At 45.2% G+C, this 115,343-nt stretch carries 95 protein-coding genes, 1 other RNA gene and 1 other annotated feature; of the genes, 33 read left to right on the plus strand and 63 right to left on the minus strand.

Annotated elements, in window-relative coordinates; translation table 11 throughout:
- On the plus strand, positions 1–181 hold a 181-nt coding region (locus FKN93_RS17600; RefSeq protein WP_212755115.1), incomplete at its 5' end, for a hypothetical protein.
- 134 nt (positions 182–315) lie between these two features.
- On the opposite strand, the gene FKN93_RS03740 is transcribed toward FKN93_RS17600, so the two are convergent.
- From FKN93_RS03740 to FKN93_RS03750, 3 genes are all read right to left on the minus strand, one after another.
- A complete protein-coding gene (locus tag FKN93_RS03740; RefSeq protein WP_170904519.1) occupies positions 316–984 on the minus strand; it encodes a ChrR family anti-sigma-E factor in 669 nt (222 codons plus the stop codon).
- A complete protein-coding gene (locus tag FKN93_RS03745; RefSeq protein WP_170904520.1) occupies positions 981–1,565 on the minus strand; it encodes an RNA polymerase sigma factor in 585 nt (194 codons plus the stop codon). Before FKN93_RS03745 ends, FKN93_RS03740 begins: the two co-directional genes overlap by 4 nt.
- Before the next feature lie 202 nt (positions 1,566–1,767).
- Positions 1,768–2,364, minus strand: a complete 597-nt coding sequence (locus FKN93_RS03750) for an LON peptidase substrate-binding domain-containing protein (protein WP_170904521.1) — start codon at positions 2,362–2,364, stop codon at positions 1,768–1,770.
- Between the two features lie 325 nt (positions 2,365–2,689).
- On the opposite strand from FKN93_RS03750, the gene FKN93_RS03755 reads away from it, so the two are divergent.
- Positions 2,690–3,496, plus strand: coding sequence for an outer membrane protein OmpK (locus FKN93_RS03755; RefSeq protein WP_170904522.1), 807 nt, complete (start codon positions 2,690–2,692; stop codon positions 3,494–3,496).
- Between the two features lie 163 nt (positions 3,497–3,659).
- Here FKN93_RS03755 and FKN93_RS03760 read toward each other — a convergent pair whose 3' ends face one another.
- Positions 3,660–5,651 (minus strand): bifunctional metallophosphatase/5'-nucleotidase, encoded by a 1,992-nt coding sequence (locus FKN93_RS03760; RefSeq protein WP_170904523.1) that lies wholly within the window; start codon positions 5,649–5,651, stop codon positions 3,660–3,662.
- A gap of 228 nt (positions 5,652–5,879) precedes the next feature.
- On the opposite strand from FKN93_RS03760, the gene panE reads away from it, so the two are divergent.
- Complete coding sequence (gene panE, locus FKN93_RS03765; protein ID WP_170904524.1) at positions 5,880–6,767, plus strand: 2-dehydropantoate 2-reductase; 888 nt, start codon at positions 5,880–5,882, stop codon at positions 6,765–6,767.
- Positions 6,767–7,366, plus strand: a complete 600-nt coding sequence (locus tag FKN93_RS03770) for a DJ-1 family glyoxalase III (protein ID WP_170904525.1) — start codon at positions 6,767–6,769, stop codon at positions 7,364–7,366. Before panE ends, FKN93_RS03770 begins: the two co-directional genes overlap by 1 nt.
- Before the next feature lie 6 nt (positions 7,367–7,372).
- On the opposite strand, the gene csdE is transcribed toward FKN93_RS03770, so the two are convergent.
- From csdE to FKN93_RS03790, 4 genes are all read right to left on the minus strand, one after another.
- Positions 7,373–7,804, minus strand: a complete 432-nt coding sequence (gene csdE, locus FKN93_RS03775; RefSeq protein WP_170904526.1) for a cysteine desulfurase sulfur acceptor subunit CsdE — start codon at positions 7,802–7,804, stop codon at positions 7,373–7,375.
- 74 nt (positions 7,805–7,878) lie between these two features.
- Entirely contained in the window at positions 7,879–8,688 is an 810-nt protein-coding gene (gene tcdA / locus FKN93_RS03780) for a tRNA cyclic N6-threonylcarbamoyladenosine(37) synthase TcdA (protein ID WP_170904527.1), read from the minus strand.
- 87 nt (positions 8,689–8,775) lie between these two features.
- Positions 8,776–9,879, minus strand: coding sequence for a murein transglycosylase A (gene mltA, locus FKN93_RS03785; protein ID WP_158137907.1), 1,104 nt, complete (start codon positions 9,877–9,879; stop codon positions 8,776–8,778).
- 71 nt (positions 9,880–9,950) lie between these two features.
- Entirely contained in the window at positions 9,951–10,358 is a 408-nt protein-coding gene (locus tag FKN93_RS03790; RefSeq protein ID WP_170904528.1) for a DUF2850 domain-containing protein, read from the minus strand.
- A 240-nt stretch (positions 10,359–10,598) separates the two neighbouring features.
- Here FKN93_RS03790 and argA point away from each other — a divergent pair, with 240 nt between their 5' ends.
- Positions 10,599–11,936 carry an amino-acid N-acetyltransferase gene (gene argA, locus FKN93_RS03795; RefSeq protein WP_040904660.1) on the plus strand — a complete coding sequence of 446 codons (1,338 nt, stop codon included), beginning with the start codon at positions 10,599–10,601 and terminating at the stop codon, positions 11,934–11,936.
- A 251-nt stretch (positions 11,937–12,187) separates the two neighbouring features.
- Entirely contained in the window at positions 12,188–12,364 is a 177-nt protein-coding gene (locus tag FKN93_RS03800) for a hypothetical protein (RefSeq protein ID WP_004395889.1), read from the plus strand.
- A 75-nt stretch (positions 12,365–12,439) separates the two neighbouring features.
- Here the strand turns inward: FKN93_RS03800 and recD are convergent, their stop codons facing one another.
- The 4 genes from recD to FKN93_RS03820 form a co-directional block, all read right to left on the minus strand.
- Positions 12,440–14,593 (minus strand): exodeoxyribonuclease V subunit alpha, encoded by a 2,154-nt coding sequence (recD, locus tag FKN93_RS03805; RefSeq protein ID WP_170904529.1) that lies wholly within the window; start codon positions 14,591–14,593, stop codon positions 12,440–12,442.
- Positions 14,590–18,204 carry an exodeoxyribonuclease V subunit beta gene (gene recB, locus FKN93_RS03810; RefSeq protein WP_170904530.1) on the minus strand — a complete coding sequence of 1,205 codons (3,615 nt, stop codon included), beginning with the start codon at positions 18,202–18,204 and terminating at the stop codon, positions 14,590–14,592. The genes recD and recB overlap by 4 nt, the downstream gene beginning before the upstream one ends.
- Positions 18,205–18,303: 99 nt before the next feature.
- Positions 18,304–21,753, minus strand: a complete 3,450-nt coding sequence (recC, locus tag FKN93_RS03815; RefSeq protein ID WP_170904531.1) for an exodeoxyribonuclease V subunit gamma — start codon at positions 21,751–21,753, stop codon at positions 18,304–18,306.
- Positions 21,754–21,854: 101 nt separating this feature from the next.
- Entirely contained in the window at positions 21,855–22,826 is a 972-nt protein-coding gene (locus FKN93_RS03820) for a TDT family transporter (protein ID WP_161425836.1), read from the minus strand.
- Between the two features lie 107 nt (positions 22,827–22,933).
- Here FKN93_RS03820 and FKN93_RS03825 point away from each other — a divergent pair, with 107 nt between their 5' ends.
- From FKN93_RS03825 to dapD, 3 genes are all read left to right on the plus strand, one after another.
- Complete coding sequence (locus tag FKN93_RS03825) at positions 22,934–23,824, plus strand: LysR family transcriptional regulator (protein WP_170904532.1); 891 nt, start codon at positions 22,934–22,936, stop codon at positions 23,822–23,824.
- Between the two features lie 90 nt (positions 23,825–23,914).
- Positions 23,915–24,208 (plus strand): YebG family protein, encoded by a 294-nt coding sequence (locus FKN93_RS03830; RefSeq protein ID WP_004395895.1) that lies wholly within the window; start codon positions 23,915–23,917, stop codon positions 24,206–24,208.
- Positions 24,209–24,399: 191 nt separating this feature from the next.
- The gene (gene dapD, locus FKN93_RS03835; protein ID WP_170904533.1) at positions 24,400–25,431 is read left to right on the plus strand and encodes a 2,3,4,5-tetrahydropyridine-2,6-dicarboxylate N-succinyltransferase; all 1,032 of its coding nucleotides are present in this window, start codon (positions 24,400–24,402) and stop codon (positions 25,429–25,431) included.
- A 103-nt stretch (positions 25,432–25,534) separates the two neighbouring features.
- Here the strand turns inward: dapD and FKN93_RS03840 are convergent, their stop codons facing one another.
- The gene (locus FKN93_RS03840; RefSeq protein WP_158144225.1) at positions 25,535–26,635 is read right to left on the minus strand and encodes a GNAT family N-acetyltransferase/peptidase C39 family protein; all 1,101 of its coding nucleotides are present in this window, start codon (positions 26,633–26,635) and stop codon (positions 25,535–25,537) included.
- Between the two features lie 82 nt (positions 26,636–26,717).
- On the opposite strand from FKN93_RS03840, the gene FKN93_RS03845 reads away from it, so the two are divergent.
- The 6 genes from FKN93_RS03845 to FKN93_RS03870 all read left to right on the plus strand — a co-directional run bounded on the left by FKN93_RS03845 (position 26,718) and on the right by FKN93_RS03870 (position 34,018).
- Positions 26,718–28,169, plus strand: coding sequence for a RimK family protein (locus tag FKN93_RS03845; protein ID WP_004395898.1), 1,452 nt, complete (start codon positions 26,718–26,720; stop codon positions 28,167–28,169).
- 86 nt (positions 28,170–28,255) lie between these two features.
- Entirely contained in the window at positions 28,256–29,191 is a 936-nt protein-coding gene (locus FKN93_RS03850) for a zinc transporter ZntB (RefSeq protein WP_170904534.1), read from the plus strand.
- Positions 29,192–29,204: 13 nt separating this feature from the next.
- Positions 29,205–29,756, plus strand: a complete 552-nt coding sequence (locus FKN93_RS03855) for a gamma-glutamylcyclotransferase family protein (protein WP_170904535.1) — start codon at positions 29,205–29,207, stop codon at positions 29,754–29,756.
- Between the two features lie 32 nt (positions 29,757–29,788).
- Positions 29,789–30,934: a chromate efflux transporter gene (chrA, locus tag FKN93_RS03860; protein ID WP_170904536.1), complete on the plus strand. Its 1,146-nt coding sequence runs from the start codon at positions 29,789–29,791 to the stop codon at positions 30,932–30,934.
- A gap of 97 nt (positions 30,935–31,031) precedes the next feature.
- Entirely contained in the window at positions 31,032–32,189 is a 1,158-nt protein-coding gene (locus FKN93_RS03865; RefSeq protein WP_170904537.1) for an HD domain-containing phosphohydrolase, read from the plus strand.
- Positions 32,190–32,332: 143 nt separating this feature from the next.
- Complete coding sequence (locus tag FKN93_RS03870) at positions 32,333–34,018, plus strand: AMP-binding protein (RefSeq protein ID WP_170904538.1); 1,686 nt, start codon at positions 32,333–32,335, stop codon at positions 34,016–34,018.
- Between the two features lie 221 nt (positions 34,019–34,239).
- On the opposite strand, the gene fusA is transcribed toward FKN93_RS03870, so the two are convergent.
- A complete protein-coding gene (gene fusA, locus FKN93_RS03875; protein WP_004395904.1) occupies positions 34,240–36,327 on the minus strand; it encodes an elongation factor G in 2,088 nt (695 codons plus the stop codon).
- 223 nt (positions 36,328–36,550) lie between these two features.
- Entirely contained in the window at positions 36,551–37,930 is a 1,380-nt protein-coding gene (gene radA / locus FKN93_RS03880) for a DNA repair protein RadA (RefSeq protein ID WP_004395905.1), read from the minus strand.
- Between the two features lie 151 nt (positions 37,931–38,081).
- On the opposite strand from radA, the gene FKN93_RS03885 reads away from it, so the two are divergent.
- Entirely contained in the window at positions 38,082–40,412 is a 2,331-nt protein-coding gene (locus FKN93_RS03885) for a PilZ domain-containing protein (RefSeq protein WP_170904539.1), read from the plus strand.
- 77 nt (positions 40,413–40,489) lie between these two features.
- Here FKN93_RS03885 and serB read toward each other — a convergent pair whose 3' ends face one another.
- Complete coding sequence (serB, locus tag FKN93_RS03890; RefSeq protein ID WP_170904540.1) at positions 40,490–41,470, minus strand: phosphoserine phosphatase; 981 nt, start codon at positions 41,468–41,470, stop codon at positions 40,490–40,492.
- A gap of 100 nt (positions 41,471–41,570) precedes the next feature.
- Between serB and FKN93_RS03895 the strand changes: the two genes are divergently transcribed.
- Positions 41,571–42,182 (plus strand): YtjB family periplasmic protein, encoded by a 612-nt coding sequence (locus FKN93_RS03895; RefSeq protein ID WP_004395907.1) that lies wholly within the window; start codon positions 41,571–41,573, stop codon positions 42,180–42,182.
- A 140-nt stretch (positions 42,183–42,322) separates the two neighbouring features.
- On the opposite strand, the gene deoD is transcribed toward FKN93_RS03895, so the two are convergent.
- The 9 genes from deoD to FKN93_RS03940 form a co-directional block, all read right to left on the minus strand.
- Positions 42,323–43,048 (minus strand): purine-nucleoside phosphorylase, encoded by a 726-nt coding sequence (gene deoD / locus FKN93_RS03900; protein ID WP_004395908.1) that lies wholly within the window; start codon positions 43,046–43,048, stop codon positions 42,323–42,325.
- Positions 43,049–43,180: 132 nt separating this feature from the next.
- A complete protein-coding gene (locus FKN93_RS03905; RefSeq protein WP_170904541.1) occupies positions 43,181–44,401 on the minus strand; it encodes a phosphopentomutase in 1,221 nt (406 codons plus the stop codon).
- Positions 44,402–44,419: 18 nt separating this feature from the next.
- The gene (deoA, locus tag FKN93_RS03910; RefSeq protein WP_170904542.1) at positions 44,420–45,763 is read right to left on the minus strand and encodes a thymidine phosphorylase; all 1,344 of its coding nucleotides are present in this window, start codon (positions 45,761–45,763) and stop codon (positions 44,420–44,422) included.
- Between the two features lie 194 nt (positions 45,764–45,957).
- On the minus strand, positions 45,958–46,734 hold the full coding sequence (gene deoC, locus FKN93_RS03915) for a deoxyribose-phosphate aldolase (protein WP_004395911.1): 777 nt from the start codon (positions 46,732–46,734) through the stop codon (positions 45,958–45,960).
- 588 nt (positions 46,735–47,322) lie between these two features.
- Positions 47,323–48,579, minus strand: coding sequence for a NupC/NupG family nucleoside CNT transporter (locus FKN93_RS03920; protein ID WP_004395912.1), 1,257 nt, complete (start codon positions 48,577–48,579; stop codon positions 47,323–47,325).
- A 180-nt stretch (positions 48,580–48,759) separates the two neighbouring features.
- Complete coding sequence (locus FKN93_RS03925) at positions 48,760–49,566, minus strand: TatD family hydrolase (RefSeq protein ID WP_170904543.1); 807 nt, start codon at positions 49,564–49,566, stop codon at positions 48,760–48,762.
- 11 nt (positions 49,567–49,577) lie between these two features.
- Positions 49,578–49,766, minus strand: coding sequence for a hypothetical protein (locus FKN93_RS03930; RefSeq protein WP_170904518.1), 189 nt, complete (start codon positions 49,764–49,766; stop codon positions 49,578–49,580).
- 27 nt (positions 49,767–49,793) lie between these two features.
- Complete coding sequence (yaaA, locus tag FKN93_RS03935) at positions 49,794–50,567, minus strand: peroxide stress protein YaaA (RefSeq protein ID WP_170904544.1); 774 nt, start codon at positions 50,565–50,567, stop codon at positions 49,794–49,796.
- Positions 50,568–50,731: 164 nt separating this feature from the next.
- A complete protein-coding gene (locus tag FKN93_RS03940) occupies positions 50,732–52,159 on the minus strand; it encodes a sodium:alanine symporter family protein (RefSeq protein ID WP_040904666.1) in 1,428 nt (475 codons plus the stop codon).
- A gap of 898 nt (positions 52,160–53,057) precedes the next feature.
- Between FKN93_RS03940 and FKN93_RS03945 the strand changes: the two genes are divergently transcribed.
- Positions 53,058–53,237 carry a DUF3545 family protein gene (locus tag FKN93_RS03945; protein ID WP_004395917.1) on the plus strand — a complete coding sequence of 60 codons (180 nt, stop codon included), beginning with the start codon at positions 53,058–53,060 and terminating at the stop codon, positions 53,235–53,237.
- Between the two features lie 61 nt (positions 53,238–53,298).
- On the opposite strand, the gene FKN93_RS03950 is transcribed toward FKN93_RS03945, so the two are convergent.
- The 3 genes from FKN93_RS03950 to nfo all read right to left on the minus strand — a co-directional run bounded on the left by FKN93_RS03950 (position 53,299) and on the right by nfo (position 55,596).
- Positions 53,299–53,850 (minus strand): hemerythrin domain-containing protein, encoded by a 552-nt coding sequence (locus FKN93_RS03950; RefSeq protein ID WP_004395918.1) that lies wholly within the window; start codon positions 53,848–53,850, stop codon positions 53,299–53,301.
- A gap of 97 nt (positions 53,851–53,947) precedes the next feature.
- Complete coding sequence (gene ung, locus FKN93_RS03955; RefSeq protein ID WP_170904545.1) at positions 53,948–54,628, minus strand: uracil-DNA glycosylase; 681 nt, start codon at positions 54,626–54,628, stop codon at positions 53,948–53,950.
- Between the two features lie 83 nt (positions 54,629–54,711).
- Positions 54,712–55,596 (minus strand): deoxyribonuclease IV, encoded by an 885-nt coding sequence (gene nfo, locus FKN93_RS03960; protein ID WP_158144238.1) that lies wholly within the window; start codon positions 55,594–55,596, stop codon positions 54,712–54,714.
- 326 nt (positions 55,597–55,922) lie between these two features.
- Here nfo and grcA point away from each other — a divergent pair, with 326 nt between their 5' ends.
- Positions 55,923–56,300 (plus strand): autonomous glycyl radical cofactor GrcA, encoded by a 378-nt coding sequence (gene grcA, locus FKN93_RS03965; RefSeq protein ID WP_004395921.1) that lies wholly within the window; start codon positions 55,923–55,925, stop codon positions 56,298–56,300.
- A gap of 125 nt (positions 56,301–56,425) precedes the next feature.
- On the opposite strand, the gene thrC is transcribed toward grcA, so the two are convergent.
- From thrC to thrA, 3 genes are read right to left on the minus strand one after another with little or no spacing between them, the layout of a single operon-like run.
- Entirely contained in the window at positions 56,426–57,703 is a 1,278-nt protein-coding gene (gene thrC / locus FKN93_RS03970) for a threonine synthase (protein WP_170904546.1), read from the minus strand.
- Positions 57,700–58,656, minus strand: coding sequence for a homoserine kinase (thrB, locus tag FKN93_RS03975; protein ID WP_154169075.1), 957 nt, complete (start codon positions 58,654–58,656; stop codon positions 57,700–57,702). Before thrB ends, thrC begins: the two co-directional genes overlap by 4 nt.
- 18 nt (positions 58,657–58,674) lie before the next feature.
- A complete protein-coding gene (gene thrA, locus FKN93_RS03980; RefSeq protein ID WP_170904547.1) occupies positions 58,675–61,134 on the minus strand; it encodes a bifunctional aspartate kinase/homoserine dehydrogenase I in 2,460 nt (819 codons plus the stop codon).
- Positions 61,135–61,166: 32 nt separating this feature from the next.
- Positions 61,167–61,288 (minus strand) — a sequence feature (Thr leader region).
- A 261-nt stretch (positions 61,289–61,549) separates the two neighbouring features.
- On the opposite strand from thrA, the gene FKN93_RS03985 reads away from it, so the two are divergent.
- Positions 61,550–62,020 carry a hypothetical protein gene (locus tag FKN93_RS03985; RefSeq protein WP_154169079.1) on the plus strand — a complete coding sequence of 157 codons (471 nt, stop codon included), beginning with the start codon at positions 61,550–61,552 and terminating at the stop codon, positions 62,018–62,020.
- On the opposite strand, the gene FKN93_RS03990 is transcribed toward FKN93_RS03985, so the two are convergent.
- Positions 62,017–62,502, minus strand: coding sequence for a putative 4-hydroxy-4-methyl-2-oxoglutarate aldolase (locus FKN93_RS03990; protein ID WP_040904670.1), 486 nt, complete (start codon positions 62,500–62,502; stop codon positions 62,017–62,019). The genes FKN93_RS03985 and FKN93_RS03990 overlap by 4 nt on opposite strands.
- A gap of 167 nt (positions 62,503–62,669) precedes the next feature.
- Positions 62,670–63,059 carry a DUF3293 domain-containing protein gene (locus FKN93_RS03995; RefSeq protein WP_170904548.1) on the minus strand — a complete coding sequence of 130 codons (390 nt, stop codon included), beginning with the start codon at positions 63,057–63,059 and terminating at the stop codon, positions 62,670–62,672.
- A gap of 307 nt (positions 63,060–63,366) precedes the next feature.
- Between FKN93_RS03995 and arcA the strand changes: the two genes are divergently transcribed.
- The gene (arcA, locus tag FKN93_RS04000) at positions 63,367–64,083 is read left to right on the plus strand and encodes a two-component system response regulator ArcA (RefSeq protein ID WP_004395926.1); all 717 of its coding nucleotides are present in this window, start codon (positions 63,367–63,369) and stop codon (positions 64,081–64,083) included.
- 215 nt (positions 64,084–64,298) lie between these two features.
- Here the strand turns inward: arcA and FKN93_RS04005 are convergent, their stop codons facing one another.
- The 3 genes from FKN93_RS04005 to FKN93_RS04015 all read right to left on the minus strand — a co-directional run bounded on the left by FKN93_RS04005 (position 64,299) and on the right by FKN93_RS04015 (position 68,266).
- Entirely contained in the window at positions 64,299–64,766 is a 468-nt protein-coding gene (locus FKN93_RS04005) for a hypothetical protein (RefSeq protein WP_158137862.1), read from the minus strand.
- Between the two features lies 1 nt (position 64,767).
- Positions 64,768–67,119, minus strand: coding sequence for an aerobic respiration two-component sensor histidine kinase ArcB (gene arcB / locus FKN93_RS04010; RefSeq protein WP_170904549.1), 2,352 nt, complete (start codon positions 67,117–67,119; stop codon positions 64,768–64,770).
- A gap of 205 nt (positions 67,120–67,324) precedes the next feature.
- Positions 67,325–68,266: a TIGR01212 family radical SAM protein gene (locus tag FKN93_RS04015; RefSeq protein ID WP_004395929.1), complete on the minus strand. Its 942-nt coding sequence runs from the start codon at positions 68,264–68,266 to the stop codon at positions 67,325–67,327.
- 527 nt (positions 68,267–68,793) lie between these two features.
- On the opposite strand from FKN93_RS04015, the gene gltB reads away from it, so the two are divergent.
- From gltB to FKN93_RS04055, 8 genes are all read left to right on the plus strand, one after another.
- On the plus strand, positions 68,794–73,335 hold the full coding sequence (gltB, locus tag FKN93_RS04020) for a glutamate synthase large subunit (RefSeq protein ID WP_158144246.1): 4,542 nt from the start codon (positions 68,794–68,796) through the stop codon (positions 73,333–73,335).
- Positions 73,335–74,804 (plus strand): glutamate synthase subunit beta, encoded by a 1,470-nt coding sequence (locus FKN93_RS04025; RefSeq protein ID WP_170904550.1) that lies wholly within the window; start codon positions 73,335–73,337, stop codon positions 74,802–74,804. Before gltB ends, FKN93_RS04025 begins: the two co-directional genes overlap by 1 nt.
- 319 nt (positions 74,805–75,123) lie before the next feature.
- Positions 75,124–75,483 carry a DUF1499 domain-containing protein gene (locus tag FKN93_RS04030; protein WP_040904910.1) on the plus strand — a complete coding sequence of 120 codons (360 nt, stop codon included), beginning with the start codon at positions 75,124–75,126 and terminating at the stop codon, positions 75,481–75,483.
- Between the two features lie 95 nt (positions 75,484–75,578).
- Entirely contained in the window at positions 75,579–76,274 is a 696-nt protein-coding gene (gene mtnN, locus FKN93_RS04035) for a 5'-methylthioadenosine/S-adenosylhomocysteine nucleosidase (RefSeq protein ID WP_004395933.1), read from the plus strand.
- A gap of 10 nt (positions 76,275–76,284) precedes the next feature.
- Positions 76,285–77,238 (plus strand): cobalamin biosynthesis family protein, encoded by a 954-nt coding sequence (locus FKN93_RS04040; protein ID WP_170904551.1) that lies wholly within the window; start codon positions 76,285–76,287, stop codon positions 77,236–77,238.
- 2 nt (positions 77,239–77,240) lie between these two features.
- Positions 77,241–78,059: a vitamin B12 ABC transporter substrate-binding protein BtuF gene (gene btuF, locus FKN93_RS04045; protein ID WP_170904552.1), complete on the plus strand. Its 819-nt coding sequence runs from the start codon at positions 77,241–77,243 to the stop codon at positions 78,057–78,059.
- Between the two features lie 82 nt (positions 78,060–78,141).
- Complete coding sequence (locus FKN93_RS04050) at positions 78,142–78,762, plus strand: TRIC cation channel family protein (RefSeq protein ID WP_170904553.1); 621 nt, start codon at positions 78,142–78,144, stop codon at positions 78,760–78,762.
- Between the two features lie 124 nt (positions 78,763–78,886).
- Positions 78,887–79,747 (plus strand): LysR family transcriptional regulator, encoded by an 861-nt coding sequence (locus FKN93_RS04055; RefSeq protein ID WP_040904675.1) that lies wholly within the window; start codon positions 78,887–78,889, stop codon positions 79,745–79,747.
- Here the strand turns inward: FKN93_RS04055 and FKN93_RS04060 are convergent.
- The 22 genes from FKN93_RS04060 to rsmI all read right to left on the minus strand — a co-directional run bounded on the left by FKN93_RS04060 (position 79,677) and on the right by rsmI (position 108,115).
- Entirely contained in the window at positions 79,677–80,462 is a 786-nt protein-coding gene (locus FKN93_RS04060) for a TSUP family transporter (RefSeq protein ID WP_158144251.1), read from the minus strand. The two genes, FKN93_RS04055 and FKN93_RS04060, sit on opposite strands and share 71 nt — an antisense overlap.
- Positions 80,463–80,668: 206 nt before the next feature.
- A complete protein-coding gene (gene carB, locus FKN93_RS04065) occupies positions 80,669–83,899 on the minus strand; it encodes a carbamoyl-phosphate synthase large subunit (RefSeq protein ID WP_170904554.1) in 3,231 nt (1,076 codons plus the stop codon).
- A 16-nt stretch (positions 83,900–83,915) separates the two neighbouring features.
- Complete coding sequence (carA, locus tag FKN93_RS04070) at positions 83,916–85,055, minus strand: glutamine-hydrolyzing carbamoyl-phosphate synthase small subunit (RefSeq protein WP_040904677.1); 1,140 nt, start codon at positions 85,053–85,055, stop codon at positions 83,916–83,918.
- Positions 85,056–85,533: 478 nt separating this feature from the next.
- Complete coding sequence (gene dapB / locus FKN93_RS04075; protein ID WP_040904912.1) at positions 85,534–86,343, minus strand: 4-hydroxy-tetrahydrodipicolinate reductase; 810 nt, start codon at positions 86,341–86,343, stop codon at positions 85,534–85,536.
- Between the two features lie 92 nt (positions 86,344–86,435).
- A complete protein-coding gene (mutT, locus tag FKN93_RS04080) occupies positions 86,436–86,834 on the minus strand; it encodes an 8-oxo-dGTP diphosphatase MutT (protein ID WP_004395942.1) in 399 nt (132 codons plus the stop codon).
- A gap of 71 nt (positions 86,835–86,905) precedes the next feature.
- Positions 86,906–89,617: a preprotein translocase subunit SecA gene (secA, locus tag FKN93_RS04085; RefSeq protein ID WP_040904679.1), complete on the minus strand. Its 2,712-nt coding sequence runs from the start codon at positions 89,615–89,617 to the stop codon at positions 86,906–86,908.
- A gap of 451 nt (positions 89,618–90,068) precedes the next feature.
- Entirely contained in the window at positions 90,069–90,986 is a 918-nt protein-coding gene (lpxC, locus tag FKN93_RS04090; RefSeq protein WP_004395944.1) for a UDP-3-O-acyl-N-acetylglucosamine deacetylase, read from the minus strand.
- Positions 90,987–91,081: 95 nt separating this feature from the next.
- On the minus strand, positions 91,082–92,296 hold the full coding sequence (ftsZ, locus tag FKN93_RS04095) for a cell division protein FtsZ (RefSeq protein ID WP_004395945.1): 1,215 nt from the start codon (positions 92,294–92,296) through the stop codon (positions 91,082–91,084).
- Positions 92,297–92,326: 30 nt separating this feature from the next.
- Positions 92,327–93,589: a cell division protein FtsA gene (gene ftsA / locus FKN93_RS04100; protein WP_004395946.1), complete on the minus strand. Its 1,263-nt coding sequence runs from the start codon at positions 93,587–93,589 to the stop codon at positions 92,327–92,329.
- A gap of 14 nt (positions 93,590–93,603) precedes the next feature.
- Positions 93,604–94,362 (minus strand): cell division protein FtsQ/DivIB, encoded by a 759-nt coding sequence (locus FKN93_RS04105; RefSeq protein ID WP_040904680.1) that lies wholly within the window; start codon positions 94,360–94,362, stop codon positions 93,604–93,606.
- 178 nt (positions 94,363–94,540) lie between these two features.
- Positions 94,541–96,004 carry a UDP-N-acetylmuramate--L-alanine ligase gene (gene murC / locus FKN93_RS04110; RefSeq protein ID WP_004395948.1) on the minus strand — a complete coding sequence of 488 codons (1,464 nt, stop codon included), beginning with the start codon at positions 96,002–96,004 and terminating at the stop codon, positions 94,541–94,543.
- A 3-nt stretch (positions 96,005–96,007) separates the two neighbouring features.
- On the minus strand, positions 96,008–97,084 hold the full coding sequence (gene murG / locus FKN93_RS04115) for an undecaprenyldiphospho-muramoylpentapeptide beta-N-acetylglucosaminyltransferase (RefSeq protein ID WP_170904555.1): 1,077 nt from the start codon (positions 97,082–97,084) through the stop codon (positions 96,008–96,010).
- Complete coding sequence (gene ftsW, locus FKN93_RS04120) at positions 97,071–98,258, minus strand: cell division protein FtsW (protein WP_158144257.1); 1,188 nt, start codon at positions 98,256–98,258, stop codon at positions 97,071–97,073. Before ftsW ends, murG begins: the two co-directional genes overlap by 14 nt.
- A gap of 5 nt (positions 98,259–98,263) precedes the next feature.
- Positions 98,264–99,595, minus strand: coding sequence for a UDP-N-acetylmuramoyl-L-alanine--D-glutamate ligase (gene murD / locus FKN93_RS04125; RefSeq protein WP_154169109.1), 1,332 nt, complete (start codon positions 99,593–99,595; stop codon positions 98,264–98,266).
- Between the two features lie 18 nt (positions 99,596–99,613).
- A complete protein-coding gene (mraY, locus tag FKN93_RS04130; RefSeq protein ID WP_004395952.1) occupies positions 99,614–100,696 on the minus strand; it encodes a phospho-N-acetylmuramoyl-pentapeptide-transferase in 1,083 nt (360 codons plus the stop codon).
- On the minus strand, positions 100,693–102,054 hold the full coding sequence (gene murF / locus FKN93_RS04135; protein ID WP_158137843.1) for a UDP-N-acetylmuramoyl-tripeptide--D-alanyl-D-alanine ligase: 1,362 nt from the start codon (positions 102,052–102,054) through the stop codon (positions 100,693–100,695). The genes mraY and murF overlap by 4 nt, the downstream gene beginning before the upstream one ends.
- Positions 102,051–103,538 (minus strand): UDP-N-acetylmuramoyl-L-alanyl-D-glutamate--2,6-diaminopimelate ligase, encoded by a 1,488-nt coding sequence (murE, locus tag FKN93_RS04140; protein WP_170904556.1) that lies wholly within the window; start codon positions 103,536–103,538, stop codon positions 102,051–102,053. The genes murF and murE overlap by 4 nt, the downstream gene beginning before the upstream one ends.
- Positions 103,539–103,574: 36 nt before the next feature.
- Complete coding sequence (locus tag FKN93_RS04145; RefSeq protein WP_154169115.1) at positions 103,575–105,308, minus strand: penicillin-binding transpeptidase domain-containing protein; 1,734 nt, start codon at positions 105,306–105,308, stop codon at positions 103,575–103,577.
- Entirely contained in the window at positions 105,305–105,622 is a 318-nt protein-coding gene (gene ftsL, locus FKN93_RS04150) for a cell division protein FtsL (RefSeq protein WP_154169117.1), read from the minus strand. Before ftsL ends, FKN93_RS04145 begins: the two co-directional genes overlap by 4 nt.
- A 9-nt stretch (positions 105,623–105,631) precedes the next feature.
- Positions 105,632–106,582: a 16S rRNA (cytosine(1402)-N(4))-methyltransferase RsmH gene (rsmH, locus tag FKN93_RS04155; RefSeq protein WP_004395957.1), complete on the minus strand. Its 951-nt coding sequence runs from the start codon at positions 106,580–106,582 to the stop codon at positions 105,632–105,634.
- A 185-nt stretch (positions 106,583–106,767) separates the two neighbouring features.
- An RNA gene (gene rnpB, locus FKN93_RS04160) (RNase P RNA component class A) lies at positions 106,768–107,161 on the minus strand.
- A gap of 90 nt (positions 107,162–107,251) precedes the next feature.
- Positions 107,252–108,115 (minus strand): 16S rRNA (cytidine(1402)-2'-O)-methyltransferase, encoded by an 864-nt coding sequence (gene rsmI / locus FKN93_RS04165; protein WP_004395959.1) that lies wholly within the window; start codon positions 108,113–108,115, stop codon positions 107,252–107,254.
- A gap of 69 nt (positions 108,116–108,184) precedes the next feature.
- Between rsmI and FKN93_RS04170 the strand changes: the two genes are divergently transcribed.
- From FKN93_RS04170 to FKN93_RS04185, 4 genes are read left to right on the plus strand one after another with little or no spacing between them, the layout of a single operon-like run.
- Complete coding sequence (locus FKN93_RS04170) at positions 108,185–109,990, plus strand: penicillin-binding protein activator (protein WP_170904575.1); 1,806 nt, start codon at positions 108,185–108,187, stop codon at positions 109,988–109,990.
- The gene (locus FKN93_RS04175; RefSeq protein WP_040904683.1) at positions 109,977–110,345 is read left to right on the plus strand and encodes a YraN family protein; all 369 of its coding nucleotides are present in this window, start codon (positions 109,977–109,979) and stop codon (positions 110,343–110,345) included. The genes FKN93_RS04170 and FKN93_RS04175 overlap by 14 nt, the downstream gene beginning before the upstream one ends.
- A gap of 7 nt (positions 110,346–110,352) precedes the next feature.
- Entirely contained in the window at positions 110,353–110,943 is a 591-nt protein-coding gene (locus FKN93_RS04180) for a phosphoheptose isomerase (protein ID WP_004395962.1), read from the plus strand.
- A 3-nt stretch (positions 110,944–110,946) separates the two neighbouring features.
- On the plus strand, positions 110,947–111,528 hold the full coding sequence (locus tag FKN93_RS04185) for a BON domain-containing protein (protein ID WP_004395963.1): 582 nt from the start codon (positions 110,947–110,949) through the stop codon (positions 111,526–111,528).
- Positions 111,529–111,610: 82 nt separating this feature from the next.
- Here FKN93_RS04185 and sspB read toward each other — a convergent pair whose 3' ends face one another.
- The 5 genes from sspB to zapE form a co-directional block, all read right to left on the minus strand.
- On the minus strand, positions 111,611–112,066 hold the full coding sequence (gene sspB / locus FKN93_RS04190; RefSeq protein WP_004395964.1) for a ClpXP protease specificity-enhancing factor: 456 nt from the start codon (positions 112,064–112,066) through the stop codon (positions 111,611–111,613).
- A gap of 10 nt (positions 112,067–112,076) precedes the next feature.
- Complete coding sequence (gene sspA, locus FKN93_RS04195) at positions 112,077–112,712, minus strand: stringent starvation protein SspA (RefSeq protein ID WP_004395965.1); 636 nt, start codon at positions 112,710–112,712, stop codon at positions 112,077–112,079.
- Positions 112,713–112,956: 244 nt separating this feature from the next.
- The gene (gene rpsI / locus FKN93_RS04200; RefSeq protein ID WP_004395968.1) at positions 112,957–113,349 is read right to left on the minus strand and encodes a 30S ribosomal protein S9; all 393 of its coding nucleotides are present in this window, start codon (positions 113,347–113,349) and stop codon (positions 112,957–112,959) included.
- A gap of 15 nt (positions 113,350–113,364) precedes the next feature.
- Positions 113,365–113,793: a 50S ribosomal protein L13 gene (gene rplM / locus FKN93_RS04205; RefSeq protein WP_004395969.1), complete on the minus strand. Its 429-nt coding sequence runs from the start codon at positions 113,791–113,793 to the stop codon at positions 113,365–113,367.
- Between the two features lie 332 nt (positions 113,794–114,125).
- Positions 114,126–115,229, minus strand: coding sequence for a cell division protein ZapE (gene zapE / locus FKN93_RS04210; protein ID WP_158137839.1), 1,104 nt, complete (start codon positions 115,227–115,229; stop codon positions 114,126–114,128).
- Positions 115,230–115,343: the final 114 nt, after the last annotated feature.

The raw sequence follows: 115,343 nt of genomic DNA on the forward strand, positions 1-115,343 counted from the left end.
TCTCGTGGTCATGCCTGATTTACTGCATCGCACTTCTCGTCGAGTCGTTGGGCTATTCTATCTATTGCTAGGTTACCCAAGTCGACACAGCCTACTATCAGATTTCTGTTCGTCATCACCACGTTTTGCCATTTGCTTCCTTCAGATTTCACCTCACGATGAACACCCTTGCATAGGCTAACGGTTCCCGCTCGACTGAGCCCGTAGAGGACTTTCACCTCCTAGATCAACGCCATGCTCGGCGCACAATAAAAAGCCCATAGGTATAAACCTACGGGCTGAAACATGAAGGGCCGATGCTAACAAATCGCTCGTTTAGGGATACATGCCTTTGCCAAATAAATTAAACACTCGCGCGACACCTTGAGTGAAGATCATCGGTTCAGTGAGAATGGCTAAACATAAGCAATCTTGCCCAGCATCGGTTTGTGGTGCATGGCAAATAGAAGCGTCACGTTGGATAAAATCGCCGACCTCATAATGCCCCTCTTCATCACGGAAGCCACCATGCAAAACCAAAGTAGATTCGATGCCCTTGTGGGTGTGTTGTGGCACACTCACCGCTTGATTGATATACATTAGGCTCATCCGCACCTTATCTTCGCTGTGTAAAGGAAGCGAGTAAACCTTACCACCAAAATTGCGCCATTTAGTGTCAGCAGGGATCAAACGTCGTAGAGCCGTAGGAATCGCAATCACTTTGCCATTAACCTTAATGGTCACCGGTAAAGACTCAGAGACCAATACTGGCGCACTTGGCACTGGGGTCGTAATAATCTCTGCCAGCATGCCACTCCAATCATCACTGGATAACTCTTGCTCTAGCGCAATCAGTTGCTCACCCTGCTGATCTTCAAATTTTTTAACCACCTGACGACAGTGAGCACACTGCTCAATGTGTGTCGCTAAAGCGATCCCATGACAAGCATCAACATTGCCTTGGGCATACGCTTCAAGTAATGATAATTCGGGATGATAACTCATAACGGCTCCGCATCGATCGAGGTTCTTAGTTTTTCTACAGCTAACCGTAGACGTGATTTGACGGTTCCAAGAGGAATATCAAACATTTCCGCGACTTGTTGGTGCGGTAAATCTTCCAAATAAACAGCTCTTACAACTTTTTGCTGTGACTCTGGCAGTAAATCGAGAAACTTAACCACTTGCTCTTTCAGTCTTTCATGCTCTGGTGAATAGTGGTCAATTAAATCTGGTGGACAGTAATCCGTCGGCCAAATGTCATCAGCAAGTACATGTAGCTCCCTGCCTTTTTGCTTACGCATTAAGTCGTAGCAGAGATTACGAGCTATCGTGTAGATCCAGGTGGACAGTGAGCTTTTCTGGCTATCAAACAAATGCGATTTTTGCCATAACGCCGCCATGGTCTCTTGAACAATTTCCATCGCAACCTGCTCATTGCCTAACTGCTTCATCACAAACTGCTTTAAACGAGGAGAAAAAAAGTGGAAAACCACACCAAAAGCGGCTTTATCCTGTTGCTGCACCTTTTCCATACAATCCGCCCAATCATCACGGGTAAAGGTTTGTGGATTTTGACTCGTCATAGGATACCTGTCCTTGCAAAACCTTGGCTTGAGATATCTCCCCCAATAATACATGCTACGTAAGAGAAACTATCGTGGATCACTTACTGGCAATAGGAAGATTTCAATACCTAGAGAAAGATTGATTATATACCCAAATGGCTGAAACGGGCAGATAAGCCAACATTCGAACAGATATAATCACTCGATTTCGACTTTCTCACTACCGCCCTTCGCCAGAACAATCGTTATAGATTTCAATCTTTTGTGTAAGGAAAGATAAGGCAGGATGGCAGTTGTCGTGACCCACTAGACCTTCCCATTGAGTTTTCGACAACGGTAAAATCTCTAACCAGCGCTGGGCTACCCAACTGGCATCATCAAAAAATCGATGTGAATAAAGTTGCCCCACTTGCGGAAACTGTTGATAAATTTGCTGTAACTGCTCACTCAACAATAGATGCTGCTCAGATAACGGGGCCGTCGGCCAATTGGTTAACCAACGAACCGCCGCTTTGCGTAACCCATCCGACTCACTGCGTACTTGTTCAATAAAAAAACGCTTAATGCCAACAACGGTGATCCCTAATAAACCATCGTCTAAGGTTTCAAAATCAACAATCTTAACCCAAGTACCGAGGTACGAAAGCTGGTGACGTTTGTCTGTAGATTTATTATCCAATAAACAGACACCAAATCCGCTATTGGCTTTGCTGCATTCCGCAATCATTCGTTTGTATCTAGGTTCAAAAATGCGCAACTTCATTTTACCTTCCGGCAATACGATCGAACTTAACGGAAAAAGCATAATTTCTTGCATTATTCCTCCCTCTATTGTTACTGATGTTTCTCCTGTTTACGAAATAGACAGCCAAGGGATCACTTACCGATTTTGTTGCTTTTGTGAATGGTTTAAAAAATATAACCAAAGGCAATAATAAGACTCACACCTCAATAAAAATGCAAACCAATGTAACAAGAATGATTTGATGAATAAAAATAAAATAGTGTGATGCGCATCAATATAAACAAGTAGTTTTGCACTCTATATCACTTTTAATTGAGAAATTTGTCGCTATTATGCTCGACAATTAGCAAGGACAACATTCAGCCTTGTAAGTTCACTCAACAAAGAGAGTTCCCCTATGCGTAAATCACTTTTAGCTCTTGGCCTCATGGCTGCTACTTCTGCTCCTGTTATTGCTGCTGACTATTCTGACGGCGATATCCATAAGAACGATTATAAATGGGTGCAGTTTAACTTGATGGGTTCATTCGACGAACTGCCAGGTAAATCAAGCCACGATTACTTAGAGATGGAGTTTGGTGGTCGCTCAGGTATTTTTGACCTGTATGGTTACGTTGACATATTTAACCTAACCAGTAACCCAAGTAGCGATAAAGCAGATAAGCAAGCAAAAATATTTATGAAATTTGCACCACGTATGTCTCTAGACGCATTAACCGGAAAAGATCTCTCTTTTGGCCCAGTGCAAGAACTATACGTAGCGAGTGAAATTACTTGGGATGGCGTTAATACTACAGACACGACCTTTGGCGTAAACCAACAAAAAATCGGTTTAGGTTCAGATATAATGGTGCCATGGTTAGGAAAAATTGGATTAAATCTATATGGTAATTATGACTCTAACCATAAGGATTGGAATGGTTTCCAAATTTCAACTAACTGGTTTAAACCTTTCTACTTTTTTGACAATGGCTCATTTGTCTCTTACCAAGGTTACATCGATTACCAATTTGGCATGAAAGATGAGTACAGCGCAGAAAGCAGCGGTGGCGCGATGTTTAACGGCATCTACTGGCATTCCGATCGCTTCGCGGTTGGTTACGGCCTAAAAGGCTATAAAACTATTTATGGACTTGAAGATGGCGGCTTTGCGGGTAAAACGACTGGCGTTAGCCACTACGTAGCCGCCATCTACAAATTCTAACCGTTTATTATTCAATACCGTAATAGGGAGAAGCATTGGCTTCTCCCTTTTTTTATTGAGTCACACTGATTTCTTTGACAGTATCGAGTAAAAATGAAAAAGCGGTTCTTCATCTAAAGAACCGCCTTAATAATCACAAATGTTTGCTTAACCAAGATAACGATTAATTAATTCGATTCAAGGTCACGACTGGGTAATCCAGCGCTTCTAATACTGGCTGTTGTTCAGCAATGTATTTCACTACGGCGCGCGCATCGGTATTACATACGACATTATCCGCTTTACAATTGAGTTCATGGCCTTGATAGCGTACTTGATAACGCCCAGCGACTTCTTCAATGTGACTGACAGGGAAAGCGGTCAAGTTACCATCGACATAAGCAAAATCGACTCGACCAGATTGCTCTTTTTGCGCTTCAAATAATGGTGTCCAACCATCATTACCAGTCGCGTTGTAGCTATTCATCGCCACATTGTAGATTTTATTATCCTCTAATGGGCTCCAGATTGGCTCATTCAATGTACCGGTATTAACTTCAATTAAACTGAGAGTCCCTGCTTGGTGTTGAACGGTTTCATCAAACACATAACGCAAGTTACCACCATACGGGAATTTCCCTGCGTGAGCGGTAGGCGGCAACGTTTCACTGACGGTTTTCTCGATCAATGCTTTAATCACCGAACCTTTCACTGGCAGAACAGACATAAAGTTAGCAAAAGGCAACATTTCTAACGTCACGTCCCCTTCACGATATTCACCTTCAGCAATATTGGTGCGAATGCCACCGGCTCCGGTCAGTGCAAAGTCGGCTTTCATTCCTGTCAATCGCACCACTTCATCGCTCGCCGCCCAATAATATTGTCCCAATGCGACAATCGGTGCGACTCGCGAGCCGTGTTGATCAGAGTTATTATCGCCTGGTCGACGAGCATGGCGAATTTCCTGTGGCACATTGGCGATCACATCACCATACGCTTTCTCAACCGCAGGCTTGTATTGGCTATCGATATGAGCACGCAATGCGGCTTCTTCGGCGGCTACTGCAATATTACGCTGACGCTCAATAAAACGGAGGGCTTTACTGCGTTCATCGTCGCTAAAGGCACTCTCTTGCTGACGATTAGCTTGATGATAAAACTCGTCGTTGGTCAGCAAAGTATTATGGCCAGCACACGAAATCAGTTCGCCGTCACTATCAAACGCGACCGTCGTTTTACCAATCGCTTGAGCAAACTCTCCGGCTTGAACAACACAAGTTTTACTGGTGCCATTCGGGTTAGTGACTAACTGAGCATAAATACCGTTATTGCCCAAACCTAGGTTAGTAAAATCGCCCAATAGTGAGTGAGAGTGACCACCAACAATCAAATCAATCCCATTCACTTTACTGGCAATGTCTAAATCAATCGCATTACCGACGTGGGTGACGGCAATGATGTTCTTAATACCCAGAGCTTGCAGTTCATCAACGGTCGCTTGCGCGGATTCAACCATATCAAAAAATTGAACGTCTCCAGTATTCGGAGCAATATTAGGCATATCATCCAGTGCTAATCCGAAAACCCCCACCAACGGTTTATCAGTTGGTAGTTGGCTCATATCATCAAAACGCTGTTTCGCATAACCATCGAACGCATACAAAACGTACGGCTTTAGATTGGTTTGATCTTTTAAATCTTTATCTAAACTGGCATCAATATTAGCGGCAAGAACAGGAAAGTTGATCCGATCTAAAAATGCATTCAATTTTTGGTTATTTAAATCAAATTCATGGTTACCTAGCGCCATCGCATCGATACCCATTCGGCTCAGAATATCCGCATTCATCAGCCCTTCATTCAATTTAAAGTACGCACTACCCTGCCACGCATCACCACCATGTAAAAACAGCATGCTTTGATTGTTTTTTTCAGCTTGTTCACGGTAGGTATTGGCTTTGGATAAAATGCGTGGATGGCCGCCAAATTCGTTGTACACACGCTGTTGATTGATATAAAAGCTTGAACGAACCGCATCAAAACTGGAATGAGTGTCATTAATATGGGCAATGGTCAGTTCAAAAGCCGCTTGTTCAGCACTCTCTTTATCTGTTTGACTGCATCCTAATAACGCAAGGGCGATGGTACTGGCGAGTATGGCACGATTAAATCGCATAAATTTATTTCCTTATTTTGCTTAAAGTCACAGAGCCGCTGTAATTTACCGGAAAAAACATTAAAATTCCGTGACATCACGGGAATTATTTAGTTCAACTATTCTATTCAATAATTGAATAAATGATTAATTAACTCACCAGCGCGGCTTGCCGATTCGTTTTTTTATCGCCATCATCGGCTACCATAAACAAACAAGCATCATCCGCCCTAACTACAGGTAAAATTGATGAATATCGTTATATTAGGCCCTGGTGCAATCGGACGTTTATGGGCTTATCAATTACATAAAGCTGGCCATCAAGTCGCATTATGGGGAACCCAGCCAGCGGGAGAGCGTTGCCTTATTATGGATGATCTGCCGCCGATCACTCTCGCTTATAATCAACCAGCGACTCTTGAACAGGCTGACTTACTGCTCGTTTGTGTTAAAGCGTGGCAAGTAGAAACCGCCTTGCTTCCTTTGCTCGATAAGCTTGCTCCACAAACCATATTACTGTTTATTCATAATGGGATGGGGGCACTCGACACACTCACAGAGCCGCTCTCTGATCACCCACTATTGATGGCAACCACCACTCATGGGGCGTTAAAACAGGGCGCACATCATGTTATGCACACCGGACAAGGCACCACCCAATTAGGCGCCGTCAACGCTCAAGGCGAGCGCTGTGATTTTTTGGTTGATGTCCTCAACCATGCCTTACCCCACGTTTTATGGACAGACAATATTCGCTATGCCTTATGGCACAAGCTAGCAATTAACTGCGCGATTAATCCACTTACAGCAATAGAGAACTGTCGCAATGGGCAGTTAGCGGACGCTAACTATCGACCATTACTCAATCAGTTAATTAATGAACTGGTGAGCGTTATGCGAGCCGAACAAGTGCCAATCGAACTACAACAACTCACCGAATCTATTGATCGCGTTATTGAGGCAACAAGTCAAAATTACTCATCAATGCAGCAAGATGTTGCCCATCAAAGGCCAACCGAGATAGACTTTATTACTGGTTATGTCATAAAAAAAGCGGCTCAACACAGTTTAGCCGTACCAGTCAACCAGAACCTTTATCAACATATTCATTCACTACAACAACGTTGGATACCTTAATGACCAAACATATATTAGTTCCTATCGCTCCCGGAACCGAAGAAATGGAAGCAATAACGATTATTGATATTTTGGTTCGAGCCAACTATGAAGTGGTCGTTGCCAGTGCCGATTTTTCTGGCCAATTGACAATGAAAGCCTCACGCGGCGTGACCTTAACCGCTGATTGTAAGTTAGTGGATGTGGCGGATGAAGAATTTGCAGCGGTGGTATTACCGGGCGGCATTGGCGGAGCGGAAGTATTTCGCGACAGTACCTTACTGGTGGAAATCGTCAAACAGCAGAAATACGATGGCCGTTTAGTCGCGGCGATTTGTGCAACCCCTGCCGTGATGTTAGAGCATCATCAACTCTATCCAAAAGCGATCATGACTTGTCATCCCAGCTTGCAAGAACGTATCCCTGAGCAACGCTGGCGCAATCGGCGTGTCACCTTTGACATTAATCACAATCTCTTAACCAGCCAAGGGCCAGGCACAGCACTGGAGTTTGCGATTGAAATTATTGCTCAACTTTCAGGCAAACAACGAGCTAAAGAGGTTGCGCTCCCCCTGATCCCACTGCCGCAATTGCATTATGATAAACAGGAAGAAGCGTAGGTAGCCTTAGGCAATTTCTGTGCGTATTTTCTCGACAATCGCTTTCAGGCCATTGCCACGAGAAGGACTGAGATGGTCAAGTAATCCCAAATCGGAAAAATACGCATCCATATCAAAAGCCGCTATCTGCTCACCAGTTTTCGCGTTTAATGCGGCTAAAACCACAGCAATCAAGCCACGTACGATACGCGCATCGGAATCGGCGCAAAATAACCAGCCATCCTGTTCATCTTGCCCGCTGACTAACCAGACCTGACTTTCACATCCTGCGACAACGGCTTGATCACTTTTTAAGCGCTCCTCCATAACAGGCAATTGCTTACCCCAGAGGATCAGCTGCCGATAACGCGCTTCCCAACCTTGTAATGACCGCATAGTGGCAAGAATGTGCGCATCAGTAATAGTGAGACCAAACGGATGGTTAGGCAAACTGGACATCAATAATATCTCCGCAACGAATGATGAGTTAAAGGTCTCGACACTGCAGCAACTGACTCAATTGCTGCAGATATTTACGCTGAATGTTTCTGGATAAGTTTATCAATGATTCGGGCAACCGCGACAAAACCAAAGGTTGCCGTCACCACAGTTGCAGCGCCAAATCCACTGGCACAATCCATACGCTTAGGCCCTTCCGCGCTTGATTTAGCGGCGCACACCGTACCATCGGCTTGAGGATATTTAAGTTGCTCAGTTGAAAAAACACACTCAATGGCAAATTTACGTGCCGGATTAGTTGGAAAATGATGATCACGACGCAAGCGATCTTTCAGCTTTTTCGCTAAAGGATCTTGAATGGTTTTCGTTAAATCAGCGACTTTAATCTGGGTCGGATCGGTCTGACCTCCAGCACCACCAATAGTAATCACTTTGATTTTATTACGGCGACAATAAGCCAACAGAGAGGCTTTAGCGGATAAACTATCAATCGCATCTAAGACATAGTCCATCTGGTTATTAAGGTATTGAGCTTGATTGTCCGAGTCGATGAAGTCATCAACCAAATTGACCTTACAGTCAGGGTTGATCAATGTCACTCGCTCAGCCATGACCTCAATTTTGCTTTTGCCTATCGTGCCCGTCATTGCGTGAATTTGACGATTAATATTGGTGACACAGACATCATCCATATCGATCAATGTCAGCTCGCCGATACCAGAGCGAGCCAGAGCTTCCACTGCCCATGAACCAACACCACCAATCCCAATTACGCACACATGAGCGGCACGGAGGATCTCCACTTGTCTATCACCGTACAAGCGGCGAGTACCGCCAAAACGCTGATTGTAATTGTCTGAGGCAGGCGTATCGAGTTCACGCATAACAAGCATCCACACTGTATAAAAGAGGCAAAAAGAAAGAGTGCGATTTATACGCACTCTTGATAAAAAAGTCTAGGCTGTGTCGTGTTATTGTCGTTTTTCAGGTGGCAAAGCCCAAGGCGCTTGTGTCGCTGAGTTCTCTAACCCCAGCTTCCATACTCGGCCAAAGTGCTTATAATGCCCCGCTTCAATACCAGCGCGATACCCCATGCCATGATACAAATCGAGGTGATTTTGTTTCACAGCGCCGCCAGTATCAAGCACGATCAATAAACGCAATTGATGCACACCAGACCAGCTTCCATCAGCATTCAATAAAGGAACTTCAGCTAAAATAGGCGTACCCATGGGTAAAATAGTGCGATCCCCTGCTACCGCAGCCATCGGTAATAGAGGGATACCCGCGCTACCCGTGACAGGTGCGGCAGCACTGGGGCGGAAAAAAACATAAGAAGGATTTTGCTCTAATAACTCGCGTACCGTCGGCTCATCATTCGCTAGCACCCACTCTTTAATCGCTTTTAACGACATATTGGCGCGCTCAACCAAACCTCGTTCAATTAAAATACGGCCAATACTGACATAGGCTTTATTATTTTTACCGGCATAAGCAAAGTATTCGAGCGTGTCATCATCTTCAAAATGAACAAAACCGCTGCCTTGCACTTCCATAATAAACGGATCAATCAAGTTGGCGGCATAACCAATTTCTAAGCCTTGCCCAGAGAGTGCACCAGCGTAGATTTCTGCTCGGGTTGGACAGTTATCGCTACAATCCGGTAGAGCGTACACCGGATAACGATAGACTTCATCGGCGGTATGGCGCAGTTCCATTACTGGTGAAAAATAGCCCGTAAAAAGAACATTACCTCGTTTATCGCCTCCACCCATTTGCGCGGTTTGCACACCAAATTGCGCCAGATCAGCGGGGTCGCCGCTTTGCATCGCCCACTCATTAAGCTTTTCATACAAAGGTTGATAGATCGCCGCCATAGAAGGCGAATTAATCACCACTTGCTCACTTTGTGCGGCAAACTTAGAAAAATCACGCGGGGTATTGGAATGGAGCTGCTCAACCTGATTTAAGATATGAGGAAATTGATCATCAGTATATTGTTGCGCGCGGTCGGTCGGCTGAGCACAGCCAAACAGAAGCGCTAACGTAGCACAAGAAAATAATCGTTTTATCACTGGGAGTTATCCATGTTGGGTTTCATCAAAAAGCATGACAAACTCCACAGTGAAGCGCAATGGCTGAATTGTTAACGAAGGTTTTTTTGATGCTTTCCTGACAATTGAAATGTCGGGTTATAATGCGCTTTGGAGACTAGCCGCATTTCTGTGTATTGATCATTGAGCATCCGATACTCCATCTTTTGATCACCGATATAAAAACGCAAATGCCGCCCGTTAAAGTCATAATGAGTTGTCACCATACGTCCATCAATCATAATCGCATCCGCTTGGACATAAATTCTTTGCGCGGCATACGGCGCGACATTCTGCTCTATCCACAATCCATAAATATCACTTTTTGATGGTGAAAAAGAATCGGCTAAGCGATTAAATACTTGGCTGTACAGTAAAACCACCACCGAAACACCAAGCAGAACAGCGACAATTAATATTCGCTCTAACCATTTTTTATTACGAGTTGAATTCGTACTCACTTGCTTATCTCATCGTCAATGAGTGGCTCTTAATACTATCCCCATAAAAGTCCCTCTTATTACTCACAGCTCTTGGGGTAATTAGGTATAAAACCATACAACCCATCTCCCAAGAAATGACTAAGTCTTTTCTTGACCAAATCCATCATAAAAAATCTCCATTTTATCGCTAAAACCGCTTGTTAAACACTGAATAAAAAGTCATTATTTATACATATTTAAACACTTCGGTATGATAAAGTGAAAATTCGTAGCACAGCCTTAGTCAAAGGATTTAGACAATCCGCGCCTTATGTTAACGCTCATCGCGGTAAAACCATGGTGGTCATGATTGGCGGCGAGGCAATAGCAGATAAAAACTTCGCTAATATTATTAGCGATTTAGCCTTACTGCATAGCCTTGGCGTTAAAATAGTATTGGTTCACGGTGCTCGTCCACAAATCAATCAAATTTTGCAGACTCACCAACGAACCACCCCCTACCATAAAGGTATTCGCGTGACTGACGAAGAAGCGTTAAGGTTGGTTATGCAAGCCGCTGGACAATTACAACTAGCGATTACTGCTCAATTATCCATGAGTCTCAACAATACGCCAATGGCTGGCACCCAACTTAACGTCGTAAGTGGTAATTTTGTTATCTCTCAACCATTAGGTATAGACGATGGTGTCGACTATTGCCACAGCGGTCGTATTCGTCGCATCGATATTGACAGTATTAATCGTACCCTTGAGCATGGATCGATTGTGTTACTAGGGCCTATCGCCAGCTCAGTCACTGGCGAATGTTTTAATCTGTTATCCGAAGAGGTCGCGACTCAAGTCGCGATTCGCCTTAAAGCCGATAAGTTAATCGGTTTTTGCTCTGAACAAGGCATTATTGATGAGCAGGGCAATGCGATTGCCGAGCTGTTACCCAATGAAGTCGAACACATTGTCGAGCGTTTAGAGTCATGTCCTGTTGCAAAAAGTGAGGACCCAACAGGGACCTTACGTTTTCTGCGCGCGGCGATTGCCGCTTGTCGAGCTGGCGTACCACGCAGCCATTTGATCAGCTACAAAGACGATGGCGCACTGATTCAAGAATTGTTCTCTTTTGATGGCATTGGAACTCAAGTAGTGATGGCGAGTGCCGAACAAGTCCGTCAGGCGAGCATTGATGATATTGGTGGTATTTTTGATTTGATTCGTCCATTGGAAGAGCAAGGCATTCTCGTGCGCCGCTCTCGCGAACAACTCGAACAAGAAGTTCATAAATTTACCATTATTGAAAAAGATCGCTTACTGATCGGCTGCGCCGCTCTTTACCCCTATCCTGATGAAAAAATGGCGGAAATGGCTTGTGTGGCTATTCACCCTGAATACCGTGATGGCAATCGAGGGTTACTGTTACTCAACCATATGAAACATCAAGCAAAACAAATGGGTATTCAACGTTTATTTGTATTAACTACCCACAGCTTACATTGGTTTAGAGAACAAGGCTTTATTGAGGTCGGGGTCGAATCCCTCCCAGTGGCTAAACAAAGTTTATATAACTACCAACGTCGCTCAAAGATTTTAGTCTTGCGTTTATAGTCCAAGAATAGCCAAGGTACGGCGCGCCCCAAAAAATAGCAACGAACTGCATATTCATTGCACAGTAAATGAACGCTTTATTTCTGTGTAGATTATGGGTAGAATCCGCCTCCTGATGAGATCTGTACAATTAATATACAGACCTCATCCATACCCTCAATGCTTCAGGAAACCAATGCTTGAGGGTACGACCTAACCATCGGTATGCAAGGATTGCTTTTACGACCACACGTACTTAAGAGCAACAATTGATGAAAACTGTTATTTGTAACTCATTACAAAGCTTTTGGGATATGGCCGATAACCAGTTCCTTGAAGGTCACGCGGTACACTGCGTATTTCCAACCAGCGACCAACTTCGTGCTTTTATCCTGAGCTCTCAAAGCCGCTATAAAATCAAAAACATTACCTTTACTCATGCCTTTTAGCGCGTTCGGCTTACCCTTTATGATGCAGATTGTGGACGGTAAGCCTAGGGTCTGTTGACCTTTCGCGATAACGGATTAAGAGACGGTTAATTTAGCCACTAAACCACTGGCACGCTCCGTTTTTAACTGAACCGCGCGTTCCATGATCGGTAAATCACTCAAGAGGATTAATCGTTTTTTCGCACGAGTTACTCCAGTGTAGATCAACTCGCGAGTTAATATCGGACTAAAATCAGGCGGTAAAATCAGTAACGTTAAGTCAAATTCACTGCCCTGGGATTTATGTATAGTCATGGCATAGGCGGTTTCATGCTCAGGGACGCGGCTCGGTAAAATCGCCTTTACACTGCCATCCGGTAATTCAAAATAGACCTTCAAACGGGGTTCGTCTTCACTCCTGTCTAATATGCATAAACCAATATCGCCATTGTATAACCCTAAGCTGTGATCATTACGAGTGACCATCACGGGTCGGCCGTGATACCAAAGCTCATCTTGCATATCAATCAAGCGACGCGCCGCGAGTGCTCGCTCGATGCGTTGATTTAAGCCATTCACCCCAAAATCCCCTTCACGGACTGCGCACAAAACACGACACTGATTGAAACAATCCAGCGCCGCTTTCGCTTGTTGGGCCTGCGTTTCTGGCGCAGCGCTAGAGGGATCAATCATAACGCGCTCAAGACGACGTAAATAGTGACCATACTCTTCAACCACTGTTTGCAACATCTGATTATACTGGTCGCTGGTGAGTGGATGATGATTAATGTCGCCATAATTCCGTTTTAATACCTCATCGACCGCGCTCGGTTGGCCACGATTGATCGCTTTAGCCAACTGACCAATACCAGAGCGTACATCAAAGCGATAGCTTTTTTGCAACATGCATAAGCTGTCAGCGATAGGGTTGACGTTCGCTTGCGAATGTCCGGTGAACCCTTGATAGCCGGTTAATGCCGACAGTTGTTCACTTTGCGAACGACTGTATCCTAAGGCCAAAAACGAACAGATATCGCCCAAGACCGCTCCCGCTTCCACAGACGCTAATTGATCTTTATCACCTAACAAAATTAAACGGGCGTGTTTAGGCAGCGCTTCGATCAGTTTCACCATCATGGGTAAGTCCACCATCGAAGCTTCATCCACCACTAAAATATCAAGATGCAGCGGGTTGCGCTGATGGTGACGAAATTCCACGCTGTGAGGGATCGGACCGAGTAATCGATGTAACGTACTTGATTCACTAGGGATCGCGGCTTTTAGCGCCGGCTCAACCGCTAACTCAGCCACGGCTTTACCAATCGACTCTGTTAAACGTGCTGCGGCTTTGCCAGTCGGCGCAACAAGCTTAATACTAGGCATGCTACCATTTTGTTGAGCTTGAGCGATTAACGCGGCGAGTAATTTGGTTACCGTGGTGGTTTTTCCCGTCCCCGGCCCTCCGGATATCACCGCAAAACGACGCGTAAGCGCCACCGCAGCCGCCACTTTCTGCCAATTAATACAAGCCTGTTGCGGGATCAGCGTATCTAAGTGGATAAGATCTTTCACGTGACGAGCTGCGCTGACTACAGAATCAATCGCACTCCAATCCAATTCTTGCGGACTCACCACATCCAGAAAGTCACACACCAGCTGTTGGCGAGTTAATGGGGTCGCCGTGGCGGACTGTGCCAGCAAAGCCTCAAGCAACCGATGGTATTGACGAGCAAATAAGCCATCGAGCAATGCTTTCAGCTTTTGGACATCAGTAGGCTTTAAACTCATTGGTGACCCAAAGCTGAGTAAACGCTGCGCTAAGGTCACTTCATAGTACCAATAACGATGCAGATAAAGACGCTGACCATCAAACATTAACGGGACCGCTTCCCCTTGCTGACCAACCAAACTCGAACGCTGCAAAACCCCAAGCCAATCGATGGCTTGCAACTGCTGATTAACCACCAGCGCCGCATCACCAAATAAACCTAACTTGGCACTGAAATCAGCCGGAGTTAAGAGTAATGATTCAGTAGCGGTTGCCTGTTCACGAAACAGTGGCAAGCAAATATGCCCTTTAGCTAACTCTGCGCTGACCAGCGCGGCAATAAAACCGAGCGCTTGGCTATCTTCATCGCCTAATTGAGACCTGCTTTTTTGAGCAATAAATCGCGCAAATTGATAATCCAGTTGGCGTAGCGCCCCCTTTTCGGCTAAGGGTTCCAGTAGTGTCATTAGTGAACCAGTCATAAATCCAACTCCATTTGTCCAGCGTTCGTCGCTCGGACATGAGTGGCTTCTCCATCCATCAATCTGTCCATCTCATCCAGCAGTTCACTACTTGGTTTATTAAAGAAAATACCGTGTTCAGACTGACCATCAATACCGCGTAAAAACAGATAATACACACCGCCAAAATGACGCTGATAATCATAATCGGCGAGACGACTACGCAAAAATCGATGCAGCGCTAATGCATAAAGCTGATATTGCAGATCATAACGATGCTCGACCATCGCCGCTCTTAAACGCTCACCATGATAAGCACCTATCTCATCTCCGAGATGATTGGATTTCCAATCCAACAAATAATATTTACCTTGATGTTCAAATACCAAATCAATAAAACCTTTGAGCATGCCTTGTACAGGATAAAACCCCAGTTCCCCAGCCTTAGCGGACAAGGGATCATAGCGTTGAATTATTCGATTTAAAGCGGGAGCGCTCAGCACTTCGACCGGTAATAAAAACTCCATTTCCACCAATCGTTGTTGGGCGGTTTTTTGATTCAAGCGTAATGCTTTTCCATCGAGCGGCGTAGCTAATACGGTATCAACTAACTGTTGTAAAACCGGTAACCACTCAAGCTCAATGTGCTCTCGTTCCATCAATTCAATGATTCGTTGCTGATTCTCATCGCTGCTGGCCGATTCGGTAAACTCAACTTCTTCAAACAAACTGTGTAAAAAGGTTCCCGGTGTCGCGCCGCGGGGAAAAGTAAAAATAGAGCGTTCTGGTTCCAGTAATAGAGCTTGATTCTGTTCATCGCCCGAATCGATATCAAAACCGGATATTTCCAAGCTCGCCTCATCATAAGCCAGCTTGCTCGAATGTTTTACCAACGCCGAGTAACTGGTCAAACGCCAATGGCGATCGATATGCGCATGCAAAGTATGAGCTTTCAAGATCGGTTTCTCGGCCACCAACGCCGTGAAGGGTTCGCTCTGTGGTGGCGGAGGAGCGGTGACCACAATAGCATCGCTTACTTGCGCGTTGAGCGCCGAATGGAGTTCGGCAATACCCGCCTCTTGACCATTTTGCAGTAAATAACCAATCGCACTTAAGTGAACGCCTGTCGGCTCTTTAGTCGAGCGGCCATTACGCAGCGGTGCCAAGCCAATAAAACAACCATACACCGCGCGAGTCAAGGCTACGTAGATCAAGCGCAGGTCTTCAGCCAGCCGTTCTTTATCCGCTTGCTCAAGCGCTGCCGAGCTGTCAGTAATATCAAGCACGGTTTGATCGTTGACTGAATCATAATACTTACCTTCGCTGGCCTCTCGATAGCCAGTCACAAATGGCAAAAAGACTAAGTCATACTCCAATCCCTTCGATTTATGAATGGTGACGATTTGTACTAAGTTTTGTTCCGACTCTAAACGTTGAATCTGCTCATCTCGACCGCCGATCCCCTGCTCGGCATCACTGATCGACTGAGCCAACCAACGCAACAGGCCGTGATCACTCTCTATCTCTTGTCGTGCCTGCTGAAGTAGCTCACCGATGTGCATGAAATCCGTCAATAAACGATCGCCATTCTGCTCTTCCAACCAACGTTCGGCGAGATGACGCTTACTCATCACACTGCGCAGCATCGGCAATACACCACGTTCAATCCACAGTTGTCGATAGGCTTTAAACTCATTGACTGCGTTTTCCCAAACCACTTCGTCATTGTTGAGTGCATCTAGGCTGGCAGCATCAAAAGCAAATAAGGGCGACGCTAAACAGGCGCGTAAAGTACGATCATCGTCTGGGGTTAATACCGCTTGCAATAGGCGTTGGAGATCCTGCGCGACATCACTGCTAAAAACGCTATCACGATTTGAAAGATAAACACTGGCAATCCCTTGTTCGGCGAGCGCTTGTTTGATCATCCGCCCTTCGTTACCCGTACGCACTAACACAGCAATATCGCCAGCTTGAACTATTTTTTGGCCTTTGCCCGTTTCAAAATACGCTTGATGGTGCTGCGCCGCACTCAAAATGGTTTGAATGTGACTCGCACACGCTTTAGCCATACAGGATAGGTATTCATTTTTTGGAAGTGGCTTATCGGCCTCTTGCAGCCAGTAAGTTAATGCCGGTTGACTCTGCCCGTTAAGTAACCATTGTCGCTTATCCGCATTCGGGCTAGCGGCAACAGGCAAAAACGGAATGTCTTGATCATACATAAAAGGGCTAGCAGATGAGCTAAATAACTGGTTAACCGCGCTCACCATCTGCGCGCTAGAGCGCCAGTTAGTGCCTAACGTGTAATGCGCACTGACCTGCTGCCGAGCTTTGATGTACGTAAAAATATCCGCCCCCCGAAAACCATAAATCGCCTGTTTCGGGTCGCCAATCATCAATAAACCACACTCTGCTTTGGGGAGATAAATTCGGCTGAAAATGCTGTATTGCAGCGGATCGGTATCTTGAAACTCATCAATCATCGCCACTGGATAAAGTGTGCGAATCCGCTCAGTCAGTAAACCAAGCTGATCGTGATCAATCGCCGCCGATAACTGAGTTAACAGATCATCAAACGATAACCACTGTTTTTGCGCTTTGGCTTCAGCGAGCCGCTCTCGACAATGGAGGATCGCGTGGGCCAATAATGGCGCAGCTAAACTGATCGGCGTTTGTAAAAACTGCTCAATAATCGTAAACAGAGCATGTTGGGGGGGATTGCCTTTTTTAGCTTTAGCCTCCAACGCACTTTGAGCAAAGTCTGATAATTCACTGGGTAAATCGAACTGATGGTGAGGCTGATTTGCCCACACATTCAACAACTCTAGCCGTGTTAATAGCGCTTTTTTAGTCGCGGCATGTAAATCAGAGTCTTGAATCGATGAAGGGAGATCGCGACATGACGCCAACCATTGCTGTTTCAAATCAGCAATCCGTGATAGGCCATCGTGATAAAGTGCCGTTAAATCACCCTTCATGGCTTCAACCGATAGCGTTAGCGGAGCCCCCGTTAAATAACCACCAATTTTATCCAATAAGGCTTGTGGCGAAGGCCACAAACGACGGACTTCGGCCGCCAGGTTCAATGGTAATGGATAAAACTGACGACGCCAATAATCGGCCACGACTTGCGCTTTCAACTGGCTTTCATCGGTGACAAATTCGTTACTAAATCGGCTTCCTGATTCAAAGGCATTTTGCGTCAGCATCCGCTGACAAAAACCATGAATCGTATAAACGGCGGCTTCATCCATTTGTCGTTCGGCTTGCAGTAATACTTTTGCGACCCCAGGTCGATCGGCATAATCGGCCAACAAACCTTGAATGACGGGATCATCACTAGAACCACGTAAAAAAGCGATTCGCGCCTGATGGATCCGCTGACGAATGCGATCGCGCAATTCAGCGGTTGCCGCTTCGGTAAACGTCACCACCAAAATTTGATCAACCGTCAGCGGCGTTGGATGACGAGTGTCTGCATTGCCATGGCCCAGCAGCAAACGTAAATATAAAGCCGCAATGGTAAAGGTTTTTCCAGTTCCCGCCGATGCTTCAATCAATCGCGCGCCATGCAATGGAAAAGTAAGCGGATCTAACGGTGTCACCACCGCTGGTGAAGAGATACTCATAACTCGTTAACCTTTGAATGCACAGGTGTGTACCAGCACACCGATGTAAGACGAAACCCCAATAACGATCTAAACGTAAGCTGGCTTTGCATCATCCCATTAATGCTCAACATCTGCCGCTTGCTGAGCCGCAAGTCTGGGTCCTTGAATGACTAAACTGGCCAATAACCGGACTTGCTCAGCTAACTCTTCATGCCATTGTGGCCAAATACGCGCAATATAAACATTACTGCCTTCACCACGAGTCATATAGCCATCATGAAAAGTCTCCGCCATTTTTTTCAATGATTTTTCGCGATCATCGACCCACTTTCCACGGCTAAACCCCGCTTCAATACTGGCTAATGCGGTATTAGGAAAATACGCCAACGGTTCGGTCATGCCTTGATAAAATAAACGCACTAACTCCGTCAGTAATGCCTTGGCGTGATCAGCATCCGCGATGGGGGGATAAACCCAGTGCTGCACGCCTTGTTTGCGATCGTAACCAATCACATGAGTCGGTTTATTGATTCCCATTGCAGCAAGAGCAAGATGATCGATCCACGCCGCGAGATAATGCTGAGCACGAATCGCACCACTGCGATAACGCATTAATCCAGCTTGATAATTCTTAGTCAGCCAGCCAGTCAGTTGAACCGATTTGCCCTCACCGAATAAATCAAAACGCAGATTGATCTCTTGATCATCAAGTGGTGAGTGACATAAGAAACCGATTTTCTCCGCTAGCGCTTGAGCTTGAGCACGATTAGTCTCAAATTCTAGCTCGCCAAAGGCACCGATCGGTAATTTACCCTGCGCCCGCTGCTCAACCAATACACGTTCGATCGCATGTTCAGAATTCGGCTGCTCAAGAAAAACATCAAGGAGTTGATCGCGTAATTGATAACTCTCTAGCCCATCCAAAGTAAAAGGCTCTGCATCTTCCATCACTGGCTGCGGCGCTTCAAAGGTGACTTTCAGTCGGCGATTAAAAAAGTATTGCACTGGCAAACGCCAAAAACGTTGTAGCTCTACAAGCTCTAAATTCAGAGGATATGTTGCCTCAATTAAGTAATCACTGAGCGCACGATTAAATTCACCACGGGATTGTCCCTGACGATTAGCCGCAGGTAGCCACTCTTTAGCGTAACTGCCGGGTTGGGTCAAAAATGCGTCTGGACTGAACGGGACCATGGCATGAGTTGTGGTTAACGCATCAACCAATCGTTCCGCCGACCGATCACTGCTCAACGATTGATCGCCCTGCAAGCAGTAATTTTGTTGGCAATACTCCATTAACTCTGCGACTAAAACTGAAGGGACACGTTCAGTATTGTCTTGAATCGAACGACCAACGTAACTGATGTACAACGTTTTTTGTGCCGAGAGCAACGCCTCTAAAAATAGGTAGCGATCATCATCTCTCCGCGAGCGATCCCCCGCTCGTGGACGTCCATTGATTAAATCAAAACCATCTTTCGGCATGGTTCGCGGATACACGCCATCGTTCATGCCCAATAAACACACCGTTTTAAAGGGGATCGATCGCATCGGCATTAAGGTACAAAAGTTCACTTGTCCTGCCAAAAAGCGCTGGCTGACTCGTGTACCTAATAATTTGTTGCGTAGATACTGGATGATGATACTCGGTGCCAGTGCTTGATCGTATTTAGCATCCGCCAGTTGTTGTTTTAATTGCGCTAAGGTATCGCGAATCGATTTCAGCGCCAGCTCACCTTGCAGATCAACCACAAAAAAGTCATCCAGTAGCTCCCCTAACAGCGCTCGCCACTGTTCAATACTCTGAGTGTTGGCGAGCCGCTCACGGTAATCACTTACTCGCTGAATAAAATGCGCCAATTTGCCCGCCAGCTCCGCATTCAATCCTTGCACTTCATTGTAAGGCGCTAAAGCCAGTTCGCCTTGCTCAAATAAGCCCGCAGAGGGCGGCATAGCATAACCGAGTAACATCCGCTCAACGCCAAATTGCCAAGTATTTTGTTCGGTTGGCGGCAGTTCAAATTGATCTGCCGTGCGAGCATTTAGCCCCCAGCGAATCCCAGACGCTTCTACCCATAATTTTGCTTGCGCGAACTCTTGCTCATTAAGCGCAAACTTAGCCATCATCGCTGGCGTTTCGAGTAACTCCAGTAACTCTGAGGCTAAGCAACGTGATTCTGGCAAACTAACCAAATGCATAAATGCACTTAAGATAGGACTTTCTTGATCGGCTGTGCGATCTGAAATGGCATAAGGGATATAACGCTCACCAGGCGCATTGCCAAATACGGCGCTAATCGCTGGGCTATAAGCATTGATATCCGCCACCATGACAATAATGTCACGCGGTTTTAAATCTGGATCAGCATCAAACATGGCCAGCAGTTGATCGTGCAAGACTTCCACTTCTCGCATTGGACTATGGCAGACATGAAGCGAGAGAGAAAAATCATCAACCTCGATGACCTGTTTGTGCAGGCTATTATCAAGTTGCTGATCATCTTGATGTTCTTCTAAATGCAAAATATCCGCTTGCAGGTGATGCAGTAAACTATCCCGAGCAGGGGCCATAAACAGCTCCAGCTCTTCGCAATCCAATAGCGACAGCAAATAGAGATTATCACGGCCCAATTTGCCCATCGAGGCTAATAAACCATTGCCGACCGAAGCTTCGTTATGCTGCTCATCAACAAGATTCGCTTCAATGCCTCCTTTCAGTGGCGATCGCTGACCTTCAACGTGGATTGCATTGGCTTGTAACGCTAAAGTTTTACGCTGTCGACTGTCCAGCTTAGCGAGGGTTTTTCGATCGCGAATATCCCCCCAATAGTGCTGACAAGGGTTGGTAAACATTAGGTGGACATCTATCTGCTCACCTAATGCCTTTAGTGCATCAAGATAACGGGGAGGAAGAGAGGCGATACCAAAAATAAATAACCGCTTGGGTAGCAGACGGGTATCTAATGCCCCCTCTGCCAATTGCTCAATAAAGCTTTGATACAGATTGCCACGATGATAATGGGACTGACCTTGATAGACAGTGTCTTGATATAAGGCTTGCCACAATATTGGCTGCCAAGGATGCTCGTCATCGAGTTCTTTAACGACCTCCCCCGCTTCCCACTGAGCGATCCAATCCGGACGATACACCAAATAACCATCAAAAATATCGGCAATTTTCTCTGCCAATTGGTATAGCTTAGAGTGATCGTCGTCTCGCTCAAGATAGCGTTGCAGGGCAGTGAATTGTGGATGAGTGAGTAGGTTTGGCAGCAGACGCATTAACTTCCACGTCATTGCTTCTTTATTAAATGCACTGCGCTGTGGTACCTGAGGCAAGACTTGGGTAAACATCTCCCAAATAAAACTGGCCGGTAATGGAAACTCAAGATTCGCAGCCACTCCCAGCTCTTTGGCTAACGCCATCTTTAGCCATTGCGACATGCCCGAGCTTTGTACCAAGATTTTTTCTTTGTCAAACGGGTGCGCTAACGGGTCGTTTTTGATCAACTGCACTAACAGCGTTTTGAGGATTTCAACGTTATTCGAATGATAAACGGTAAACACAATGCACTCACACTACTCTGCCCTTAATAAGGGTTGAGAGTAGCATAAGTGCCGTTAACTGGATAACTTTCCTCGGGTCTGTTAACCCTAATGCATGACGATTATCCCGCCTGACCAGCCAATGAACGAGCTGGAAAATAGAACATCAGATAACGCAGTGCTACGTATCCAACCACCACGGTCGCCACAATCAGTTCAAAGCTGGCAAGCGCATGTATCTGCTGTACATAATGAGGGGCGATATTGACGCTTTCCATCCAATGAGCGGTTTTAAACAGCGCCGTGGCACCAATCACCATTGGAAAGGTAAACGCGGCATAACCTGGGCTAAAAGGTAAACGCAGTAATTGAGTGAACGCGAGGTAAATAATCGCCGTCATCAACACCGCAATACCAAACAGTAAAGCAATGATCACAGGGGAAGGCTCAGCGGTAACCGTTAAATAACCCGCCAAAGAGAGACTCGCTGGCGCTGCCAAGATCGCTAAGGTGGGTTTAGCCGCATCTGGCACTTGATGGGTAAACATAAAACGATAAATCATCATCGGTAGCATCACCGCGTAAGCCAACATACCAAAGATTAAGGTTGCATGAGCAATCGGAGCCAATAGCGGGTTACCAGAAAATGACACGTCAGCCACAATGATCCCCACGGGTGGCACGAACCAACTCGGCACCATATGATGCAGTTCAAACGCTTTAGCACGATGATAAACAAAGCTCACCAAGAAAATGACATGCAGCAACACCGCCAGTAACCACAGTCCATCACCGAAAAATGGTGAAAATTGGCCCACCGAATGAGATACCACCATACACGCCATGGCAAAAGTCGGCACGACGCTGCCCACCACAGGGTGCGCCAAATCTTGGCGGAGTAAATGATTATGCAAGAGAAACTTAAACGCTAAAACAATCAATAACACACTGGCTAGCGCAGCGCCAAGCCACTGACCGTAGCCTTGTAAATTGGCAAGGTTTTCCCAGCTCCAACCTAAACTGGCAATACCTAATGCCAATCCTGCCATGGGAGTGGGCGCTCCCATCACTTTTGTTTTTGCTGCTTGAATCATACTCACCTCAACCCGGCTTATTATCGCAATACGCGCATGATACCCTTGCTTAATGTTTGAATATATCTGATTATTTATAACCCACGTTCGATAAAACTAAACAACCTATGACCAGCCCGATTTCGCTCAAACAACTCAATGTGTTTATGACCATCACCCAACACAAAACGCTAACCGAAGCCGCAGACGCTCTGTTTCTCTCTAAAGCAGCGGTGAGTTCAGCTTTAGCGGAATTGGAGAAACACTTAGGACATGCGCTGTTTGATCGAGTCAACAACCGGTTAATCCTTAATCAAGAAGGGCAAAAACTATTGCCTTTGGCCGATGAATTGCTGGGACGCGCCAAAGATCTGCATCATCTGTTTGATCAGCAAAATACCCTCGCTGGGCAATTACGGATTGGAGCCAGTGACACGATTGGCAACCAGTTAGCGCCTTATTTAATTAGCGCCTTTCGCTCCCAATACGATCATCATGCACAAAGCCTATTTATTTCTAATTCAGCACTGATTTGTCAAAAACTGGTCGATTATGAGTTAGACGTTGCTTTGATTGAGGGCAAGACCCTGCATCCCCAATTGATTTCGCGTCAATTTGGTCAAGATGAAATGTGTATTATCTGCGCCCCTGATCATCCGCTCGCCAAAAAATCAACGTTAACGCTCAGCGATTTTGAACAGAGCCAGTGGGTGCTAAGGGAAGCCGGTTCGGGGTCTCGAGAATTTTTTATGCGCGTCGTCGCGCCGCGCATTGAGCAATGGCAAGAGAGTTTCGAGCTCAATACCACCGAAGCATTGATTAACAGTGTCTCAGCTGGATTAGGCCTCGGCTGCCTGTCACAGCTGGCGGCCCACTGCGCGTTACAAGATGGGCGAGTCAAGCAACTGACTGTCCCTCTCGATATGCAACGGCGTTTTTGGGTGTTGGTGCATAAAGAAAAGTACCAAAGTCCGCTGTTGAAAAGCTTTATCGCCTTTTGTCATCAATCCAATGCCTAGCCTCTCAGTTTGATGGCTTCATCTAGACTTTATTGAATAAAAACTGTATAAAAAGCCAGTAATTATTTAGCACAACATAGAGGATGAACCATGGCCGTCATCGTTAAGTACGTGGTGGAGCGCAACGGAGAAGAGAAAATGACTTTTACCTCGAAAGCCGAAGCTGATGCTTATGACAAAATGCTCGATATGGCAGATGAGCTGTTCGAATTATTAGGTAAAAGCGCTCTGATTGAAGATGAAAGTAAACAAGAAGAGTTAGCGCTGTTCTTGGCACAGAACAAAGAAGACGTGCTGGTCGCGCTCGGTGCCAAGCGCAAGCCTACGCCACCGAAAAAACCGAAAGCGGTCGAGAGTGATGACTCTGTCGACGATGCTGCTTAACTGACTCTGACCGCTGCCTAGCAGCGGTTTTTTATCCTAGAAAGGATATCTATCGCTAAAAAGACAGACGATATCGTTCGATGGACGGATAACGTATTGCACCTTTCCTCTGAATAAAACTCTCTTTAAGATAACGATCATCTTACGGTCATTGACCACGAAATTGACACCACCAAAATGGAGAACTCATAATGGCGAATTTTGCCCTAGGCTTTGGTACGGCCACACTCAATCGTGACGGAAAAATCATTGAGGCATTTTTCCCTCATCCAGTTCTAAATCCAAGTGATGATTTAATCAAAGTATTAGCTGATATTTGCAATTATCAATCGGGGAATCAAGTAGTTGAGATCTTACCAGAGCAATGCGGTCAACTGGCTCATGCCTTTGCGACTCATGGTCAAGCGGACAATGCCGCTTTTGCCAGCAAAGCCGCGCTGTCTACTCAACCACTGATTTTGGTGGTGCTCGCTAGCGATCAACAACCAAGCTCAATCGCTGAAGGCTTTTTAAAACTACAGCTTATCTCTCATCGTCTCGTGCAACCACACGGTACAGTACTGGATGGCATTTTTGGTCTATTGCATAACATTGCTTGGACCAATGAGGGCCCGATTGATTTGCCAGAGCTTGCCGAGCGTCAAATCGAAGCTCGCCTTGCCGGACGTCAATTGAGCGTCGATTGTGTCGATAAGTTTCCGAAAATGGTCGATTACATTGTCCCAAGTGGTGTGCGCATTGCTGATACCGCTCGCGTTCGTCTTGGCGCACACGTTGGCGAAGGGACGACTGTCATGCATGAAGGTTTTATCAACTTTAATGCGGGTACCACCGGCGTCAGCATGGTGGAAGGACGAATTTCCGCTGGGGTTGTTGTAGGTAATGGCTCTGATATTGGTGGCGGTGCGTCAATCATGGGCACCTTATCTGGCGGCGGCAAAGTCGTGGTATCGATTGGGGAAAACTCACTACTTGGCGCCAACGCCGGTCTTGGTTTCCCACTTGGCGATCGCTGCACGGTAGAGTCAGGGTTGTATGTCACTGCTGGCACCAAAGTGCGCATGCTCGATAACCAAGGTCAAGAAGTTGAGATCATCAAAGCACGCGAGCTAGCAGGTGTCTCTGACCTGTTATTCCGCCGCAATTCGATCACCGGTCAAATCGAGTGTTTAGCCAATAAATCAGCGGTTGAGCTAAACAGTGAGTTGCATAGCAATAACTGAGTTTCATCCAATGAGTTCAACGGCTTAACCCGTTCGATTATCCAAACAAAGGCTAGCGTCAGCTAGCCTTTGTTATTGCACTATTGTTCGCTGATGAACCGAATTAACGGGCAATATTGGCTGGGCTAATCACCACACAAGCGGTTTGCTTTTGCTTACCAAAACCGATGATCTGAGACAGGGCTTTTTTACCAACCGGAACATACGCCGAAGCCATCGCATGCTGTTCAGATTCCGCATGAGGATCGTGGAAAAAGAAAAACTTTTCACTCATGCCACTTAAAATGATCCAGTGAGGTTCTTTTTTGCCATCAAACCGATAGGTGCTAATCAACAATAATACGCAAGCCCCTTGTGTCACCCACGCTTCCAGTTGCTCCTGAGTGGGTGGTGCATCAATCATCGCCACATCTTGATGAGCCAATTGCTCACAAAAATCCAGATGCACTAACTCAATCACCTGTTTTTTATTGAGATCTCGGACACTATCAATGAAAGGGGTACTTTGTGATTGGCTCCATAACTCGACATGAAAACCTCGTTTCGCTGCTGCTAACGCTAAGCCTTGGCCACTACAGCCACCGTGTCCCGCCGCCATGAAAATCGTCGTCGCTTCTCGCCATAACTGAAGCTCTTGAGTGCGACTCAGTTCAAAAGAGGGTCGTAAACAAGAGAAACTCATCAATAAGCAAGCGGCACCACAGGTGAAGGGTGTGGTTTGCACATAAAGGGGCATCGGTAGCAAAATTTTAGGTCCATGAGGAGTTAAACGTTTTTGCATCCGACGACCATCACATAAATCGTCGTAATAATGGATCAAACACTTCAAAGTGCGATAACCCATTTTTTCATATAATTTTATTGCTGCTATATTGTCTTCACGAACTTCTAGCCGTAATGTAGTGAAACCTTGATCAAGAGCAGCACGCTCGCATTGTTCAACTAACGTTTGAGCAATCCTCCGTCCTCTGAAATCAGGTTTAACGGCAATCGAATACAACCTTGAGAGCTGTGTACCTTGATGAAATAGTAGCAATGCATATCCAGCTAACTCCGTACCGGAATCGGCGACAAAAATCACCGAATGGCTAGAATGTAAAAAACGCTTCATTTGACGAGGAGAAATTTTATCTCCATCAAACAGCTGTTGTTCTAACGCATTAAGCGCAGCGAGATCAGTACTTTTCGCAAGACGAAAGTCCATACGACGTCCTTACAGGATGAAAAGAGTGGTTGGCAAGATTGTGACTCAATAATAGACCTATTGATTTAGGAAGAATATAGCGATGGCAAACCTTTTAATCGTGACCGATCAGGCCAGTGACTGGCAACAGTATTTCCCTTCAGAACAAGTCGTCAGCGTTGATCAATATTTAGATGCTGACTGGAAAGCTTCACAGCGCAGCGTACAGGTGGTGAACCTTTGTCGCGATTATGATTACATGAGTACGGGATATTACTGCTCTCTGTTAGCTGAAGCCCGTGGACATCGAGTGATCCCACGCGTGATGGCAATTAACGATATTAACCAGCCGTTTTTACTGTCCTCTGGACTCTTAAAACTTAACAAGCTGTGCAAAAACATCGACTCTATCCACTGTAAAATCTACTTTGGACGCACACCAGAAGCTGGTCTAGAAAAACTGGCTCAGCGCCTGTTCGAACAGTTTATGGTGCCAGTGATTGAACTGAAAATGACCAAAATTCAGGGACAATGGCAAATTCACAGTATTGCGCCATTCCCTTTTCAAGATCTGCAAGACAGTGAGCAAGATTTCTTCATTGAGTCATTAGAGCTGTTCTCAAGTAAAATCTGGCGCAGACCGAAACAAGAGAAGAAGTATCGCTACGATATCGCGATGTTGGTCGATGAAGAGGAGAAAATGCCGCCTTCCGATCCTTCTGCATTGAAGCGTTTTCGCCGCGCCGCCAATCGCTTAGGTATGAACTTAGAATTGATCTCCCCTGATGATTTGTCGCGTTTGGGCGAGTTTGATGGCCTATTCATTCGCGCCACCACTAATATTAGCAACTACACCTATCGCTTTGCGAAAACAGCGGAAAAAATGGGCCTGATCGTGATGGATGATTCAGAATCGATCATGAAATGTACCAATAAGGTATTTTTGACCGAGTTACTGCAACGTAATAAAGTTCCTGCGCCTAAGAGTGTTATCGTACAAGGGTTTGATAACGATTGGAAAAGCTACTTGATGGGACAACTGGATTTCCCTATGGTGCTGAAAATCCCCGATGGTGCTTTTTCTCGCGGTGTGGTTAAAGTTCGTAATGAGCAAGAGCTTGAAAAAGAAGCCAATGCGTTATTTAGCAAAAGCGCGCTGATCCTAGCTCAAGCTTTTATGCCGACTGATTTTGATTGGCGAATTGGCGTCATGAACCGCCAAGCGATTTATGCCTGTAAATACATGATGAGTCGTGGACACTGGCAAATTTATCAGCACCACAGCAGTGGCCGAGTCTCATCGGGTGGGTTTGAAACCTTCGATTTAAAGCAGGTGCCTAAATCGGTGGTGGATGTGGCGGTAAAAGCGGCAAACTTGATCGGTAGTGGTCTGTATGGCGTCGATCTTAAAGAGATCGATGGACAGGTTTATGTGATTGAAGTCAATGATAACCCGAGCATTGATCATCAAGTTGAAGATGCGATTCTCGGCGATCTGCTCTACGATCGTATCATGACAGAATTCTTACGCCGTATTCAGATGCGTGGTTTTTAGTTTATTCTGATTCGATGAACACTTTTCCCCAAGTGATGTTGATAACTCATCACTTGGGTTTATTTTATCAAGGACAAGGATTCTCAATGGATTTTCTTCTCGATCATTGGTCTTTTGCCACAACTCCTACGATACAACTCTCTCTGCATCCCCAAAAAATTGAAGCGGACCACTGGTACCACTGCCAACGAGATAAAGCTGGGTTGCGTGAATGGCTAATCGATAATGCCATTCCTCTCTCTATCGTCGATAGTTTACTCGCCGAAGATACTCGACCTCTATTTGAACAGTACGACGAACAGCATTTTCTGCTGATTCTACGAGGGGTTAACCTGAATGATAATGCCGACCCTTCTGATATGCTCAGTGTGCGTATTCTTTATTATCATGGTGCTTTAATCAGCAGCCGTAAAATTTCTTCAAAAACCATCAACTTAATTAGCAGTGCTCTACAACAAGGCAATGGACCGAAAAGTCTTGCTGATGTGTTGGTCACTATTATTGATGGCTTAAGCAAAAACATTGATGACTATCTTGATAGCGTCGAAGAGAAAATCACTAGATTCGAAAGTGAGACCGAATTAAGCGATCCCTTAATCCAAACCCATAAAGCACTGTTAAAAATCAAACGCTTTATTAAACCTCAGCAATACGCGCTTGAGGATTATCAAAACTCCAATCTATTGATGGCAAATCATAAGCAATTAAACTTACGACATAGCGTAAATACCATTACTCGGATTAATGAAACCTTAGATTTTTTCCTGAGTGAGTTGGATATTATTAAAGGGGAATTGCGTCAGTATCACGCTGAAAAAATGAACCAAAATACCTATTTATTTTCAGTCATCGCTGCAATTTTTCTACCTGCCAGTTTTTTAACGGGCCTGCTGGGTGTCAATGTAGGAGGTATACCAGGTACTGACTCTCCTATCGCTTTTGGGGTCTTTTGTGCTGGTCTGCTTGCTATTTTTGTGATGGAATTTTGGATATTGCGCCGTTTGCGTTTTTTAACCAATTAAATGGGGAGTCACTATGTATATTTTCGGTTACGGAAGCTTAATGAACTCAGCTTCGCGTCAACTGACAGGCCAAACCGGACAAGCGATTCCAGCGATTGTTCATGGTTTAGTGCGTTATTGGGGAAAAGTGGATGATAGCTATCTGATTTCACCTTTAGTGGTTAACCCGGGACAAGGCCAAGTGAATGGCGTACTGCTCGAAATCGATGAGGCTGGATTGGCTGAATTTGATCGCCGAGAACGTGGATATCAACGTATCGCACTTTCTCATCAACAAATAGACTGTCAGCATCCTCTTAAAACCGATCAAGCGATTTGGGTCTATGTCACCGAACAATATCAGCCCCCTTGTCCACGCAGTCCGATTGTCCAAACTTACGTTGATACCGTGCTCGCCGGGTGTTTGGAAGTTTCTGAGGCGTTTGCTCGCCATTTTGTCGAACATACCTTAGGCTGGCAAGCACCATGGGAAAATGATCGGTCCATGCCTAAATATGGCAACTTAGCCGGTGTCAACGCCACTGACCTTGAACACATCGATCAACTGATTGCTCAGGTTCGTTAAATATTCAATTCGCGCTTGGGACGATGAACAAAATGTGGGAAATATTCATACGCTTTTTTACGCTCGGTTGGATAAGTTTTGGCGGCCCAGCGGCGCATATTGGCTACTTTCGACACACGTTTGTTGAAAAATTGAAGTGGATGAGCGATCAACAATATGGACAGATCGTCGCTTTAAGTCAGTTTTTACCCGGCCCAGGTTCAAGTCAAGTTGGCTTCGCGATCGGCTATCAGAGAGGCGGATTACCGGGCGCTGGTTTAGCCTTTATTGGCTTTACTCTCCCTTCGATCATACTAATGGTATTACTCGCCACTTTCAGCCGCTATTGGCTTGATACATCACAATATGCACTACTGATCCATGGATTAAAACTGCTCGCTGTCGTGGTCGTTGCCGAGGCAACATGGGGGATGTATCAAAACTTTTGCCGAACAAAAACTACCGCCAGCTTAGGTCTGTTTAGTGCGGTCATTTTGTTGTGTTTTCCCGGTATCTTAGCGCAAATCTTGGTCATAATCCTTGCTGCCATCATCGGCATGAAGTGGCTAAAAAATCCGTTTGCCACGACAAGTCTCATTCCATTTCGACCAACGTGGTGGCCTTTAGTTTTATTTGTAGCGATTTTATTTGGCCTACCATGGCTAGTCAGCTCCAGTGCGAGTTTAATGTTATTCGAACAATTTTTTCATGCTGGTAGCTTAGTATTTGGTGGCGGCCATGTCGTCATGCCTCTGTTGCAAAATTTGTTAGCCGATCAAATAAGCAGCGATACTTTCCTTACTGGTTATGCCGCCGCTCAAGCGGTACCGGGGCCAATGTTTACACTAGCAACGTATCTGGGTTACTACTTGCTACCCGCATCGCCGATCACCGGTGCCATCATCGCTACCATCGGCGTCTTTTTACCGGGATTTTTACTGCTTTTAGGCGTGCTCAAACACTGGCAAAATCTTGCTAATATTCCCTCCGTTTCAGGTGCTCTCACCGGAGTCAACGCATCTGTAGTCGGATTATTACTCGCTGCTCTTTATCAACCAGTGTTTATCAGTGCAGTATTCAACGCTTGGGACGTTGCTTTACTACTGATCGGTTTATGGTTACTTAAAATTATGAAGTGGCCCATTCTTGGTTTAGTCATGTTCTATTTGTTAACGGCACTTATTCGTGGCGTTTTGTAACAAAAAGAAGTGATTTTTTGCACATCAAACAAGGTGAATTCTAAGGGATCGCCTAGACTTACTAGAGACGATGATGACACCACCGCAAGGAGGGCGCATGAACACGCACCATGAAGGAGAAAAACCCAGCTTCTTTGCTAAAGTGGGCACACTCAACCAACAGTTAACCGATATCCATCAACGGATGCTAACGGTAGAGCCAAATATCGCTCGTATCTCCTTCGCTCTATTCGATGAAGAGAGCAACGAGTTAAAAACTTATGCTCATAGTGATAATCAAGGGAGTGAGCTACTCCATTACTCACTCTCGCTCGATAATCTGCCAAGTTTAAAAGCGTGTGCACAATCTGCTGAAGTTCGCTATCTCAATGATATTTCAGTCGAAGTTAATCATACCACTCCACATAGCCAATGGTTATTTGAACAAGGTTTTCAATCCTCAATGACCTTACCGGTTTACCATGATCAAACGTTCATTGGTTTTATTTTTTTAAATTCAAAACAAAAAAATACCTTTAGTCCAGAAAAATACGCACAACTCAAATCGTTTATCGATATTGTACGTTTTGTCGTCAGCTCAGAATACGATTTGGTTCAATCGCTACTCAATGCAACCAAAGCCATTAACGCTAAATCGCCTGAACACTGGTTAGATTCAAAAGAACACAAAGAACGAATTAGTCGTTATGCGCGTGTCATAGCTCTAGAAGTAGCAGCGGTCTACCAATTGGATGATGAGGTAATAGAGAATATCAGCCAGTTTTCTAAATGCCATGATATTGGCAAACTGGCCATTCCGGCAGAATTACTGAATAAACCTTGTTCACTCGGTCAGGATGAAAGACAGCAACTCAATCAACACATCGAAAAAGGCATTGAGATCATCAATGATATTATTGATGATATTGGCGCTCCAGAACATCCAAGTATCGCCGTACTCAAAGAGATTGTTGCCTACCACCATGAGTTTCTTGATGGTAGTGGCTATCCTTATGGCTTAACCCAAGAAGCCATTCCTATCTCAGCTCGCATTATTGCTGTCGCCAATATTTTCGATGCACTAACAAGCCATCGCCCCTACAAACAAGCTTGGTCTGTTCCATTTGCCTTGTTGGAACTAGAAAAAATGGTCGTATCCGGTAAGCTAGATAAACACTGCGTTAACGCGCTGCGTTATCATCAAGATTATTTAAAGCGGGTTAGCGAGACTTATCCAGAACTCGATCCGAAAGATAGAGAATCCCCAGCGTCTTAATTTGAGTAATTTTTGTGAGGTATCACTCTGTTGTCATTAACAAATGTGAGTTAATTAACCTTCATCACTCCTATAGCCATGCTACTATTTACAAAATTTTAACATAAATAGAATAGCCATTGCCTCATACATGGAGTTAGAGAATGAATCCGTTAACAAATCTAAGTCAAACTAAGTGCGCTCTCCCCCCCCCTAATGAAATGATCTTAACTTGGGCGCAAACTCGCCCCAACGACGTTTACTTGAAACAAATTATTAATCGGCAGTTTGTTGAATACACCTTCGCTCAAGTCGCTGATCAAGCACTACGTCTCGTTTCAGCACTACGCGCCTTAGGGGCTGAACCTGGTGATAAAGTGGCGCTTATATCAAAAAACTGCGCCGAGTGGTTCATATGTGATTTAGCAATCATGCTCGGTGACTATGTCAGTGTGCCCATTTTCCCTACTGCCGGCGCTGACACCATTGAATATTGTGCGAGTCATAGTGAAAGTAAAATAATCATTGTCGGTAAATTAGACGACAGTAAAGCCACCGCCCAAGTTTTAGCTAAAATGCCAGAGCTGATCAGTATCGCTCTACCTTACGCTTCAGCACCAGCGTGCCACCATCAATATCTAGACTTAATTGCTCAGTATCCCCCAAGTGAAGAACGGCCTGAACATTATGATGATAAACTGATGTCGATTGTTTATACCTCAGGAACCTCAGGCGTACCAAAAGGTGCCATGCTAACCTACGGTGCTTTTGCTTGGGCAGTACAACAATTGATTGCTCAAATCGGTATTCAAAAAGATGATCGCCTGTTTTCTTATTTGCCTCTCGCACACATCACCGAACGTGTTTACATTCTTGGCACGTCAATTCAAGGTGGTGTTTTAACCGCTTTTCCCGAGTCACTTGATACGTTTATTGAAGATGTGAAAATGCATCGCCCAACGTTGTTTATCTCAGTACCAAGGCTATGGACTTTGTTCCAACAGCGTATTCAAGACAAACTTCCGCAGAAAAAGCTGAATATTCTGCTCAAAATCCCTTTTATAAATAGCTTAATTAAACGCAAATTAGCGGATGGTTTAGGGTTAGATCAAGCACGAGTCCTTGGTTGTGGCTCAGCCCCAGTCTCTCCTGCCTTGTTAGAGTGGTACCACAGCCTTGGCTTAAATATTACTGAAGCATGGGGAATGACCGAATCATTTGCCTACAGTACGATCAATTACCCCTTCCGGGCCGATAAAATAGGAACGGTTGGCCATGCTGGACCAGGAGTTCGCTTAAAAATTACCGATGACGGTGAGATACTCGTTCATAGTAAAGGGGTATTTTCTGGGTACTACAAAAATGACATTGCTTCCAAAGAAGCTTTTGATGCTCAAGGTTGGTTACACACTGGAGACTTAGGTTCAATAGACTCTGATGGTTATCTTACGATCCAAGGACGAATCAAAGATACGTTTAAAACAGCCAAGGGTAAGTTTGTTTCTCCCGTCCCCATTGAGAAAAAATTGTATGAATACAGCCGAGTAGAAATGCTGTGTTTAATTGGCTTAGGGCTGCCAGCGCCGATACTTTTGGTTGTACCGCATAATTTCTCTGATTTTGATCGAGAGCGTTATGAACGCACGACGAAACGCGTTATCGAAAAAATGAATACTAAACTCGAATCTCATGAGCAGATAAAAGGCGTATTGATGATCAAAGATCCGTGGAGCATCGATAATGGTATTCTTACGCCAACACTAAAGATAAAACGTCATGTCTTAGAGCAAAAATATCATGACGTTGGCCAGAATTGGCCTAAAGACAAACTCGTGGTTTGGGAAGAGTAATCTCACTAACTGTCCTTCTTTAGAACAGTGAAAAACGATGATCAAAGTAAAAACTTAGTGATCCATCTTACTACTGAAAACTTTGCCCCTATTATCATCAGTTAGGATTGGGGGTATTTTAGTTTTTCTCTTTTTCATCTTGTACAACATAAAACGCAGCAAACAAAACGCCCCGAACAGCATTCACTGTTCGGGGCGTTTTTAGCGCTTAAAGTGAAGAATTATTTCTTCTCTTTTTTCGCTTTAGCTTCAGCAATAACGGTTTCTGCTACGTTAGCTGGACATGGTGCATAGTGTGAGAACTCCATAGAGAACTGACCACGACCAGATGTCATTGTACGTAGAGAACCGATATAACCAAACATTTCAGATAGTGGGATATCCGCTTTAACACGAACACCAGTCACACCAGCTTCTTGGTCTTTGATCATACCACGACGACGGTTCAAGTCACCGATAACGTCACCAACGTGATCGTCTGGAGTGAACACGTCAACTTTCATGATTGGCTCAAGAAGTTGTGGGCCAGCTTTAGGCATTGATTGACGGAATGCACCTTTCGCTGCGATTTCAAATGCAATTGCAGATGAGTCAACGGCGTGGAAGCCACCATCAAACAGTTCAACTTCGACGTCTAAGGTTGGGAAACCAGCAAGAACACCTTCTTGCATCATACCTGCAAAACCTTTCTCAATCGCTGGCCAGAATTCCTTAGGAACGTTACCACCAACAACAGTTGAAGTGAATTTGAAGCCTGAGTTTGGCTCGCCTGGTTTGATACGGTAATCGATCTTACCAAACTGACCAGAACCACCAGACTGTTTCTTATGCGTGTAGCTATCTTCAACAGCTTTCGTGATTGTTTCACGGTAAGCAACTTGAGGAGCACCAACAATAAGATCGATACCGTGCGTACGCTTAAGGATATCTACTTTGATATCTAGGTGAAGTTCACCCATCCCTTTCAGGATAGTTTCGCCAGTCTCTTCGTCTGACTCAACTTGGAATGATGGATCTTCAGAAACCATTTTACCAAGTGCAACACCTAACTTCTCAGAACCACCTTTATCTTTAGGCGCAACCGCGATAGAGATAACTGGGATTGGGAAGATCATTGGCTCAAGAGTACATTCGTGTTTAGGATCACACAGAGTATGACCAGTTTTCACGTTCTTCATACCAACGATAGCAATGATGTCACCCGCTTGCGCAGAGTCGATTTCATTACGGTCATCAGCGTGCATTTCTACCATGCGGCCAATACGTTCAGTTTTACCTGTCGCACTGTTCAAAATGGTATCGCCTTTCTTCAGTTTACCTGAGTAAACACGAACGAAGGTTAATGCACCAAAACGGTCATCCATGATCTTAAACGCAAGAGCACGGAATGGTTCATCAACAGAAACTTTAGCGACTTCGCCAGTGGCTTCACCAGTATCTGGATCAGTTAGCTCTTGTTCATGAACTTCTGTTGGGTTTGGTAGGTAATCTACAACCGCATCAAGGATAAGTTGCATACCTTTGTTTTTGTATGCAGAACCACAGTAAGTTGGGAAGAAAGCAAGTTCACGAGTACCTTTACGGATACAACGTTTGATGTCTTCTAGAGAAGGCTCTTCACCTTCCATGTAAGCCATCATTAGCTCGTCGTCTTGTTCAACAGCCGCTTCAATCAACATTTCACGGTATTCTTCCGCTTGGTCAACTAAATCAGCTGGGATATCCGTTACTTCGTAGTTCTCTGGAAGACCTGAGTCATCCCAGATGTACGCTTTTTGGCTCAGTACATCAACAACACCTGTAAACTCATCTTCACGACCGATTGGTAGTGTCATGACTAGTGGTGTAGCGCCAAGTACATTTTTGATTTGGCCAACAACGCGGAAGAAGTCTGCGCCCATGCGGTCAAGTTTGTTGACGAAAATCAGACGAGATACTTCTGAATCGTTCGCGTAACGCCAGTTGGTTTCTGATTGAGGTTCAACACCGCCTGAACCACAGAATACACCGATACCGCCGTCAAGAACTTTTAGAGAACGGTATACTTCAACTGTAAAGTCAACGTGCCCAGGAGTATCGATGATGTTAAAACGGTGGTCTTTCCAGAAACAGGTAGTCGCAGCAGACTGGATTGTGATACCACGTTCAGCTTCTTGATCCATGAAGTCCATGGTTGTAGTACCATCGTGGCTGTCGCCCATTTTATGGATTTTACCAGTCAGCTTAAGGATACGCTCCGTGGTAGTGGTTTTACCCGCATCAACGTGCGCGAAAATACCAATATTTCTGTATTTTGATAAATCTGCCATTGTCTTACTCTGTTAATAAGGTATAAAGTGCGCGCAGAGTATAGCATAATCTGTCAAGACTGATACCCCTGCGATCGCTTGCTGAAAAAAAATAGTCAAGGACTACCTGTTGCTGATGAAATATAGGTGATGCGCACACAAGACGCGAGCAAATATCGACAAAACTCTCCGTTTCATCACACCTAATCTTTCGAAAAACACATACACATTGTTTATTTTGCTATCACAGCTCATCAAAAGCGGCAATCGCTTCGGAAAGTTTTCGCACGCCATGAATTTGCATACCAGAAATCCCACCCTTGGGCATATTGGCCATTGGAACAATTGCGCGGCTAAATCCATGTTTGAGCGCCTCGTTAAGACGCTCTTGCCCACTCGGCACAGGACGAATTTCCCCAGCTAATCCCACTTCGCCAAAAACCACCACATCTTTAGGTAACGGCTTATCACGAAAGCTAGACAGTAGGGCCATTAACAGGGCGAGGTCTGCACTGGTTTCGGTAACTTTTACGCCACCAACGACATTGACAAAAACATCTTGGTCGGCCATTTGCAAACCACCATGCTTATGCAATACAGCCAGTAACAAAGAGAGCCTATTTTGCTCTAAGCCAACCGCAACACGACGTGGATTGGCCAATTGAGAGTAATCGACCAATGCTTGAATTTCGACTAAAAGCGGACGGGTGCCTTCCCAAACCACCATAACCGAACTGCCTGAGGTCGCTTCTTCACCACGCGACAGGAATATCGCCGAAGGGTTACTGACCTCTTTTAGTCCCTGTCCAGTCATTGCAAACACACCCAGTTCGTTCACCGCACCAAAACGGTTTTTATGACTACGAAGGGTACGAAAACGACTATCAGCGCCCCCATCAAGTAAAACCGAACAGTCAATAATATGCTCAAGCACTTTAGGACCAGCAAGAGTACCGTCTTTGGTCACATGACCAACGATAAACACCGCAACATTATTTTGTTTGGCATAGCGAGTTAAGGCCGTCGCCGATTCGCGAACCTGAGCGACACTGCCCGGAGAGGATTGCACATCGGCGACGTGCATAACTTGAATCGAGTCGATAACCATTATTCTCGGTTGCTCTTGCTCGGCAATTTGGCAAATACGATCGACGTTGGTTTCGGAAAGCATTTTCAGGTGTTCTTTGGGTAACCCTAAACGGGCGGCACGCATCGCAACTTGCTGTAATGACTCTTCTCCAGTGACGTATAAAGTTGGCATCTGCGCAGAAAGCAAACACATGGTCTGTAAAAGTAACGTCGATTTACCAGCCCCTGGACTGCCGCCAATCAGAATAGCAGCCCCTGGTACCACACCTCCGCCTAGCACTCGGTCAAACTCTTTAAAGCCACTGCTAAAACGAGGCACTTCTTGTAAGTTGATTTCAGCTAACGTTTGCACACTCGTTTGCGTGGCATTTCCCGCATAACCGGATAATCGTTCATGGCGAGCAACTTGAGGGGAAGCGGCTAAACGAACTTCAGAAATGGTGTTCCAAGCCCCACATGCATTACATTGACCTTGCCAGCGCGGAAAATCTGCTCCACACTCATTACATACATAGGCTCGTTTTGCTTTAACCATGAATCCTCAATACTTAATTAAAAATGGTAACTTAGCCGCTTGCGCTATCTTAACGAAACGGACAACTATGCCTACATTTTACTTCGGTTATCGTTAAAGATTAACTGCATGATGCCGATATCATTCAAGAACCTAACTTTAACAGAAAAGTATGCAGCAATCTGACATTCTCTCTTTCACTGAAAAACTCATTCCGGTCTATCGCTCTCCGGACTTTGAGTTCATCCTCTCTCAGATCACGGATGGGCAGCCTGCCTCTGCTAAACTATTGATAAAAATGGAACTCAATCGACTGATGGCGCCGTGTAAAAAAACCATTGATTTACGCAGCCGAGTTGATACTGAGTGTCGAGAATATGAAATCGACGGTTTTAAACACTGGTTAGATGATATTGCATTAAATGATTACCAAAAAGGGGTAAAAAAGTTTTCTGGTTATACTGAAGGGGTTTGGGAAACGGTTTGCAAAGCGCGAATCAGCCAACGGGATAATACCAAAACCGATCAAGCCACTAATAAAGCATCAAAAAGCTTCCAAGCTGAGATCATTAAACTGGGCTATGATTTAAAACGCAAAGAAAATCGCCTCAGCCTAAATAGCCAAGTCTTGATCACTCTTAATAATCAAGCCATTCATGCAGTAACACTGGATCTCTCGCCTTCTGGCGCAAAATTTAAAGTACCCGCGGCATTTAACTATAAATCTGGACAAACGTTTAAAGCACAATTCACTGAACTGGAAAAATCGCTCGATATTCCTGGCTTAAATCAACCGATTGAATACCGCATACTGGCTATTGATGATTCCTATGAAAACAATGCGGTGAAATACTTGCGGGCATTACGTATTACTGAGACGACATTAATCGATAACGTGATTGCCGAGTCACTAGCTAGTAATATTAAGAAAAACCGTCACGATAACCAAGATAAAATCATTCGCGCTCGCACCCGTGGCTATGAGCACGTCTATCTCAAACACACAGGCCATTTACCGCTGTTTTTTAGTGGCAACCAACTGAAATTGGTACTGCTGACGGAAAACAATCGTCCTATTTGGCAATACTGGCATGATGAACGAAATCAGCAAAGTTTGGGCAGCTTATTTAATGCAGAACGGATGGGGCTGCTCACACAACCGGGCGTAAAAAATTGCAGTAACGTACTGTACTCGTTTAAACATGAGTATCAGGATAAAACGTTGTTTTTCTCGATGTTCATGCCCGAAGCCTCAGCAGAGCAACGAAAACTGTTCTGGCATATTGGCGCAAAAAAAGACAGTTGGAAAGCGTTCCGTTTATCGGTTTTTGAATTGTCAGCCGAAGAGCGAGCCGAGCTAGCCAACCATTCCGAAGAATTATTAGAGCACTCCAGTCAGCTAACGCATTGTGGGATTTTACAAGAAATTGCCGATATCAGTTCAGCACAAGATTATCTATTGGTAGCAAAACCCCCTCTACCTGGCAGTGAGTTGAATCCTTTTCGTCATAGCCGCCAAGTGATCGGTCAACCGTTAGGAGTGTATTTTGATGCTTGCTCTCGACGTAAAGAACTTCGCTACCGCTTTCGAACACCCTTACAGCTAAAAGATCAACAGCAAGTATTAGGGGAAGGCTTGAGTGTTGACCTCTCTAAACGTGGATTAAATCTGATTCTTAATGCTCCAGTGGCACTCAAAGCTGGTGATAAACTGCAGGTGAATTTTACTGAACTAAAACGCTACGATGAAAAGTTACCCTTGGATGTCCTACCTTATCAAGTGGTTCGGATTAGTCCTGAAGGGCGACGTTTACAATTAAAGATTGAAGAGACATCCGCAACCATCAAAAGCATTGCGTTTTTTAATTCTCTTATCGAGCATAATCAAGACAAATTGTTACCGCAAAAAGAGCAGTTACCGAGCCCCTCTCTCTTAGAGGGCTTGCATGATCTGTTGTTAGACAAAATGGTTTGTTCACCGATTTTCGTTGATAAACCTGGCGCAAATTTGCGACCACGAGTGATTGGCGTTAATTTTCCACTACCCGCTCACCTCATGTTATTGGCTAAACTCGGACAAGATGGTTGTTTTTCCCTTGAACCTATCTTTAAAAACCACACCAATACTCTACTCGCTTCCCCGATGAGACGGATTGATGGTGCCGAACCTCAGCATCATGAAATCTATATTGCAGTGGTCAAGTTTGCTGACCGTATTCAGTCGGTAGAATCTTGTTTGAAAAGTGAATTTAGTAGTATTAAAGAACGCATTCAATTTATTCGTAGAGCAAGAGAAACGGGCGAGTTTTATGCATTGCGTATTTCTGGTTCGCCGGTATTTGAACCGATGACCACCTTACTGCGCGAAGATCTCAATCAATTACTATTAGTTAGCTTAAACGATGCCAAAGCCTTAGAAAAAGAACTCAGTGCGATTGTCGGTTATTGCGAATTAACCGATATCACGCAAGAGGTGATCACTCGACTGGAACTCACGGACTAAGTCAGAACGCCTGCTCTCTCAGCAAAGCGTGAGTGGGAATCCATCACTCATAGTAAAAATAGATTCCCACTCTGGACTTAAGGCTGACTTTTCCAACTGATCTTTTGCTGTCTAATCAGACCCGCCGAAAGAATACACAATACACCACCTAAGCTTGCAAAACGTACCGCCGTTTGTGCTTTCGCCTCTACTTTTGGTTTCGCATGATAGGCAATCCCGAGTCCAGCCACCTCCATCATCACTAAGTCATTCGCCCCATCTCCTACTGCAACGGTATTATGCAATTCAATCTCAAACTGCTGAGCAAGTTTTAAAACAATCTCTGCTTTAGTTTGCGCTCCTACAATCTCGCCCTTCACTTTGCCACTCAGTTGATTATTGATGATTTCTAATTGATTGGACTGCGCATAATCTAACGATAACAACTGTTGCAGGTGATCCGAAAAATAGGTAAAGCCACCGGAGGCTATCGCGGTTTTCCAGCCCATCGCTTGTAGGGTGGTGAGTAACTCCGGCAATTCAGGCATCAAGGGTAAATCGTTGCGTACCTTTTCAAGGATTGCCGCATCTGCGCCTTTGAGCTTCGCAACTCGCTGACGTAAACTCTGCTCGAAATCCAGTTCACCTTGCATGGCTCGCTCCGTTACCTGAGCGACCTCCTCACCCACACCCGCTAATTTGGCAATTTCATCAATACACTCAATTTGAATCGCTGTGGAGTCCATATCCAAGACGATCAAGCCGGGTTTAGACAGATCAGGCACTTCGTCGATTCGAGCATAATCCAAGTGTAATTGTTGTAGAATAGGTTCTAGCGCAGCGTCGAGCTCTCCCGCCATTAAAGCGACATCATAATTGCCGACTTTCCATGTATCGACTATCACTAATCCTTGACCACTCCATTGCTCAATATCCATAAAATGAGCAGGAGTCAGTGGCTGAGCAAAAATAATCCAATTAGCGTGGGCCTTATCAAGAGCGCTACTCTCCCGCGTTTCTGGGTAGCGATTCAGCAGCGTCGTATGTTTTCTAATTGAGAGGGGTTTTACAGCATCCATGTTTCGCTTCCTTAACTATGATTCCCTGACGTTACCCTATTGCAATTTAAAAACGCAAGTCTCAATATGAGCGAAATGTCATTTTTTAGGTTTACTGTCTATGGATAGCTCACTGTTTTCATTTCGTGTCGTCGTGCGCAGCTTAACCGTTGTGCTATTGATGGGCATGTCGGTGTTCACGATTCAAAATAGCGTTGTGATCAGTAAAGGCAATGAGCGCATTCAAGCCAATCAATTAGAAACCTTAACGAAAGTGTTAATCAATCAAGCCTCCTTGTCGGCCAGCAGCATGCTCGCAGAACAAGATCAAGAGCGATTACTGGCACTCACCAATCAACTTGCTCAAGAACGTTTAGTGTTTGATGCGACAATCTATGATGCTGAAGGCGTTAAGCTAGCCGCAAGTGACGGAGCGCTCAGTGTTCGAGAGATATTAGGGCTAGATACACCACTACAAACGGCCAGTATTGGCCGTCAACAACTGGTTGAGCCGGTCTTGTATGATGGCAGCGTTATTGGTTTTGTCCGCTTAACGTTTGAAACGGGCCGAGTAACGGCAATTTCTGATCATCACTATCGAAAAAGCGATCGATACATGTATTTAATGTTATTGATGAGCTTTACTGGTGGGGTTTTGATCACTCTCTTGTTGCGTCGTCAATTTAGACCGAAAGAGCAGAAAGTAGAAAATGTGCTGCTTAAGCACGTTTAGCGATTAAACGATCACAATCACCAAAGCGCGAAGATCCCGATGAGTAAAGATAGACTTAACTCATCGGGACAAATGACGCAGAATATAACGTTTAACTGTCTCTATCGAAGCGGTATAACGGGCGTCAAAATCAAGATTAATTAATACCCGGCTTGATCACCAATTAAAATGGAATCTAACGCAATTTCAATCATTTCATTAAAGGTATTTTGACGCTCTTCAGAGGTGGTTTGCTCACCGGTTTTAATATGATCAGAAACCGTGCAGATAGCCAGTGCTTTTGCGCCGTATTCAGCGGCAACGCCATAGATACCAGCCGCTTCCATCTCAACGCCAAGGATGCCATATTTATCCATCACATCGAACATGCTTGGATCTGGAGTGTAAAATAGTTCAGCCGAGAACAGGTTACCGACTTTCACATCAACACCACGAGCTTTCGCCGCTTCTTCTGCTGCTTTAACCATTTTATAATCAGCAATCGCAGCAAAATCATGATCTTTAAAGCGGATACGATTCACTTTTGAATCCGTGCAAGCGCCCATACCAATCACAACATCGCGTAATTTTATCTCTTCATTCACAGCGCCACAGCTACCGACACGAATGATCTTTTTCACACCGTAATCTTTGATGAGTTCAGTCACATAAATCGAGCATGAGGGAATACCCATACCGTGGCCCATCACTGAAACTTTACGACCCTTATAGCTGCCTGTGTAGCCGAACATGTTACGCACATCACATACCTGTACGACATCATCTAAAAAAGTCTCTGCGATGTATTTAGCGCGCAGTGGATCACCTGGCATCAATACAACGTCAGCGAAATCACCCAGTTGAGCATTAATATGTGGAGTTGCCATGTCTTTTCCTCTTCATCTTGGTGATTGTGTTGCTCAGTCAGTCGAGCAACACAATTGAACAATAGGCTTAGCCTTGCTAATAGCAAGACCAATCATAAAATACAGTCTTCTATTCCAGCACTGCAGGTGATGTTACAAAAATGATTTTCCGTAATCCATTGGTGAGGTCGCAAAATAACTCGCTAAACTCTGACCAATATCAGCAAAGGTTTCACGGCGGCCAAGGCTACCCGGCGCTACTTTTTGACCATAAACGATCACTGGAATGAATTCGCGTGTATGATCGGTGCCATGCCAAGTAGGATCGCAGCCATGGTCAGCGGTTAAAATCAGTACATCTTGCTCTTGCATCTGCTCTAGAATTTCAGGCAGACGCTGATCAAAATACTCTAATGCTGCCGCGTAACCGGCGACATCTCGGCGGTGACCGTAAGCAGAGTCAAAATCAACAAAGTTAGTGAAGACTATCGTGTTATCACCCGCTTGTTCAATTTGATCTAATGTCGCATCAAACAAGGCAGGAATGCCGTTGGCTTTCACTTTTTTACTGATCCCACAGTTAGCATAAATATCAGCTATCTTACCAATCGAAACCACTTCACCTTGTCGCTCTTCAAGCAGTTTTTGCAATACGGTAGTTGCAGGTGGCTCTAAAGATAAATCACGGCGGTTACCAGTACGAGCAAATTGTCCTTTACCAGGACCGATAAATGGACGGGCGATCACTCGACCAATGTTATAATCTTCTAACTCTTCACGAGCAATCTGACACAGTTCAAGCAGGCGGTCTAAGCCGAAAGTCTCTTCATGACAGGCAATCTGAAACACTGAATCCGCTGACGTGTAGAAAATTGGCTTACCTGTCGCCATATGCTCTTCACCCAAATCATCAAGCACTTGAGTACCAGAGGCATGACAATTGCCAAGGAAACCATCCAAACCGGCACGCTTTAAAATGCGGTCGGTTAGCTCAGTAGGAAAACTGTTTTCTTTGTCACTGAAATAGCCCCATTCAAATAGCACTGGTACACCAGCAATTTCCCAGTGTCCCGATGGGGTATCTTTACCAGAAGAAAGTTCAGCAGCGTGTCCGTAAGCGCCAATAATATCTGCGTTTTGATCTAAGCCTGGCGCAAATTGTCCTGTGGCTTCTTTGTGCGCCATTGCTAAGCCTAACTTAGAAAGATTAGGCAAACGTAAAGGCCCTTGGCGATCCGCATTATCCGCTTTACCTTGTTGGCACTGCTGTGCAATGTGGCCTAAAGTATCAGCGCCAACATCACCAAACTTTTCAGCGTCTGGAGCGGCGCCAATACCAAATGAATCTAATACTAAAACAAATGCTCTTTTCATTACTTTTCCTCACCGGAGTTACACATCTTCAGGTCGAATTTGACGATAGATTTCCGGAGTTTCTTGATAATTGCCGCCAATCTTAACGGCTTGTTGAAGTGCTTTCGCAGCAATCTCCCACTGTTCTTCATTGCGGGCATGAATCACCGCCAGTGGTTTATTGCTATCAGCTATTTCACCTAAACGAATGAATTGATCAAAGCCGACCGCATAGTCAATCGTATCGGTCGCCACTCGGCGTCCGCCGCCCATACTGACGACCGCCATACCAATCGCGCGCGTGTCCATGGCAGAAACTACGCCGGCTTGCTGCGCATAAACGGGGTTTACCACCTCGGCTTTTTCTAAATAACGGTCGTAGTGTTCAACAAAGTCATTAGGGCCACCCAGTCCTGCGACCATTTTACCAAACCGCTCTGCCGCTTGACCGTTATCGAGCACGGTTTGTAATTTAGTGCGCGCTTCTTGAGGATCTTTGGCTAATTTGGCTAACAATAACATCTCGATGCACGAGGCCATGGTCACTTCTAATAAACGCGGGTTGCGATATTCACCGGTTAAGAAACGAACCGCTTCACGAACCTCGAGAGCATTACCTGCCGATGAAGCCAATACTTGATTCATATCGGTTAAAATAGCCGTAGTATTGGTGCCAGCACCGTTCGCCACCGCAACAATCGATTTCGCTAACTCTTCAGACGCTTGATAGGTTGGCATAAACGCACCTGAACCGACTTTGACGTCCATCACTAAGGCATCTAGACCTGCTGCGAGCTTTTTCGATAAAATCGATGCAGTAATCAACGAGATATTGTCCACCGTGGCGGTGATATCACGGGTCGCATATACCCGTTTATCCGCTGGTGCTAAATTGCCGGTTTGACCAATGATCGCGACGCCAGCGTGTTTGGTCACCTCACCAAACAGCTCATTACTGGGCATAATGTTGTAGCCGGGGATCGCTTCTAGCTTATCTAGCGTACCGCCGGTGTGCCCCAAGCCTCGCCCAGAGATCATAGGAACGTAGCCACCACAAGCGGCCACCATAGGGCCGAGCATTAATGACGTCACATCGCCAACGCCACCGGTAGAGTGTTTATCCACGATCGGGCCATCAAAATTCATGTGCGCCCAGTCGATAACCATTCCCGAGTCACGCATCGCACAAGTCAGTGCTATACGCTCTGGCATGGTCATTTCTTGAAAATAAATGGCCATCGCAAAGGCAGCAATTTGCCCTTCTGAAACGCTATTATCAGCCACACCTTGGATGAAAAAATAAATTTCATCGCGCGTTAAAACTTCACCATCGCGTTTTCTACGAATAATTTCTTGTGGTAAGAATACATTAGATGTAGACATATAAGCCTCCTAGATGCTTTTGCTAATCTTTCAGGCCCTCTTTAAAATCGCATGTCTTAATGGTTAGCACCATTGTTAATTGGACTCACACTTCGCTGTATGAAGTCTTCTGCTTAGCACTTTGCAGATGCTGAAATTATCGAGGGAAAAACAAAGTAAGTAATGCTTAGCACTACTTACTTGCTCGTTAATGATTAATAAGCGCTAGGATCGGCTTGTTGATCGGTCACCTCTAACGTATTTAATAAGTTAGTTAACAGACTCGAAGCGCCGAAGCGATAATGGCGGCTATCAGCCCAACCTTGGCCAAGAATGTCATCTGCCATGGCTAAATATTGCGCGGCATCTTCTGCGGTACGTACACCACCGGCAGGTTTAAAACCTACCTGTTTCGCAACGCCTAAATCACGGATCACTTCAAGCATCATGCGCGCATACTCAGGTGTCGCATTGACAGGCACTTTACCGGTTGAGGTTTTGATAAAATCCGCACCCGCTTCGATACTGATTTGTGAAGCTTTCTTGATTAAGGCTTCTTGTTTTAACTCACCCGTCTCGATGATGACTTTCAGTAAAATATCACCGCAAGCTTGTTTGCACTGCTTAACCAGTTCAAAACCGACTTGTTCATTGCCAGCAATCAAAGCTCGGTATGGGAATACGACGTCAACCTCATCAGCACCATAAGCAACCGCGGCTTTGGTTTCAGCCACCGCGATGTCAATATCATCATTACCGTGTGGAAAATTGGTGACTGTGGCAATGCGAATCTCTGGAGTACCTTGCTCACGAAGGGTCTTCTTAGCAATAGGAATAAAACGTGGGTAGATACAGATCGCCGCCGTATTACCTACTGGGCTTTTTGCATCATGACAGAGCTGGATCACTTTGGCGTCCGTATCGTCATCATTTAATGTGGTTAAATCCATCAATTTCAGTGCGCGTAGCGCTGCGGCTTTTAAATCGCTCATTTCTATCTCCGATCAATATATTCAATTCATTGACTAGTGAGTAAGACGTCACTCGACATAGTCACAAAATGAACGGACTTGGTTCCTTGAAGACTCGGTGTTTTGCACCAATTGCTATCCCTGTCACCGCACAATGCCAATAAGCTTTATGGCATAACCGTCTGTGATTGCGGTACACAATATTGCTCAAGCAACCACTTGTTGGAAGTTGATGGTTATGCCACAAGCTTCCATTACAATCGATCGCTCTGATGCTCTGCTTCACCCTTGTTCGATAATAAAAACCGTGAATCCATCACTCGTTTTATTGTCACAATATTGGGGGCATATAAAGGCGAATAAGCTGTGATCTACAGTATAACTCTTCGCAACAAAACCCTAGCACAACACTCAGAGCAAACGGTTTGTATCTCAAAATAATCGTTATCATCCATCATGGACAATTCATTTATTAAACTGTCTTAGCGAACCTTATCGTGTGAAAGACAAGGAACTGTGTTTTCTTGGTCAACAAAACAGAAAAACCCCGCAGCAATCTCTTGCTACGGGGTTGTGTTAAATGGCGTCTATATCGTTTTCTTTACTAAATTAGAAAGAAAGGAATAGGCCAGCAATGGTTGCTGCCATCAAGTTAGATAGCGTACCAGCAACCACAGCCTTGATACCCATACGAGCGATATCACCACGGCGTGAAGGAGCCAAGCTACCTAAACCACCCAACAAAATCGCAATTGAAGATAAGTTAGCAAAACCACACAATGCAAAGGAGATGATCGCTTTGGTTTTCTCAGTCAGTACAACTGGTGCTGCATCACTTAGGTACGGTGCAAATTGAGAGTAAGCTACGAATTCGTTAGCAACGGTTTTTAGACCGATAAACTCACCAGCGATAGTCGCTTCCGCCCATGGCACACCCAATAGGAATGCAAGAGGAGCAAAAACAAGACCTAGAATCATCTCTAGTGTCAGCTCTGGCATACCGAACCAACCACCGATACCACCAAGCATACCGTTGATAAGAGCGATCAAACCGATGAAAGCAATTAACATCGCACCAACGTTTAGTGCTAGTTGCAGACCAGCTGAAGCACCGCCTGCCGCCGCATCAATCACGTTAGCTGGTTTATCAGCTTCAGCCGCTTCGATACCTTCGATTTGATCAACCGGTTTATCGGTTTCAGGCATGATGATTTTAGCAAACAGTAGACCACCTGGTGCCGCCATGAATGATGCCGCAACTAAGTATTCAATTGGCACGCCCATTGATGCGTAACCCGCTAGAACACCACCAGCAATAGAAGCTAGACCACCACACATCACCGCAAACAGTTCAGATTGCGTCATCTTAGGTACAAACGGACGAACCACAAGTGGTGCTTCGGTTTGACCAACGAAAATGTTCGCAGCCGCTGACATTGATTCTGCGCGAGAAGTGCCTAATGCTTTCTGTAACGCACCACCTAAAATTCGGATAACCCATTGCATAACGCCGAGGTAATACAGAACTGAGATTAATGCAGAGAAGAAAATAAGTGTTGGTAGTACGCGAAAAGCAAAGATGAAGCCTCCGCCACCAAATACTTCAAACATTTTACCAGAAACTAGGCCACCAAACATAAACTCAGTACCGTTATTACCATAGTTGATAACATTCGACACTGCGTCAGAGAGACCACGAAGGAGTTCTTGACCCCATGGTACATACAAAATGAATGCGCCAAGGGAAAATTGGATAGCAAAAGCACCACCCACGGTTCTGATATTGATAGCTTTACGGTTTGATGAGAGTAATACTGCGATTCCCAGTAATACAACCATTCCGATTAGGCTCATAAACAGGCTCATAGTTTATGGCTTCCTTATAAGTTAGAAGTTAATTAGGTGTTGGCGTGTGGCAAAATAGAGCTCAAAAGCGAAGCGATTATACTTATCTCAACCACAATAAAATAATGCTTTCCTCACACTTTCTTATAAGATTAATAATCCATTCACACACTTATGTGACACGAGTCACTATTGATAAACTTATTTGTTACTCTCATCACGCTCATCGGCGGTAGAAAGACCAAACAACCTATGGCTGGTTTGCCAAATAATGGGCGCAATCTGCTCAGGCTCTGTTTGATGTAACCTGGCCAACTCCCGCAGCACCAAAGGCAGTCGTAAAGGACAATTAGCTTGACCTTGATAGCCCAATAGCGGCATATCCGGTGCATCGGTTTCAAGCACTAAGTCTTCAATCGATACCGAAGCAATAGCTTGACGCGTTTTATTGGCTCTTGGATAAGTAATCACACCGCCTACACCTAATTTAAACCCTAAATCAATAAACTGCTTCGCCTCTTGCCTACTGCCTGAAAACGCGTGTAAAACACCACCTTGGGTAAATTTCATCTGCTTTATCATCTGTATGAGCCGCTGATGGGTTTTACGACTATGAAGAATGACTGGCTTCTGAAAAGCTTGAGCGATGGAAAGCTGTCCAATCAGGAGTGCTTCTTGACGCTCTGCGGGTTGATCAATCAGCGCATCCAAACCACATTCGCCAATCGCCACACAGGCGTGCTGAGCAACCGAAAGCTTATGCTCTAATTGTTGTAATAATTGGGCAGGAGTTGATAAAGGAATAAAATGAGGGTGAATGCCAAGCGCATAGAAAAGACAATCTGAGTCGCGTGACACTAACTGCTCAATTCTCGCCCAGCTCTCCGGACTTGTCGATGGAATGAGAAAACGCTCAACGCCTTGCATTTTAGCTTGAGCTAAGTCGCTGGCTAATGTCGGTTCAAAAACAGGTAAGTCCAAGTGACTGTGGGTATCAAATAATTGCACAGTACCATACCTTAAGCGCGCGAATCGGGTGAACCATCACGCTCAGTATGACGCGCAGGATCCGCTCGATAAGCCACACAACTGCGCTTTTGTTCGGGCGTTAACCCCATCTGTTGACACCATGCATCGTAGCGAGCCAGTGTCTGTTTTAGCCATTGCCACATAGTTTTTCCCTCTCCAGAGTCTGTGGTTAATGCCATCTATTATTCCACAACATCATCGTGGCGTTATTGCTCTTCACGCTTAAAGACCAGCTCGGTAGGGCTCGACTCTTGAGGAACAAAGTAATAGCCAGCGGTAGTGAAATGGGTCAGCTCTTCAACCGAGGTGACTTGATTATCAATAATATAACGCGCCATCATGCCGCGAGCTTTTTTAGCATAAAAACTGATCACTTTATATTGTCCGTTTTTGGCGTCTTTAAAAATTGGCGTGATCACTTGTGCATCAAGCTGATTGATTTTCACCGCTTTAAAATATTCGTTCGAGGCCAAATTGATCAGCACATTATCGCCTTGTACCTCAATCGCCTGATTGAGCTTTTCAGTAATGATAGAACCCCAAAATTGATACAAATTACTACCACGAGGATTGGCTAATTTGGTGCCCATTTCTAAACGATAAGGCTGCATTAAATCGAGCGGCTTAAGTAAACCATATAAGCCTGATAACATCCGTAGATGCTGCTGAGCAAAACGCAAACTCTCTTCAGATAAGCTTTGCGCATCAAGACCGGTATATACATCACCTTTAAAAGCGAAAATCGCTTGGCGGGCGTTGTCTAAGCTAAACTGCTCACTCCACTGTGCAAAACGAGCGACGTTTAATCCAGCAATCGTATCACTGACTTTCATTAATGCTGAAATATCGTCGGGAGTTAATTGACGACAGACGTCAATCAGCAGCTTGGAGTGCTCGATCAGTTCCGGTTGAGTGTGCTCTTGACTTGGTAAAGGCGATTCATAATCCAGAGTTTTAGCAGGAGAAACCACAATCAGCATTGTTCTATCCTAATATCGTTTTACTTAGAGAGTTGAGCCGTTAGATTAACAAAAAAAGCCACACATTGTCTGCATGGCTTTTTCTATCTTATCCATTGAGCCTAACAATAGGCTTAACTGGCTACCAGCAAAGATGAACCCTCATAACAGGTCATCCTCGGCGATTATTTGCTTTTGCTGTCCCAAATACCATCTTCTAACTGAGATTTTAGCTCTGGGTAATCGTTGGCATCAAAGGTTGGTAACTTACCGGCTTTCAGTTGACGGTTGTAGTCTTTCGCCAATTTAACCACCGTTCCTGAGAGCAGCAAAATCGCAATTAAGTTGACAATCGCCATCAAGCCCATCGTAACATCAGCCATCGACCAAACGGTAGGTAATGTTGCAAGCGAACCGAACATCACCATGCCCAGCACGATCATTCGAAAAACCACCAAGCCTTTTTTATTATTATGCTCAAGGAAAATCAGGTTGGTTTCAGCATAAGAGTAATTGGCAATAATGGAGGTAAAGGCGAAGAAGAAAATCGCTAAGGCAATAAAAATACTTCCCCAATCACCAACTTGTGAACTCAGTGCACGCTGGGTAAGCTCAATACCGGTAATTTCACCGTGAGGAACATACTCTCCAGACATAAGAATGATCGCAACGGTCGCCGAACAGATGACTATCGTATCAACGAAAACCCCAAGCATCTGTACGTATCCTTGTGAGGCTGGATGCGGAGGATAAGGCGTGGCAGAAGCTGCCGCGTTAGGTGCCGAGCCCATGCCCGCTTCGTTCGAAAATAGCCCGCGTTTAACACCATGAATCATTGCTTGAGCAATCGCATAGCCTAAGCCACCCGCCGCCGCTTGCTCTAAACCAAACGCGCTTCTAAACACTAAGCTTAGTACTGACGGTAACTTTTCGATGTTTAGGATCACCACGACCATAGCAATCAAAATATAGGCCAAGGCCATGATCGGTACAATCAGCTCGGCAGTACGAGCAATCTTACGAATCCCACCAAAAATCACAAACGAAGAGATTAAAACAATCGCGATGCCAACATAAAGCGGATCAAAACCAAAAGCGGTGTGCATCGCACTGGAAATCGAATTGGCTTGCACTGCATTGAACACTAAACCGAAAGCGATGATAAGGAAGATAGAAAACAGCACGCCCATCCAACGCATGCCTAAGCCTTTTTCCATGTAATAAGCGGGACCACCACGATAGTTTCCATCTCTATCACGGGTTTTATACAGCTGAGCTAGAGTACTTTCCGCGAAAGACGTCGCCATACCAAGCATCGCCGTCATCCACATCCAAAAAATGGCACCAGGACCACCTAATGTCAAAGCGACCGCAACCCCGGCCATATTACCGGTACCAACACGAGCCGCTAAGCTGGTGCATAAGGCTTGGAAAGAAGAGATACCAGATTGGTCTGATTTTCGGCTGTTTCTCAATACACTGAACATATGACCGAAATGACGAAACTGGATAAATCCTAAACGGACCGTGAAGTAAATCCCTACCCCGACTAAAAGATAAACCAGAATCGATCCCCAAAGCAGGTCGTTCATTAAATTAATTAAGTCTGTCACAAGAACCTCTCTTAGAATGTGTGTTGAGTTGACCAGCCGATCAGCACGAAAAGGTGAATGAGCATCCCAGAAAATAATTCGTATTACGGGAGCCATTAAGCGTGATTCAACACTTTTTAGGTCGTTAAAATAATGCAGTAAATTTTTTGACGGGCGGATAATGCTACCTCAATCAGCAAAAATCAATATGCAACATAACTCATCTTTATGTTATTTTTTACTATAAAGTCACCATTTATTAACACAAACGCGACCATTAAACCCCAAATAAACCAATAAAAAACAAACAAAATACCAACAAAACAGAATAAAAAAACCGCACAAACCTCATGTTGCATAATCCTAATCTCATTGGCTGAGAATCTAGCTATCACAGTGCATGACTGAATTTTTTGTCAGTAAAATGTCATAAAACACAACCAAGCGAGCAATAAATCATCAAGCAGTCAATTTCTAGCGTTGAATGTAACGTTTTATTAACAAGATTTTTCTGGCAATAAAAACGTTTGCGCGAATCGGTTGCGTCTTTTTTGTACAGAAAAAAGTTCAAAAATGTGAAAGAACAACGAAAAAAAAGCCGTTCAATCGATAAAAAGTCATAAATGAGAAATGAATCATGGCTAAGATTAAGTTTCATATGCTATACCCAAATCGCAATGAGATGCAGCGCGGACTTACATCATAAAACAAGCTGGTTGATGTAAGATCTTAACTTAAGTGCTGTAACTTCAAGTAGGAAGGGAATATCTAGCATGATGTTTACGATGTAGACCCAACCCACAGGATACCTGCGATAGATGCCGTCTGTTGTGCTCTTTAATGAACGAGTATCTCATCAGCGAAGCTATGGCGGTATGCAGTGGAGAGGGAGAATGGCTTATGACAATGAGGCTTGCTTATGGATGACTTGCACTTTGATCAACTACTAGACATGGAAATGACCAAGATTCGCGCTAGCCGCAGTAAACCAGTGAAACGAATGTGGAGAGAAATTGAAGCAATACGGGATAAAAAACGCTTAGAGAAAGAGCTACTTGATATGGATGTCTGCTTGGATCTCGACAGCATAAAACTGTAACTATGTAATAAGGCGCACTGAGCTATTCGGTGCGCCTTATTATTGATGGTCATCTTATTATCTAAATGCACTCTGACTCACTTTTCCTGACTCGCCGAGCCAACTGGGTGAATCGATCAGCGATGGTTTCGCCAAAGACAGGATCATCTTCGTGGCCACTCCAGATAGATTCAACCTGCTGCCAATCTGAAATACTAAAAGCATCTTCAATCAATGGAAAAACCGACTGCTCTTCTAACTCTAGGTGACGCTGCTGCTGTTCAATAAAATCGGTCAATTTTTCGATAAAGACATCTTGAGGCACGACAGCATCTTGCAAAATCATTTCTACGATCAACAAAAATGCTTGCGTCTGCTCAGCCAGCAACTCATGTTCTTGCTCCAAGTTTTCGACCATCGGAGTCGTGGGGTAGTTCTGCTGATAGTAGTGATAAAGCACATTCTCTTTCGGGTGATGAACTGATTGAGAATGAGAGCCTAAATAATCAACAATTTCTTTAATCAGACTATAGTTGATCAGCTGCTCTGTATTGAGCAACTGTAACTTTTCGCGCAGTATGGTGAGTAGACGAGCCATGTACTCATGTTCGCGACGGATCCTTTCTAACATCATGATAAGCCTCCCTGACAGATCGTAAACCAATCGTATTCTTTGGTTTGATTGTTCAGTATAGCTCAAAAAACAGCCAACCCTTCAAGGTCTCGCGCTTTCAGACATCCAATTTCGGTTGCCAATCGATAGCTTGCTTACCTTGCTGTTCAAGTAATTGATTCGTCATTGAGAAGTGTTTGCAGCCTAAAAATCCACGATGGGCAGAGAGGGGGGAAGGATGCGGGGCCTCTAAAACATGATGACGCTGACGATCGATCATCTTGCCTTTTTTTTGTGCATGAGCTCCCCATAATAAAAAAACAATCCCTTGTCCGTGTTGATTTAATGCTTCAATGACACGATCAGTAAACGTTTCCCAGCCACTGTTGGCATGAGAGTGAGCCTTACCCTGCTCGACAGTTAATACCGTATTGAGTAGAAGAACGCCTTGATCGGCCCAACTTTTTAGGTAGCCATGGTTCGGGATGCTAAACCCTCTGATATCTTGTGCCAGCTCTTTGTATATATTCACTAATGAGGGCGGCGTCTTAACTTGTGGTAACACCGAAAAACAAAGACCATGAGCTTGGTTTGGCCCATGGTAAGGATCCTGACCAAGAATCACTACCTTAACATCATGAAATTCCGTTAAACGAAAAGCGTTAAAAACCTCTGTTGCCGGAGGATAAATTACTTTTCCAGACCGTCTTTCTTGTTCAACAAAGGCTAGCGTATTTTTAAAATAGCCTTGCTGTTTTTCATGACCAATAACCTCATGCCAAGTCAATGATTGCCCCATAAAAAAGCCCTATAATATGAATAGTCAGCCCATTGTATACTCAAACGACCTCCGATTGCAGATAGGCAGATGGACTCGATTAATCAAACCGACAACGCTTGGTGATGATAATCCCGTAGTGTTTGAATTTCTTGTGCCCAGATATCAGGTTCAATCGTTTCTAAAATCAAAGGGATACCATTAAATCGGCTATCTTGAGCGATATACTCAAAGCATGTCCACCCAATCTCACCTTGCCCTAATGAGTGATGACGATCGACTCGACTACCCAAGGGGGATTTTGAATCATTAATATGCATAGCACGCAAATAATGCATACCAACGATCTGATCAAAAAGTGCGAAAGTCTGCTCACAATCGGCTTTAGTTCGTAAATCATAACCCGCGGCAAAGGTATGGCATGTATCAAGGCAAACGCCGACTCTCGATTGATCATCCACTTGTTCGATGATTTCGGCAAGCTGCTCAAAACGCCAACCTAAATTGCTCCCCTGACCGGCCGTGTTTTCAATCACCGCAACAACGTCAGGAACGGCCTGATGAGCTAAGTTTATCGATTGAGCAATATGACGAAGGCATTCACTTTCAGAGATTTGCTTCAAATGACTACCCGGATGAAAATTGAGTAGCGATAATCCTAATTGTCGGCAACGTTGCATCTCATCAATAAACGCCGCTCTTGATTTGGCAAGCTTATCCGCCTCTGGTGCGCCTAAATTAATCAAATAAGAATCATGCGGCAAAATGTGGTCATGGTTAAAACCTAGTCGTGCGCAATTGGCTTTAAACGCTTTTATCGTCTCGATATCTAAAGGCTTAGCCACCCATTGGCGCTGATTTTTAGTAAATAAGGCAAAAGCATTCGCTCCTATTTGGTGAGCGCGGATCGGCGCTTGATCAACACCACCAGCAGCAGAGACATGAGCACCAAAATATTTGGTTTTTGAAGGTTCTATCGTACTTGTCATTGAGTCACTTTTTTACTTTCAGTTTTAGTTAGATAACTGTCTGATGCTACGTAATACAGGCTAAAAACACACCTAAGAATGTAGTAATTTTACAAGAAAACAAGATTAAAATTTATTTTAAACATTCAAAAAATAAATGAACTCATTGTTTATTATCGACTTATTGATTGAGATCAATTCTACAGCCGATTCAAAAACAAGCAACATTGATGTTTTTTGACCCAAATCAATACTTAAAGTGGGGATATAAGCTATATAATACCCAGCTCAACACGTATTGAAAATTAACACCAATAATGCCACATTCAGTGGGCAAGGAGACAGTAATGATCCAAGGTATCCAAATCACTAAAGCCGCCAATGACGACCTGCTTAACTCTATCTGGCTGATCGATAGCCAAACCAATCAAGCACGCTGCGTAGCGGCAGTCAAAGGCTATGAAGCAGACCAAGTCGTTGCGCTGAGCGAATTTGGCGATTATGAAAGTCGTGAAGTAGCGGTTGAAACCACTCCTCGTATTGAAGGTGGTCAACACCTAAACGTTAACGTACTAAAACGTGAAACGTTAGAAGATGCCGTCGCTAACCCAGAAAAATACCCACAATTAACCATTCGTGTTTCTGGTTATGCGGTGCGTTTTAACTCACTGACGACCGAACAACAACGCGATGTGATTGCACGTACTTTTACTGAATCACTATAATCGTGAGTTAAGTGGTTATCTTGATATGATAACCCTGAATATAAAAACGGCGTCTATGACTATAGACGCCGTTTTCTATTTATTCCGACACGACTTTGCATGGCAGTTCAAGCGTAAACTCAATATTACAAAGCCACTAAGCGCGCTTTCAATTGCGTAAAATCCGCATCAAGCTGTTCAGAAAGCAAAGTCATCACGGCATGTTTAGCAAGCGGTGCAGGGAGATCAATATCGCTACCTAAAATATCATCGACCACTTCTTTAAACTTCGCAGGATGCGCGGTACATAAAAATAACCCGGTTTCACCTGGTTGTAATTGCTGAGTTAAGAGGCGATAACCAATCGCGCCATGTGGCTCACACAAATAGCCAAGCTCATTGAGTTCTTGTACCGCTTGAGCGCTTTCATTATCCGAGACTGAGCCTTTACCTAACGTATCTAAACCCCAGCTTTGTAATCGACATAGCTCTTCAATACGTGGCCAGTTGTTCGGCTGACTCACATCCATCGCATTGGCGGTGGTGGCGACGGTTGGTTTCGGATCCCATTTTCCCGTCTCAAGATAACGTGGCACGGTATCATTGGCATTAGTTGCGGCGATAAAACGTTTGACCGGTAACCCCATGGCTTTAGCAAATAAGCCAGCCGTCAAGTTACCAAAATTGCCGCTAGGGACACTGATGACTAAGTTTTCTCGCTCCGCTTTACTAAGCTGAGCAACCGCTTCAAAGTAATAACAAATTTGCGCCATTAAGCGACTAATATTAATCGAATTAGCTGAATTAAGGCCGATTTGCTGACGCAGATCGGCATCATCAAAGGCTTGCTTGACTAGTGCTTGGCAAGCATCAAAGTCACCGTTCACCGCAATGGTATGAATGTTGCCGCCTAGGGTACAAAATAGCTTTTCTTGTAACGGACTAATTTTTCCTTTCGGGTACAAAATCACCACATTAATGTTAGGCATACCATAAAAAGCATGGGCAACAGCCGCTCCTGTATCACCGGATGTCGCAGTGAGAATAGTAATTTTACCGCCATCAGAGACCGCCGCGAGAGATTGAGCCATGAAGCGGCCACCAAAATCTTTAAACGCTAGCGTCGGTCCATGAAAAAGCTCTAATGCATAAATACCTTGGTTGATCGCTTTAATCGGCGCGGGAAATTGAAACGCCTGATTGACCATCTCGGTCACTTTTTCCGTGGCCAGTTCATCACCAATTAACGCAGATAAAATCTTACTGCTACGCGAGATAAAATCTTCATCTAATAGCGCGTCAATATCACTAAATGTCGGTAGTTGTGCGGGGAAAAAGAGCCCCTGATTACGACCTAAGCCTTGGCGAACGGCTTGGGAAAAAGAGACTTGTTGATCATTTTCTTTGATGTTGTACAGCTTCATAATTGACTTCCTGTTACTTGTGATCCTTGCTTGTCTAGACGACAAATATGCACGAATCCTTGTTCATTTTGTAAATAATTTTTTTCAAGCCACTTCGCAACGCGCTCGGCAACGTCTTGCTGCTGACAAATACTAAATAAAGTTGGCCCGCTACCTGAGATCCCCGTGACCAGAGCCCCGGCAGATTTGGCATACTCGCGGGCTTGGCTAAAACCAGGTAACAGTTTTTCACGATATGGCTCAGCAATCACATCTTTGATCATCGTGGCAGCCAATTCCGGTTGCTGAGTATGGCAAGCATGAATAAAGCCAGCCAGATGACGGCCATGAGCAATCACATCTTGACGACGATATTGAGCGGGTAAAATAGCCCGAGCTTCAGCGGTTGAAACTTTGATCCCAGGGTAAGCCATGACCCAAAACCACTGATCAAAACCCGGTACAGGTTGGCTGATTATGCCTTGCTCCTCAATCATCAACTGCAAGCCACCTAAGTAGCATGGTGCGACATTATCATAATGAATGCCACCGGAGATTTTTCCTTCCATTTCCCCCATTAATGCCAGTAATTCAGTCTCGTTCAATGGTTGGCCATGAAAGCGATTTAAGGCATCGAGCGCGGCAACAATTGAACAAGCGCTAGAACCAAGTCCAGATCCAATCGGCATGTTTTTCTCTAGGGTCATCACGAGAGGCTTTACGGCGATCTGCTTGATGGTTAATTCACGAACAAATACCGTCCAACAGTCATAAACAATATTTTGCTCAGGATCGCTAGGCAGTTTATCGACAAAGCGCCCCGCGGTTTTGAGTTCAAAAGGCAGGCTTCCCGCTTGAACGCACACTCGGTCGCCTAATAAACTGCCATCAATCGGAGAGACGGCGGCACCCAGAACATCAAAACCGACGCTCACATTCCCAATCGAGGCTGGCGCGTAAACTACTACACTCATATCACTTGAACTCATCGCTTAAACCCCTAACTTCCAGCCTAATGTCCGCATCACATCGGCAAAAACACCCGCAGCAGTGACCTCAGTACCAGCACCATAGCCACGAAGTACCAACGGGATCGGCTGATAATAACGGCTGTAAAATGCCAGTGCATTCTCACCATCTTTGACCTTAAACATCGGGTCGTTTTCATCAACCATCGCGAGACGAACTTGGCAACGCCCAGCGCAAATTTCTGCTACGTAGCGAAGTACACGGCCTTGCTGACGCGCTTGATCAACTAACTGTGCAAAATAGTGGTCAGCTTGGGGTAAACGAGCAATAAACACTTCAACACTGCCTGAAGCATCAAAACCCGGTGGTAAAGCTGGCTCAACCTCGACATCATTCAGTTCAAGCGCTAAACCAGATTCACGAGCCAAAATTAGTAACTTACGCGCTACATCAATCCCAGACAAATCATCTCGGGGATCCGGCTCAGTAAAGCCTTTCTCTTTGGCTAATAACGTCGCCTGACTAAAAGTCAGTCCCTCATCCAATTTACCAAAAATAAACGAGAGAGAACCGGATAAAATACCGTTAAATTGCTCAAGTTCATCCCCTGCGGCAATCAAGTTTTGTAAATTTTCAATAACCGGTAGACCAGCCCCGACGGTAGTTTCATACATTAATTTACGGCGCGACTGACGAGCTACATTACGTAATTGCTGATAGTAAGCCATGCTACCTGTATTGGCTTTTTTATTAGGCGTCACCACATGAAAGCCTGCGGCAAGAAAATCGGCATATTGGCTAGCAATCACTTCGCTAGACGTACAATCAACTAATACTGGATTAATAATATGATTGCGTTGAACCAGAGCGGTTAAATTGGCTAAAGAGAAAGCCTCCGTCGCGGCGCTCATTCTATCTCGCCAATGCTCTAATGGCAGGCCGTCAGCATCGAGTAATAACCCTTTACTATTCGCTAAACCACAGACGCGGATCACGATACCTTTGGCAGCAAGTTTGGTTTGTTGACGATAAATTTGATCCACCAGTTCACCGCCAACACCACCGATGCCAACCACAAACACATCAAGGAAATGTTTTGAGTTAAACAAATTTTCGTGACACGCTTTAATGGCAGGTGAGACTTTATCTTCTGGGATCACCGCAGAAATCGCTCGTTCGGAAGAGCCTTGAGCAATGGCAACAATGTTGACATGTGCTTCGGTTAACGAAGCAAAAAATTGTGCCGCCACGCCACGTGAGGTGCGCATGCCATCACCAACCAATGTAATGATCGACAAATCGTTCATAAACTCAACCGGCTCCAACAAGCCTTCTTTTAGTTCCAACTCAAATGCTTCGGCTAATGCTTGTTGAGCTAACCGTTTATCTTGGGCTTCAATACAAAAGCTAATGCTGTATTCAGAAGACGACTGAGTGATCAAGACAATCGATACCCCAGCAGTAGACATTGCACCGAATACACGACTCGCCATACCAACCATGCCCTTCATACCCGGTCCGGATACGTTAACCATGGTCAAATGATTCAAGGTCGTGATGCCTTTGATCGCCAGTTGATCTTCACCCGTATCTTGACCAATTAATGTCCCCGCCCCTTGCGGATTAAAGCTGTTTTTGATCAAACATGGGATATGGAATTGAGCGATTGGGGCGATAGTTTTGGGGTGCAACACCGAAGCACCAAAATAAGACAACTCCATTGCTTCTTGATAGCTAAGCGACTTGAGTAAGCGAGCATCAGCAACCAAACGAGGGTCACAGTTATACACACCATCAACGTCGGTCCAGATTTCACAACATTCTGCGCGTAAACACGCCGCCAATACTGCCGCAGAATAATCCGATCCATTACGCCCTAAACAAACCAGCTCACCTTTTTTATTACCAGCGGTGAAACCAGGCATGATATGGACATGTTGCTTGGGTAATGGGGACTGTAAAAAATTTTGTGTCGAAAGTTCAACATCGACCATGGCTTCCAAATAATCACCTTTAGCGATGAGATACTGAACTGGATCAATTAAATTGACCGCTAAACCTTTGGCTTGGATGACCGCTTTCATTAGCTGTATAGAAATACGCTCACCTTTACTGATGATCCGTGCATTAACATTATCAGGACACATGCCTAACAGATGAATACCATACACAAACTGACGCAGTTGAGTCATAGATTGATCTACTTGTCGATGATAAGCAGCGCCGTCTATCTTGGGGAGCTGAGCTTGAATATCATTAAACAAACGTTGGAATGACTGTTCCAGTTCAAGCACTTGCCTTTCAACATCACCATGACGTAACGCCGTATCGATAATCGCCACTAGCTTATTGGTGGTTTTACCCGGTGCTGAAAGCACAATGGCCACGCCTTCTTGTTGAGCATTGTTAACGATAATATCGGCCGCTCTCAATAGACGTTCAGCATCCGCTAATGATGAACCTCCAAATTTTAATACTCGCATCCCTTTCTCCAAACTCGTCAAAATAATAGGTATAAAAAAAGGCCTGTATCGGTGGGGATACAGGCCTTTTTCTTGTGAAATTTTACGCTCAGCAGCCCGCCCCAACATGCGTAGTGTCGGTGGTAATAATGGTGGTGGTCATTACTAGGCTGAACAATGTCATCACGATGATAAATCACTTTCTGTGGGCGTTTATCTACGTTTACCTTATTTCTTGTTGCAGAGTCAATAAAAAGTTTAACATTCTATGCATTTTAAATAATCATTCGCTCAATAAAGATAAACAAAACCGAGCTTTATCACCCATCCATTAATCATAAAGATAAATTCAAGATAATTTCTCTCTGCAAAGCGGGGAATTTTATGCTTAAATAGTGTTCAACGTGAAACAAAGCTCGGTAACAAGGAGGATACCATGCGCATACTGATCGCACTGTCTGGCTTATGGCTAGCATTAAGCGCCCACGCGGTAACGCTCCCCTCCTTACCTTCTGAGCCCTCCCGCTCTGCGCACACCGTTTTTCTCTACAGTGACCCCAATAGCCAAACTTTCGATAGTTGGGTAATTGATAGTGGCTACGCTTACAATGTCTTTCGTAACGTTGATCTTTATGTCGGTGCGAGGATTAACTCATCAAGCGCCTCAATCAATGGCGCTAGTAATGGCTTTTTAAGCGGTGTGAGTTACAAAGTTAACGAGCGAATCTCGGTTAAGAGTACCCTTTATTCATCGACAAAATACGATGACCAAAAACGTCGCTATGACGCCTTTTCAGCAGAGCTATCAAGTCGCCTACGTCTATCGGAAAACTTAGATTTACACGCCACCCTTGACTATCAAGAATGGCAACAGGGTATTGAGTTCGGTATCGGCTTTCGGTTTTAAGCCAACGTTAGCGATTGCTCAGAGAGTAAAATACCATTCCAATCGGCATACAGATAATCCCCAGGTTGAACCATTTGGTTGTGCAAAGTTAGAGTCACATTGACCTCTCCTGCGCCACGCTTGTCAGTTTTAAAGGGCGAGGTACCTAACGCTTTAATCCCTAAATCCATTTGTGACATCGCCACAACATCGCGGATGGCCCCATTAATGATCACGCCTTCCCAACCGTTTTCAATTGCCATGATCGCAACTTGATCGCCCATTAAGGCTTTTTGGCAAGAACCATTACCATCAACAACCAAAACTTTACCTTTACCTGGTTGACTGAGAATCTCTTTGACTTTTGAGTTATCATGATAGCAACGTACAGTGACTATCTCTCCCCAAAATGCACTACGCATGCCAAAATTTTGTAGTGGTAGGTTAAGTAGCGTAACTTGTGATGGGTACTTATCACACAGATCCGGTGTTATATCGTTCATTGTTCCTCCATGATTCTAATCGCCCAACGACAAGAAGTGGTAACATCGCGAGTAAGTGTATGTGTCTTAATCAGCGCCAATAATAATCAACTTGCTGATCGAGTACTCACACCCACCGCTACCGTTTCAAATCGCAAGGAATAAGTAAATCTGTTACATGACTCGGTTTAAGGTGATGTGATTTTGCTTGATAATGACCCTAAATCGAATCGTTGATGATCAAGGCAAGATTGCAAAATAAGTAGTCCATCTTGTACGTAATAAAGCCCATTTTGCGCAAACTGGCCAGCTAAAACCACCGCGTCAGCGAGAGGCATCACGACCGCAAAACTCTCTTCATACCAACTAAAATCATCATTACCAACGATAACATCGGTCAAATCATAGCCGATTAAAGTTTGCTGTAAACGTCGATTATTTCGCCGATTCTCATCTTCTGACAAGCGAACACTTCGTGGGTTCCATGCGGTAATAATCGCAAAATTCCCTTCAATACTCCTTGTTGGGAACACCAGCGTGACTTGAGTGTAAGCGTACCATAGGTTTTCATTGATCATCTCTTTTTACATCTCGTTATTACTATTCATATCTGTTACATTGCAACTCTTGATATAAATCAACAAAGTGATTGGAATTAACATTTGGGCGTTGTTAGCATGCTGTTAACATTATAGAATCCGCTCAAAGGCTAATAGAAGTGAAAGGTGATGGATCTTTATAGCAAATACACCAAGGACGGCGGCAGTTGAGGTGATTTTTCAAGATACTTTGATTTATTATCAACATAAAGTTTCTTGTATGTTATGTTTTTGCCTAGAATAAGTTCTATTAGTACAATTTTTTCACAAGTTTAGGTACCGCCAAATGCAAACCCCGCAGATTCTTATCGTTGAAGACGAGCAAGTCACTCGCAACACATTAAAAAGTATTTTTGAAGCAGAGGGATACGCTGTTTTTGAAGCCAGTAACGGTGAAGAGATGCACCAAATACTGTCGGATAATCCCATTAACTTAGTCATCATGGACATTAACCTACCGGGTAAAAACGGCTTACTGCTTGCTCGTGAGCTTCGTGAACAAGCTGATGTTGCGTTAATGTTTTTAACCGGCCGTGATAATGAAGTCGATAAAATTCTAGGCCTTGAAATTGGTGCTGACGATTACATCACCAAACCTTTTAACCCTCGTGAATTGACCATTCGTGCGCGTAACTTATTGAGCCGTTCAATGAATGCCAACGTTGCTCACGAAGAAAAGCGTTCGGTTGAAAAGTATCAATTTAATGGCTGGGTATTGGATATCAATAGTCGTTCTTTGATCAGCCCACATGGTGAAGGTTACAAGCTGCCGCGTTCAGAATTCCGTGCTCTACTTCATTTCTGTGAGAATCCGGGGAAAATTCAAACTCGTGCCGATCTATTGAAGAAAATGACTGGCCGAGAACTTAAGCCTCATGATCGCACGGTTGATGTGACTATCCGTCGTATTCGTAAGCATTTTGAATCGATCTCTGGTACACCAGAAATCATCGCGACCATTCATGGTGAAGGCTATCGCTTCTGTGGCGATATCACTGAGTAAGCGAGTATGTGATTAAAAAAGCCTCGACAGATGATCGAGGCTTTTTTATGGTCATCATACCGAAATCACTGGGTCTACAGGTGCTCGCGAATTTTTTAGAGCAGCCGTTAAGCGAGACATATATCAATCGCCATATGCATAGATGACGAGATGTTCGAAGCGAAAGGCCGCTAGTTTTAAAGTCGACTTTAAAGTCAACAGACCCTAGGTATTCGTTAATAGACTTTATCAATCGAGACTTGATGCTCGACTAACCACGTCTCACCCAAACTGTCTCGTATCCCCAACGCTACACTTACTGGACGGTTAATATCCACCGATAGCGTGCTGTTAAATACCACTTCCCAATTATTTTCACTTAGTGTGCGAAGTTCTAACTCAGAGCCCTCAAGCGACCAGATCTCATCTCCTTGTCTGAACACTAATTGAAACAGGGTTAAATCCGCTGGCAATTGACCTGAAGTTTCTAACACTAGAGTACCGTTTAAATTGTCGGTGAAATCGAGTTCAGTGGCCCCCTCAGTTAAGGCTATTTTTGGCATCCGATCGGTCCATAAATTACTTTTTAGCTGAATAGCGGTCTGAGAAAATAGTGCCGCATTACTTGCCTGCCAATTGACTTGCGGCGACGCTGCACACGCTGACAATAAAAAAGTGAGTATCATTAAGCCATATTTTTTCATGTTATCTCCTTTGCTCTAACCACTGTTTTAACACTTGAATATCATTACGGTATTCATTTTTTATTTCATCGACCCAATCGGTAATATTTTCCCACCATGCTGGCGCATCCGGAGACTGAGCTTTTTGTGCAACACTTTGAATTCGTTTTAAGCCGATTGAGCCTGCTGCACCTTTAATTTTATGAGCCTCAGAGACAATGCCAGCTTGATCTTTCGCCACCATATTAGAATCCAAGACCTCTAAATAACTCGGCATCATTTTTTCAAGCATCTCAACGCTTTCTAACATGGGTTGAGGCCCGACAATATCGAGATAAGAATTTAACATGTCGAGATCGAGCAAACGACCACATAACTCTTGATAGCAAGGCTCTGCAGGATCAACATCAGGGATATTCGTAGCCTCGATCTGAAATGGCTGCTGAGCAATAACTTTACTGATCACCGCTTGCACCGCTTGCACCGAAAGCGGCTTACTTATCGCATCATCTAATCCTTGGGTTTGATACTGCTGCTTATCTTTCAAGACATTGGCGGTCAACGCAACGAGTGGTGGTAATGAGGAGTAAGTCTCTCGATAAAACTGCGCCACATCAAACCCGGTCATATCCGGCAGTTGGATATCTAAGAAAACCAAATCAAACTGATCGGGCGTAAATCGTTGTTTAGCTTCTTCACCGGTCATAGCGACCGTAACCTCATGGCCTAAGCTCTCTAACAGTGAGCGAGCAACCGTGACATTAAGCTCAATATCTTCCACCATAAAGATACGTAAACTTTTTTGTGGAGTTAGGCTTAATTGCGGCTTATCAGGAGGACTCACTAAGGGCACTCGGATAGTCACCGTAAAGGTACTGCCGAAGCCCTCTTCGCTGCTTACCTCGATATCACCAGCCATTAAATTAATTAATTGGCGCGAAACCGCAAGACCAATGCCCGTTCCTACAGCATGGAGGTTATCTTTGCCAGATTTAACCTGGTAATACATGGCAAAGATCTTATCTAATTCAGTCTCTGGAATACCAATACCGGTATCTTCTATTTCCATGATGATGTCAGCAGAACCTGGATGAATATCCGCGCTGACACTCATCACTACGCCACCTTCTTTGGTGAACTTCATGGCGTTACTCATTAAATTCCACAGCACTTGGCGCAAGCGTGTTGCATCGACTTCAATCCAAGTCGGCAGATCGGTTAAGCGCTCCAAATCAAAACGCAGTCCTTTTTGCTCTGCCATTAAAGCAGAAAGGCTCTCTAGCTCAGCGACAAATTCGACAAAGTTTAAAGGGGCGGGTAACAGCTCTAACTTACGTCGGTCGAATTTATCCATATCAATAATATCGTTAAAAATATGACCCAGCGTAATCGCACTGACTTGAATGGTTTGCATATGCTTACGCTGTTCATCCGTTAGTTGGGTATCAAGTAACATTCGACTTAAACCGACAATACCATTGAGTGGCGTGCGTAATTCATGACTGATGGTCGAAATAAAGGTGGTTTTATCACGGCTGGCTTTTTCTAGCGATTCTTGATGACGCTTACGTTCAGTAATGTCTCGTCCAAAACCCACTAAACCTAGATGACGGCCCTCTTTACTATAAAAAGGCACTTTACGCAGTTCAAAGAAGTGTTTACGTCCATCGGGATATTCAAGCCATTGCTCATAGGTAATGGCTTGATTATTCTTAAATACTTGCTGATCGGTTTCAACTATCGATTGAGCAATCTCCTTACGATACACATCCCAAGGTGTCAGACCGACTAATTGACTTTCCCGTTTCCCGGTTAGCTCTTCCATTGCTCGGTTACAGCCGGAAAATTCACCTTTCGCATTACGGTAATAAATTAAGTCCGGTGAGGCATCGATGAACGAGCGTAATAGCGCGGTACGTTCGGCCAATTCCAACTGCGTTTTCTCTCGTTGATACACTTCGTTTTCTAAATCAACCATCGCCTCTTCACGGGCTTCTTCGGCTTTAATTCGCTCTTCTATCTCCTGATTGAGTTTGACAATATTCTGCTGTAACTGTTGGTTAAGTTCTTGATCTCGCGAGCGCATATCTTTGAGCTTGGAGACTAACTTAGAGAGACGTTGTCGAGACTCTTCCAACTGATCGACCACGACTGATAAGAAATATACCGCCCACGGGGTGATCAATAGTCCAAAAAATACCGAACGTACAATATCAATGTCATCGACAAAACCTTTCAAAACCAGCGTAATTCCGACTTGGACTACCACAGCTAAGGCAACCAACGCTAAAGCCAGTAAAATTGAAAAACGTAAAATACCCAATTTAACAAGTAGATCGACGTAGTATTGAGCTAAGTTTTTTATCGGTTTCATTGCAGGTTCCGCATAGATAATGGCCGTGACGCTAAGTGAGTTTCAAAACCGCGGCTCAGCGCTAATCCAACAGCGCTTTCAGATAAAAAGCCTGTGATTAAAAAGACTTAAAAGATAAAGATACCAGCTTCTCAAATCAGGATCTGCAACTATTCTAAGAGTTTGCCTAGCGTAACGCAGTAAATTGCGTTTAAAAGTGAGCGGCTTATTTTTTGTTGGTCGGATTAATGTATTGGAAAGGACGCCCGATTAATGAACCTTGCGCGCCATCTTTTGCTAATCGCCGGCCAAGCTCAGTCATCGCCAGCCAACGATTCTCACACCAGAGAGGAGCCAACAACGTAGGACGGCGAGCGGCAGAAGAGACGCGATGATAAACCACTTCAGGTGGCGTTAAGCGAATGAGGTGACTGGCAATCGTGACGTACTCTTCTAATGTTGGCGCAACTAACTTCCCTGCCCGCCACGCTTTGGCCATCGTACTCCCATCAACAATATGCAAACCATGCAACTTGATACCATCTGTTCCCACTTCAACGACTTGCTGTAATGTCGCCACATTATCGCTTGCCGTTTCTTTAGGTAGCCCAACGATTAAATGAGTACAGATTTTAATACCAAGCGCTCTTGCTCTTTGAGCGATCGATTGATAACAATCAAAATCATGACCGCGATTAATGCGCTTTAAAGTACTATTATTTGCGGTCTGCAAACCCAACTCTAACCAAACTTCAAACCCTTGCTGCACATAATCATGCAACAGTTCCAATACCGCATCCGGGACGCAATCAGGGCGAGTGCCCACACACAAACCGACAATATTGGCACTTTGCAACGCTTGTTGATACATGGCTTTTAACACCTGAACTTCGGCATAAGTGCTGGTATAGGCTTGGAAATAAGCTAAGTATTTATTGGCACGCTGAACTTCACCCGCTCTTTCTTTTAGCTGATCAGCAATACTTTGCTTTTGGGTATGTTCATCAACAAAAGAGGCAACATTACAAAATGTGCATCCGCCTCGACCAATGGTGCCATCTCGATTAGGACAACTAAAGCCACCATGCAACGTCAGTTTATGGACTTTCTCACCATAGCGGCGTTGAAGATCTTGCCCTAATGTGTTTACTAATTGGTGCAGTTGCATAACGAATACCCAAGCTGTGAATACAAATAACTCTCACTTCGATCTATGTAATTAAATTACATCGAAAGGAATAAATAGTAAGCGTATGAGATAGATACCGCGTGGTGCAAAATCAATAAACATTCATTAAATCTGCATTTAGCTAACTTTGTTTGAAAAATGTTGCGCTGATTATGCAGAAACTGAGAAAAAGGCGTAAAAAAGACCGAGTTTTTCATTGCATTTACGGCTAACAAAATTGTAGGATAGTTACAGTTTCATGATGATTTTTGTTTGTTTTATTACAAATAAGCTCAGGAAACGTCGGCGATATTCCATTCCTACCTATATAAACCACTATAAAATGTGGTTAAACAGAGGAATATCACTAAGGATTGTTTTTCTCACACTATATATTTCCTGTGAGAGACGGAAGGGATGCGAGTCGGTCAGCATAGATCGATTTAAATGGATAACAATAAGGATAGATGCAGTGCTGGGGCTTGCCTTGGCTTGCTTGTGTCCAACTGAACTGGAAGGATGTATCTATGGTTAATAGAGAACAAAGTTCGCAAGGTCTGTATACGCCAGAACTCGAGCATGACGCTTGCGGCATCGGTTTTGTTGCTCACCTCAAAAACCGTAAATCACACCATGTCGTGACTCAAGCCCTAGATATGCTAGCGCGCATGGAACATCGTGGCGGACAAGGTTGTGACCCCTGTAGCGGTGACGGAGCGGGTATTTTACTGCAGAAACCTCACGAATTCCTCTTAGAGGAAGCGGTAAAACTGGGGATTAAACTACCGTCATTTGACCAATACGGCGTCGGTGTCGTCTTGTTTCCAAGGGATGAGCACAAACGCGCTCAATGCCGTGATATTTTAGAGCGTAATGCTAAGCGCCTTGATCTTGATGTCCTCGGTTATCGCAAACTGCCAACCGACAACAGCATGCTCGGTGCCGATCCACTCAGTACTGAGCCTTATTTTGAACATGTTTTCATCTCAGCCGGTCCAGGAAGTACGCCGCAAGAATTGGAGCGCAAACTCTACGTTCTGCGTAACTATACCGTTCGCGTTTGTCTCGAAAGCGTTTCTAATATTGGCGATGATTTTTATATCAACTCGCTCTCCTATAAAACGCTGGTTTATAAAGGTCAGTTAACCACTGAGCAAGTTCCGCAATATTTTCTCGATCTACAAAACCCAACCATGGTTACCGCCTTGGCTCTGGTGCATTCACGTTTTTCCACCAATACCTTCCCAAGATGGCGTTTAGCGCAGCCGTTTCGTTACATTGCCCATAACGGCGAAATCAATACCGTACGCGGTAACTTGAACTGGATGAAAGCCCGCGAAGCTATTTTACAATCCAATCTCTTTACCCAAGCAGAAATTGATATGCTGCTGCCGGTTTGTCAGGAAGGCGCGTCAGACTCTGCTAACTTTGATATGGTGTTAGAGTTATTGGTGCTATCGGGCCGCACTTTGCCGCACGCATTGATGATGATGATCCCCGAAGCGTGGCAAGAAAATAAAACCATGGATCCCAAGCGTCGTGCCTTTTATCAATATCATGCCAATATCATGGAACCATGGGATGGCCCAGCCTCAGTGTGCTTTACCGATGGCGTACAAGTAGGCGCAACCTTAGATAGAAACGGCTTGCGTCCCTCTCGTTATACCGTCACTAAAGACGATTTTTTGATCATGGCCTCTGAATCTGGTGTGGTAGAAATCGATCCCGCTAATGTCGAATACCGTGGTCGCTTACAACCCGGACGCATTTTTGTCGCCGACCTTGAACAAGGGCGAATCATCTCTGATGAAGAAGTCAAAGATGGCATCGCTAACGCGCAGCCTTATGAAAAATGGGTAGAAGATAACTTACTGAGCCTAAAAAAGCTGCCTGAGGCCGATAACGTTCACAGTCAGCCTTCACCTGAGCGCCTGCTCCATCGTCAGCAAGCGTTTGGGGTCAGCAGTGAAGAAGTCAACGATATTATCTTTACCTTAGCGGAAACCGGCTATGAGCCTCTTGGCTCAATGGGAGCCGACTGGCCAGTGGCGGTGCTATCGCATCAGTCTCAGCATCTATCAAACTACTTTAAACAGTTGTTTGCGCAGGTAACCAACCCGCCGATCGATCCGATCCGCGAACGGATGGTCATGTCGCTCAATACCTATATTGGTCGTGATCAAAACCTACTCGCTGAATCTCCGGTTCATTGTCGTAAAGTCGAGCTAGAATCACCGGTGATTTCTAATGCCGAATTAGAAAAACTGCGCGCGATTGATAATGAGCACCTGCAAGCCAAAACACTGGATATTGTTTTTCAAGCCAGTGAAGAGCCAGGCAAACTTGAGCGAGCACTCAAACGCATCTGCCAATACGCTGAAGATGCGGTGATCGATGGCTATTCCATCATTCTTCTTACTGACCGCGCGGTAAATTCTAACCATGCCGCGATTCCAGCGATGCTGGCTGTCGGCGCTGTCCATCATCATCTGATCCGTAAAGGACTACGCTCTAAGTGCGGTATTGTGGTTGAAACTGGGGATGCGCGCGAAACTCACCATTTTGCTACCTTAGTCGGCTATGGTGCCAATGCGGTGAACCCGTATTTAGTGGTCGAAACCATTGTCGATTTGCAGCGTCGCAATAAGCTGGATACTGACGTTGAGGTGAATAAATACTTCGAAAACTATCGTAAAGGGATCAATGCTGGCCTATTGAAAATTTTCTCAAAAATGGGCATTTCGACTTTACAGTCCTACCATGGGGCACAGATCTTTGAAGCATTAGGGATCAGTAAATCCGTGGTAGACAAATACTTCACTGGTACTGTTACTCGTATTCAGGGCCTAACGTTAGACGATATCGCCAAAGAAGTGGTGGTTCGTCACCGTATTGGCTATCCGATTCGTGAAATCCCGTTACAAATGCTCGATGTCGGCGGTGTCTATCAGTGGAAACAGCGTGGTGAAAAACACCTGTTTAACCCAGAAACCATCCATTTACTGCAACACTCTACCCGTAATAAAGATTATCAACAGTTCAAGCAGTATGCTGCTGCTGTCGATAGCCAAGGAGATAAAGCGGTGACCCTGCGTAGTCAGCTAGATTTTATTAAAAATCCAGCGGGTTCAGTTGCGATTGAAGACGTCGAGCCTGTGTCGAGTATTGTGAAACGCTTTGCCACTGGCGCAATGTCGTTCGGATCGATTTCTCATGAGGCGCACTCAACATTAGCAGTCGCCATGAACCGCCTGGGCGCACGTTCCAATTCTGGTGAAGGGGGTGAAGATCCCGCGCGTTTCGTTCGTAAAGAGAATGGCGATTGGGAACGCTCAGCCATCAAGCAAGTCGCCTCTGGACGCTTTGGGGTTACCTCTTACTATTTGACCAACTGCGACGAAATTCAGATCAAAATGGCACAAGGAGCCAAGCCAGGTGAAGGCGGTCAGCTACCAGGAGATAAAGTCGATGATTGGATTGGCGCAACTCGTCACTCAACGCCAGGGGTCGGCTTAATTTCGCCGCCACCGCATCACGACATCTACTCCATTGAAGATTTGGCGCAGCTGATTTTTGACTTGAAAAACGCCAACCGTAAAGGGCGAGTCAACGTTAAACTGGTCTCTGAAGCCGGCGTGGGCACTATCGCTTCTGGTGTTGCTAAAGCGAAAGCGGATGTAGTGCTGATTGCAGGCCATGACGGCGGCACCGGCGCGTCACCTATTTCATCGATTCGCCATACCGGCCTACCTTGGGAACTTGGTCTGGCTGAAACTCATCAGACACTACTTAAAAACGGTTTACGTAACCGCATCGTGGTACAAGCGGATGGGCAGATGAAAACCCCACGCGATATCGCTATCGCCACCTTACTGGGGGCCGAAGAATGGGGCGTTGCTACCGCCGCCTTAGTCGTGGAAGGTTGTATCATGATGCGTAAGTGTCATAAAAACACCTGCCCAGTCGGTATCGCAACTCAAAACAAAACCTTACGTGAACGCTTTGATGGCCGCGTGGAAGATGTGGTGACCTTCTTCCAATATATGGCACAAGGCCTACGGGAAATCATGGCTGAGCTTGGTTTTCGCACCATTGATGAGATGGTAGGGCAAGCGCAAAAACTCAAATTACGTGATGATGTGGGCCACTGGAAGTATAAGAACCTCGACCTTTCTCCCCTACTCTATCTTGAGCCAGCCCGTGAAGGTGATGGTATTTATTGCCAAAGCGCACAAAACCATAATTTGGAGCATGTCCTCGACCGTCAATTAATCCAGTTAGCGAAACCTGCGCTTGAACAAGGCTTAGCGGTGAATGCCGAACTGCCGATCATCAATACCGATCGCAGTACTGGCACCATGCTGTCGAACGAAATTTGTAAAGTCTACCAAGATCAAGGGTTACCTCAGCCTATGACGGTTAAATTTAACGGTAGTGCTGGGCAATCCTTTGGTGCTTTCTTGACCAAAGGCGTGCATTTTGAAGTTGAGGGCGATGCCAACGACTACTGGGGTAAAGGCTTATCTGGCGGTACGTTAGTACTCTATCCTAACCGCAATGCCAGCTTAATTGCCGAAGATAATATCGTGGTTGGTAACGTCTGTTTCTATGGCGCCACCTCTGGTGAGTCTTATATTCGAGGCTTAGCGGGCGAACGCTTCTGCGTGCGTAACTCTGGTGCAAAAGTGGTCGTAGAAGGTGTCGGCGATCATGGCTGTGAGTACATGACCGGCGGTATTGCGGTGATCCTTGGTTCAACCGGACGTAACTTTGCCGCAGGTATGAGTGGCGGTATCGCTTACGTGTGGGATAAAGCCGGTGATTTTTCACAAAAACTCAATCCTGAGCTGGTCGATCTCGATCCTATCGAAGCGGAAGATAAAGCGCTGTTAAAAGATATGCTGACTAAACACGTTCAATTCACAGGAAGTGAAGTGGCACAAACATTCCTCAACAATTTTGAGCAAAGCTTAGCGACAATGATGAAAGTCATGCCTCGTGACTATAAAGCCGTGCTTGAAAAACGTAAGGAAGCCGCAGCGGCAATGGAAAAAGCGGAGGCTGTATAATGGGTAAAGCAACTGGATTTTTAGAGTTTGGTCGAGAGCTGCCAAAAAAGATCGACCCAGCAGAGCGAATTAAACACAATCATGAATTTGTGCTCAATAAAGAATTTGGTCACAAAATTAACCAACAAGCAGCTCGCTGTATGGATTGTGGGGTGCCGTTTTGTCATAGCGGCTGCCCGATTGGTAACATCATTCCAGAATTTAATGATGCGGTTTATCGCGATAGTTGGCAAGAAGCATGGCAAATCTTAAGCTCGACCAATAACTTCCCTGAGTTTACTGGTCGAGTATGCCCTGCGCCTTGTGAAACCTCATGCGTGCTTGGTATTAATCAAGATCCCATCACCATTTGTAATATTGAGAAAACCATTGTTGAACGTGCTTATCAAGAAGGCTATGCCAAGCCCAAAACCCCTCGTTCTCGTACTGGTAAAAAAGTGGCTATTATCGGCTCTGGGCCGGCGGGATTAGCCGCAGCTGAGCAATTAAATAGCGCTGGACATCAGGTGACTGTGTTTGAGCGGGATGAAAAAGTTGGCGGTTTGCTGCGTTTCGGCATTCCTGACTTTAAACTCAGCATGGCCGTGATTGATCGCAAACTCGATCTTATGGCTCAAGCTGGGGTTGAATTTGTGGTTAATGCTCATGTGGGGGTTGATATTAACGCGCAACAGCTACGCCAAGAGTTCGATGCGATTTTGCTGACTGGCGGCTCCACCGTACCACGTGATTTACCGATCCCCGGACGTGATTTGCAAGGCGTTTACTTTGCGATGCAGTTCCTCGGACAAAATAATCGCCGCGCTAATAATATGGATCTTAAAGGTGAAGAGATTCATGCCAAAGGCAAACATGTGGTGGTCATTGGTGGTGGCGATACCGGTTCAGACTGTGTCGGTACGTCTAATCGTCATGGCGCGGCGAGCATTACGCAAGTCGAGATCATGCCGATGCCACCAGAAAAACGTCCAGCCAATATGCCATGGCCACAGTATCCGATGATTTTACGCACATCGACCTCCCATGAAGAAGGCTGCGAAAGACATTGGAATATTCTGACCAAAGAATTTATTGGCAACGAGCAAGGTCAAGTGACTGGGCTACGAATTGCCGATATTGTTTGGCAAGAGGCAGCACCGGGACAACGCCCTGAGTTTCGCGAAGTGGCTGGCACTGAGCGAGTGATAGCTTGTGATATGGCGTTTCTCGCGATGGGCTTTTTACATCCAGAACCACATGGTGTACTCGCACAATTAGCGATAAAACTTGATGATCGCGGTAACGTGGCAACGGATAATTTTGCCACCAATCAAAAAGGGGTCTTTGCTGCTGGCGACATGCGCACTGGCCAATCACTGGTTGTACGCTGCATCAATGAAGGTCGTGAATCAGCCAGAGCGATTGATGCTTACTTGATGGGCAACACGCATCTTGAATCGATCAATGATTCTTTAATGTTATCGGCGTAAGCGCTTTATCTATACCCAAACAACTTGGCGTTACAGGTAGGAAAGGGATATCTTAAACGGCTAACACCTTGTGTTAGCCTTTTTTATTGCTAAAAACATCGTCTCATTACTCAACCTTAACGGCCTTAGTCGTCAAACTAGAAAAATCATGACCTTAATAAACCAAAGATCGTCAATCAATCGTATAATTGGTTATCCTCAGCGACAAATATCAGCTATGCTCAAATTTTATTCGCTATAGGAAAATGTCGTGAAGCCATTCATTATTATTGGGTTATCACTCCTTATCATTGCTTGTAGCCGAGGCGTTGCATCGAATATGACCGACCGAACAACCGACCTTTGTGGGAATAAACCCAACTGTGTCTCGACGGAAGAGTCGAGAGAAAAATTTTCTGTGGCACCGTTTATCCTGCGCCCAGGAGTGACCCTTAGCCAAATTGAACGTATTGCATTAACCTTACCCGGCGCTGAAGTCGTTGAAAAAGAAGAGAATTACTTACGAGTGGAATGCACTACACGTGTATTACGCTTTGTCGATGACTTGGAACTTAAACTGCAGCATGATCAGTTAAAAGTTCGTTCAGAGTCTCGAGTTGGCTATAGCGATTTTGGCGTTAATCGCCGTCGAGTTGAAACACTACGTGATAAAATGACGGCTGCTGGTTTGCTACAATAGTCTATTCAGCGGTTTACCTTTCTGCTTCATCTCGATCAAACCTAGCCGAGCATGATAAACTGCAGTGATTTTTATCCAATGAAAAGAGACATGACATGAAAATTGGCATCATCGGCGCGATGCAACAAGAAGTCGCCATCTTAAAAGACGCTCTCGAACAACGCCAAGAAGTCAGTCAAGGTGGCTGCACCTATTACAGCGGTAAGCTGCATGGTGTTGAGGTTATCTTGCTTCAATCTGGGATCGGTAAAGTATCTGCCGCGGTTGGCACCGCATTATTGCTCAATCAATATCAACCAGATGTGGTCATCAACACGGGTTCAGCCGGTGGTTTTGATCCTAGTTTAACCATGGGCGATGTAGTGATCTCTACTGAAGTCCGTCATCATGACGCCGATGTAACCGCTTTTGGTTACGAAATCGGGCAAATGGCTGGTCAGCCCGCTGCATTTCAGGCGGATGAGAAACTCATGTCAATCGCTGAACAAGCACTGCAAACCATGGACAACAAACATGCGGTTCGTGGCCTGATTTGCACTGGTGATGCCTTTGTCTGCAGCGAAGAAAAACAAAACTTTATCCGTCAACATTTCCCAACCGCAGTAGCGGTCGAAATGGAAGCGGCGGCGATTGCCCAAACCTGCCATCAATTTGGTGTACCTTTTGTCGTGGTACGCGCCATCTCTGATGTCGCTGATAAAGCTTCACCGCTCTCTTTTGATGAGTTTTTGCCGCTAGCCGCGCAAAGCTCTTCAGCGATGGTGCTAAAAATGGTTGAACTACTAAAGTAGCCTGTTGTTCATGGATGAATTATTCAAACCCTTTTATACCAATGGTGCCCTACTCGTAATGTGGGGCGCTTTGTTATTTCATTGGCTATTGCCGATACCTCACGCTGCCCATCCGATTACCTTATGGCATAAATTTGCCGAAATATTGGCTGACAAAGTTAATAAACCGAGCAATTACCAACAAAGCTTAATTTCCGGCACGCTGGCTTGGCTGCTGATGATTATCCCTACCATTATGCTGTGCGTTGCTTTGCAGCCTTTGGTTTGGCATCCACAACTGTTTGAATTAGCGCTATTGCTGTTAGCTCTCGATTGGCGCAGTGCAGATAAACTTAGCCAGCAGATGAGTCAAGCACTGGCACAACAGGATAAACCGTTAGCTCGCCGTTTATTGGTGCCGTTTGTTAATCGTGAAACGGCGACGCTTTCCCCGGTCGGTTTAGGTAAAGCCAGTGTCGAAACCATCACTATGGGTATTGGCCGTAACCTGGTTGGGGTTCTATTTTGGTATGGATTACTCGGGGGGATCGGCGCGTTTATTTATCGTTTAATGGTTGAATTGGCCCGTTGTTGGTCTCCTTCTCGTACTCAATTTCAGCCGTTTGGTTTACCGATCATTCGCGCTGTCGCGTTACTCGATCTTATTCCTCTGCGTTTATTTAGTTTACTGATCCTGATGGGCGATAATATTAAATATAATTTGACGCAAACGCTCAACCAAAGTCGCTCTTGGCCGTTACCGGGGCCGGGATGGCTACTGTGTGCAGTCGGTAATAAATTACACTTAGCATTGGGCGGGCCAGCGATCTATGGTCAGCAAAAAGCGGTGCGCGCCAAAATTGGCGGGCGCATAGTGCCAGCAAGCCTTCATTTAGCTCAGTTACGCCAACTACTTACCCGTAGATTATGGCTTTGGCTTATTTTACAAAGCGTTATGTTACTGCTCGTTTATCAAGGCGTATAAACATGCCACACCGATTCTTTCTCTTACTTCTGCTCTCTTGGCCTTTTTGCACTCTTTCTGCTGCGGAAAGGATCATTAGCTTAGCTCCCCATGCCACCGAGCTGGTTTTCGCGGCCGGACTAGGGGATAAGCTGATCGCGGTCAGTGACTATAGTGATTATCCTGAATCCGCCAAAACTCTACCTCGAGTCGCCAATTATCAAGGGATCAATATTGAACGGATTCTGACCTTACAACCTGACTTGGTGATCGTTTGGCCTGAAGGCAATGCCATGCGTGAAGTGGAAAAATTGGCTCGTTTAGGCATTCCTTTGTTTTATTCTCATCCTAAAACACTGACTGATATTGCAGATGATATAGAGAAACTCAGTCAATACGCCAGCGATCCAACAAAAGGTATGCAAACGGCCAATCAGTTTCGTCAGCAGCTCACTCAACTTGAACAGAAATACGCTCATCTCGATGGAGTTCGGTATTTTTACCAATTAAGTGAAAAGCCCATCATCACCTTAGCGCAAGGCAGTTGGCCAAGTGAGATTTTCGCTTTTTGTGGGGGGGTGAATATTTTCCAACATAGCCCGTCCCCCTATCCTCAAGTCAGTATTGAACAGGTGCTACTCGCCAAACCAGAAGTCATCTTTACTTCAGAACAAGCGATGGCTCAAGGCACTATGTGGCAGCGCTGGAAAAACCAAGTCCCTGCGGTAAAAAAAGGACAGATTACTAGCCTTAATGCTGATTGGCTCAACCGCCAAACCCCAAGATCACTGCTCGCGATTGAGCAAGTTTGCAATTATTTTGCCCAAATAGAAAAGTATTAACTAAAACAGCAAAAGTTGCATACAATGTGCTCCCATTCACTCATCCCAAATTAACAGGGAATGTTAAGCGAGCGACTCAACTTTGGATACTTCACTGCTCTACTTGATTGATATGTTTGGCACTGCGGTGTTTGCGATTTCAGGCGCACTACTAGCAGGGCGATTAAAGATGGATCCTTTCGGTGCGGTGGTTCTAGCCAGTGTCACTGCCATTGGTGGTGGAACCATTCGCGATATGGCGCTAGGTGCGACGCCGGTTTTTTGGATCACCGATACCACTTATTTATGGGTGATCTTTGCGACCTGCTTATTAACCATGTTGATTGTCCGTCGCCCTAAACGAGTCGCTTGGTGGATATTACCGGTCTGTGATGCGGTTGGCCTGGCTGTATTTGTCGCTATTGGGGTTGAAAAAGCACTGATCTTCCAAGAATCAGCGTTAATCGCCATCATTATGGGGGTAATCACCGGCTGCGGTGGTGGCATCATCCGTGATGTGCTTGCTCGTGAGATCCCGATGGTATTAAGAAGCGAAGTCTATGCCACCGCGTGTATTGTCGGCGGCATGGTACATACCACCGCACTCGCTTTAGATTATAACAGTTCGAGCGCTTTCCTATGCGGGGTGATTTCAACTCTCGTCATCCGCTTATGCGCCATTCGTTGGCACTTATCACTGCCGACTTTTGCATTGACTAAATAATCCCTCCATCACCAGTCATCATGGCTGGTGATGCTCCATACGCAAGCTTTGTGACTTTAGTAGACGACACCACGATGGTTCAAGGTTACCATTAGCGACATCTATTCCCATTTGTCATCAACCTATGTTACTCGAAGGCATTGAAACCTTACTGGTGCTCAGCAAAGAAAAAACCATGAGCCGTACCGGTAGCCAACTCTATATCAGCCAATCGGCAGTCAGTAAGCGCATTGCTAACTTAGAAAAAAAACTCGGCAAAAAACTGATTGTTCCCGCGGGCCGACACATCAAATTGACTGCAGATGCCGAGCAATTAATTGCCAGCATTGGCCCTACGTTTAATGAGTTGCATGGTTTAATTTTCGAGCAGAAAACATTGGAAGACAATACGCTGCTGCGCATGGATTGCTCAGAGACTTTAGTCGCGGGTTATCTTGGCCAGACTATGGGGCAACATCGAAAACACGACCCACATTGGGTGATCACCACCAACCACACACCGCGAATTGTCGAAAATGTTCAGTCTGGCAAAGCCACCTTGGGCTTTTGTGCGGGGTATCTGCCCGCCAATCACGGTTTGCTGACTTTTCATTTAGGCGATGAGCCATTTACCGTGATTAGCCAAGCACCTCTGTTCTCACTGCCAAGCGAGCTGATCACTAATGATTTAGCCAATCCCGCCAATACCTACCAAGCGGCCATGCTGCACAAACAAGGCATTCGACCCGCGATGGAGATGGACTCTTACACCGCCGCGGCGCAGCTCGCACTCGGCGGTATGTTACCAGCCCTAGTACCACGTTCGATTGTCAGCACCCTAAAAATTGAGCCCCAGCACTGCTTTGATTTCGCTGAACTTGCCGATCTGACTCGGCCAATTCATATTTGTCTGCGCGCCAGCCGCTATCGCAGCATTAGAGTCCAAACATTGATAACAGCGCTGCATAATGCTGTTCCCAAAGCAGTTTTAGCGCCATCAGCATAGACATAGTGATCACCAGCGGGCGAATCCAACGCTGACCTTGGCTGATCACCACTTTTGCCCCCATACGGGCACCGATAAACCCGCCGACCGCCATGGTTAACCCTATCTGCCAAATCGGTAAACCAGCGATTAAGAAGAAGGTCAACGCGGCAATGTTGGAAGTGAAATTGAGTACTTTAGTGCGCGCGGTGGCTTCCACCAATCCAAAATGGCCTAAAGCGACAAAACAGACGGTAAAGATCGAACCGGTACCGGGGCCAAAAAAGCCATCATAAAACCCAACCCCAAACCCGACCGTGAAAGCAAAAGCCGTTTCCGATAAGGGAGCGGAACCGGTATGATTTTTTGTTGCTGGGGCAAGTAGGAAATAGAGCGAGATGGCAATCAATAACACGGGTATTAAACTGGTCAACAAAGAGGCATCAATATATTGCACCGCTTCTGCGCCAAGCGCCGCACCGAAAAAAGTACACGCAATCGCCAGGCGCATCGCTTTTAGACTCACTAAGCCTTGGCGGACAAAATAGAAAGTGGCCGAAAAGCTTCCAAAGGAGCTTTGCAGTTTATTGGTCGCCAAGGCTTGAGTCGGAGGAACCCCAGCCGCCAGCAAGGCTGGTAACGTTAGCAAACCACCACCACCGGCTATGGCATCAATAAATCCCGCAACGCCCGCCACTACAAACAGCAGGCCCAATACTTCCAGTGAAAGTTCCATTTCTAATCAACATCTTGAATGACAAAGCTCAACACTATCACTGCTCAAAACATCAAAACAGCGAAACACAAGACAACAACCTATTCCATTTATTCATCGATATAAGCTTGGGAGATCTCTGGGTATTGTAGCTGATAAAAAAGCCCGCTTAATTCAGCGGGCAATGAGGTTGTCTGATAAGCCTTAACGACTTACCTTAATTGTTATTAGGCTAAGCTGGCTTTGACTTGCTCGTGTAACTCTTGCACAGAGATGACCGATGCTTTCGCGTCAGCGGTATGTGACATACAGGTTGCAAATGCCGCATTTAACGTCGTGGTGTAGTTAACTTTTTCGGCTAGAGCACCACGGCGCAATACTTTTGAATCTTCAATCGCTTGACGACCTGCCGCCGTATTGACGATATAGGTGTACTCATTGTTTTTGATTCGATCCAAGATATGCGGACGCCCTTCATGCACCTTATTAACTAGGCGAGGGTTAATCCCAGCTTCACCGAGAATCACCGCCGTACCATGAGTTGCATCTAGCTGATAGCCAAGTTTGATCAACTTAGAAGCTAAATCGACCACGCGCTCTTTATCTTCTTCACGTACCGACAATAACGCACGACCACCATCAGGATACACATTACCACAGCCGAGTTCTGCCTTAGCGTAAGCTTCAGCAAACGTTGCTCCAACACCCATCACTTCGCCAGTGGAGCGCATTTCAGGGCCAAGCAATGGGTCAACACCAGGAAACTTATTAAAGGGCAACACGACTTCTTTGACCGAATAATAAGGAGGAATGATCTCTTTGGTAAAGCCTTGCGACTCAAGTGACTGACCAGCCATAACACGTGCGGCAATTTTTGCCAGCGGTGCGCCAGTAGCTTTCGATACAAACGGAACCGTTCGTGCAGCGCGAGGGTTAACTTCAATCAGGTAAACTTGATTATCTTTCACCGCAAATTGGGTGTTCATCAAACCGCGCACGCCCAATTCAAAGGCTAACTTCTCAACTTGTTCACGCATCACATCTTGGATTTCTTGGCTTAGGGTGTAAGCCGGCAGTGAACAAGCAGAATCACCGGAGTGAACACCCGCCTGTTCAATGTGCTCCATGATGCCACCAATCACGACTCGCTCGCCATCACAAATCGCATCGATATCGACTTCAACCGCATCGTCTAAAAAGCGATCGAGCAGAACCGGTGACTCATTCGATACGCTGACCGCTTCGTTAAAGTAACGACGCAAATCTTGCTCATCATAGACGATTTCCATCGCCCGACCACCAAGCACATAAGAAGGACGCACTACCAACGGGAAGCCAATCTCTCTTGATTTTTCAATCGCTTGTTCCATGGTGGTGACCGTGGCATTTTCTGGTTGCAGCAATCCTAAACGCTCTACCGCTTGCTGGAAGCGTTCACGATCTTCCGCGCGGTCAATCGCATCTGGGCTAGTACCGATAATCGGCACTCCGGCCGCTTCCAAGGCGCGCGCCAGTTTTAATGGCGTTTGGCCGCCATATTGGACAATAACCCCTTTCGGTTTTTCGACGCGAACAATGGCTAACACATCTTCCAGTGTTACTGGCTCAAAGTAGAGGCGATCTGAGGTATCGTAGTCAGTAGATACAGTTTCAGGGTTACAGTTAACCATGATGGTTTCATAACCATCTTCACGCAGTGCAAGTGAAGCATGAACACAGCAGTAATCAAATTCGATACCTTGACCGATACGGTTTGGACCACCACCGAGCACCATGATTTTTTCTCTGTCGGTCGGCTGCGCTTCACACTCTTCATCATAGGTTGAGTACATGTACGCAGTATCGGATGAGAATTCCGCGGCACAGGTGTCAACTCGTTTGTAGACCGGATGAATGTTGTATTGATCGCGCAAGCGACGAATTTCACTTTCAGCCACGCCTAATAAAGTCGAGAGACGCGCATCTGCAAAACCTTTGCGTTTCATTTTACGCAGTACATCGGCGTTTAGCCCAGCAAAACCGCCCGCTTTGACGTCTTGTTCCATCTTGACCAGTTCTTCAATTTGCACCAAGAACCAGCGGTCGATATTGGTCAAGTTAAACACTCCATCGACCGATAAACCGGCACGAAATGCATCGGCGATATACCAAATACGCTCAGCGCCCGCTTCTTTCAGTTCATGGCGAATTTTGGTCAATGCGTCAGGCGCATCAAGATCGACCATTTCATCTAAGCCATTCACACCAACTTCTAAGCCACGCAATGCTTTTTGCAGCGATTCTTGTTGGTTACGACCAATCGCCATCACTTCGCCCACCGACTTCATTTGCGTGGTTAAGCGATCGTTAGCACCGGCAAATTTTTCGAAGTTAAAGCGAGGAATTTTCGTCACAACATAATCAATAGTTGGTTCAAACGACGCTGGGGTTGCACCACCAGTAATGTCGTTCATCAGCTCATCAAGCGTAAAGCCAACCGCCAATTTAGCCGCTACTTTAGCAATTGGGAAACCCGTCGCTTTCGATGCCAGAGCTGAAGAGCGAGAAACACGTGGGTTCATCTCGATGATCACCATGCGACCATCTTTCGGGTTGATACCAAACTGTACGTTTGAACCACCGGTTTCAACACCGATTTCACGCAGTACGGCTAGCGATGCGTTACGCATGATCTGATATTCTTTGTCAGTTAGCGTTTGCGCTGGTGCTACTGTGATCGAGTCACCCGTGTGAATGCCCATTGGGTCAAAGTTTTCAATCGCACAAACGATGATGCAGTTATCGTTTTTATCACGCACCACTTCCATTTCGTACTCTTTCCAACCGATCAGTGATTCATCAATCAACAGCTCGTTGGTTGGCGATAAGTCGAGGCCACGGCGACAAATTTCTTCAAACTCTTCTTTGTTGTAAGCGATACCGCCGCCGGTTCCACCCATAGTAAATGAAGGGCGAATAATACAAGGGAAACCCACCATTTCTTGAACGCGGTAAGCTTCTTCCATCGTTTTTGCCGTATCAGCGCGAGGACAAGCTAAGCCGATTGATTTCATTGCTTTATCAAAACGAGAGCGGTCTTCGGCTTTATCAATCGCATCAGCGGTTGCGCCAATCATTTCTACGCCGAATTCAGCTAATACGCCGTGTTTTTCTAGCTCCAGCGCACAATTCAATGCAGTTTGACCACCCATGGTCGGTAATACCGCGTCTGGGCGCTCTTTTTCAATGATTTTACGTACCACTTCCCAGTGAATAGGCTCAATGTAAGTCGCATCGGCCATCTCTGGATCAGTCATGATCGTCGCCGGGTTCGAGTTGACGAGAATCACTCGATAGCCTTCTTCACGCAAAGCTTTACAGGCTTGGGCACCAGAGTAGTCAAACTCACAAGCCTGACCAATCACAATCGGGCCTGCACCTAAAATTAGAATACTGTTAATGTCAGTACGTTTTGGCATCGTCTACTACTCCGAATTAGGCTGTGTGCTGTTTAATTAATTCAATGAAATGATCGAAAAGAGGTGCGGCATCGTGGGGACCAGGGCTTGCTTCTGGGTGACCTTGGAAGCTAAACGCAGGTTTATCAATACGATGAATGCCTTGTAAAGAACCATCAAACAGTGATTTGTGTGTTGCGCGCAGCGTATCTGGTAAGCTTGCTTCATCGACAGCAAAGCCATGATTTTGCGCTGTAATCATCACTACGTCACGCTGTAAGTCTTTAACTGGATGGTTGGCACCATGGTGGCCAAATTTCATTTTTACTGTCTGCGCACCAGAAGCCAAGGCTAGAATTTGGTGTCCTAAACAGATCCCAAATACCGGTAATCCCTTCTCTAAGAACACTTTAGTGGCTTCAATTGCATAAGTACACGGAGCTGGGTCACCAGGGCCATTGGATAAGAAAACACCATCAGGCTTCAGTGCCAATACCTCTTCGGCTGAAGTTTGAGCCGGAACAACGGTTAAGCGGCATCCTCGGTCAACCAGCATACGCAGGATGTTACGCTTGGCTCCGAAATCGTAAGCAACGACGTGATAAGGCAGTTCGCTGTGGTCTTTTGCTTCAGGAAGTCCACCTTCCAACGTCCACGAACCTTGTTGCCATGCATACGCTTCTTGTGTTGTAACCTCTTTCGCAAGATCCATTCCTTTTAAGCCAGGGAAATCTTTCGCTTTCGCTAACGCGAACGCTTCATCACAATGCTCACCAGCCATAATACAGCCATTTTGCGCACCTTTTTCACGTAGAATACGTGTCAGTTTACGCGTATCAATATCCGCAATACCGAGAATATTTTGTGATTTAAGATAGTCAGAGAGAGAAAGTTGATTACGGAAGTTAGAAGCGATAAGAGGAAGATCGCGAATCACAAGGCCTTGTGCATGAATAGAAGAGGATTCTTCGTCTTCAGAGTTGGTTCCGGTATTACCAATGTGGGGATAAGTGAGAGTAACAATTTGTTGAGAATAGGAAGGATCAGTGAGAATTTCTTGGTACCCCGTCATCGAAGTATTAAAAACAACTTCACCAACGGAAAAACCCTCTGCCCCAATGGACACTCCGTGGAACACTGTCCCATCTTCTAGGACCAACAGTGCTGGTTTACTCAAGACAACCTCCAGAATAAAAATGCATTAAATATAAATTAAATCGCAAATCTGCCTTCCTGTTCGCAGCGATACGTTGCTTGAGGCTATATTAGACAAATTGGCGGTATTCTAAAGTTCACACTAATCTCTGTCAACAATCGTTGATAAATTAAATTTTTATTTATCAGCTTGCCAACAAAACTAACACCAAAGCCATCAAAACAACACTTTTCTCTCCACTTTACTGCTAATAATGATGAAATAAATAAAAACCCTGGAAAACACGCCGTATAAAAAATCACTAAAAAACCAAAAACAAAAGCAAACGATAAACAAAGGACAAAACAAACAAAAATAGAGCTTACAAAACAAAAGCCCATCAAGACCTTCATTTTAATACACTAAAAATCGATAAAAAGGCTTTTAGAAAAAAGGAAACACGGGAGTTTAACTTGGGTAAAAAAAATGCGCCAACCTAAGTTAGCGCATAATTATGTAATTAAAGCTCATTCAAATTGAGCACATCGGTCATCGAATAAAGTCCAGCGGGCTTATCGGCTAACCAGATAGCCGCTTTGACGGCCCCATTAGCAAAGGTCATGCGATCGGTCGCTTTATGAGTGATTTCTACTCGCTCACCGATATCGGCAAACATTGCTGTATGTTCACCGACAATATCTCCGGCACGAATTGTGGCAAAACCGATTTCATGACGAGCCCTCTCGCCAGTGATCCCTTCACGTGCATAAACCGCAACATCACTGAGATTATTTCCCATCGCGTGAGCAATCGCTTCTCCCATACCAATCGCCGTTCCAGAGGGAGCATCCACTTTATAGCGATGATGAGCTTCAATGATCTCGATATCGCAATAATCCCCCATCACTTGCGCGGCTTTTTCCAATAACTTAAACACCAAGTTAACCCCAACGCTGTAGTTCGGAGCCATGACAATTGAGACCTGTTGCGCGGCAAGCTTAATTTGCGCTAACTGAGACTCATCAAATCCAGTTGTACCAATGACTAATTTTTTATGGTGTTTTTCGCACAGTTCAATATTGGCTAACGTACTAGAGGGAGCAGTAAAATCAATAATTACATCGAAATCATTCACGGCTTGCTCTAAGTTATCAACTAAAGCAACATCAAAGCGTCCTTCTCCACACAACTCTCCAATATCAACACCGACTAGTGAAGATTCTGGACGCTCAGAACCTGCACCGACGATAGTATTGGGGTTATAATAACTTGCCTTGACGAGATTGCGTCCCATACGACCAGCTGCACCTGCAATCGCAATTCTTATCATTGCTTCTTTCTCCATTTCTCATTCCATGGTTCGCGATAGACGATTTATCCATTGCCCTTAAACTAACAACTATCCTCGATGCTGGCTAGCACTTAGAGTAACTCTTTCATTACTCGCTCAACAATCACCACATTAGCCTCTGGGAAGGAATGGCGAGCTAATTCACTGATCGCTACCCATTTACCTTGTTGGCCTTCTTTACCAAAAGGCTGTCCCTCAAAATGGGTCACCAGCATAAAATCGAACATTAAGGCTTTATCAGGGTAATCAAACTCAAGGTGTTCAAACAAGGCCTGCTCGGTAACCGTGATACCAATCTCTTCATGCAATTCACGACCCAAGGCTTGCTCGATACTTTCACCGACTTCAACCTTTCCTCCAGGAAACTCCCATAAACCACCTTGATGTTTATCATCAGGACGTTTCGTTATATAAATCTGTGAGCCTTCAGAATTAACAATAATCCCAGCAACGATATGAATGCGTTTCATGCGTTTTCCCATACGATATAGATTTAAAAAAAGAGTCGCCTAAGCGACTCTTTTTACTGGATTAAATAAAATTAATCAATTTTACCGTGGCACTGTTTGTATTTTTTGCCACTGCCACAAGGACAAGGTTCGTTACGTCCCACTTTACGCTCTTCACGCACCATCGGATGATGCCCATCGTCTTTGTTTTGGTTATCGCTACTTGCATGTTGCGCTTGAGCACGACGAGCAACTTCTTCTGCTTGAGCAATACGTTGAGCTTCCATACGTTCCACTTCATCTTGCTGCTGCACGCGAACTTTCGACAAAATAGCAATCACATCGGATTTTAGCGAATCAAGCAAACCTTCAAACAGTTCAAACGATTCACGCTTATATTCCTGTTTTGGGTTTTTCTGCGCATAACCACGTAAATGGATCCCTTGACGTAGATGGTCCATGGCTGCAAGATGCTCTTTCCATAACGTGTCCAGTGTTTGCAACATGACTGATTTTTCAAAGTTACGCATGACTGAAACGCCAACCGCTTGCTCTTTCTCTTTGTACACGGTAGCCGCTTGTTCCAGAATCCGTTCACGCAACGCTTCTTCATAAAGCTTGTCATCTTCATCTAACCAAGTTTGAATCGGTAGAGAAAGATCAAAGTCATTTTTCAAGCGCTCTTGCAAACCTTCGATATCCCACATCTCTTCTAACGATTGTGGTGGGATGTAGGTATCAATCACCGAGTTAAACACATCAACACGATTGTGTTCAATCATGTCACTGATATCATCGACTTTCATTAGCTCATCACGAAGCTCATAAACCACTTTACGTTGATCATTGGCTACGTCATCGTATTCCAGTAGCTGTTTACGTATATCAAAGTTACGACCTTCAACTTTACGTTGTGCCTTTTCAATTGAGCGAGAGAGCATTTTGCTTTCAATCGCTTCGCCTTCATCCATACCACTCTGAATTAAACTCGCCATACGATCTGAGGTAAAGATGCGCAGCAAACTGTCTTCCATTGAGAGATAGAAACGCGAAGAACCCGCATCACCTTGACGCCCAGAACGACCACGCAACTGGTTATCAATGCGACGAGATTCATGACGCTCGGTACCAATAATATGCAAACCACCGGAGGCCAAGACTTGATCATGCACTTTTTTCCACTCAGCCTTGATTTGATCAATCTGCTCTTGAGTTGGGTTATCTAACATCTCAATGTGTGCTTGCCAGCTCCCACCGAGGACAATATCCGTACCTCGACCCGCCATGTTGGTTGCAATGGTGACCGCGCCAGGTTTACCTGCATCGGCAACAATTTCTGCTTCTTTCTCATGAAACTTCGCATTCAGCACGTTGTGCTTGATCTTAGCTTTTTTCAGCGCATTAGAAAGTAGCTCTGATTTTTCAATCGAGACCGTACCAACCAGTACTGGCTGACCTTTTTCTACTCGATATTTAATATCTTCAATGATCGCGGCAAACTTCTCTGCTTCGGTGCGATACACGACATCCGGCATATCGTCACGAACCATTGGTTTATTGGTTGGAATAACCACCGTTTCCAAACCATAAATCGACTGAAACTCGAAAGCTTCTGTGTCAGCGGTTCCCGTCATACCAGATAATTTTTCATAGAGGCGGAAGTAATTCTGGAAGGTAATAGAGGCTAAGGTTTGGTTCTCATTTTGAATTTTGACCCCTTCTTTCGCTTCAACCGCTTGATGTAAGCCATCAGACCAACGACGTCCTGGCATCGTTCGTCCGGTATGCTCATCAACAATAACTACTTCACCATCATCGGTAACAATATAATCGACGTTTTTCTCAAATAAGACATGTGCGCGCAGTGCCGCATTCACATGATGCAATAAGCTAATATTGGTCGGAGAATATAAGGTATCCCCTTCTTCCATCAAACCATTACGAATTAACAACTCCTCAACAAACTCCTGCCCAGTTTCGGTCAGGTAAACCTGCTTGGATTTTTCATCCACGGTATAGTGACCATCACCACGATAATCTTCAGAGTCTTCTTTATCTTGCTGTTGGAGATTGGGAATCAGTGTATTGATTCGTGTATATAATTCAGAGCTATCTTCAGCAGGGCCAGAGATAATCAATGGCGTACGCGCTTCATCGATTAAGATCGAGTCCACCTCATCCACTACCGCAAAAAAGCGTTCACGTTGAACTCGGTCTTCCATACGGAAAGCCATGTTATCGCGCAAGTAGTCAAAACCGAATTCGTTGTTGGTGCCGTAAAGAATATCAGCAAGATAGGCTTGTTTTTTCTCATGAGGTGGCATATTCGGAACGTTAATCCCAACGGTCATGCCCAAAAACTCGAATAAGGCACGGTTGGTTTCCGCATCACGTTTAGCTAAGTAGTCATTGACGGTAACGATATGTACGCCCTTACCCGCTAACGCATTAAGATAAGCGGGTAATGTTGCGGTGAGTGTTTTACCTTCACCAGTACGCATTTCGGCGATTTGCCCAGCATTGAGTACCATACCACCAATTAATTGCACATCGAAATGACGCATGCCAAACACACGCTTAGAGGCTTCACGTACCGTGGCAAAGGCTTCGGGTAACAGTTGATCCAACGATTCTCCCTGCTCAATACGCTGACGAAACTCGATAGTTTTCGCTTTTAGCTCATCATCAGAAAGCGCCGTAAATGCAGGTTCAAAGTTATTGATCTCTTTAACAATTTTTCTTAAACGGCGCAAGGTTCGGTCGTTGCGACTGCCAACCACCTTTGTCAGTAGCTTAGTTATCATTTTTTATATATCTCTCTTTACTTGGATCGTCCCGATCTGCTTTAAATATTTCCAGTCTCTCTCTATCTTCAACTAAGGATACTGAGATAAATCATGTTCCTTCGATATTGTGCTGAAGATGTTTATTTTCAAGACACTAAGCCAATTAAGTCATGCTCAGTGTAAGGATTTTTCTCGATAATCATCAATGGTCATAGCACCAAAGGCGTAAGATACCATTTTACTTAATCAGAACGAAGTCTGTTATGGCAACTAAACGCCATTAACATGGTCATCGCGATTCCAATCTCAAGCGGCAAAATGTGATTAAGTACCCTAAGAGGCAACTTATTACCGCCGTTCTTCTAATAGATTGCCGCTTTAGATAACCATAAAATAGGTAGGATGCTGTTCAAGATGAGTAATAAATAAAAAAGCCAGACTGAGTCTGGCTTTTTTATTTATTCGTCGTTCATGCGATAACCATATTCGGCTCAGCGAAAGCAACCGGAGATCCTGCTTCTTCTTCGAATGTTGCCCATTCCCACGCTTCTTGGTCAGCCAATAGCGCACGAAGTAACTGGTTATTTAGACCATGTCCTGATTTGTAAGCTCTGAACTCACCGACAATCGCATGGCCACACATGTAAAGATCACCAATAGCATCCAACACTTTGTGAGTGACAAATTCGTTAGCAAAACGCAAACCTTCTTCGTTCAGAATACGGTAATCATCAAGCACGATAGCACAATCAAAACTCCCACCGAGGCAGAGGTTTTGAGATTGTAAATATTCAATGTCACGCATAAAACCAAACGTTCGAGCGCGAGAAATCTCTTTTACAAAACCTTGCGAAGAGAAATCAAACACCAGATGTTGCTCGTCACCATCAATCGCTGGATGATTAAACTCGATCTCAAAATCCATTTTAAAGCCATTGTGGGGACGTAACTCTGCCCATTTGTCTTCATCTTGGAAACGTATTGGTTTTTTGATACGAATGAAACGCTTAGGCGCATTCAGTTTTTCAATACCAGCCTGCTGCAGTAAATATACAAATGGGCTAGCACTGCCGTCCATAATAGGAATTTCCGGAGCATCTACTTCAACAATAACATTGTCGATTCCCATGCCAGCCAAAGCCGCATTGAGATGCTCAACGGTTGAGATACGAATACCATCGTCATTCACTAATGCTGTACATAGCATAGTATCTCGGACTGATGCCGGATCAGCAGGAAAATCAACAGGTGGATTAATATCAGTACGGCGATAAATAATACCCGTGTTTGCAGCAGCAGGGCGAAGAGTAAGCGTGACTTTACGACCAGAGTGAAGGCCCACTCCAGTTGTTTTCACTATTTCTTTCAGAGTACGTTGTCTGATCATCTACTTGCCTCTATTTCGATGCCACAAAGCTCGACCGATAAAAACCGACCGACATCTTACCAAAATTTTGAACGGTGTCAAATTGTGGCGCTATTTTAATCAGCCTGACGACGTAAAAAAGCCGGAATATCCAAATAACCGCTCTCTTTTTCTGGCTTAGGTGCCGTACTTTGGCCTGCAGAAGAAGCACTACTCGTCGTTGATGCTGACTGAGTTTTCACTTCTACCTTTTCCTGCAAAGGCTGTGCCATTCTCTCTTCCACTTTAGCCGCCGAAACAACGTTCTGTGGTTGAGCAATGGCGGTGGTTTTCGGTTTGCTACCACCAGCAACTAATGTGATATCTGGCTTTCTCTCGTTACCAATACCGGTTGCTACGACTGTTACACGAATTTCATCGGCCATATCTGGATCAAGTGAAGTACCAATCACGACTGTCGCATTGTCTGATGCAAAAGCTTTAACCGTGTTACCCACCGTTTCAAACTCATCAAGACGCATATCCAAGCCAGCCGTAATATTAACCAGTACGCCACGAGCTCCTGCTAGATCGATGTCTTCTAGAAGCGGACTTGAGATGGCCATTTCTGCCGCCTCTTCTGCTCTATCTTCACCTCTAGCCACACCGCTACCCATCATGGCATGACCCATTTCAGACATTACTGTTCTTACATCAGCAAAGTCGACGTTAATCATACCTGGACGAGTAATTAACTCAGCGATGCCTTGTACGGCATTTTTAAGTACGTCGTTCGCGCTGGCAAAGGCTTCAAGTAGGGTAATACCACGACCCAATACTTTGAGCAGCTTCTCGTTAGGGATGGTAATTAAAGAATCAACATGTTTCGATAGTTCTTCAATCCCTTGCTCCGCAAACGCGAGGCGCTTTTTACCTTCAAAGCTAAATGGCTTGGTCACTACAGCAACCGTTAGAATGCCGAGTTCTTTTGCCACTTCTGCAATCACCGGAGCAGCACCAGTTCCAGTACCACCACCCATACCAGCGGCGACAAATACCATATCGGCGCCAGAGAGAATTTCTTTAATTCTTTCTCGATCTTCAAGAGCAGCATCACGCCCCACCTGCGGGTTAGCACCCGCGCCGAGTCCTTTAGTAATGTCACCACCAATTTGGATAACCGTACTGACATTGCTTTTACGAAGTGCTTGCGCATCTGTATTGATACTGATGAATTCCACGCCTTCGATGGACTCACGCACCATGTGTTCTACAGCGTTACCGCCACCACCACCCACTCCAACGACTTTGATTACCGCATCGTCAGACATTTCCATCATCGGTTCAAACATGTGTTATCTCCGTTTTTCCTGCTTATCAGGTTAAAACTCTTTTTGTATCCAATTACGCAAGCGGCTGAATAAACTCGATACTGATTGGCGCTTAGGCTCTTGATAATCAGTATCATCACTTATTTGGCTATCTCTTGCGTAATGAAGTAAACCCACCGCCGTAGAATGATACGGCTCTTTTACATAATCGGTTAGACCACTCACTTCGAGCGGTTTCCCCACCCTAACTTGATTACGGAATACTCGCTCTGCACAGTCGACTAATCCTTCAATTTGCGCAGCACCGCCAGTCAATACCACTCCGGCAGCGAGATGGTGTTTAATACCATCTTTGCGCAACTTATCTTGCACCGTGTCGATGATCTGATTCACTAACCCCATTAACTCAGTGTAGCGAGGCTCTATCACTTCCGACAAGGTTTGTCTTTGTAAACTTCGTGAGGGACGTCCACCAACACTCGGAACGTTAACCGTATCATCCTTGCTCACCAGTTCACTTAATGCGCAACCATATTTTACTTTGATCTCTTCAGCATCGCTCACAGGCGTACCAAAAGCAAACGCAATGTCACTCGTCACCGCATTACCAGCATAAGAGAGCACTTCAGTATGTCGTAACGCCCCCCCCGTCCAGATAGCAATATCCATGGTACCGGCGCCAATATCGATCACACAGACACCAAGTTCACGCTCATCTTCGGTGATCACCGCATGACTAGCGGCTAATCCTGAATACACTAACTGTTCAACTTTCAGCCCACAACGTTCCACGGCTTTAATAATGTTTCGAGCCATATCGTTGTGACAGGTGATCAGGTGGACGCTCACTTCCATACGAACCCCTGATAATCCTAGTGGATTTTTAATCCCTTCTTGATAATCAATGGTAAATTCTTGAGGAATAACATGTAAAATCCGTTGTTCTTCGCCAATTTTAATCGATTTGGCAGTATGGATTGCTCGATCCATATCGTCTTGGGAGACTTCTTCATCAGAGATGGTTCCCATGCCTTTCTCTATACGGCTTGCAATATGTCGGCCAGATATAGATAAAAAAACGTGACTTATTTGGCATTCTGCCATTAATTCAGCTTGATCGACGGCGCGTTGTACCGATTTGACGACAGATTCCAGATCGTTAACGCCGCCTTTATCCATACCTCGTGATGGGCTACTGCCCGCACCGATGATATTAATTTGACCGTCAGGTAGGATCTCACCGACCAACGCGGACACCGTTGCGGTACCAATATCTAATCCAACTACAATGCTATCATTGGCCGATTTCGTCATTTAAACTCTCTTTGTCACTCTTGCTCTGAGAACCAACCTACTGCGGCACCTGTATCGTATCTGAGATCGATATAACTGACTCGCTCAGCATCTTGCCCTAATCGCTTATAAAGTAGGAAAAAACGGGCAATACGCTCATCTAATGACTCTTTACCTAATTCTAAGCGGATACCATTATCCAAAATAATTTGCCAAGCACGGCGCTCATTCAATAGTAGGGAAGAAATATTTAACCCTAACGCTTGAAACTGTGGATTATATTGTCGCCACACAGCGAGTACTTGCGGACCACTGTCATCGGGGCCATACAATTTAACATACTCTTGTTTTACCGCGGCGATATCGCCATTGAAAACCTTACCTTTATCGTTGAGCAGTGCATTACCATTCCAAATCGCAGCCACTTGATGTTCGGTTAAAAAAACCTTAATGGTGTCTGGCCATTGTTTACGAATAGAAGCATGCGCAACCCAAGGGATCGCTTGTGCTCGGCTCTGTAAAACATCAATATCTTGCGACATAAATGTGCCAATATGGTCTAACTCAGCAAAGGCGCGCTGGACATCGAGTGTCGAAACATAATGTAAATCGCCCTGCAAGACTAATTGGGAAAGGGGCAGACGATGCTCATCCCACATCCAACTGATCGTTGAGTACAACAAAGCGCCTATCAACAGCAGCACCATCAGGAAAAAGCACCCTGAAGCGGTATGCTGTTTCACTTGAGATGAAGTGGATAAGCGACGACTTTCGGTTAACACATGGTTAATCAAAGTCCGATGATCCTGATGTCGACTAGCAATGTGATTCCCTATATCGTTGCTCAATAAAGGTAAAAGCACTGACGTTAACCCTCGAATTATACTGAGCCGATGAAAAGTATCAAATACTCAAGTAAAGAAATCGGTGCTTAATGGTCATTTATTTGCCATAAGTGCTCAGTTATGCAACTTATAGACACTGTTGCATCTGCTCAATATCCAATTTCAGTGCAGCAAGTTGTTTGGCTATTTTACCAATATCACCCGCACCTTGCGTCAATACTAAGTCACCATCTTGCAGAATATTGGCTAAAACTGCAGGTAATGCTGCACTATCTGGAATAAAGATCGGATCTATTTTTCCACGGCGGCGAATCGTTCGGCACAATGAGCGTCCATCAGCTCCAGCGATCGGCTTCTCTCCTGCAGAATAGACATCCAACATCAGTAAAACATCGACCTGCTCAAGTACATGAGCAAAGTCATCGTACAGATCACGCGTACGGGTGTAACGATGAGGTTGGAAAATCATCACTAAACGTTTTTCTGTCCAACCATTACGAGCAGCCTTAATGGTTACATCAACTTCAGTAGGGTGATGACCATAATCATCCACTAACATAACATGGCCATTACCTGTGGCAAACTCACCTAAGTGGTCAAAACGACGCCCAGTGCCTTGAGTACTCGCCATCGCACGTAAAATCGCATCATCGTCAATATCATCTTCACTGGCAACGGCAATCGCGGCAGCCGCATTTAATGCATTATGTCGACCAGGAATATTTAAGGTAATCGCCAGATCCGCCTTATCTTGGCGCAGCACGGTAAAATGACCTTGCTGACCTTGTTGGTGGTAATCGGCAATCCGCACATCGGCATCCTCCGAAAATCCATAAGTAATCACATGGCGACTGATACGAGGGATAAGCTCTCTGACTACCGGATCGTCAATGCATAATACCGCTTGACCATAAAAGGGCAGATTATGTAAAAAATCGACAAACGTCTGCTTAAGGGTTTCAAAATCACCACCATAGGTATCCATATGGTCAGCTTCAATATTAGTAACAATCGTCACCATCGGTTGCAGATGTAAAAACGAAGCATCACTTTCATCCGCTTCAGCAATTAATATCCTGCTTGACCCCAAACGTGCATTAGTTCCTGCACTTTTTACCAATCCACCGTTGACAAAAGTCGGGTCCAGACCCGCTTCAGAGTAGATTTGCGTGACTAAAGCCGTCGTCGTGGTTTTGCCATGCGTTCCAGCCACAGCAATACCGTGTCGAAAACGCATTAATTCAGCGAGCATTTCTGCGCGTCGTACGACAGGAATTCGCTTTTCTCGAGCAGCAATGATTTCAGGGTTTTGCTCATTAATTGCCGTTGACACGACAACCACACTTGCTTGCGATACATGTTGTGCTTGATGACCAAGATAAATCGTTGCCCCTTTGTTGGCTAAACGCTCAGTCACCGCATTACTCGATAAATCAGAACCAGTTATATGATAGCCTTCATTGAGTAGCACTTCTGCGATGCCACTCATTCCCGCGCCGCCAATGCCAATAAAATGAATACACTTTACTCGACGCATTTCTGGAACAAGGGCACGAATTTGCGCCAAGTCTTGAGTATGTTTAATTGTCATTGATCATTTCTCATGTTTATCTGCAGTGATGGCGATAATCGCCTCGGCAACCACTTTATCCGCATTCAGCTTAGCCGCTTGTCTGGCTTGCTTAGCCATCGTCAACAATTGTGATCGGTCGAGATTGGCGATGGTACTCGCTAATCGTTCGCTGGTCAGTTCAGGTTGTTCGATCATTAACGCCGCGCCACTTGAAACAAGATGATCCGCATTAAGCGCTTGCTGACGATCTTTATGCATAAAAGGAATAAAAATAGCCGCCACTCCCGCGGCTGACACTTCGGAAACGGTTAACGCACCAGAGCGACAAACGACTAAATCAGCCCATTGATAGGCATCTGCGACATCATCAATAAATTCCGTCACCTCAAACTGAGTACAACCTAAATCTGTGTAAGCTTGCTCGACTTCAGAATGATGATGTTTACCCGCTTGATGGCGTATGTGGTAACCGTCACCCAAGATTGCCATGACCTCTGGCAGGGTTTGATTTAAGACCTGTGCACCTTGACTTCCACCCATGACCAAAATCCGAATCGGACCTTGTCGTTCCGCTAAGCGCTCTGTTGGTTCAGCAATTTGAGTGACATCCGTTCGCACAGGGTTACCCACTACCGAAGCATCACTGAACGCACCAGGAAAAGCTTGGAATACCTTAGTGGCTATTTTCGCTAGCCATTGATTGGTTAAGCCTGCGACAGCATTTTGTTCATGGAGAATCACCGGAATACCCAGCAACCAAGCAGCAATCCCACCAGGTCCACTGACGTAGCCTCCCATTCCCAATACCGCATCAGGCTGCCACGCTTGCAAATGACGGCGCGCTTGGCAAACAGCATTTAAGATTTGCCATGGCGCTTTTAGTAAACGCAATACACCTTGGCCGCGTAACCCTTTAACGCGAATAAAGTCAATCGCAATGCCATGCTTGGGAACCAGTTCAGCTTCCATGCGATCAGCAGTACCTAACCAACGAATCTCCCAACCTTGTTGTTGGAGCTGTTTTGCCACCGCCAAGCCGGGGAACACATGTCCCCCAGTGCCACCAGCCATGACCATTAAACGTTTATTTTTCTTCATGATGTCTATCTTTTCTTCTATCTTGCAAACGACATTCGTGATCAATTCTTAATAAAATCGATACCGCGACGGACATAACAATCAAGCTTGAACCGCCGTAACTGATCAATGGTAGCGTTAGCCCTTTGGTAGGCACCATGCCTGAAGCGGCGCCGACGTTAACTAAGGTTTGAAAAGCAAACCAAATACCAATCCCAAACGCCAAATAACCACCAAATTGCTGATCATGTTCAAAGGCTTTTCGACCAATCAACATCGCCTTAAGTACCAAACTAAAAATCAACATCAGTACTAAACTAACGCCAACAAATCCTAACTCTTCGCCCATTACCGCAAAAACAAAGTCGGTATGGGCTTCCGGTAAATATTCTAATTTTTGAATCGAGTTACCCAGACCTTGGCCCCACCATTCGCCACGACCAAAGGCCATTAAGGATTGAGTGAGCTGATAGCCACTGCCAAAAGGGTCTTCCCACGGGTCAAGAAACGAGGTAACACGACGAATACGATAAGGCTCTGCCGCAATCAAACCAACCACGACTAACACGCCTGCGACGACTAATGCCAAAAATTGAGATAATTTAGCGCCAGCAATAAACAACATGCCAAATAACGTAACCAGCATGACAATCACTGTACCTAAATCTGGTTGCAACAGCAGCAGCACCGCTAACGCTGCAAAGACCATGATCGGTTTCATGAAGCCACCAAAAAAAGTGGCGCGTACTTCATCTTGTTTACGAACCAAATAGCTAGACATAAAAATAAATAGCGCTAGCTTAGCCACCTCTGCAGGCTGGAGATTAAACAAACCAAGTGGGATCCAACGTGAGGCCCCATTAACCGATTTACCCGCGACCAAAACCACAATCAGCAATACAAAGGCGAGGGCAAGAAACACCGAGCTATAACGCATCCAACGCTCAACCGGGATCTGCAAAATAATCGCCGATGTCCCCAGAGCTAAAATCAAAAAAATCCCATGCCGAAACATAAAGTGAAAGGGTTGATCGGTTAGACGAGAGCTGATCGGAAAAGAAGCCGACGTTACCATGACAAGACCAATCAACATCAATCCTAACGCAAGCCAAACTAACTGCCGATCAAACAGCGCTGTCGGTGACGGTGTTTTTAGCCAATGAACGAAAGCGCTTAGCGTGCTTGAGATGGACACAGAGATTACCTTTTTGTATAGGCGTAGTGTTTAGCTAGCGCCGCGAAAGCGTCTCCCCTAGCCATAAAGTTGTTAAACTGATCAAAGCTGGCACAAGCCGGAGAGAGTAAGACCATATCCCCCGCTTTCAATTGCGGATGAATCTCTTCAAGGATCGCGGATAAACTTGGGTAGTACCGCGCTGAAGGGTGTAATGGCATAAATTGTTGCCCATCAACACCAAAACAGCATAATTTAACGGGTAACGTCGCCAAAATAGGCTTCAAAGGAGTGAAGTCAGCACCTTTTCCTACGCCACCAACCAGCAAATAAAGATCACCGTCTACCGTAAGGCCCGATAAGGCGGCCAAGGTACTGGCTAAATTAGTCGCTTTAGAATCATTGACCCAGCGAATGCCATCATACTCTACAACCAGTTGGCAACGGTGTGTCAATCCAGTGTAAGACTTTAACGCCTCTAATGCGTGGGTATACTCTATATTTAGGGCGTCTAAGAGTGCGAGAGCCGTTAAGGCATTAGCGATATTATGTCGCCCAACAAGGCTCAGTTGAGAAACCGCCAGCACAGGCGTACCTTTAACCGATAAATATTCCTCACCCTGATGTATCTCTAGCGAGTAATCGGCAGAATTTGCTAAACCAACACTGAGTATTGGCCCTGAAAAGTCATCCGGTGACGTTTGTCGATCATCAGCATTAATCACCGCGGTTTTGGCATGATTAAAAATACGTAGCTTGGCTTGGCGATACTCTGCCATTCCAGAGTAGCGATCCATATGATCTTCGGACAAATTTAAAAATGCCGCCGCAGCTATTGATAAATGATCTGTCGTTTCCAACTGAAAGCTCGATAACTCTAAAACATAGAGATCAGCCGCTTCCGCTAATAGATCGAGTGCGGGCACACCAATGTTGCCCCCTACCGCCGTTTTCACGCCCGCCGCTTTCGCCATTACTCCAGTTAAGTCGGTCACCGTACTTTTACCGTTCGATCCAGTAATGGCAATCACTGGCTTATCAACATGCCAAGCAAATAGCTCAATATCACCAACAACAGGAATGCCAGCAGCAAGCGCTTGCTGTATTTCAGGCGTCGCCAATGCAATACCCGGATTGGTGACAATCAAATCCGCGTCGAGTAGCCAGTCCATATGCCAGCCACCACAGTGCAAAGCGACGTCCGGTTGCAAAGACTCTTGACCTGGAGGCGAGAGTCGAGTGTCAATAACCTTAACCTGAAGCGCGGGGTGATAGCGACGTAAATAATTGACCACTGAAAGGCCAGTAATGCCTAGCCCAACCACCACAACTTGCTGAATGTCTTGCCAACGATCCATGACTCTTGCCTCTACGGATTAGCGTACTTTTAAGGTCGCTAGACCAATCAAAACTAGCACAATAGAAATAATCCAAAAACGCACAATCACTCGCGGCTCTGGCCAGCCTTTCAATTCATAGTGATGGTGAATGGGTGCCATTCTAAAAATACGCTGACCACGCAATTTATAGGAACCGACCTGCAAGATAACCGAGATGGTTTCCATCACAAATACCCCGCCCATGATCACCAATAACAGCTCTTGTCTGACCAAAACTGCGATAATACCGAGGGCCCCACCCAAAGCTAATGAGCCGACATCGCCCATAAAAACTTGCGCTGGATAAGTGTTAAACCATAAAAAGCCAAGGCCTGCGCCAACAATGGCGGTACAAACGACAACCAGCTCTGAGGTATAAGGAATATGGGGGATATGCAAATAATTGGCAAAATTGACATTACCGGTTGCCCAAGCAATGACCGCAAAAGCAGCAGCGACTAAGATGGTCGGCATAATCGCTAATCCATCTAATCCATCCGTTAAATTTACCGCGTTACTGGTACCGACAATCACAAAGTAAGTTAATACGATATACAGTAAGCCAAGCTGTGGCATCACATCTTTGAAGAAAGGCACAACTAACTGAGTGGCTGCGGTATCGTGACCATGGGCATAAAGAGCAAAAGCGACCACGAGAGCAATAACCGATTGCCAAAAATACTTCCAACGCGCAATCAAACCATCGCTATTTTTACGTACCACCTTACGATAATCATCAATAAAGCCAATGACTCCAAAACCTAACAGTACCGCCAATACGGCCCAGACATAAGGATTACTTAAATTGGCCCACAGTAACACCGTGATACTGATCGAGGCTAGAATCATCACACCGCCCATGGTTGGCGTACCACGTTTGCTAAAATGCGACTCAGGACCATCATTACGAACCACTTGACCAATTTGCAGCACCTGAAGACGCTTAATTAATCTTGGTCCCATCCAAAGAGATAAACTCAATGCGGTCAAAATACTTACAATGGCCCGAAAGGATAAATATTCAAACAAACGAAAGAATGAAAAATAGGGCTGGAGTAACTCCGCAAGCCAAATAATCATGAGAATTTCTCCTTAAGTGCAGCAACAATCTTACTCATACCTGAACTGTTCGCTCCTTTCACTAACAACACATGAGATTGAGAGGCGCGAACTTCGAGTTGCTGCTCAATAAACGTCAGCATGTCTTGATGCGTTGAGAAGTGCTGTCCCTGACACTGTTGGCTGATCACTCGCGCATCCTCTCCATACGTCAAAACATAGTCAAATTGGAATGGGGCAGCATGTTCACCGACTTGTTGGTGAAGTGCAAGACTTTCTGTACCTAATTCCGCCATATTACCTAAAATTAACCAACGGCAACCGGAGAAAGAGGCCAGCAGTTCAATCGCCGCTTTCATGGCCGGAACGCTTGCGTTATAGCTGTCGTCAATCAGGCGAATCATCGGTGTTAACAGGCTAACGTCAACTCGCCCCTTCACAGCAGATAACTGGGCAAGTCCAACGGCTACCTCTTGTATACTCGCGCCCATCTCCATCGCTAATGCGCTAGCAGCTAGCGCATTACTAACATTATGTTGACCTATAATGCCTAATGTTACGGGCTGTTCACCTTGCGGAGTATGCAAGGTGAAACTGGCTTCTCCCGCTTGATTTAACGCTATTTGCGAGGCAAAAAAGTCAGCGTTCTGCTGGTTAACGGAAAAGGTTTTGACTTGTTTATCGGCCAGTACCTTACTCCATAGCTCACCGCCATGGCTATCCAAGTTAACCAGTGCTGTTTTCCCTGGAGCGAGACCTTGATAAATCTCTCCTTTGGCTTGTTTCACGCCATCAATCGAGCCAAAACCTTCCAAATGAGCTGCAGCAACATTATTAACTAACGCGACATCTGGCTTAACCAACTGGGTCGTATAGGCAATTTCACCAATATGATTGGCACCCAATTCAATCACTGCAAAATCATCTTCTCGGCTCGAACGAAGTAAGGTGAGTGGCACACCGATATCATTGTTAAAATTACCGGCGGTATACAACACCTGACCTTTAGCACTTAAAATACTAGCGACCATCTCTTTGACTGTGGTTTTTCCACAGCTTCCAGTAATCGCGATGGTTGGCGTTTGGCACTGTTGATGAACCCAACACCCCAGTTGACCTAACGCTTGTTTGGTATTGCTGACGACAATTTGCGCAACGTCCACCGCGAGAGCACGCTCAACCAGCAATGCTTTAGCGCCCGCATCTATCGCTTGCTGCGCAAACTGATGAGCATCAAAACGTTCACCGACTAAAGCGATGAAAAGCCCTTCAGGCTCAATCCGACGCGTGTCGGTTGAAACAGACGAAATAATGCTATCCGCGCCCAGTAATTGACCTTGTACTACGTGGCTGATCGTCGATAATTGAGTGCTGATCATACGGTTAACCCTAAAAGTTGTTGAGCTGACTCTCTGTCAGAATAATGAACGGTTTGATCGGCCAGTACTTGGTAATCCTCATGCCCTTTGCCCGCTAACAAAATAATATCATCGGCATTGGCATGAGTCAGAGCATACTGCAGGGCCTGATAACGATTATGCTCAATGTGCGCTTGAGCATGGCTTAATCCTGCGAGCATATCCTGTACGATAGCGTGCGCAGACTCACTCCGCGGATTATCGTCAGTAAAAATGATTTCATCGGCAAATTGTTCGGCGATCGCGGCCATCATTGGCCGCTTACCGGTATCACGATCACCACCACAACCAAAAATAACCCACAGTTGCCCCAAACAATGAACACGCAAAGCGCAAAGCGCTTTCTCTAACGCATCAGGCGTATGTGCATAATCGACAACCACTTTCGCTTTGCCCGGTGCGCTAAATAGCTCCATCCGTCCTAAGACAGGCGTTAACTGCGGCGCAGTATCCAGCAAAGCTGGCTTGCTAAACCCTAAACTTAATAACGTGGCCAACGAAAGTAGCAGATTACTGGCATTAAACTCACCGATTAAAGGGGCGTGTAAGTGGCCTACTCCCCAACTGCCATCAAAGGCTAAGTGAATACCTTGCTCGGAATAGCTGACCGACGTCGCCCATAAGCAACGTTCTGTCTCCGGCTGTTGATACAATGATACCCCAACTAGCCCGGGCCATTGATGAGTCGCCCATTGTGCACCGACCGGATCATCAACATTCAAGATCGCTTGCTGACAATCATGTTCAGTAAATAATGATTGCTTCGCGTTGGCGTACTCTTGCATCGTACCGTGGTAATCAAGATGGTCGCGACTTAGGTTTGAAAAAACCCCTGCGATAAAGGGGAGAGCTTTGACTCTTCCTTGAACCAAACCATGAGAAGAGACTTCCATGGCGGTATACTCGGCCCCTTGCTCCGCCAGTTGACGTAACGTAGCCTGTACTTCCAATGCATTGCCAGTGGTATTGAGCGCTGGCTGTAATTGATTTAAAAAACCATTGCCTGTCGTGCCCATCACGGCGGCACGCTCTCCCATCAATTCGAGCCATTGAGTGATTAATTGACTGATGGTCGTCTTACCATTGGTTCCGGTTACGGCGATCACTCGGTTAGTATGATCGGCATAGAAACGACCCGCTAATGCCGATAAATGCTCATCCAACGACGCTAAATAGATGATCGGTTTGCTATCGATATCGCTCACCGTACCATGAGGATGCTTTTCATCGGCTTGGGCTAATACGAGATTAGCGCCACGAGCCAACGCATCGGCGATGAACTGTCGCCCATCAACAGCATGTCCGGCAACCGCCACAAACGTATCGCCTGGTTGTATTTTCCGACTATCGAGCTGCAAGTGCTGAATGGTTAACGAATTGAGTTGCGGATCATCAATCTTCATCCATGGTGCAAGCAATGTGGGTAAACCTTGAGTTATCTTCATGTCGATTTCATTTTTTCATTTTGATTTGAATAAACATTAGCGTTGAAAACGATTCTCATCAGGTGCGACATTTAAGATTTGTAACGCCCCTTTGATTATTTCAGCAAACACTGGACCAGCAACAGCGCCACCATAGTAAGTATCCCCTTGCGGCTCATTAACCATGACCACTAGAGCAATACGAGGGTTACTGACCGGAGCGACCCCAGCGGTGTAAGCGAAATACTCGTCACTGTATCCTCCAGCGACGGCTTTACGTGATGTCCCCGATTTAGCGGCAATCCGATATCCCGGAACGGCAGAACGAACCGCGGTTCCTCCCGGTTGAGTGACGGTTTCAAGCATCTCTAATACTTGTCTGGCGTATTTTTCGTCTACGACTCGCTGAGATAAGTCTTGACGATTACTATCAATCAGATAAATCGGCTGATAGACACCAAGATTGCCTAATGTCGCATAGGCATGCGCCAATTGGATCGGCGTCACCGATAAACCATAACCATAAGCTAATGTGGCAATTTCAAAAGGAGACCAGCGGCGGCGATTAGGGAAAATACCACTGCTTTCTCCGACAAGATTGAGCCCAGAAACCTCACCAAGCCCAACCGCACGATACATATCTAAGGTATCTTCTAAAGGCATATCCAGCGCCAATTTAGCCACACCGATATTACTCGACTTTTGTAAAATCACCTGCAAACTGGCTTTTCCAACCCGAGAAACATCTCGCACTCGGCTCCCACCGACTTGCATGATGCCATTACCCGTATCGATAATGGTATTTTCATCGGCCGTTCCATTCGCTAACGCTGCAAGGACGACAAACGGTTTGACGGTTGACCCTGGCTCAAACGCATCAGTAATCACTCGATTGCGCATTTGAAAACTTTGCCAATCGCTACGATTATTCGGGTTATAAGAGGGTGCATTCACCATCGCTAGCACCGCTCCGGTTTTTACATCAAGCATCACCGCGGAAGCGGAAGTGGCACGATAATCGGCCATTGCTTGTTTTACCGCACGAAACGCAATAGCTTGCAAACGCTGATCAATGGTCAATTGCAGGGGTTTGCCTTCTTCCCGCTGTTCGAGGGCTATATTTTCAACCACACGACCATAACGATCTCTGCGGATAATGCTCTTGCCTGCCTCACCGGTCAGCCATTTATCATAGCTACGTTCAACCCCTTCCAAACCATGGCCATCAATTCCGGTCACGCCGATCAGATGTGCACTGACTTCTCCTGCCGGATAATAACGACGTGATTCTGATTTGAGGCCAACCCCAACCAGTTTAAGCTCGCGAATGTACTTAGCCATTGCCGGACTGACTTGGCGCTGCAAGTAAACAAAACGTCGCGTGCTGTTATCTTGAATTTTTTGCAGCATCGCTTGCCTATCTAGCCCCAACACATCGGCTAATGCGTGCCAACGTTCAAGTTCGTTAAAGCCACCCTCTCTAAAAATCACTAACGGATCCGCCCAGACCGCTTCGACCGGTACGCTCACCGCGAGCGCCTCACCATTTCGATCAGAAATAATCCCACGTGCTGAATGTAAGGTCAGCGCACGAATCGAGCGTAAATCACCTTGTCGGATCAAATTGTCCGGTTCAATCACTTGAATAAACGCGAGCCGAGCAATCAATAAACCAAATATCAGCACCACAAACGAGAGTAATAAATATAAACGCCAGTGGATCAAAACTGGCGGCGTTGACTTGGTCGGTGAGCTAGCGGCTAGCGCTTTTTTGGTCGGCTGTTTACTCATTTAAGCTTAATCACTACTTCTTTATCAGCATCTGGACGCTTCATCTCTAATTCACGGCTGGCGACATCTTGCACTCGACTATGCTCAGACAGCGCTGTCTCTTCTAAAATCAAATTACGCCACTCATTATCCAGATAGTCACGTTGCTGCATGGCCTCATTTTTTTCGGCAATCGCTTGACGAGTATGATGAGTGGTAAATACCACGCCCATCGCAGTGGCAAAAATCATTAATAACAAACACAGAGGCCATCGACCGACGGTAAACAGGTCAATCACAATTAACTTGGCAAGGTTTGGCTTAGAGACAGACATAGTGAATAATTACAACTTTTCTGCAATCCGTAGCACTGAGCTACGAGAACGCGGATTAAGCGCCACTTCGTGATCGCTTGGCTTAATCGCTTTACCGATCGCTTTTAACTTCGCACTACCTAAGGCTTTAATTTGATCTTGCGTGAGTGGTAAACCATGTGGGACATCGGGCCCTTTACTCTCTTTGCGGATAAAGCGCTTAACCATACGATCTTCTAATGAATGGAAACTGATCACCGATAAACGTCCTTGCGGCGCTAAAATCGAAGCGGCTCCTTGCAAAGCAATATCAATTTCTTCTAATTCACTGTTAATGTAAATACGGAAAGCTTGAAAAGTCCGGGTCGCGGGGTGTTTTTTTTCTTTAAAACTTTTTGGTGCCGCTTCCGAAATTAACTTCGCTAACTGACTGGTTCGAGTCAGTGGCTCGTTGTCTGGATTGTCACGATGAGCAACGATCGCTTTAGCTATCCGTCTTGCATGCTTATCTTCGCCAAATTCACGAATCACCCAAGTAATATCATCCAATTCTGCGGTTAATAGCCATTGCGCGACCGAAACTCCTGAATTGGGGTCCATTCGCATATCCAACGGACCATCTTTCATAAAACTGAATCCGCGTTCAGCATCATCGAGTTGTGGTGATGACACCCCTAAATCAAATAACACGCCATCAACCTGACCCTGCAGGTTATAACGCTGTGCGTATTCTGCAATACCAGAAAAAGGGCCATGAATAATCGTAAACCGTGGATCATCAATTTTACTCGCCTCAGCGATGGCCTGAGGATCACGATCAATACTGTATAAGCGCCCTTCTGGACCTAATTGAGCTAATATAGTGCGGCTATGACCACCTCGGCCAAAAGTCCCATCGATATAAATACCATCCGGTTTGATCGCTAACCCATCAATGGATTCATGAAGCAGTACAGATACGTGTTGGAAAGATTCAGTCATAATATTCTCGTTTCGCTGAACAAAGCGCGATTGATGCTTAGTTAGTGTACCGTTTTCACACTCGACCGCTACCCATAAGCATAGACAGGACGTGACATTGCGCTAAGTTTAATGGTTTTGCTATCAGCTAAGTCAATAAAAAGCAAAAAACCCATCATAACCGCGAAGCTATGATGGGCCTGAAAAGGTGGAGTCGACATATAAGCCGGGTTCTGTTCCGCTTGCGCGGCGGTAGCCATTCCTCTAGGCCAGCAATCGCTCACTGGCTCAAGCAACCTACCCGCCTCCTAACGCGAGCAACGTTATGTGGAAGCCTATTTGGTCTTGCTCCGGGTGGAGTTTACCTTGCTACGAACTGTTGCCAGACGCACGGTGCGCTCTTACCGCACCCTTTCACCCTTACCTGATCCCCAAAGGGCCATCGGCGGTCTTCTCTCTGTTGCACTTGTCGTAGGCTTGCGCCCCCCAGGCATTACCTGGCACCCTGCTCTATGGAGCCCGGACTTTCCTCCCCCTTACCAGTCTCCCTAACACAAGGTTAAGGGACGTCAATAAGGCAGCGGCTACCCAGTCAACTCCGGTCACGGATTCTATAGATAAGCGTAGAGGCTGTCTAGCAACAATCTCTAACCCGTCTATAATTCGACGCAACCGCTCAAAAAGCCAGCATCAACTTAAGTTTTCAAGGCCCCATTTGTACAAGGCATTTTTCTTGACGTTATAGATTTCAGCCGCCAAGGCCGCCGCTTTCTTTAAGGGTAACTCTTTACTTAAAATAGCTAAGCTTCTTAATGCCTCTTCCGGTAACGCTTGATTCGATGTTTCCCTCACACCATGAATCAATAGAACCATCTCTCCGCGTTTGCGGTTTTCATCTTGATTAATCCATTCAATTAACTCACCAAGTGGTAACCCTTGGATGGTTTCAAAGGTTTTGGTCAGTTCACGAGCCAAAACCACCTGGCGATCCGGACCTAAAATTTCCAGCATGTCCTGCAACGATTCGTTGATTCGATGCGGTGATTCATAAAAAATACACGTTCGCTCAACTTTGGCTATTTCTAAAAATTTATCTTTACGCCCTTTGCTTTTCGCCGGTAAAAAACCTTCAAAACTAAACCGATCTGAAGGTAAACCAGAAGCACTCAGTGCCGTAATAACCGCACAAGCACCAGGAAGAGGGACAACTTTAACACCCGCTTGACGACATTGATTGACTAAATGGTAACCTGGATCGCTGATCAGCGGTGTGCCCGCATCTGAAACGAGCGCTATCGACTGACCCGATAATAATTTATCAACTAATGCTTGAGCTTTGTGCTGTTCATTGTGATCATGCAAAGCGAACGTTTTAGTTTGGATATTGAAGTGAGCAAGCAGTTTACCTGTGTGGCGTGTATCTTCAGCGGCGATAACATCGACCTGAGCAAGCACATCAAGGGCACGTTGGGTGATATCACCTAGATTGCCAATTGGCGTCGGGACAATATAGAGGGTTGCTCCCTCTGCGGACACGGTTTTGTTATCTGTCATTTGTTTACCATCACTTCAACGATTAATATAGAGACAATTTTACACGGAATAATGAAAGAACCCATGGCTATGAAAAACCATCAGAGATGCAGTGTAACACGCTTACTCACTCCCGTTGCATTGGCAATCATGCTAGCGGCTTGTTCAACCACACCGTCAGTACCAACGTCTGTACAGATCACCGATAAACCACAGCTATCGGCACAAACCTATTTAATGCGTGCAGATAGCAGCCAAGGCAGCTTACAAAATGATTGGCTCATTATGGCACTCAAAGCTGCCGTTGCCGACAATGATTCCGCACAGGCAGAATTATTGATTCGCCGTATCTCAAAACAAACCTTGAGTGACGCTCAACAGGCAGAGTGGCAACTTGCTCGCGCTCAGTTATCTTTTAATCAACAGCAATACCAAACGGTCTTATCGCGGCTCAGTTTCCCTACGGATTGGCGGTTAGACCCGCGACAATGGCAGAAGTACTATCAGCTGAGGGCTGACAGTTTGCTCGCGCTGGAACGTGCCTTTGACGCGAATCGAGAACTCGTTGGGTTGTATGAACATTCGACGCCTGACCAGCAATCGATGATTGCACAACAAATTTGGCAGAATTTTGATGGGTACTCTAGCTCAACCATTACAACGCTAAGTACTGGAGCGGATGAAGAGATTCTCGATGGTTGGTTACAACTGGCTATCTATGTCAAAACGCTCGGTAGCGATTTACCGCAATTAAAAAATACTTTAGAAAAATGGCTAAAAGAAAACGCCTCACATCCTGCGGCTCGTTACACCCCTCAAACGATCAGTGATATTTTAGCGTTAGATCTCGTTCAACCTACTCACACGGCCTTACTATTGCCACTCAGTGGTCGCTTTGCTAAGCAAGCAGAGCTGATTCGTGACGGATTTATCATGGCAATGATGAACGATCCTCAGCGCGATCCTAACGCCACCCTGACCATTTTGGACACCAATACTGAAAGCTTAGAAAATGTTGATGCGATTTTGGCAGAAAAACAGGTCGATTTTGTCGTTGGCCCACTGATTAAAAGCGATATCGAAAAGTTACAAGCTTTTCAGAAAAAACGCGGCCAAGCGATCCCAACCTTAGCGCTGAATATTCCGGACAAGATTGAGCCGTCCAGTACAACTTGCTATCTCACACTCTCTCCTGAGCAAGAAGTTGCTCAGGCCGCCAAGTATTTGTTCAGTCAAGGCTACCGATACCCATTAATTTTAGCACCACAGGGTAGCTACGGCGATCGTGTGGTTGAAGCCTTCAATCAAGAATGGCGTCAATACAGTACCAATAAGGTCGCGGTGAACTTATTTGGTGACAAACGACAGTTACAACGCAATATCAACAACGTTTTCGGTCTTCAAGCAAGCCAACAGAATATTGCCCAAATGAACTCATTATTGGGTATCAGCTTAGAGAGCCAGCCTCGTAGCCGACGCGATATTGATGCGGTATACATTGCAGCGGGTATTGCCGACCTCACGTTGATCAAACCTTTTATTGAGGTCGCCATTAATCCAGATACCCGTCCTCCTAAGCTGTTTTCTAATTCAAACAGCAACAGCGGAGGTCGTCAATTTGAAGATCTCACCGGGATCACTTATAGCGATATTCCACTGTTGATCGAGTCTGGTAACCCAGTTGCCACTCAAGCGGCTGAACTTTGGCCACGAACGTCCAATGCCGATCGTCGTTTACAAGCGCTCGGGATGGATGCCTATCAACTGATGTTGGAACTCCCACAGATGAATGCCGTCAAAGGATATACCATTTCTGGCCAAACTGGTGTGCTTGGTATTGATCAAAACTGTATAGTACAGCGTGAAATTAGTTGGGCGGAGCATGGGGCTCTTTAGTCGCCGAAATACGGGACTGCATTATGAACAAGTGGCGGCAGATTACCTCAGCCGCCACGCACTACGCTTACTGGAAAAAAACTTTACCACTCGCGTTGGCGAAATTGATCTGGTGATGCGCGATGGCTCTTGCTTAGTCTTTGTTGAAGTAAAATATCGTAAAAATCAATCTTACGGCCATGCCGCCGAGATGGTCACTTCGCATAAAAAAACTCGCTTGATCAAAGCTGCGAATTGGTGGATGCTCAAGCACGGACTCAGTGTCGATAATACCGATTTTCGTTTCGATGTCGTGGCCATTCATGACAACGGTCAGCACATTGAGTGGATAAAAAACGCAATAACCCAAGGATAATCAATCAATGCTCGATAGCATTAAAGATAGCTTTACTGAAAGTATTCAAATTCAAATCGCCGCCGCCGAGGCCTTACCAGATGCGATTATGCATGCCGCGCAAGCGATGGTCGTCACGTTACTCAATGGTCAGAAAATCCTCTGCTGTGGTAATGGAGGATCGGCCGCCAATGCTCAGCAGTTTGTCTCTTGTTTACTGAATCGTTTTGAAACTGAGCGCCCCAGCTTACCCGCGATGGCACTCACCGCCGACAATACGACTTTGACCGCTGTCGCCAATGACTACCATTACCAAGAGATTTTCTCTAAACAAGTCCGAGCATTTGGTCAAGCGGGTGATGTACTGCTAGCCATATCTACCAGTGGTAATAGTAAAAACATCATCAAAGCGATGGAGGCCGCGGTGACACGCGATATGACCATTATTGCCTTAACGGGTAAAGATGGTGGAGAAATGGCAGGGTTACTTGGGGAGAATGATGTCGAAATTCGTATTCCTTCCCATCGCACCGCCCGTATTCACGAAGTGCACATGGTCACTTTACACTGTTTATGTGACTTAATTGACCAAGTGTTGTTTCCAGCTCACGAAGAGTAACCCATGAAAAACGCCCGGTTCAACTTATTCGCTCTACTTGCCCTACTGTTTATCTTACCGCTGTCTGGCTGTGCTGGTTTTTTAGTCGCAGGAGCGGCAGCAACGGTTAACATTGCGACAGATCCTCGTTCAACGACTGAACAATGGCAAGATAAAAACCTTGAATTAGAAATCACAGGGTTAAGTAATAAACCGCCTTTCCGTAGTCAAATGCGTATCACGGCCAGCTCATTTCGAGGCACGGTAGTCTTGATTGGTCAATCGCAAACCAATGAGTTACTCGAGCAATTTATTGGCCAAATCGAGCAACTTAAAGGGGTGAACCACTTACACAATCAAGTCAAAATACAAGCGCCGTTAACCGTCGGTCAAGTCAGTAATGACAGTTGGATCACCACCAAGGTCAAATCAGCATTGTTGGCTAAATCAGAGCTGCGCGGCGTGAAAGTCTCAGTGATCACTGAAAATAGAGAAGTATTTTTGCTCGGTTACGTTACTCAAGAACATGCAGAAATAGCGACTGATGTTGCACGTCATGTATCAGGAGTTAAGCAAGTCATCAAAGCGTTTGAATACGCCGATTAAGCTTAATCAAATAATAAATCGCGCCAATAAAAAAAGCAGCGTCATCGCTGCTTTTTTTATTATCGTATTTTATCATCGAAGGTTATTTGACCACTCGAAGGCTTGGTCTACCTTGAGGTTTTGATGGTTCAGTATCGGTAGGTTGCTCATCAGCACCACTGTCTTGAGCAGCAATAGCACTCTCAGTCACCTGAGTCAGCGTTTGCTGATAAGCCGGCTCTGGTTCAAACATGGTGCCTGCCCCGTTCTCACGGGCATAAATGGCTTGCACCGCATAAAGAGGAACAATCACTAAGTGAGGGCGTCCACCAAAGCGAGCACTGAACGTGACCTCATCATCACCTAACTCTAAATTACCCACCGCGCGAGGAGCGATATTGAGGATGATCTGTCCATCTTGGACGAACTCCATCGGTACTCGTACCCCTTGCAGAGTCGCATCAACCACAAGGTGTGGTGTTAATTCATTGTCTAACAACCAATCATAAAACGCACGTAGCATGAAAGGTCGACGAGGTGTCATTTTTTCAATATCCATAACACACCGATTAACGCGACAGGCGCATCTCACGCTCAGCTTCTGTCAAAGAGGCTAAGAATGAATCACGCTCAAATACACGATTCATGTAGACTTTTAATTCTTTAGAACCAGGACCAATTAATTCAATACCTAAGACTGGTAAACGCCATAGTAATGGCGCGAGATAGCAGTCAATTAAGCTGAATTCTTCGCTCATGAAGTATTCGTATTCGGCAAATACCGGCGCAAGCGTTAATAAGTCGTTACGCAGTTTATTACGAGCCGCTTCCGCTTCGCTAGCATTACCACGAATCACTTTATCCGCTAATGAATACCAGTTTCTTTCGATACGATAGATCATTAAACGACTATTACCACGAGCGACCGGATAAACTGGCATCAAAGGTGGATGAGGAAAACGCTCATCTAGGTATTCCATAATGATTTTTGAATCGTACAGCGCAAGCTCACGATCAATCAGCGTTGGGACCGACTTATAGGGATTCAGTTCGATAAGTTCAGCAGGCAGATTATCTTCATCAACCAGTTCAACTTCAACACTGACACCTTTTTCAGCCAGCACAATACGTACCTGATGGCTATACATATCAGACGCACTCGAAAATAGAGTCATCACAGAACGTTTATTGGCAGCTACAGCCATGGAGCCCTCCAGCACACACTTACAAGTATAAAAACAATGGAGGCTTAGCCTCCATTGATGATTCGAATAATCAAAAATTAGCATGGCATAATAGCATATTTCGTGCTCATCACGCTAATGTTCTTTCTTAAGCGTAATAACACTCGCCATGTAATCCGTTATTACCAATACAAAAAAGCCCAGCAAATGCTGAGCTTTTCGAACCACAATCCAGCCGAAGCTGAAGGATAATCTTTGAAAAAGATTAACGCTTAGAGAATTGAGGTTTACGACGTGCTTTACGTAGACCAACTTTCTTACGTTCAACGCAACGAGCGTCGCGAGTAACGTAGCCAGCAGCACGTAGTGCAGGACGTAGTGATTCATCGTACTCCATAAGAGCGCGAGTGATACCGTGACGGATAGCACCAGCTTGACCAGAAATACCACCACCTTTAACAGTGATGTATAGGTCAAATTTCTCTGTCATTTCAACAAGCTCAAGTGGCTGTTTAACCACCATGCGCGAAGTTGGACGACCGAAGTATTCATCAAGACTGCGCTTGTTGATTACGATGTTGCCGCTGCCTGGTTTAATAAAAACACGTGCAGCTGAGCTTTTGCGACGGCCAGTGCCGTAGTATTGATTCTCTGCCATTTCCGAAATCCCCAATTAGATGTCTAGTACTTTTGGTTGTTGAGCAGCATGGTTGTGCTCAGCGCCAGCGTAAACTTTCAGCTTACGGTACATAGCACGGCCTAGAGGACCACGTGGAAGCATACCTTTAACCGCTAGTTCAAGAACCATTTCTGGCTTACGATCGATCAGCTTTTCAAAGCTGATTGATTTCAGGCCGCCAGGGAACTCAGTGTGACGGTGGTAGATTTTACCTTTAGCCTTGTTACCAGTTACAGTAACTTTCTCCGCGTTTACAACGATGATGTAATCACCAGTGTCAACGTGTGGAGTATATTCAGCTTTATGTTTGCCACGTAGGCGAGATGCAATTTCACTTGCAAGACGGCCAAGAGTTTTACCTTCAGCGTCTACAACGTACCAGTCGCGTTTTACAGTTTCTGGTTTAGCAACGAAAGTTTTCATGCTAACAATAACCCGTTAATTAAAATTTACACTTAAAGGAGCATTTGCTCCCACTGTCTAAGAGCCCAGACATCACCCCTTCGAGTGGATGGCACTCTGGCCTAAAAGGCCGCAGTAACGGTGGGTTGCAGGATTATAGAGAAGAGAGCGGAAAAAATCACCTTTTTTTGCTTAAAATCACAAAAAACTCTGCCAATCACTATCTCGCTTCGAAAATCAGTCAATAAACAACAAATAGCATTACATAAAGTGAATTAATGAAGGTTCATCCGCATCGAGAATAGTCACCATCAATTTCAATCAACATAGTCGCGCAGCGTTTTGGGCTCTTTTTAAGGTAAATGTGCTTTCGCCAAATACTCATGGCTTTGCATTTCAATCAATCTTGACTGACAGCGTTTAAACTCAAAACTTAACCGCTCTCCAGCATAGAGCTCTTCTAACTTCACCTGCGCCGAAATAATCAGTTTGACATGACGCTCATAAAACTCATCCACTAAAGCGATAAATCGACGAGCAGCATCCTCAGTGAGTGGCCCCATCTGAATTACCTCAGCCAGTAAGACGGTATGATAAACACGAGACAGTTCAATATAGTCATTTTGACTACGAGCCGTTTGGCACAATTGAGCAAACGTCGCATACAATACGCCATCACTGGCTTTGACCACTGTTAATTGGCGATGATTGATGGCAATTTGCGTCTGGAACTCTTTATCACTACTCACCAACTGAGCGTAATACTTGTCTAAATTATGCTGCGCTTGTTCATCTAATGGCGAATGATAAATTTCGGCTTGCTGTAGCGTTCGCAAGCGATAATCCACACCACTATCAACATTCAAAATGTGGCAATGCTGCTCAATCAGTGCAATAGCGGGTAAGAAACGAGCCCGCTGCAAACCATTACGATAGAGCTCTGCTGGCGGAATATTCGAGGTTGCAACCAAAACCACACCGCGAGCGAATAGTCCTTGCAATAAAGTAGCTAAGATCATCGCATCGGTAATGTCTGAGACAAAAAATTCATCAAAGCAGATCACGACGGCTTCTTGGCTAAATTTTTCAGCGACCGATTCAAGAGGATCGCTGATTTCGCCCAATTGCTTTAATTCATCATGCACACGATACATAAAACGATGGAAATGGACGCGCATTTTCTTCTCGGTCGGTAAAGCATCAAAAAAGGTATCCATAAGATAGGTTTTCCCTCGCCCGACGCCTCCCCAAAAATACAGCCCCTGAGGTACGGTCATCGTCGGTGATGTAATACCCAGCCATTTTTTCCAACGCGAAGGTCGAACCACCGGTTGATTAATAAATTCACATAACTGATGATGGAGCGCATCCAACGCCTCGACGGCGAGAGCTTGCGCGGCATCGTGTTGAAATCCTGAGCGTTTTAAATCTTGTTCGTATCGCTGTTTCGGTGTCATGATTACTTACTGTATCTCTAAGGAATAAAAACTGCCATCAGGCGCACATGCATTTTGCTTTATCGAATATCACTCTCATAGTAACATGTCACTACAGCATGTGTAACCAACCCG

Origin of the sequence: Vibrio sp. A8-1 (assembly GCF_013048685.1) — a bacterium.
Taxonomy (GTDB): Bacteria; Pseudomonadota; Gammaproteobacteria; order Enterobacterales; family Vibrionaceae; genus Vibrio; species Vibrio metschnikovii.

What these genes read in the sequence shown, in the direction of transcription:
- rplM (WP_004395969.1), bottom strand. Translation starts at nt 113,793, where the DNA reads ATGAAAACTTTCGTTGCTAAACCAGAAACTGTAAAACGCGACTGGTAC.
- lpxC (WP_004395944.1), bottom strand. Translation starts at nt 90,986, where the DNA reads ATGATCAGACAACGTACTCTGAAAGAAATAGTGAAAACAACTGGAGTG.
- dapD (WP_170904533.1), top strand. Translation starts at nt 24,400, where the DNA reads ATGGCGAATTTTGCCCTAGGCTTTGGTACGGCCACACTCAATCGTGAC.
- FKN93_RS04015 (WP_004395929.1), bottom strand. Translation starts at nt 68,266, where the DNA reads ATGCAACTGCACCAATTAGTAAACACATTAGGGCAAGATCTTCAACGC.
- FKN93_RS03895 (WP_004395907.1), top strand. Translation starts at nt 41,571, where the DNA reads ATGGATAGCTCACTGTTTTCATTTCGTGTCGTCGTGCGCAGCTTAACC.
- FKN93_RS03920 (WP_004395912.1), bottom strand. Translation starts at nt 48,579, where the DNA reads ATGAGCCTGTTTATGAGCCTAATCGGAATGGTTGTATTACTGGGAATC.
- FKN93_RS03820 (WP_161425836.1), bottom strand. Translation starts at nt 22,826, where the DNA reads ATGATTCAAGCAGCAAAAACAAAAGTGATGGGAGCGCCCACTCCCATG.
- ung (WP_170904545.1), bottom strand. Translation starts at nt 54,628, where the DNA reads ATGGGGCAATCATTGACTTGGCATGAGGTTATTGGTCATGAAAAACAG.
- FKN93_RS04170 (WP_170904575.1), top strand. Translation starts at nt 108,185, where the DNA reads ATGAAAAACCATCAGAGATGCAGTGTAACACGCTTACTCACTCCCGTT.
- FKN93_RS04030 (WP_040904910.1), top strand. Translation starts at nt 75,124, where the DNA reads ATGACCGACCGAACAACCGACCTTTGTGGGAATAAACCCAACTGTGTC.
- deoC (WP_004395911.1), bottom strand. Translation starts at nt 46,734, where the DNA reads ATGAGCGATTTAAAAGCCGCAGCGCTACGCGCACTGAAATTGATGGAT.
- FKN93_RS03870 (WP_170904538.1), top strand. Translation starts at nt 32,333, where the DNA reads ATGAATCCGTTAACAAATCTAAGTCAAACTAAGTGCGCTCTCCCCCCC.
- deoD (WP_004395908.1), bottom strand. Translation starts at nt 43,048, where the DNA reads ATGGCAACTCCACATATTAATGCTCAACTGGGTGATTTCGCTGACGTT.
- FKN93_RS04145 (WP_154169115.1), bottom strand. Translation starts at nt 105,308, where the DNA reads ATGAGTAAACAGCCGACCAAAAAAGCGCTAGCCGCTAGCTCACCGACC.
- arcA (WP_004395926.1), top strand. Translation starts at nt 63,367, where the DNA reads ATGCAAACCCCGCAGATTCTTATCGTTGAAGACGAGCAAGTCACTCGC.
- grcA (WP_004395921.1), top strand. Translation starts at nt 55,923, where the DNA reads ATGATCCAAGGTATCCAAATCACTAAAGCCGCCAATGACGACCTGCTT.
- recB (WP_170904530.1), bottom strand. Translation starts at nt 18,204, where the DNA reads ATGAGTATCTCTTCACCAGCGGTGGTGACACCGTTAGATCCGCTTACT.
- FKN93_RS03930 (WP_170904518.1), bottom strand. Translation starts at nt 49,766, where the DNA reads ATGGCATTAACCACAGACTCTGGAGAGGGAAAAACTATGTGGCAATGG.
- panE (WP_170904524.1), top strand. Translation starts at nt 5,880, where the DNA reads ATGAATATCGTTATATTAGGCCCTGGTGCAATCGGACGTTTATGGGCT.
- sspB (WP_004395964.1), bottom strand. Translation starts at nt 112,066, where the DNA reads ATGGATATTGAAAAAATGACACCTCGTCGACCTTTCATGCTACGTGCG.
- FKN93_RS03830 (WP_004395895.1), top strand. Translation starts at nt 23,915, where the DNA reads ATGGCCGTCATCGTTAAGTACGTGGTGGAGCGCAACGGAGAAGAGAAA.
- recD (WP_170904529.1), bottom strand. Translation starts at nt 14,593, where the DNA reads ATGACTGGTTCACTAATGACACTACTGGAACCCTTAGCCGAAAAGGGG.
- FKN93_RS03945 (WP_004395917.1), top strand. Translation starts at nt 53,058, where the DNA reads ATGGATGACTTGCACTTTGATCAACTACTAGACATGGAAATGACCAAG.
- ftsL (WP_154169117.1), bottom strand. Translation starts at nt 105,622, where the DNA reads ATGTCTGTCTCTAAGCCAAACCTTGCCAAGTTAATTGTGATTGACCTG.
- thrB (WP_154169075.1), bottom strand. Translation starts at nt 58,656, where the DNA reads ATGAGTGTAGTAGTTTACGCGCCAGCCTCGATTGGGAATGTGAGCGTC.
- murD (WP_154169109.1), bottom strand. Translation starts at nt 99,595, where the DNA reads ATGGATCGTTGGCAAGACATTCAGCAAGTTGTGGTGGTTGGGCTAGGC.
- FKN93_RS03800 (WP_004395889.1), top strand. Translation starts at nt 12,188, where the DNA reads ATGAAAACTGTTATTTGTAACTCATTACAAAGCTTTTGGGATATGGCC.
- thrC (WP_170904546.1), bottom strand. Translation starts at nt 57,703, where the DNA reads ATGAAGCTGTACAACATCAAAGAAAATGATCAACAAGTCTCTTTTTCC.
- secA (WP_040904679.1), bottom strand. Translation starts at nt 89,617, where the DNA reads ATGATAACTAAGCTACTGACAAAGGTGGTTGGCAGTCGCAACGACCGA.
- FKN93_RS03755 (WP_170904522.1), top strand. Translation starts at nt 2,690, where the DNA reads ATGCGTAAATCACTTTTAGCTCTTGGCCTCATGGCTGCTACTTCTGCT.
- FKN93_RS03865 (WP_170904537.1), top strand. Translation starts at nt 31,032, where the DNA reads ATGAACACGCACCATGAAGGAGAAAAACCCAGCTTCTTTGCTAAAGTG.
- tcdA (WP_170904527.1), bottom strand. Translation starts at nt 8,688, where the DNA reads ATGCGTGAACTCGATACGCCTGCCTCAGACAATTACAATCAGCGTTTT.
- radA (WP_004395905.1), bottom strand. Translation starts at nt 37,930, where the DNA reads ATGGTTAAAGCAAAACGAGCCTATGTATGTAATGAGTGTGGAGCAGAT.
- FKN93_RS03990 (WP_040904670.1), bottom strand. Translation starts at nt 62,502, where the DNA reads ATGAACGATATAACACCGGATCTGTGTGATAAGTACCCATCACAAGTT.
- FKN93_RS03740 (WP_170904519.1), bottom strand. Translation starts at nt 984, where the DNA reads ATGAGTTATCATCCCGAATTATCATTACTTGAAGCGTATGCCCAAGGC.
- arcB (WP_170904549.1), bottom strand. Translation starts at nt 67,119, where the DNA reads ATGAAACCGATAAAAAACTTAGCTCAATACTACGTCGATCTACTTGTT.
- FKN93_RS03850 (WP_170904534.1), top strand. Translation starts at nt 28,256, where the DNA reads ATGGATTTTCTTCTCGATCATTGGTCTTTTGCCACAACTCCTACGATA.
- murC (WP_004395948.1), bottom strand. Translation starts at nt 96,004, where the DNA reads ATGACAATTAAACATACTCAAGACTTGGCGCAAATTCGTGCCCTTGTT.
- carB (WP_170904554.1), bottom strand. Translation starts at nt 83,899, where the DNA reads ATGCCAAAACGTACTGACATTAACAGTATTCTAATTTTAGGTGCAGGC.
- btuF (WP_170904552.1), top strand. Translation starts at nt 77,241, where the DNA reads ATGCCACACCGATTCTTTCTCTTACTTCTGCTCTCTTGGCCTTTTTGC.
- FKN93_RS03885 (WP_170904539.1), top strand. Translation starts at nt 38,082, where the DNA reads ATGCAGCAATCTGACATTCTCTCTTTCACTGAAAAACTCATTCCGGTC.
- FKN93_RS04175 (WP_040904683.1), top strand. Translation starts at nt 109,977, where the DNA reads ATGGGGCTCTTTAGTCGCCGAAATACGGGACTGCATTATGAACAAGTG.
- FKN93_RS03750 (WP_170904521.1), bottom strand. Translation starts at nt 2,364, where the DNA reads ATGCAAGAAATTATGCTTTTTCCGTTAAGTTCGATCGTATTGCCGGAA.
- mtnN (WP_004395933.1), top strand. Translation starts at nt 75,579, where the DNA reads ATGAAAATTGGCATCATCGGCGCGATGCAACAAGAAGTCGCCATCTTA.
- chrA (WP_170904536.1), top strand. Translation starts at nt 29,789, where the DNA reads ATGTGGGAAATATTCATACGCTTTTTTACGCTCGGTTGGATAAGTTTT.
- nfo (WP_158144238.1), bottom strand. Translation starts at nt 55,596, where the DNA reads ATGACAAGTACGATAGAACCTTCAAAAACCAAATATTTTGGTGCTCAT.
- FKN93_RS04055 (WP_040904675.1), top strand. Translation starts at nt 78,887, where the DNA reads ATGTTACTCGAAGGCATTGAAACCTTACTGGTGCTCAGCAAAGAAAAA.
- FKN93_RS03950 (WP_004395918.1), bottom strand. Translation starts at nt 53,850, where the DNA reads ATGATGTTAGAAAGGATCCGTCGCGAACATGAGTACATGGCTCGTCTA.
- sspA (WP_004395965.1), bottom strand. Translation starts at nt 112,712, where the DNA reads ATGGCTGTAGCTGCCAATAAACGTTCTGTGATGACTCTATTTTCGAGT.
- FKN93_RS04005 (WP_158137862.1), bottom strand. Translation starts at nt 64,766, where the DNA reads ATGAAAAAATATGGCTTAATGATACTCACTTTTTTATTGTCAGCGTGT.
- murF (WP_158137843.1), bottom strand. Translation starts at nt 102,054, where the DNA reads ATGATCAGCACTCAATTATCGACGATCAGCCACGTAGTACAAGGTCAA.
- FKN93_RS04040 (WP_170904551.1), top strand. Translation starts at nt 76,285, where the DNA reads ATGGATGAATTATTCAAACCCTTTTATACCAATGGTGCCCTACTCGTA.
- zapE (WP_158137839.1), bottom strand. Translation starts at nt 115,229, where the DNA reads ATGACACCGAAACAGCGATACGAACAAGATTTAAAACGCTCAGGATTT.
- fusA (WP_004395904.1), bottom strand. Translation starts at nt 36,327, where the DNA reads ATGGCAGATTTATCAAAATACAGAAATATTGGTATTTTCGCGCACGTT.
- ftsZ (WP_004395945.1), bottom strand. Translation starts at nt 92,296, where the DNA reads ATGTTTGAACCGATGATGGAAATGTCTGACGATGCGGTAATCAAAGTC.
- rpsI (WP_004395968.1), bottom strand. Translation starts at nt 113,349, where the DNA reads ATGGCAGAGAATCAATACTACGGCACTGGCCGTCGCAAAAGCTCAGCT.
- FKN93_RS03745 (WP_170904520.1), bottom strand. Translation starts at nt 1,565, where the DNA reads ATGACGAGTCAAAATCCACAAACCTTTACCCGTGATGATTGGGCGGAT.
- yaaA (WP_170904544.1), bottom strand. Translation starts at nt 50,567, where the DNA reads ATGCTGATTGTGGTTTCTCCTGCTAAAACTCTGGATTATGAATCGCCT.
- FKN93_RS03825 (WP_170904532.1), top strand. Translation starts at nt 22,934, where the DNA reads ATGACCAGCCCGATTTCGCTCAAACAACTCAATGTGTTTATGACCATC.
- FKN93_RS03840 (WP_158144225.1), bottom strand. Translation starts at nt 26,635, where the DNA reads ATGGACTTTCGTCTTGCGAAAAGTACTGATCTCGCTGCGCTTAATGCG.
- FKN93_RS04180 (WP_004395962.1), top strand. Translation starts at nt 110,353, where the DNA reads ATGCTCGATAGCATTAAAGATAGCTTTACTGAAAGTATTCAAATTCAA.
- thrA (WP_170904547.1), bottom strand. Translation starts at nt 61,134, where the DNA reads ATGCGAGTATTAAAATTTGGAGGTTCATCATTAGCGGATGCTGAACGT.
- rsmI (WP_004395959.1), bottom strand. Translation starts at nt 108,115, where the DNA reads ATGACAGATAACAAAACCGTGTCCGCAGAGGGAGCAACCCTCTATATT.
- mraY (WP_004395952.1), bottom strand. Translation starts at nt 100,696, where the DNA reads ATGATTATTTGGCTTGCGGAGTTACTCCAGCCCTATTTTTCATTCTTT.
- FKN93_RS04025 (WP_170904550.1), top strand. Translation starts at nt 73,335, where the DNA reads ATGGGTAAAGCAACTGGATTTTTAGAGTTTGGTCGAGAGCTGCCAAAA.
- mutT (WP_004395942.1), bottom strand. Translation starts at nt 86,834, where the DNA reads ATGAAACGCATTCATATCGTTGCTGGGATTATTGTTAATTCTGAAGGC.
- FKN93_RS03760 (WP_170904523.1), bottom strand. Translation starts at nt 5,651, where the DNA reads ATGCGATTTAATCGTGCCATACTCGCCAGTACCATCGCCCTTGCGTTA.
- rsmH (WP_004395957.1), bottom strand. Translation starts at nt 106,582, where the DNA reads ATGACTGAATCTTTCCAACACGTATCTGTACTGCTTCATGAATCCATT.
- gltB (WP_158144246.1), top strand. Translation starts at nt 68,794, where the DNA reads ATGGTTAATAGAGAACAAAGTTCGCAAGGTCTGTATACGCCAGAACTC.
- FKN93_RS03845 (WP_004395898.1), top strand. Translation starts at nt 26,718, where the DNA reads ATGGCAAACCTTTTAATCGTGACCGATCAGGCCAGTGACTGGCAACAG.
- FKN93_RS03985 (WP_154169079.1), top strand. Translation starts at nt 61,550, where the DNA reads ATGCGCATACTGATCGCACTGTCTGGCTTATGGCTAGCATTAAGCGCC.
- FKN93_RS03995 (WP_170904548.1), bottom strand. Translation starts at nt 63,059, where the DNA reads ATGATCAATGAAAACCTATGGTACGCTTACACTCAAGTCACGCTGGTG.
- ftsA (WP_004395946.1), bottom strand. Translation starts at nt 93,589, where the DNA reads ATGACGAAATCGGCCAATGATAGCATTGTAGTTGGATTAGATATTGGT.
- serB (WP_170904540.1), bottom strand. Translation starts at nt 41,470, where the DNA reads ATGGATGCTGTAAAACCCCTCTCAATTAGAAAACATACGACGCTGCTG.
- FKN93_RS04185 (WP_004395963.1), top strand. Translation starts at nt 110,947, where the DNA reads ATGAAAAACGCCCGGTTCAACTTATTCGCTCTACTTGCCCTACTGTTT.
- csdE (WP_170904526.1), bottom strand. Translation starts at nt 7,804, where the DNA reads ATGTCCAGTTTGCCTAACCATCCGTTTGGTCTCACTATTACTGATGCG.
- FKN93_RS03770 (WP_170904525.1), top strand. Translation starts at nt 6,767, where the DNA reads ATGACCAAACATATATTAGTTCCTATCGCTCCCGGAACCGAAGAAATG.
- dapB (WP_040904912.1), bottom strand. Translation starts at nt 86,343, where the DNA reads ATGATAAGAATTGCGATTGCAGGTGCAGCTGGTCGTATGGGACGCAAT.
- FKN93_RS03855 (WP_170904535.1), top strand. Translation starts at nt 29,205, where the DNA reads ATGTATATTTTCGGTTACGGAAGCTTAATGAACTCAGCTTCGCGTCAA.
- murE (WP_170904556.1), bottom strand. Translation starts at nt 103,538, where the DNA reads ATGAAGATAACTCAAGGTTTACCCACATTGCTTGCACCATGGATGAAG.
- FKN93_RS03905 (WP_170904541.1), bottom strand. Translation starts at nt 44,401, where the DNA reads ATGAAAAGAGCATTTGTTTTAGTATTAGATTCATTTGGTATTGGCGCC.
- murG (WP_170904555.1), bottom strand. Translation starts at nt 97,084, where the DNA reads ATGAAGAAAAATAAACGTTTAATGGTCATGGCTGGTGGCACTGGGGGA.
- deoA (WP_170904542.1), bottom strand. Translation starts at nt 45,763, where the DNA reads ATGTCTACATCTAATGTATTCTTACCACAAGAAATTATTCGTAGAAAA.
- FKN93_RS04060 (WP_158144251.1), bottom strand. Translation starts at nt 80,462, where the DNA reads ATGGAACTTTCACTGGAAGTATTGGGCCTGCTGTTTGTAGTGGCGGGC.